Genomic DNA, 84,599 nt, shown 5'->3' with positions numbered 1-84,599 from the left:
AAGAATTAAAACAAAACTAAAAGGATTGTCCCCTGTGCAATACAGAGTTCAATCCTTAGTAGCTGCTTAATATATTTGTCTAATTTTTTGGGTTCAGTTCAATCTAAATGGACTTTTTCACCCATATAATCCTATCTATAGTTAAACGAATAAGATTAAATAAATTTAATTTTTCTTATTTTATCTAATAAACTGTTTAGGCATTTCTTTAACGTGCTTATCGTCATCACGCCAATCATAGGTTTCTTTCTGTGAAACATCTAAAGTTTGATCTCCAATTCTAACAATATTCTTATTTACCCATTCAATATATGGATCTGTATCTGGATAGTTCCAATATATATTTTTCTCTGAATCTGTATCAAGGTTAACTAATTCACCCCTAACAGCATCCGCACTTAATGATCCTGCATTATGAAAATAAGTCTTGATGAGATATTTTCCATCTGGAGATTTCACTGTTCGAATTAATTCCCCTTTTGGAACACCTTGCAAACTAAAAAGTTTCCAATATCCAAATCCAATTATAATTACTAACATAGTAAGTATAGTTAGTAATACTTTTCTTTTCGTTTTTTTAATTTCACCTTTTGTATTTATAATACTCATTCAACTCCATTCCACAGAACGCATACCATATTATACCATTAAGTAAATGGTATAATATATCAAAAATAAAAATCCTCCCGTAATAGTATTATAAAAAGGGCATGTGATGGTCTCCCTATTTATAAAGTGAAACTTTAATCACCCTCACCAATCTGGCTGCCCGTTAATGCGGGATAATCATGAAAATTCCCCTTTAAGAAAAATATAAAAAATCAGACAGTATACTTGAATTGCTCTTCGCAAGAGAATATACTAATAAAGCAGGCTATGACGTTCCTTCCTTCTAACTTCTTTGGCGAAATAGGGATGTTACTTTCCTGCTAAACACATAGGCTATGACAATTCTTCCTTCTTTGTAGAAATTTCAAATTGTTTTAGAGTTGTCAATTCCCTATGAAAAATAATTAGACTATAAAACCTCTTTCTTCTTTAGGATTGAATAAACTTTAGTTTATCAACCATTGATGTAGAGGTTTTCTTTTCTTAATTAACAAATTACCACTTAACAACTAAATGTTATACCCCTAATTTTTCACTAAAAAATAGCTATGTACCCTCTGTGCATTTTTCTACAATTAGTGTGTTTATACATATAAAAATAAAAATCTACCACTGAAAGGAGGACAGTCAGACTATTCCCCTCTTTTATAAGGCGTGAATAGCTGGCGTTCTCATGAAAAATTCTATTTACATAAGAAGAAGTTTGAAAGTAATTATAAAAAGAGAAGAAAATAAACTACCGAACATTTATTTAGCCACTGTTTTAAAAAACTTGGAAAGTTTAGGATTTACTTTTTCCGAGCCTTTAATAGAAGAGTTGCAAACCCTTTCGGTTGATGCATTCACATCGTTTTACAAAGAGTTGGTAAAACATTTAAAAGAAATGGTTGGAGCACATATTCAGTTTACTCCTATGTATCCAAACTTTCCGCAACAAATGATGGATTTAAGTGACGCTGATTTATACATTAATGCCATTATTCATTATGTGACGTTGCGCCTACCTGTATCAAAAGTAGAAGAACGACTCCCTCTTTTAGATAGAGTTGATTTGAAAGTTATTGACTTAGGAAGTGAAGAAGATTTCAATCAAATGATTTCTCAATTGATTAGTGCAAACAGCTCTATTTCCTCAACTGATAAGACGGATGTAGAATGGGCTATTACACACACTGAAGATGTTTCCTGTTTTCTACCTAATGTAATTCCTCATAAGGAAAATATGTCTTTTATAATTGGGGTTTTATTAATAAACAGAAAAATATCAGCCGATGCTGCTGCAAAGTATTTTAAAACAGCAACTGATGTTCTTCGCCTTGCAGTTGCTTTATCTGAAGGCGATGTGAGTTTAGCATCCTCCGTCCGATTCAAGAAGTTTAACCGAGCAGAAAGACGCTTCCTTTTAGGTTTGTTAGAGCAATGCGGAAACATTACCGAAGATATGCTTCGATACAAAAAACGTTGGATTCGTTTAGGTGAAATTCTTCATCCAGCAGAATATCATACTCGTTTCCCAAAAACCCACCGAGCATTTGAGATTCTTCGCAACAACATTAAAGTTGAAACATTTAATGGGAAAATAGAAGCAGCTTTGTTGAATCGTGATATCATGACAGCGAAAAATCTTTTAAAAACTCGCCCAGGGGAATTTGCCAGACGCTTGGATCATTTAATCCGTTTATGTAGTGATAAGTCAACAGATGTTTTCAATATTCTCGAAGATTTTCTAAGTATAATAGGAAACGTTTCTACTCCTGTATTACTTCAACTCACGGCTCATTTTAAGCATCGAAATGATAAAAATGAATTTCGTACCTTTTTTCCAAAGGGAAATGTAGCAAAAGCTATAGGTATTGAAAATACACTTCCATTTATCTCAGAGGATATTTGTTTAATGATTGTAAAAATGTGTGAAGATACTTTAAAAAATCGCTTCGCAGAACTTCCAAGTCTCGGAAAAGTATTTTTGGATGAACAGTTAAAAAATCACTTAGTTCCCTTCTCTCAACGTTCAGCCAGCAAAGCGCTTCGCACATTATCTCGAGGAAGTAAAGTAGATTTGCCAGAAGGAGATACGATTCGTTTTTTCCTATGGTGGAAAGAAGGCTATGTGAATGGACAACATACAGGACGTGTTGACATTGATTTATCTGCTGCAATGTACGACGAAGATTGGCAATACAAAGAACATGTATCCTTCACGAACTTACGTTCAAAAAATTTCAAAGCCTACCATAGCGGAGATATTACTTCTGCACCAAAGGGGGCATCTGAATTCATTGATTTCGATATTCCGTCTGTGCTGAAATATGGTGCACGCTATGTAGTAATGACTTTGCTTTCTTACACAGACCAACCGTATAAAGATTTACCAGAATGCTTTACTGGTTGGATGGTTCGTCAATATCCTGGTTCAGGTGAAATATTTGAACCTTCTACTGTTCAAGATAAAGTGGATATTACTGCCGACACCCAAATCTCTATTCCAGTTATTTTAGACTTAAAGGAACGAAAATTGATTTGGACAGATTTGTCTCTTACGAGAGATCTAACTTATGATAATACCATCGAGGCTAATCAAAAAGGTATGATACTAGTTGGGAAGGCTTTAACTAATTTAGTTAAACCGAATTTATATGACTTGTTCCGATTACATATTGAAGCTAGAGGTGAACTCGTTCAAGACATCGAAGAAGCAGAAAGCATTTTTTCTTTGGATAAAGGGATTACTCCTTTCGATATTGAAAAAATAATATCTGATTTTATAGCTGACTCAAAAGGCTAACTACATTACAAACATTGATAATGCGTGGAAAATATCGATGTATAATGTCTATGTGAAACAGGACCTGATAGATGCATATCAGGTCCTGTTTTTTATTTAGTAGATACTAAATAGTCCGGTTAATCACCATTCATCTAAATACACTATACTAATAAAGTGAAATTTATTCGAAAGAAGTTCATTAGTTAATATGTATCTAATTAAGAAACAGTCATATACCAGCCCAAACATCTTTTCCATATCGCCCTTCATCTTGCACACGATCCAACCAATTTCTTGCTTCTTGTTCACTGACTTCATGAATTTCTTGATATGCTTGACAAAGGGTATCTTCTACATCCGGAGCCATTTTACTTCCATCACCACATATATAAAGATGAGCTCCATTATCTAATAACGAAATTAAATTGATTCTATCTTGTTTTATTAAATGCTGTACATATGTTTTTGGATGTCCCTCTAGACGAGAAAAAGCTGTGTGTAAAGAGATTAATCCATCTCTTTCATCATTTTCTAGTTCTGTACGATAAAGATAATCTTTTTCAGGATGACGACAACCAAAATATAGATGTGCTTCTCCTAAGTTAATACCTTTTTGCTTTTGAACACGACGCGCTTGCAAGAATCCACGGAATGGTGCAATTCCAGTACCTGGCCCAACCATAATAATTGGTGTTTCTGGATCTTTAGGTAATTCAAAGTTTGATTGTGGCGTTCGAATGAAACAGATAATCTCATCTTTATTATGACGCTGAGCTAAGTAATTAGAAGCGACTCCTTCATATGTCCCTTCCCCACTCCATGCAGGCGCATTAACAACACCGACCGTAATGCTCAGACGATTCTGTGCAACGAGTGGAGAGCTTGAAATAGAATAGTAACGCGGTTTGAGCGCAGGAAGAAGTTCTAAAAAGCGTTCAAATCGGATTTCACAAGCCTCATACTTTTCAAGAAGGTCCAACATTGAAATCCGTTTCTTTAGTATTTGTTCATGGTAAACTCCTTCTTCTAATAATGCTTCCAATTCTTTTTTATGAGGAGGACATGCTGTGAATGTTACCATTTCTCGTATTTGTGCTCGAGTGGCTGCTTCTTGAACTTCAACACTATAACTAAGAAGGTCCAATAAACTAACAGGACTGTCTAAAGGTATGTGATTTATACTTCGTCCACTTGCACTCAGTATAACTTGATCCTTCCCATTTAATCCAAAGCGTCTTAAAATTCGGTTGATATTTTTCTCGCTATTAACTGGCAGCACTCCAAGGTGGTCTCCTTCTTTATATGTAGCGCCTTCTGGCAAGGATACCTCGATATGTCGTGTACTTCTATCACTGCTGGATGATTGGAGTTCACGATTTTCTAGTATAGACGCATAAACTGCTTCATATGTTCGTGCAAGAGGAGATCCTCCAAGACGACTGACAAATTGCAGACTCAAAGTACTGCGCTCTTTTTCCATATTTTTGTTGAGCTCCAATCCAAATGCCTTCATCGCATCAGACCACATGCTTTGTTTCCATTGCTCGAGCTGTTCCTCGAAATCACCACTTGCATCTGCTTCTCCGCGTTTAGAAAATCTTGTTGCTCCTTTTTGAGCCATCTGCTCATCAATGTATCTTGGAATCCGTTGATAGGTACTAGCCCAATTATGATCTCCACAACCAAAAACTGCGTATTGAACCCCTTTTAGCTCATCTGTTTTTAGTTCCTCCAACCATTGCACAAACTGCCCTGCATTACTTGGTGGTTTTCCATTATAAGAAGAAGTCACAATAAGTACCGCTCCTTCTTTTGGCAAACTTCCAATTCGATCGTTAAGAGCTACCACTTCCGTTTGAACTCCTTCTAAACTAGCTGTATCTGCTAATTCTCTTGCAATACCTTCTGCTACCCCTGTATCCGAGCCATACAGAACAAGAAGTGAAAGATTATCGGCCCCAATAATAGAAGGTGTCTTCTGAACGTGCTGCTTAATTTCATCGTTTTTCAGCTTGTCCTCTGTAGGTGCAAGAGCAGTAGGATGGCTAATAGTTTGTTTTCGGGGTAGAATCCTAATCTTAAAATCACCGGGCTTTAGCGTTAATGTTTGTTTTACATCCAGCTGATAGTTTTGATAATCGATTAATTCAAAATGTTGAAGAAGCATTCCCATTACAAGAGTGGCTTCATGAAGTGCAAATTGCATACCGATACATGCTCTCTGGCCATTTCCAAATGGCTTATAAGCATGATGAGGAACCTTATCCAGCTCTTCAAATCGTTCAGGTTGGAATTCTTCCACATTGTCTCCCCATGCATCTTTATCCCTATGTAGCTGTGGAATAAGAACAGAAATACGATCTTCTCCTTTCTTAATTGGGTATTTCCCGCCAATCACTGTATCTTCTTTTGCATAGAGACTGAATGCTGGAGCGGTAGGCCATAGACGCAGTGATTCATTTAAAATCATCCGTATATACTTCAGTTTCATAACTTGTTGGTATGTTGGAGTAGGATCTGTCAAAACACGGTCTACTTCTTCATAGGCTTTTTTCAATTTATCCGGATTCTTTAATAAAAAGTAAATTGCAAAAGATAACAATCCACTTGTTGTCTCATGCCCAGCTATTAAAAAAGTGATAATTTGGAAACGAATGTTTTCATCATCTAATTTTTCACCAGTTTCCGGATCTGACACATTTAACATACGGGAAAGTAAATCATTTTCTTCCTGATCTCCACTACTTTTACGTTCAGCAATAATATTATCTACTAAAGAAAACATAGATTGGATATCATGCTGAAATTGACGTTTCGTTCTCCACATAAGTTTGTCTTCTATATCCAACCGCTGCAATTGGTGCATCGCCTCATCTAGAGCACGGGTCATGCTAGTAATAAAAGGATGAGGTGTCTCACGATAAAAGCTATTGAATCGGTAATTAAAACCACATAGACCAATTGTATCTAACGTAAGACGAGTCATATCCTCCGGAACATCTACGTTTTCATTCGGATTAAGCCGTGCCCATTTTTGAACGAGTTGTACAGCAATATCGACCATCATGGCATGGTAATCTTTCATTGCCCGTTGGCTAAATGTAGGCATCAAAATATTATGGGCTTTTTTCCAGTTAGGCTCGTGAGTCTCGCTAGTAAATAATCCGTCCCCAGCAAAGGCGCGAACTTTTGCTAAAGCACCCTCTATACTTTTATCGAACCGTGTTTCGTCACAGACTTCTGCTACCAGTTCATGTCCGGAAACGACAATTATGGTATCACTTAAAGTTTGAATTTGAAAAATGGGACCATACTCTTCCGCTATCTTGATAAAGGATAGGGTCGGTTTATCTTTATCGATTAATGGGAGATTACCCAGCGGTCCATATGTTTTCGGCTGAGGAATGGCAGATACTTTTTTTTCCATTTAAAACACCCTTTCAAAAAAGCATGAAATAACATATCCCATTTAATAAAGAGGAAATAGCAACTAATCGCCTGGGATAAAGATATGTAATTGATTACCTTATTTTATCTTTTCCCTAACTATTCATGATTATGATATTACGTATAAGCTTGGCAATTAGATTTATAACTTGTAGAAAAATACTAAATTAAAATGAAGCGAATAAATATAGTTGGAGCCTTTTAATGTTGGTGTTAAAAGATAATCTAAACTTGTAATGTTTATGAGAAATTGCAAACGGATCTCATCTCTTGTATTTGTTTATAAAAACGATTATTTTGATTCATTTTCTTCTAAAACACCCCAAAAATAGAGAAGTTGACGAGCTTAAGATTGTAGTATTCGAAAAATCAGTAGTTTAGTTAAACCAATACGATAAGCAAGTATACCGTGTTACTAATGAAAGAGGACCTGATATGAACATCAGGTCCTCTTTTACTATATAATTATTTCCCTGCTTCTTTTAGTTCTTTTCCAGCTTTAAATACCGGCGCCTTAGCAGCAAAAAACTTGTAGGAATCATTATCAAGCGTTTTATTTTTCTCTACCGATTTAGCTTCTCGACAGCTTCCGCACTTGTATCTACACGTTTAACGAAAAAAACTAATAGTAGTGCAACAACATTCATGCCAAGCGCTACATAAAACGAATATTGAATTCCAGATAATAAAGCCTTCTGAGTTACTATTGCCTTCGTAGTTTCTGTAAAGGTTGTTGGATCTATATGAGACATTAAACTTTCAGCTTTTGTTTTTGTTACAGAGTTCATAATCGTAACAAGAATAGCAGTACCAATCGAACCGGACACTTGTTGAGCCGTATTATTAACAGCTGTACCGTGCGGGTTTAAGCGAGTTGGCAATTGATTAAGACCATTTGTCATAAGTGGCATCATAACCATCGCCATCCCAAACATCCGCAGTGTGTAGATAAGAATAATATGTGTGTGACTAGAGTCAATTTGCAGACTTGCCAACATATAAGTTGAAACAGCTGTAATGGAAAGCCCCACTATGCCAAGAATCCGAGGACCATATTTATCAAATAGTTTACCTGTAATTGGTGACATAATCCCCATTATAACCGCACCTGGAAGCATCATCAGCCCAGAGCTCAGCGGCGAAATACCACGGACGTTTTGTACATAAGCTGGTGTTAAAATCATACCCGAAAACATGGCCACCGCGTTAACAATTGCAATTACAGACGCAAGTGCAAACATTGGGTACTTGTAAACACGTAAATCCAATAACGGCTCATCCATTTTTAATTGACGAATAATGAAAGCAATTAGGGCAATAGCGCCTATGATTAAAGTTGTTAAGACAACTTTATTTGTCCAACCATCGGAGCTTGCAGAACTGAATCCATATAACAAACCGCCAAAACCGACAGAAGATAATAGTAATGAGAGATAATCAAGTTTTGCATTTTTGTTTTGTTTCATGACATTCTCAGATTTCCAAATCCCTAACAGTAAGCTAATGATTGCTAACGGTAAAATCATTTCAAAAAGCAAACGCCAGTCATAATACTCTACAATATAACCTGATAGTGTCGGCCCAATTGCTGGAGCTGTAATCATAACTAGTCCAAAAATCCCCATTGCTGTTCCCCTTTTTTCTCTTGGAAAGCTTACTAGCATAATATTCATTAACAAAGGTCCCATAACTGAAGAGCCTGCCGCTTGAACCATCCGACCAGTAAGTAATAAACCAAAGTTAGGTGCTACAGCCGCTAAGGCAGTACCAAGAATAAAAATCACCATAGATGTAATAAATAGGCTCCTATTCGAGAAACGCGTTATTAAAAATGCTGAGGCCGGAATTAATATACCACTTACAAGCATATACCCTGTAGAAAGCCACTGGATCGTTGAATAATCTTGAATGTTTAAATCTTTCATTATTGATGGCAAGGCTACATTTAAAAGGGAGTTATTTAGAAATGAAACAAATGCCCCAATAAAAAGGATTACAAGCATTACATATGGTGGTTTTCTTTTATGTAATGTTTCACTCATATATTTAATTGCCCCTTCATTATAAATTTCATTGATTCGTTTAAATCGTTTACATATTTGCACAAGAAAACATTACCCTTACAGTATTTTGCCAAACTCTTCGAATGGATATTCTCTTTTTAGCAATTCCACTTGCTCAACATACCATTTTAAAATCTTTTTGTTGATTAAACCTTTATAAAAATGTTTGTTAACGGAATTTAAATTAGGCTGAAATACAAAAAAGAAGCAACTGAAAATCCCCTTCTAAAATAAAGTGAAACTTTACATCAATGGGAATTTTACAGGCAGCGAGAAAAATCAAAAAGACTACGCACCCATTCCTTTAAATACAGGCTTGTAGATCTAGTTATGTAACCATCCATAAAAAGGAATATTACATAGGCTAAGTCTAACATTACATTTTTAAAGTGAGGAGAATAAGCGTATGGACCAATATTGGTATTTGAATTCAAAGGGAAATGGGCAACAATATACTAACCAAATTTCATTATATTCACAGCCCGAAATAACTACATCTGAGGTAATGAATGATTTGAAGCTTCCTGAGAATTGGAGTTACCGAGTCTATCCAGTGAGTTGGGATTCATCAGCCAATTATACGGGGTTCAATCCCCAACCTCCTCCCTTCTCTTGGGGGCAGCAGCCAATTAATTATGCAGAGATACTACCACAAGGTCACCCTGCTAATTGGACTCCATTACCAGGTCATGCAGGTTTTAATTTTCAAAAACCTCCCTTCCCCTGGGCGCAACCATTCAATCATACAGGGATGTTCGCACAAGGTCATCTCGCAGCTTTACTATCGCCGCCAGCTAAGGCTTTTAAATTCAATACCAATAACGGGGGTATTTTCGGAAACTCTCCAGGATGGGGAGGACAGATAAGTCCCATGGGATGGGGGAATAACGGAGGTTACGGTCAGCTAGGAATGCTTGGAAACTTACTTACAGCAGGAAAAGGTACCATGAGTGGAATAGGAATGATCAGTAGTCTAATCGGGATGGGGAAGTTCTTCTTTTAGTTAATTAGAACAGGAGAATGTGGCTGTAGCTTTAATCAGCCACATTTAAGGACAGTAATCTCCCACCTAACTTCCTAGCATAGCATTCGCGGAAATTTTAGGTGGATATGTATTGTTACAAGTTACTGTTTTACTTTGAGTGCTCCTTTACTTTCTTATCAAGTGCCTTACTATAAGCATCTTTGTTTTCCTGTGATAACTCATAAATTGCTTTTTTCCAATGCTCTCCGTCTACACCTGATAAAAATTCAGTACCTTTCATTGTAGCTTCTTGAATCTTCTGTTTATCTTCTTTACCAGCATCCTTAATTAACTTCGTTGCTTTTCTTGCCTCTGTTACCCCTTCTTGTATGGATTTGTGAATGTCTTTGTATGTATCAGGTACTTTTATGTGTTCCATATTGTCTAAAATTTTATCTATCTCGTTTGATGTTTTTAAAACAGCTTTTGCTTTTTCTTTGTCCTTTAAGGATTCTCCTAAGTTTAATAATAGTTCATCCTTCTTAAATTGGAACTCTACCACTTGCTCACATATGTGGTACGGATACTGTTGTTCAGAAATTACTGTTTTCGTTATTGCTTTACTAGTTTGCTCAGTCTTATGAGTAGAATCTTTATCTCCTACCTCGCATCCGACTAACAGCATAAATGGAACTGCTAACGTTACTAGTTTCTTTGCTCTCATTATGTATTCTCCTTGTAGAAAGTATTGTAAGTAATTAACATATCAAACTATAACATACATTACATTATGGTTCACTTCCATTACGCTTTTAAAATATAAAATACGAATACACCCCATAAGCCACAAATAAGATTAATAGAATAGAAATGCCGAGTACCGTATATATAATCCATTTTAAATTTGAGTTCATATAATCCTCCCACCTCTCGACAATTCCAGTATATAACAAAAAAGCATTGGATACCCAATGCTTTTTACACTTACGCAAATAAAGAAGTATTCGCATATAAAGCTGGTGAACCACCTGAATGTACGAATAAAATATTGTCTTCCTTATTAAATTTATCTTTTCTAATTAAGTCGATTAATCCCGCTACTGCCTTACCTGTATACACTGGATCAAGTAAAATACCTTCTGTTTTCGCAAGTAACTGAACTGCCTCTACCATTTCCGGCGTTGGTAACGCATAGCCTGGTCCTACATATTCATCAAAGCACGTAACAGCGTCGCGCGAGATAAAGTTTGGAATACCAACATGTGCTGAAGTTTCATCTACAAGTTTTGCTACTTTCTCTTCTTGCTCAGCTTTTCCTCTACTTACGTTAATCCCGATTACAGGAATATGGCTTTGTGTTCCAGAAAAACCAGTAACTAAACCAGCATGCATACCGCCGCTACCACTTACACAAACAACTGAACTGAAATCAATTCCTTGCTCAAATGATTGCGCCATAATTTCTTGCGCACAAGCAACGTATCCCATAGCACCCGTAGGGTTTGATCCACCAACTGGAATTACATATGGTGTATTACCTTTTTCACTTACTTCTTGTGCTACTTTATGCATTTTTTCCATAAGATCTGCTCCGTTCGGTACAACAATGACATTTTCAGCACCTAATAAGTGATATAAGAAATAGTTTCCGTTAAAGTCTCTCTTCTCTTCTGGCTCAAGCCCTTCCTCTAATACAAGGATACATTTCATTTTTTCTTTTACCGCAGCTGCCAGTGTCAGGCGGCAATGATTTGACTGAATACCACCAGCTGTAATTAACGTATCTGCACCATTTTCCTGTGCATCCGCAACTAAAAATTCTAACTTTCTCGTCTTATTGCCACCAGCTGTTAAACCAAGTAAATCATCTCGTTTAAAATAAATAGTCGGGCCACCAAGTGCTTCAGAAAAGTTGTTTAACTTTTCAATTGGTGTATATGATTCTGTATATTTTTTTCTCGGGAATTTAGCTAAATTCATTGTAACGCTCCTTTTGTACTTCTTTCACAATATATGTAACGTTACTATTATTACACGTAAAAATGGTGAAGTCACCTTTCTCGGTTAAAAATGTATTAGAATTTCGTTTTGATAAGTAAAACCGTATTAATGATTTTAACTTAATTACGGTACATGAAATTTATATCAACGATTTTTTAAATATATCGTTCATTCCTTACAATATATCAACGATTTTTCAAATATATCTATCGTAACTTGCAATATATCAACGATTTTCTTAATATATCGATCTATCGACAAAAAAACGACAGACAGGCACCCCCTTTCTTATCAACAAAAAAAGAGCCCACACATTCAAATGCAGACTCCCTCCAATCACTTATTTACCGAAAAACGAAGTAACTGCGTTAATCCCGGCTCTAAATTCATTTCACCTTTATGACGTACGTATACGACTTTATCTCCATCAAATTTCGGAGGATTTGCTTTACTATACGTATGCCACTCATTCGTTCCTTCTATAGAATACTCCATATATTCAGTTGCACCGACAATTATATTTTCACTATCATCTGCCGTTACATTTGGTGCCATCTGCGCAATTTTTGAATCACTAATTAATAACTTCTTTATATCCTTATCACGTTTGTAATCGTAAGCTGTCACAATTACATCGTTACCATATGCTTTCACTTGTAACCCTTGTTTAAATGAATAGCCATCTGGAGCAGTTTTCTCTCCTCCATTTGGTCCTGCTGACATCCAGCCTGTTTCAATCCCGCCCGTATTTACAACAGTGAAACCTTTTTCATCTCCACCTTTAATTTTCTTTTTACCAGCCCAGTCAGGTAAGTTTAAATCCCAATGCGTATGACTCGTGAAGAAAACAACCTGCGGATAGTCTTTTAATATATCGTACAATTTATCCACGTTTAAATAATCTTGTAAATACGGCGATTGTCTTGATCCCGATACCGTATCAGGTAAAACGTGATGAGAGAAAATAAAGATTGGTTTATTTTTATCTTTTTGACTATACTCTTCTAAATTTTGTTTTAACCAACCTAATTGCTCATCACTCATATATACTTCATCCCACATTTTTGAATCGTGGTATTTCATATATTTTTCAGTTCCTAAAAATAAAAGTGGATAGCCATCTAATTCTTTTTTATGATATACCTTTTCTTGTCCACTAAATTTCAGATAGCGGTTAAATAAAGTTTCCTCAGTTACACCATTTGGCCATGTACTTTGAGAGAGTTTCCCATCTGCTGTCCATTTACCAGCATAAAACTCATGATTCCCAACAGTAGACCATACATTTTCTGGATGCTTATTTTTATTTAACACACGCTTTACATCATCATATTGTGACTGTTGTCCAGTCGGCGTTATATCCCCATTCATAATAAGCGCTCTAGAAAGTGGCGTTACTTTATTCATATCTTTTAATACGTGATCAAAATCTCCTAAATCACCTTGAATGTCACTAATAACATTAAAAGTTGTAGCTGATTTTCGAACTTGCTCTTTCCCTTCCGCATGTGCTGAAAATGTCGGTAATAATGCCGCCATAACTGCTAACGAAGCAACTGTCTTTTTCATACAAATTCTCCCCCTAATAATAGAATGTACCAACTGACATGTTCTGCTTCTCTTAGGTGCTTGTCCAATTCACATTATAGGGGGAGATTGTAAAGATTAATGGAATAAAAAATTAAGTGTTTTTTAAGAGATTTTGTCTTTTCTACACACTCCACAATTAGCAATTCGCGCCAATATAGCTTTTTAGTCTTTAACATTACATAAATGTAAATGAATATGATGAATCTCTTAGTTTAATATGTTGTCTTTTTAATCTCTGTTATATAACCGCCACAAAATATGCTATTTTTTCAAGTTCTCTTTCTTTAATAAAAGTTACTCCTCTTTTAATTAGCCTTAAAATTGTAAAGTGGCTTAATAATATGTTTAATATCAATTGTTTCTTTTGTATTCTCAATAATTTCATCCATTGGCTTATATACCATTGGTGCTTCATCTAAAGTACTTTCTGCAACAGATGTAGTCCAAACCTCTGTCATTGTATTTTGAAAATCCTCTAAGTTAAGTACTTCTTTCGCCTTCTTGCGACTCATAATACGCCCTGCTCCATGAGGGCCAGAAAAGTTCCAATCTGGATTTCCTTTACCAAATGCAATGATTGAACCATCTCTCATATTGATTGGAATGATTACTCGTTCATTTTTCTGAGCTGAAATAGCACCTTTTCGTAGAATCATATTTTCCATATCGATGTAGTTATGAATTGTAGTGAATTGATCGGTTACTTTCCAATCCATTTTAGTGACGATTTCATCAATCATTGCCTTACGATTTAACTCCGCATATTTTTGTGCAATTTTCATATCATTCATGTAATCTTTAAATCCTTGTCCTTCTAAATAAGCTAATTCTTTGCGAATCACCGGTTTCTTAATTTCACGTAAAGCTTCATGTATTTCTTGTTGTCTACCTTCTTTCGTTAAACGCTCAATCAGTTCTTCTTTAATAGATTTAACGTTTATAAGTTGCTCGTAAGCAAAGTTTTGATAATACTCTGCTACTTGTTTCCCTAAATTACGCGAACCACTATGAATGACAATGTATACATTTCCTTTATCATCCTCATTCAGTTCGACAAAATGATTGCCCCCGCCAAGTGTACCAATACTTTTTTGAGCACGTTGCAATGTAAACGGGGCTCTTACACTATCAAAATCAATCATTTTTGAAAATCTATGTTCCTTATCTCGAATACGAAAACCACTTGGGACAAATTTACGTATCGTTTCGTCTAAGTGATCGAAGTTGATTTCCTCTTTTTTCTTATTAATCATAACAACTTCCATGCCACAACCAATATCGTACTTACCTCTCAGTTTCCTGAAAGAGTGGACTATACCTTCTCTACAGTCATCGAGATATGCAGTCTCTACTGTAGGCTCACCGTATTAATTATTCCTCTTCAATTCAAAATAGATGAGGAATAATTCTGTACCTTAGTCTGCTAACATGGTACAAGTCTCTGAACCATTCGATTATGTCACCATAACCACTGGCTGCTGATTGCCCTCGTCTTTTATCGTTAGGGTTCCCAGTCAATTGAGTGAGTAGTTTAAAGTCTGAGCCGATTAGTTAACCCCGACTAAATTAGGAACAATCTTATCTTGAATTGTCATTGTTGTCCCAATCGTACAACCTGCACCCGCATGTGTATCTGGCATAATACGAATCTTGCTATCCTTTACGAATTCTTGGTTACAAAGATCAATAATTTGACCTGCTGCAGTTTTTTCTACATTCGTAGTAAACACTTTTGCTTCATTGTATTTCCCTTGTAATTTCAACATCTTCTATTTCCCCTTTCCTTTAGTTTCTACAAAACATTAATTTATATATATTTATAATTATATTTTCCACCACTACAGCTCATTTCCTTTTTTATAAAAAAAGACACAGAGATTCCTCCCCATGCCTACTAATTTCCTACCTTTTCACCGCATGCACATAATGCACTGTCTCAAAAGCTTTCAAATAATCGTTTCGTCCTTCAAAATATAATTTATTTATGTCTTCTGGCGATAAATGTTCATAAATGAGTAAGCCCGCCTTCTCTAACAGTGCTTCCATTTCGGCATAAGAAAAACATGATTTCATCGGTTCTCCGCCTACCGCAGCCATTTTTACCATATTTTCAACTCGATTGGACAGTCCCTTTTCCGTAAACAAGTTTTCATCGGGATAATCGAAAACGATAGAACTTCCTGCCGGAACCACCTCAAATAAACATTCTATTAAACTAGAAAGTTCCTCTTTCGTTAAATAGTACGTTACACCTAATAGACTAAAGAACGTCTTTTTATTTTCAAATCCTTCATTGCGTAACTGTTCATAGGAAAATCCTTTCGTAAAATCCATTGAAACAAAATGAAGGTTATTTGGAACTTCAATTTCTACTTCTTTTATTCTTTCCTTCTTAAACGCCTGCGTAGAAGGATGATCCACTTCAAATATTTCTATTTTATTCTCTAACTCTCGGTTTCTAAAACTGAACGTATCTAAGCCTGCACCGAGTATGACGTATTGTTTCGCTCCTAATGTAATTTCATGTAGTAATACTCTTTCACAATATGCGGCACGTGCTAAAGGTGTTGGTGATAACTGAACTTGTGTAATCCATTTTAATATTTCTTTTGGATTGTCTTGAAACTGCTCTGCAATGTCTGTATTGAAAAAGTGAATCCCTTGAACCATGTTCGTTTCAATATTGTTACGTTCTTTTTGCGAAATGAAATCTTTAGCTACATAATCATTAAAGATTTTAGGACTATCAAATTCACTATGATACGCCCTTCCGAATGCTGATACTAACGACGTTACACTTGCTTCACCTTGTTTCACGCACATACACTCTCCTTCATTTTCACAACAAAAATAGGGTTCCCCTGGCCAGGAGAACCCTATTATACACCTTATTTTCGTATTGGTAAATTATAGCATAAATAAGTTTTTTTGTCAAGTTTTCAGCCTACTAACGCTCCAATAATTTGTGTAATCTCTAGCAGGAAGATTTCGATCTACACCGAATATTCCAGTTCATAACAATACAAATGGAGGGCGTCATGAAAAGATTAGTCATCATTACAGTTGGAAAAACACACAGTGGAAAAACTACATTTGCAAGAGCATTAGAAAAAGAGTTACCCCACTCTTTCGTTATGGATCAAGATAATCAAGCTGAATTTATTAACACGCATTACGAAAAATTACAGCCGGCTAAAGGCCCTAATACATTTAAGCACGGTCTTTCAAAATTCATTGTTGATTATGCGAAAGAACATTCAAATTTACACCTTATTATTAGTAACTCCAATCGCAGTAAAAATGGAAGGTTATATTTACTAAACGAATTATTTCCACAGAATGAATATGTACGCATACTCGTTCATTTTGACATTCCAGATGATGTACTTTACGAAAGAGTGGCTCGAAGCACGCGAAGTACGAATATTTTTAGAGGTGGATATTCTAGTTTCAAAGAAGTATTTGATCGACAACAAACTGAATCACTTCACGATGATGTGGTAGATCCTATAGAAAATGAGGCTGATTATTTGTTTGTTATTCGCAATAATAAAGATGTAAGCTTTACTATAGAAGAAATTGTTCATCTAGCTAGAGGTTTATCCCCTACCCCAAATAAGAGATTATAAAAATTACATAATCATAGATTATTATGCAAATCCTTCCTCTAAGCGCCTAACATAGTATATAATAATAAGATAATCTACTTCTATATGCTCATTTTTACACAAAACAGTTCATGCATATGAAAGAAAAGAGGTACAAAAATATGAAAACAAAACAAACAATTGCTGCGTCTACACTAGCTTTAGCAATGATTGCTGGCGCGAACTCTGCTCATGCGGAAGTAAATGATGCTACTCCTCAGCAAAGTACGGGAGATCGATTAGCTGAAATTAAGCAACATAAACAAGAGTTAGATGCAAAATTGCAGCAACACAAAGAAAACGTGGATCAAACATTAAATGAACTTAACAAGGTTAAGGAAAATGTTGATACGAAGGTGAATGAACTACATGAACGTAAACAAGTTGCTGATGAAAAAATTAGCGAAGTTAAACAGCATAAACAAGAACTAGATGCAAAACTGCAGCAAGACAAACAAATCGCCGAAGATAAAATCGCTGAAATTAAAGAGCATAAAAAACAAGTAGAAGATAAAGTTGCTGAAGTAAAAGAACATAAGCAAAATATCGATAACAAAGTGAATGAGATTAAAGAACATAAACAAACTGTCGATGAAAAAGTGAATGAAATGAAGCAACATAAAGAGAACATTGATCAAAAGGTTAATGAACTTAAGGAAGTTAAAAAACAAGTAGATGAAAAATTAGCTGAGTTAAAAAAAGCGAAACAAACTGCTGAGGACAAACTCGCTGAACTAAAAGAAAACAAGCCGAATACCGGTAACACGTTAGAGGAACTTAAGAAAATTAAAGGCAATTTAGACAGTCTTTCCGCTAACTTAGAATTAGCTAAACAAGATGTAAAAAACAAACTAGCTGTTTTACAAGAAGCTAGACAAGATTTAATTAATAAAATTAACGAAATTAAACAATCGAAACAAACTGTTTCAGATGATTTATCAAAGAAAAAACAAGACTTAGATATTAAAATCAACGACTTTAAGCATACTGAGAAAAAAATTGACGACAAATTAGCTGAGTTACATACAACGAAGCAAAATGTTGATAACAAGATTAATGAAGTATCACAGTCTAAACAAATGCAAGCAGATAATGGTACTAAAAACAATAACGCTAAAGAACTTCCTAACGCTGGTAGCGAGCAATCAAACAATATGGCTCTAGGAATGCTATCTGTATTAGGCGGTGTTTTATTACTTACTCGTAATAAAATTAAAACGTTATTCTCTAAATAAGTCCATAAAAAAAGGAAAACCGCACATACATGTACGGTTTTCCTTTTTTTATATTAACTGTCCATCTCGAAGCGTCAATATACGATCACATACATCAAGCATTCTTTCATCATGTGTAATCATAATTGCTGCTTTTTGGCTCTCTTTCACTTCGCGTTTCATCATTTCAACAACTTCACGTGCGCGTTTTGAGTCTAAGCTTGCCGTTGGCTCATCCGCTAATATTAAATCTGGGTTGTTCATGAACGCACGAGCGATTGCTACCCTTTGTTTTTCCCCGCCAGATAGTTGATTTGGATAATGATTCTTTCTTTCTCCTAATCCAAATGCCGCTAATAAATGATCTGCACGCTTTTCGGATTCTTGTTTACTTTCTTTTTTTAGCTTTGCAATGTAAAGTAACTGTTCTTTCACATTTAAATATGGAACAAGGTTTGCAAACTGGAAAATGAAGCCGATTTTTTTCAAACGAATGTCTGTCATTTCCTTTTCTGATAACTGTGTAATATTTTGCTCACGAATGTAAATATCCCCTTTTGACGGTGATAATAATGCACCCGCGATTGATAATAACGTACTTTTCCCTGATCCAGAAGGACCGACGATTCCGATAAATTCTCCGGCTTTCACATCAAGCGATATCGGATGAAGGGCTGTTACTTCCGTATTCCCTTCTCCGTACACTTTACTTACTTTGTCTAATTTTAATAATGAAGTCATTACATCCCGCCTCCAATTGCTTCTAATGCATCAACTTTTAATACTTGGTATAACGAAATAAGTGTTCCTAAAATACTAATTACGATAAAGATTGCTGCGTATTGTACAATCATCGGTGTTGTTAATAAGAACGGCATACCAGCTGGTAAAATTTGTTCTAACCCTTGTACAAGAACGATACTAATTACCATCGCAACGACTGATAAGAATAACGCCTGTACGACTAAGCTATTTGCTAAATATGAGTTCTTTGTACCAATTGCTTTTAATACACCTAATTGCTGTGTTTTTTGTAGTGTAATAACATAGAAGAATACACCGATTAATAACGCAGCGATCACAAGTAAGAACGCAATGATCATCGTTAATGTTCCTTGCTCTTCTTTAAATCCTGGAATACTTTGCAGTACTTCTTTTTTATCGATAACGTGAGCATTTTTAATTTCTTTATCTGTGTTAAGTGCAATTGCACTATAATCTTTTTGGTTTGGTTGTGAAATAGATCCCCATACGTCTTCATTTACATAAACGACTGGTGTATGGCTAAACATTTGATCTTTCGTAAATCCGACGATTGTAAATTCTTTCTTTGAAACAGGATCGATAATTGTATCTCCAATATCGATTCCCTTCTCTTTAATCGATTCATCAGCAACCATCTCGTTGTTTGCTGTACCTAATTTCTCACCTTTTACAATGTTCGGTTCTAAAAATGAATCTCGTTCGCTTGAGAAAATAGCGATATCAACCTTTTTCGAACTATCTTTCTTTTCATATGTTGAAACTTTCACACGAAACGGAACTGCCTCTTTGTCACCTACTTGATTTACTACGTTATCTACATCGTCTTTCTTAATTTGTGAACGAAGTAATTTATTTTCCGCATCATCTGCTAAAACGAACTTATTTGCCTCCATATTTTGAATCGATGAAGCATTATCATATGATAATCCATTTGCTAATCCTGAAATAACAAGGACTAAAAATGATAATAACACCATAATGAGTCCGATTAATCCGTATCTTAATTTTGATTGTTTCAATTCACGCAGAGCTAAAAACATTTCGCTCGCTCCTTCCTCTTTCTTTCTATGAACTTATCATAAAAAAGAAATATGAACGGAATATGAACAGAAGATTACAGAGGGGAAATTAAATTACATCTGATACTTTTTGAGCGCGGGAAAGGTGTGGCTTTATAGCAGAAATACAGTACGTGAAATTTATATCAGCGATTTTTCAAATATATCAGCGCAAATAGAATTATATCGACTTGCCGACATAAAACGACAAAAAAGAGGCAGTTCCGAAACAGCCTCTTTCTTTCCATCTATTTCGGAAGCTCCACCCGAACGGTCGTTCCTTCCCCCTTCGTACTATACACCGAAACGTTTCCATGATGCAGTTCAACAATCTTCTGCACAATCGACAATCCTAAACCGCTACCTTCTACGTTTCTCGTCCTTGCTGTATCTACTTTGTAAAAACGGTCAAAAATACGATCCATTTCTTCTTTTTCCATACCGATTCCGTTGTCTGATATAGAAATAATGACACTAGACTCTAACTCTTCGACGAAAAACTCAATCGTTCCACCATCGTTTGAAAACTTAATGCTATTCGTGAAAATGTTACTCCAAACTTGATGAAGTAAGTTTTCATCACCTTTTATAGTGATATCTGGCACATTAAATTCAACGGCGATATCTTTTTCCCGCCATTTCCACTCAAGCATAAAAATGACGTCTTTAATTTGCTTCTGCAGATTGAATTCTCTTATTTGTAGAACCTTTTCCTCTTTATCTAATGAAGCGAGCGTAAGTAACTGTTTACATAAACTAGACATTCGCTTACTTTCACCCTCAATAATTTGTAAGTAATGATTTCTTTCTTCCTCACTCATCTTTTCTGTTTGCAACGTCTTTGAAAAACCTTGTATGGAAGAAAGTGGCGACTGAAATTCATGTGAAACGTTCGAAACGAATTCTTGTCTCATTTCATCTAGTTCTTTAATACTCTTCGTCATCTTTTGGAAGCTTGTAGATAACGTTCCTATTTCATCTTTTCGTTTTACATCTAATTCAATTTCATATTCCCCACTCGCAATTTTTTGCGTAGCCTTCGTAAATTTACGGATTGGGCGAACGATGTAACCTGCTGCAATCGCTATAAAAATAATACTTAATAGTACGATAAACCCTAATAATACCGCTAGAAAAATTCTCATCTCGCCGAATTGTTGTTGAACGTCAGGGCGAATGAATAAAGCGTACTGTTTATCACCGTGTTGTACTGGGACACCGACGCTATTAATTAATTCATTATCGAAAAAACCTGTAATAAAGAGGCGCGTTGGATAAGTAGAAACACCATTAAATGTCTCCCCCTGCAATACTTTATGAACGGTATCATCACTTATTGTCGTCTTACGAAACGCATTACCGATACGCTTTCCATTCTTTTGATCATCAACAATGTAAATCTCATACCCTAATTTTGCAATAGAATGCAAATACGTCTCTTGATTTTCTTCACTTTGCTTTTCATATAACGATTTAACTTCTTCCGCATACTTTAAAATCTTTTCACTGTTATATGGTTTTAACTTCACTTGATAATATACGTTCGTTAATAAAAAGCCGATAATACTACTAAGTAGCATAATGCCGACCGTCATAAATACAAATCTAGAATATAGTGATTTCATCTTATTTCAACTCCAACTTATACCCGAGGCCGCGCACTGTTGTAATTTGAAAATCATCCGTTCGTTTTGAGAAACGATCTCGCAGCCTTTTCACATGAACATCAACTGTTCGTTCATCTCCTTCAAAATCCATTCCCCATACTAATTCAATTAGCTCTTCTCTTGAAAATGTTCTTCCAGGATAACTAGCAAGTTGTGATAATAACTCAAATTCCTTTAAAGGAAGCAAAATCGTTTGACCGTTACACTTTACTTCTACACCTTTTCGATCAATTGTCGTTCCGTGCAACGTAATAATATCTGCACTCAGCATTTGATAACGTCGTAATAAAGCTTTCATACGGAAAATCACTTCAGCTGGTTCAAATGGTTTTACGATATAATCGTCCGTACCAGAAATGAATCCTTTTTCTTTATCAACTAACTGATCTTTCGCCGTTAATAAAATAACCGGTATATCATGATACTTCCGGATTTCTTCACATAACGTATAGCCATCAACGAACGGCATCATAATGTCTACGATCGCAAGATGAATATTTTCCTTCTCTAAAACGTCTTGCGCTACCTTTCCATCTTCTGCTTCAAAAACTTTAAACCCCTCTTTTTGTAAATGGTAATGCAACAACTCTCTAATATGCTTATCATCATCAGCTAATAAAATATGTATCATCTTCATTAAACCCTCTCTCGTTCATCCTTCTACATCACTACATTAAGAAACAATTGGATTTTTTGCAAGAAAAAGAAAAAGAATCTATTTTGAAAAAAGATTATTCAAAATAGATTCTTACGTTTTAGTATTAAGATTATTTTAATCAAAAACAATTTCTAAGCCTTCGAAATATCAACAAATCCTTCTCCGAACACATCACGAACATCGTGTATAGCGATGAACGCCGCCGGATCCGTAGTTTGAACAATCCGCTTTAGCTTCACTACTTCTTGCTTATTAATAACAACATAAAGAATTTCCTTCGGAGTTTTCGTGTAATAGCCATGCCCTGAATATACAGTAACCCCTCTCCCCATTAAGGTTGTCACCTTCCCGGCAATTTCATCTGGATTATCAGAAATAATCGTAATAGCCTTCTTCGGATTTAACCCTTCAATTACAAATTCCATCACTTTCGTTGCTACATATAGCATAATAATTGTTATCATCAGTTTTTCTGCACCAATGATGAAATAAGATGAAAATGCAACGATTAAATCGAAGAACAGTAGACCGTAGCTAATGCTCCAGCCTAAATATTTATGTGTCATCCTTGCTAAGATCGTAGTACCTGCAGTTGTTCCGCCAACGCGAATGATAAGACCAATACCACACCCGATAAATATTCCCCCGAAAATGGCATTTACAAGCATTTCATCCGAAGCAATCGTCCAGCCTTCTGTTAAATGAAGAAATAGCGAGTTAGTCACTACAGCGATAATCGTATAAATTGTTGTGATTTTATTTAAAAATTTATAACCGACTATTAACAAAATCGCATTTAAAATTAAGTTAACTAAACCTGGTGACCATTCAAATAAATAGTACGTAATAATCGTGATACCTGTTACCCCACCCTCACCAAACTCGTTTGGGATAACAAATAAATTGACACCTAAAGCAAAAAGAAATGCACCAATAATAATAAAAATAATGTCTGTCGTTCTTTTTTTCATACAGTACCTCACTTCTTATGTAAATATTTATTCTGTCATAAACTCTCACCATTATATCGTGGAATATTCAAATCGAACAGTGGTTTGTTTTTTATTTTAATATAGGATGATAAATCAACTTTATCCTATATCCACTTGTAATTAAGAAAGTAAAATAACTGTATTTATTATGTACTACAACTAAAGTTTTGATTTCACATGCAATTCATGCTAAAAATGAATAGGAACACGTACTCGCATTAACTTCGAGTACAAAACAAATAGGCGAAGCTATAGAATAGGCTTCGCATCAAACGTGTGCTCACAGAGATTTATATTCATAAATCTCTGATTTTTTCACTTATCTTTCTCCATATACTCTTTAATTTTCCGTTCTTCCCATTCTTTTCCGAATATCCCAAATGGAAAAGTTGTTAAACCGTGTATAACGATACCAATCCCCCAACCTCCAAGTGGATATAAAAACCATAATTTACTTGAATCAGAGCTTATATTTATGAAAAAAAGCATTAAGTTAACTAATATATAGACCGTTAAATGAATGTAAAACGCTTTTAAATTCTCCACTCTTTTTTTAGCTCGTAAATAATTCTCATCTCGCTCCATATATAAACACCTCTTTCATTATTGTATTTTTTAACTCGCTCTGATTTAAACATCATATTCTAGTCGGATATCCCTTATTCTCAAAAAATACAAAGCAAAAAAGTATCCAGCAAATGGTCATACACATCACCATTTGCTGGATACTACATGATACATTTGTTATTTACAGGATTTTAATTAAGACCAAATCCATACACCATCATTATTTTCAGCGTTCGTCTTTGCTTCATGAACTTTTTCAATATGGTCAACTGTGTTCCAGTTAATAGAACTTCCGCCCCACCCTACATACTTCATATCAATTTTCACTTTCTCACCCGCATTAAATACTTGTCCCTTTGTTAAGAAAACATCAATAATAGCTTTCTTCCCATTTAGCGATGGATACTCAACTACAACATATTTAGTAGCACCGTCTCCCTCATCTTCCATCGTTCCTACTTTTGATACTTCTCCAATTACATAATTAGGTGAGCCATCTTCTTTCATGTGCATACCTAACTTGTTTGTTGTATTTTCAACTGCAGTTGCAACCATATATTCTGTAAAATTACGCATCATAGATCCAGTAGCTTTTACTTCATCTCCTACTTTCACATTTGAAAGTGAATCAATATACACACTAACCGGTTCCTCATATTGCTTAGATTTTACAACAATTACACCGTTATCTACTTCTACTACTCGTCCTTCTAACGTCGAGAAATTCGATTCAATAGAAGCTGCACTCGCTTTTGTTACTTCTAGTCCTGGTAAATTTGTTCCTGATAATGCTGCGATCCCTAAAGCACCTGCTAAAATTAATTTTTTCATACCCATTATGAAACATCTCCATTCACGATGATTTTATTTTTTTGATTGGTATCGACCAACCTGTAATCACTATAGTTACAGGTAGTAAAAATAACAACCGTTTTCCTCATGCAATGTTGCATACTTTGATTTTCAAATATAAATCGGTTATTCCTATATTCAACACTAAGACTGAATTCTTGAATCCCAGCAGGTAAACGGATTGATGATGAAGAAACTAATGTCATACATCATGTTTTTCAATGATACAGTTTGTATAATCGTAGTCCATTACATTATGTAGGAGCGGAGTTAACATGTTAAAAAAACAAAGAGATTACAGCCAGGAGATACCGTGGCGACAGTAAGTCCTTCGTGGGGAGGAGCAGGTGATTCTGAAATAAGATAACGATATGACAGGACTCAAATAAATAAAAACACTCCTATAAGATATGACTGTGAATTGGTACTTTTCAAATGATATGAAGATTACTTATCTAATGATAAAGGGGGATTTACGTGTATGGACGTAACATTTACAGTAAGTAAATGGGATGAAAAACTAATTGATGATACTAGAAAAGATTTCCCTATTAATATTGCCCATGTTGAATATGATATTGATGGAGAATTAAAAGGAAAAGCTTTTGTTGAATACTTATTATATTATCTAGACTCAAATATAAATGATGGTCACTTGGCTACGGCTAAAATTTCTGGATTTTTACACTTTGAAGGAATTTATAAGGGGCAACAAGGGACATTCACAGCTATAGAGCAAGGAATATTTGATAAAGGAAATTTAGATTCCCCAGGAACAATTATTAAAGCTACCGGTAACTTAGAAAATCTGAGAGGGTCCTATAATTATCAGTTTACAGGTCAAACTAGTAAACTAATTTTAGAATTTGAACGTTAGCAAAATACCTTATAATTTAGTGGAAAGGACATTTCTTGTAATACTAGGAATGTCCTTTTTGTCAACGAGCTTATTCAAGTTAAAAATAAACAGAGTATATTATCAATATACAGCAATGCATATCATTTTCGTTATGGTGGAATTAAAAACCTAAGCCCGAGTGACATGGCCCCCACCTATTCATTACTTTTCCTACTAACTAAAGAATAATCCCAGAAAAACTCCCCTTCATAACTTCCTTTTCAAGTTGATTCCTACATATAAACATCGCAGTAATATTTGTACGATTTTTTTCATCGGGTTCAAATTGTTCAATGGTTAAGTCACAACGAATTGTGTCACCACTAAACACAGGACGTAAAAATTCAAAATCCATCTTGCGAGCTAGTACGTTATAATCACCGCCAATTTTTGTAGGTAGTGTTGATGTTAAAAGCCCTTGTACAACAAATCTCCCCTGCTCATCTGGTGTAACATGATGAACACCTTCATCTTTCGATATTTCCGTAAATAACGCAACATCTTCTTTTGTAAACGTTCGTTCAAAGGTGATTTTTTCGCCTACTTGTAATTTCATCCCATGCCCCTCCTCAAAAACTCTTTTAAAATAAGAAAAACCGAAACTCAAATCATTTCGGTTTTTCAAAACTATAGAAGTCAATATTTACTTTAAAGAATGAACAAACAACCCACTACGCAGTTTCGGTTCAAACCACGTTGATTTCGGCGGCATGACTTCTCCGGCATCTGCGATTGCTAATAAATCTTCCATAGATGTCGGATATAATGCGAATGCTGCTTTGTATTCGCCGCTGTTCACAAGGCGTTCTAGTTCTTCTAACCCCCGTATTCCGCCAACAAAATCAATGCGTGAATCAGAACGCGGATCATGTATTTCAAGTACTTGGCTTAATAAATGATCTTGCAGGATAGATACATCTAAACCTCTAACAAGATCATTCGCATCAAATGTTTCTTCTTTCACAGTAAGCTTATACCACTTCTCATTTACATACATTCCAAATGCTTTTGGTTCATTTGGTTTATACGGAGAAACAGGTGCTTCTTCTACATAGAAGTATTGCTTGATTTGTTTTAAAAACTGTTCTTCTGATAAACCGTTTAAATCTTTCACAACTCGGTTATAGTCCCAAATCGATAATTCATCATGAGGGAATAGAACCGATAAGAAGAAATTAAATTCCTCTTCTCCTGTGTAATTTGGATATTGTTCTCTTCTCATAAGTCCTACTTTTGCAGCTGATGCAGAACGGTGATGCCCATCTGCAATATAAAGATTAGGAATATCTTCAAATGCGTTTACTAAAGTCGTAATTACATCTTCATCTGCAATCTTCCACGCAACATGCTTAACACCGTCTTCTGCTGTAAATGTATAAATTGGCGCATGCTCTTCTTTCCAGCTTCTAATTAAATGCTTTACTTCATCTTTTGTACGGTAAGTTAAAAATATCGGACCTGTATTTGCGTCACACACATCTACGTGGCGAATACGATCTAGTTCTTTTTCATGACGTGTTCTTTCATGTTTTTTAATTGTATCATCTTCATACTCATCAATAGATGTACAAACGACAAGGCCTGACTGCGTTCTTCCTTGCATCGTCAGTTCATAAATATATAGCGCTGGCTCTTCATCTTGTATGAACACTTCTTCTCGTATAAATTGCTTTAAATTGTCGCCCGCTTTTTCATACACGCGATCATCATACGGTGACAATTCAGGATCTAAATCAATTTCTGCTTTATCAACATGCAAGAAAGAATATGGATTCCCTTTTACAACTTCCCTTGCCTCTTCACTATTTAATACGTCATACGGTAAAGCTGCCACTTGTGCCGCTTTTTCCTCTACTGGACGAATGGCCCGAAACGGTCGTATTTTTGCCACATTCCTCTCTCCTTTACACAATCATTCGAACGGCTACAACACCTGTAATTTTGCTTATATTTTCTACAATATTCTCTTTTATTATATCATCAATTCCGTTATCGATATCAATCATTGTGTATGCCCAAGAATGTTTACTACGATTAATCATATCGGCAATATTAATATGATGTTCCGCTAAGCATCCTGTAATTTGCCCTACCATATTCGGGACGTTTTGATGCATAATTGTAATTCGTTTCTTTCCGATATACGGCAATTCTACGTTTGGATAATTTACTGAGTTACGAATATTTCCTGTCTCTAAATATTCACGTAATTGACGCGCCGCCATTACTGCACAATTTTCTTCCGATTCAGACGTTGATGCGCCAAGGTGAGGCGTCGCTGTTACATTTTTCATCTTTATTACATTTTCATTCGGGAAATCCGTTACGTAATGTGTAATAATATCTTCTTCTAATGCTGTTTGAAGAACCTTTTCATCTACAAGTTCTCCTCTAGAGAAATTAAATAGACGCATCCCTCTTTTCATCTTCTCTACAGCGTGTTCCCCAATGATCCCCTTCGTTTGATTCGTAAGAGGAATATGCAGTGTAATATAATCACACGTTGCAAAAATTTCATCAAGGCTAAATGCTCTTTGCACATGTGTAGAAAGACGCCAAGCTGTTTCAACTGAAATATAAGGATCATATCCGATAACATCCATGCCTAACGCTAACGCATCGTTCGCAACTAAAGCACCGATTGCGCCAAGTCCGATAACACCTAGACGTTTCCCTGCAATTTCTGATCCAACAAATTGTTTTTTTCCTGATTCAACAAGCTGTGGTACTTCTTCACCCTCTAAGTTTTTCGTCCAACTTACACCATTAATAATGTTACGTGAAGACATAATAAGACTGGCAATAATGAGTTCCTTTACAGCGTTTGCATTTGCCCCCGGCGTGTTAAATACTACAATTCCTTTTTCTGTACATCGCTCGACAGGAATATTATTTACACCAGCGCCAGCTCTTGCAATCGCCTTTAAGTCTTTTGAAAACTCTTCTTGATGTAGAGAGTAGCTACGAAGCAAAATTCCATCTGGATGATTGATTCTATCTCCTACTTCATAACGTTCTTCAGTAAAAACTTGCAAACCTTTTTCTGCAATTTGATTTAACGTTTGAACACGAAACATATCCCCATCTCCCTATCTATTCTCAAGCTCAAATTCCTTCATATAATCTACTAATCGTTTTACGCCGTGTGCTGGCATCGCATTGTAAATACTGGCACGCATACCGCCAACTGAGCGATGTCCTTTTAACGTAACAAGGCCGCGTTCCTTCGCTTTTTGTAAAAACTCATTGTTAAGTTCTTCTGACGGTGTTGTAAATGGAATGTTCATAAGTGATCGATACGCAGGATCAACTGGTGAAGTAAACAATTTAGATTCATCTAAAAAATGATAAATAAGTGAAGATTTCATTCTATTTTGTTCTTCAATCGCAGATACTCCGCCTTGCTCTTTCAACCACTCTAGTACAAGTTTTGTTACGTAAATACTAAAGGATGGCGGTGTATTATATAAGGAGTTATTTTTACTGTAAGTTTCATAATTTAACATTGTCGGACAAGAGCGATCTGCTCCCCCAATTAAATCTCTTTTTATAATAGCAATCGTTAAGCCCGCAGGTCCTAAATTCTTTTGCGCCCCCGCGTATATAAGACCAAACTTCGAAACATCATATTGTTCTGACAAAATATTTGAAGACATATCCGCAACGAGCGGCACTCTTTCTATATGTGGAATATCCACATATTTTGTCCCCTCAATTGTATTATTCGTTGTAATATGTACATAATCTAGTTTTTCATCGCTTAGTAAACCGTCCAGTTTAGGAATCGTAGTAAACTTCTCTTGCTCGGAAGAAGCAATTACTTGTACTTCCCCAACTTTTTCGGCTTCTTGCAGTGCCTTTTTAGACCATGAGCCAGTTAGTACGTATCCAGCTTTTTTATACGTATTCATTAAGTTCAGTGGTATCATAGAAAATTGTAATGACGCACCACCTTGTAAAAATAAAACTTCATACTCATCAGGGATGCTCATTAATTCACGAAGTAAGTTACTCGCTTCCTCTATAATACTTTGAAAATAAGAAGATCGATGACTCATTTCCATAATAGACATGCCTGTCCCGTTATAATTTACAAGCTCCTTTTGCACTTTCTCTAAAACTGGCAAAGGGAGTATTGATGGTCCTGCTGAAAAATTATAGACTCTCTCCATTACCCTCATAACCTCCCTATTTCTCATTTTTATTAATTTTTAAACTTTCTGAATTATAACCCAAAATATAATACGTGGTCAATTTGTTTTCTATTATTACGGCGCAAGACGCAATGGAATCGCTTGCATGTGCAAACTATTTTTATAAACATACAAAAAAGTGTTAAGTACATAATCGTACTTAACACTCTAGTAATAAAGTATAATTGCTAATTATCCGTGAAGAACCGATCAAAAATTTGATAAATAGCAGAAAGACCAATGAGCCAATAAATAGTGTCCACAAGCGCCGGCATAGAACCAAACCATTTCTCAACTACATTGTAATCTAACGCTACAAACAACCAATTCAAACCGCCGAGAATCACCAAAATTACTGTAAGGTAAGACAAAAATTTCATTATGATTGCCCCCTAGGTGATAAGATGGTGAAAGGCCTTTCACTAGAAATATATGTAGTAAACTTCAAAACTTACCTATTTTGTAAAAATTATTTTCGGTACCAGCCGTTAATAACTGCCTCCGCTTCTTTACTATGTATTTGATACGGATGTGTACTATCATTAGAGCCAATAAACCAAATTGAAAAACCTTTAAAATATGGTTTCGGTTCTAATACATCGCGGTAAGCACGCCATCCATTTAATTGTACATCTTTCGAAAACACATTAGAAACATCTGGATTCCACGGATTTTGCAGTCCAAGTTCACGCGCTGGAACGTTAAATCCACCAAAATAAACGGGCTTTCCTGTTGCATTATGTAATTGTTCCAATTGCTGAACAACATTTTGTCCACGGTTATATACTGTCGTCGCAAATAAACCTTGCTTCACTTCTTCATATGACGGATTCCTTTTTCCAGAAACTTCAAACCAACTATCGATACTAACAATATCTACCTTCTTTAAATACGGACGGTTTATTTTCTCTATAAACTTCGCTTCATAAGAAGGATCCCAGCTTGCTGTTAACCACCAGTTCATTTGATACAAAACATTTCCTTTATACTGATTACGAACAAAATCAATTGTATCGCTCCAGTATCCTTCTGCATACTCCATATTCACGAAATTAGAAGCAATCTTTAGTCCATACACATTGTATTTACTTGTAATGGAATTAAAAATATCTTGCAGAATAACCGTCTTCCAATTCCAGAAGAAATCATTAATGTTACTTGGGTTCCATTCTGTCTCTCCAACATTCCCCTGCTGAATATATGGGAACGGTTCCACTATAACTTGAATATTACGCTTTAATAATTCTTGAATTAAAATAATAGCTTGTTGCTTTTGCGCTTGATTAATTACCATATTAGTAGAAGTCACATTTGGGATATCTACTTGAATCGGTACATTTACTGTATTTAAATTTAAGCGCTCCACATCCGCTAATACTTTCGCTACATTTCCAACTTCCCATACTGTTACGTTTCCTGATTTGATTTTTCCAGATTGAACAGTATTTACATCTGCCTGTACATTTCCTTGAAAACAAAAAGAAAACAACATAATAAACACTCCTAAAAAACTTATTAAACTCTTATTTTTCTTCACAACTTTCCCCCTATAATTTTTGCCTTTCTTGATTATTTTATACAACGTTTCACATTTATTCCAGAAAAAAATGAAGTGCCGTTCAACTATATTCATATAAATCTTCTAAAAATAGTAGGAAAAATAAAAAAGGAGCAGATTTCCGCTCCTTTTTATCCTTTTACGATTGAAATTATTGAATCCCTTCTGGTAACTTAATTGAATCAAACTTTTCATATGAATCAATCTTTATACTCACAACTGCATCCAATTTTTCCTTATCTGTACTAGCTTTTTTATCTGAGTTACTTTCACTCACTTTTATAGTTGTTCGCATCTCTTCAAATTTATAATCTTTTGTTATTATATATTCAATGTTAAACGCATCCATATTAAATCCTTCCGTTAATTTTTTCATATCTCCATTAATTTTTTGTAACGTATCTACCGCTTCTTTTCCCTTTAATTCAAGTGTAAGTTTATATGTGTCTCCATCTTTCTTTGCTTTCATTTTCTTAGCCAAAGCTTCCGGTAAATCTAACTCATTAAGTAAATTTTTACTGACCATTACATCATTTACATTAAATTGATCATTAGGTATCGTGACTAACTCTCCTGTATCAGGGTTTTTCACTTGAGCAGCGACCTTTCCATCTACTTCATACGTTACAATATCTGTACCACTTATTTTCATTTCAGCTCTAGAATTCTTCAGTTTCGGCTCCATTTGTATTTTCATTTTAATTTCTTCTGATTGGCCGCTCCCCTTCATTGACATAAGAGATGTCAATGTAAGATATTCCTCTTGTTTTAATCCGTCAGCTGCTTTTTTAAAAATATCTTTCGCTACTAACTCTTTTTCTTTTTTTACAGATACTGTTTTAGGTCCACTTGTTTTTTCACTGCTACAACCAGTTGTTAAACCTACTATTAGCGCCAAACTAGATATTACAACCATTTTCTTCATACTGATTCTCCCCATTTCCCACTTAAAAATATTTTCATCCCATGTATAGTAAATCAACTGAAATAAATATATATACAATAATTATTTAACCTCTAAACGAAACCAGTTATTCAATCCGTATACTAATGTAACTAAAGCTCCTATCACACCAAAAACAACAATATTTATACCAATTGACGAACCAAATAAAACAGCCATCATTGACACCATCAGTAATAGCATAGCAATACTATTTATCTTAATTTCTACTACATCGCCATCCTTTACTTTCTTTTCTTTACTTCCAAAAAAGAATTGTTTTACTTTAATATTCGCTTCATCTAATTCAAAAGGAAGCGTATATTCTTCGTTATTCTCAAGTTTCATTACTACTTCGTTATCTACCTTTACAGCAACTCTTGCTGCTCCTCCCATTACCCCTGTTGCTCTTATTACTTTAATACTCATGCTAAATCTCCTCTCCCCCTATGACTTCTCCATGTCATTCATTTTTGTAATTCTTCTCTTATGAAATCCTTGAATGTAAAACAAAAAATGTATTTGTATGACATCGAAATCTTTTACGCTATACACCCATTTCTCGTTAAACAAAATATTCCAACAGAAATTATAACAAGTTCCTGCAAATTTTTTTGTCAAATTTTGTCGCGTTTACAAAAAAAGAGACTCTTACATATAGTAAAAGTCTTTTCTATCATTACCGTGGCTGTAACGTTAACATTTTCCCTTCTATTCCCGCTGTATTCAGTGTAGTCGTATGATAAATCATCTATTTGATCATGATACCAATCCCTTCTAAAAGGATAAAAATCCTCTTCCCCCTAATTCGCTTCTATTATGAAAGAACCTTTTGAAACATTGAAAAACCCCCTTCATTTTCCTACCAATGAAGGGGGTTTTTCTTATCGTTCGCTACGCCAACTTTCATTATGCCCAAGATTTGAATCTGTCGCTACTTGCACATCATATAACATTTCACTAAAGAAGCGTTTATCTACTTCTTTTGGTACAATGCGTCTTTCATCATCAATCTCATCGTATTCATATGAACCACGATTCACTGTACCTGCTTTATAAAATTGAATGTCAAATACACATACATCTTCTTCATCTTCATAACCAATCGGCGCTCCGCTAAATGACAATTGCACGCCTAATCCGGTACGAGTATCTTCTTTGTAAAATGTATAATACACACCGCCATCTTGAACAGACCCACGGATCCATCCAAGCTTCGTCATCTTACCGAATAACGAACGACCATTTAGTAAAATACCGCCAAATCTCTCAATAGCACTCTCATCATTCTCTTCTACTACAAACACTGGACGCTCAATTTGTAGGAACGGCTGAACAATTCCCGCACTTTCTAATTGCTCTTTCCATAATTCCTTCTCCGCCCCAGACAATTCTAACGGATGAACGAAACCAATAACAGTGCCAGATGAAAGTTCATAACTCTTCCCGTCAATTGTACAGAACACGCCACCTTCTGCATAACGGAATGCCTTCAGCAACTTCCCTTCCTTATACTCACCCCAAATGAGTGAAATAGAAAATTGCTTCATAATTGGATTATCCATAAATACAGACTTCCATGCATTATGTGACCAATAACGCTTTAATGAAAGTGCCGTTTCCAATCGTTGTTTTTGCATGGAAAGAGTATTTCGGAGTTCCTTCTTTAAAGAGGCTAATTCTTTTTTAGCCTCTTCAGCCTTTTCTACATCATCTTTTGCATTCGGCTTTGGAAGTGACTTCATACGTTTTCCTTCTTCTGTCTCTAATTCAATTTTTGACTCTGTAGTTAAAATGGCAGTAAAACTTCGATTCCCGAAATCAATTATTTTTTCACCATGTATAGTAAAGCCAAGGTCCGGCACCAATTGATCTTCCAGCTCTTCCTCTGTTATACCACGTGTTTTCGCAGCAAGACTTAGCGCTTCTTTTGCTGCATTACGTACTTGCTTATGTTTATATTTAAATGCTATTGCATGAATAGACATAAGTGCAAGCTTAGATGAAGACAAACCTAAAGCACGAACGGCATCCGCTGCTATCTTTCCTCTCATTTGAAGCACCCATTCATCAATTTGCTTTATAAGTATGTCGACCATTTTGTCGTCACTATACATTCCGTATAGCGAAAGAATTCCACGTTTCTTCACATCTGCGTCTTGAGAAATCCATATTTGATATATTGTTTGCACATATTCTTTTAAGTCCTCTTCATTTAAAGCTCTACCAATTACTTCTGCTGTTTCTTTCTTCTCAATAACAGCATCTGAAATATACTGTTGTAAATAGGCTAACGGAATTGCAGCATCAGCAATTTCATCAGAGTCACGTAAACGGATTTGTGGCTCATCCCCAATCAATTGCAGAAGTGAATTTCTTGTTTGTTCAGTTAAAATACGTGCACATAGTTCTTCTATCTTTTCTTCCTCCGTTTGAAATAAAAACGAGAATTTTCCTGCGAAAGATTCATTTTTACTTTCTTGCAAAGCTTCCTGTACAAGTTTCGTATATTTTTCAAGCTTATACTCTATAAGTATTTTCATCACATTTTCACGAACAATTTTCTTTTTATTATGAAGTTCAACTGCTACATCTTTTGAAAGCAGTTTAACTACAGACTCACGCATTTTTTTAGATGAATCTCCTAAGCTTTTAATTAAAATTGGACGCATTTTAATCATGTTATCCTTTGCTAACTCTTCTAAAATATATGCTTTGGCCACAGCAGAATACTCATCAAATCGTTCAATGATGTACGCTTGTTCTTTTACAATTACACAAACAAGCGCTTCCTTCGCCTTATTTCGCTCTTCACTGTAGCATGCAGCTTCTTCAACTGCATAAGCGATAAGCTTTTCCTTACTTAATCCATACGAAAGCAGATCTTCTAATACTTGTTTCGGTTCTACTCCTCTGACAGAACATTCGTAAAGAAGTTCGTATAAATTAACACTATCTTCATCTCCAAACTGTAGTGTAAGTACAGCTTCCCTCTTCGCTACATCATCTATATCCCAAAGAAGCGCAACCTCTAACACCGGCATACCCCAATACATACTTCTATATTTCGGATTTTTAAGTATTTGCTCCATATCCTCAAGTGACAATTTCCCTAGTAAATAATCACGATATGTATCCCGCACTGTAGACAATTTTATTTGCAAAGCAGCAACAAAAAATTCTTCTCGCATTTTCCCTATATTTAGCTCATATCCTTTTTCAGCTAACGTGCGTGCGATGATGAGATAATTCATTTTACTTACATATTGCAAAGTACGTTGAATAAATTCAGGATCTTCCTCCAACATAAAGCATAGCAATTCATATTCATACGTCTTACAAAAATCCTCACTATTTAAATCATGTTGCCTTAGACGATGCGCAAAAAATCTTTCCTTAGAAATCCAAAACTGTGTACAAAAACTTTGAATTTCTTCATATGTTTCTCTATTTACACTACCAGTTTTTTTGTAGTTTTGAGACTGACCGAGAGTGTGACACATATAACGTGTTGCATAGTTTATAAAACCCCAAACATTTTTCTTCGCCAATATTTCAATATATCGCCTCGCAACATTCGAATATTTATGAACACAAAATAATAGCCGCCAAATATGTTCCGGTAAATTCCCACCTATAAATACTTCACTATCATCTTTACCTTTTAAATACCGTTTAACTGCTTCAACCTTTTCCTTTTCCCCTAGCAGTTTCAATATAAATTCTGTATGTTCTTCTAACCTCTCATTCAATAAAGAACTATATGTACGAAACTTTTCATAATCTACATCAAACATTACAAGAAGTAATGTTACTTGCTGGTTAGTTGGTAAAGTATGTAATTGTCCCTCTATATAGTTCGGATTCTCTCTTGTTAACTCTCTAAGAAAAACATCTGCTTCATTCACATAACTTGAAATACTGGATAAATATTTACATGCGATTGCTACAAGTTTGTCCAAAGGAAGTGCACTTTTTTCTAAATAAATCTTCATTTTAGAAAAACTGACATGCGCAAAACGGACTACAAGAACATTTAATAATTGCTCCTCGAGTATATGGTAAAATAATCGAAAAAAATCCGGATCTTGTTTATGCACTTTCCTAAAATCGTTTATAAATCGCTCCGCAAAATCGCTTCTTTTTTGATCACGAATTGTCGTTAGTTGAATATCTTTTAAAATCTCTTCTTCTTTTGTCTGTAAATATCGTTGTGATAATTGTTTCTGTTCTTCTGTCATATTAATATATTGAAACAACTCAGATGTACTAGTAGTCAAACTTTGTACCCCCCGCATCTTTTTATCTATTATAAAAATACCCTTATTTAATGGTAGTATAGCATAAATCTCACAAAAACGAACATACATTCTATGTTAAGTTAATGTAAATTAAAATACACTACTCAAAATACATTTCCTTCTCTCTAAACTTCCCATTACGCACTTCTCCCCACTAAAATCCTTTAATTTTTCACTACACCAATTCCTCAAAATCCCCCTCACATAAGCTAACGTTTTCTTATTATTTTCAAACGCAATTTTAAGTACCTCTAACACTTTCTCTCCAGAAAGTCTTTGTATCCAATTCTTCAATTCCTTCACAATATATGGGGATAAACTACTAATATTTTGTTCATAAAACTTATAAACTTCACTATTTGGAACGTCCTCTTCTATGGTTTCCACCTCTATCTCTTCCGCTTCTTCTTTCTCTTCAATAACTACTTGTGAACTACTATTATCCTCTTCTTTTGGCATACCAAAATGCTGCAATAATAATGGAATCTTGTATTCTTCTTCAAGGCATTTACGTAAAAATATATGTATGAACTCATTACTTTTTATAGTCTTTAACTCACGTAATACGCACTTCTCCACATTCGTATTTGAAATAGGGTTATAGTGTAACCAATTTATTATGAATACCTCTTTCGTTTCCGTATCATATAAAATCTTTCCATACTCAACAAACCTGTTTAGCAACTTCTCAACAGTCTCCATACTATAACCTGTTTCAAGCTCTGCCACACGCTTCGGTAATATGTAAATACCACATTGCTTTGTTTTCGTACCAGTTAACAAATATATGTAAAAATAACGTTCCTCTGGCGTTAAATCTAATATGAATTCATCTTGCCAAAAGTTCACCTGCACATTACGGTATACCGCCATATGTTTCCCTCCACTCTTTGCTAGTAAATAGGAAAATTTTAATCCTTCATTATAAAGATAGGCATACGGGAATGGTTTTGGCATTCGAATTACAATTTTTTTACTACTACAACGCCGGTTTCATTTTTTCGCGCTTGTTTTGTTCTTGTTTTTGTTCTTGTTTTTGTTTTTGTTTTTGTTTTTGTTTTTGTTTTTTCTTAGTGATTTATTACTTGGTAGGGGCTTATAAGGGGCTTGGAAGGGCATTCTACATTACAATCTATGAAATACAATTTGTTCTTCCTACTAAATAGGAGCTATTCCAAATTATTATTTTGGATAGCTCCTTTCAAATTCTTCTTATTTTTTACTTCTACCAATGTCAGCTTCTACATACAATTTATTCTGCTATTTGCGGACAGTACAACTCTCATTTCAAAATTAGGTGAATAAACTGCTCGATTGCAATGCGAGTGGCCCTCACTGATTAAAGTTTCCTTTTATTTTTGCATTGAATCTAACATCTTCACAATAAAGGCAGCTGCCTGACCACGAGTTGCTGTACCTCGGGGATCAAACTCATTATTTCCAATACCATTAACTACCTTTAGACTGTATAATCGTTGAACCGATTCTTTGTATGTTATTAAATGCTTATCTGTAAATGGTAATGCTACTAACTCACCTGTAATTCCTTTATATCGTAATGCTTTGTCAATCATAATAGATACTTCTTCACGAGTAATTGGTGAGTTAGGATCAAAAATCCCTTCACCACGACCATTAATAATTCCTGCACTTGCACAACGTTTAATACCGTCATGAAGTGATGGATGTGCCTCATTAATATCTACAAATGACTTATTTCCCTCTGGTAGTTTAAGAGCATTCGAGATTAATTTCGCAAACTCCGCTCTCGTTACATTTCGATATGGCGCAAATACACCATTACCTTCGCCTTGCATAATACCTAGACTGTTTAATTTACGAATATGCTCTTCAAACCAGCCACCTGTAATATCATCTTTTGGTTTTTGTACTTCTTCCTTAGGCTTTTGTACTTCTTCCTTTGGTACATTGTAGTTAATTTTAATCCAGCTTGGGTCATAGAAAATCCATTCTCCATTACCTACTTTATACCAACCATTTTTAACCGCTAATACTTTGTAACGATCTCCGGTTGAAGCTTTACGTACAACACGATGTTCAATACCCGCATCACTACGTACATTGATGCCACTACCATTTACCACTAGTTCCATGCTAGGTTCAGCTGGATTATTTTCACTTGGATTAAATGAGTCATTTTTATCTTGTAAAGGCGTATCAATCTGCGCATTTATATTTGCATACCACTGAATTCCTTGTACGAAACCAGCCCAATTACCACGTGAAATTAAAATGTCAGGACATTTTTTCCCGCTCCATTGTTGATGCTTGTAAATATGATCTGCACCAATTCCTTCTTTGTTCATTAAATAACCTGCAAGTCGTTTTGCATTTTCTAAAGCTTTATTGTAATCACCATCTTGGTTAACCGCGATCTCGATACCGATAGACTCCCTGTTTCCTGATCCATCTCCATCTCCTGCATGCCAACCATTTTCGTTTGTTGGTAAGTGTTGATAAATTTGTTTATCGTCTACAGTAAAATGCCATGAAGCTGTTCGGAAAGTGCCTTCAGTTGCTTGCTTGTATAAATATTTTGCATGATTTTCAGCATTAGCACCAGCGGCTGTATTTGCGGTCTCATGAATTGTAATGTAACGTGCTTTCATCGGATTTGCAGGACGAATATCAGGATTTCCTGCTGGAACAATCCACTCCACAAATGGAACTCCTGCAAGTGTTCCATATTTCTTCGTACTCTGTGCACTATATTGAATACCTCTTGGCTTTGCAACAGGTTTCATTTGACGATCAGATCCATCATTTCGACCATCTACAGATTCAAATGCCTTTTCAATGTTTGAAATAGCTTCCTTTTCTGCTACTTGTCCCTTCTTAGCATTTTGCATTTTGTTTAATTCTTCTGTTTCATCATGTTTATGCTTATATTCTTCTAAAAGCATTTTTTCATTTTCAGATACTTCTGCTTCGTTAATTTGTACATGATTAGGAACTTCCAACTTGAAATTAGAATAATTTAATCCGCTCGTTCCGTGTTCTCCTTGGGCAATATTAAGTTGATCAGTTTGAGAGTTGTTTATCTCTTCTGCTGATGCTGATAAAGGTACGCTCCCTAAAATCACTAGACTTGTTGATAGTGCGATTACTTGTTGTTTGATTGTCTTATTCATTATTATAATAAATACATACACACTCCCACCGTGTATGTATCTCAACCTCCCTTTATTGTCACATTAATTTTTAAAAATATGAATCTACTATGTACTTCTATTATATTTTCTTTTTATTTATATATTTTAATTATTTTATTTTATACCCATTAAGAAAATATTTATATGTCATCCCTACAGATGAATTTCATCTAATATACTTTTTATAAAATTCGTCAACAAACATTATTTTACAACTAATTACAAATACCGTCAAAATAATCAATTTAAACTTAGACAAATAACTGGCATACAATTTCATAATAAGAGATCCTATACTATCGAAATACATCTATTACAAATTCCCTTTAACGTTTTCAACAATCTCATTTATCGTATTCCGATCAAACTTATCACTAATTTCATATGACTCACGATCTCCTACGAATTGCACGCCTACGATATCATTGCGATCCTTACCGTATTGCACTTCAATAATAGATCCACGCTCTATTTGTTTCCAAATGAGACCTGCTTCATCTTTATTATCTAAAATAATGCAGTCTTCAATATTTTCGTCAATCCCAATTAACTTATTATCATCCATATATCCAATCTCGTATTGTTGCCGTTCTTTCGCTTTGCCACTTACTAATATACCTTTGCTACCATATGAGTAATCCATATAGTCCTTTTTCTCCGTTTGTACCGCTTTCGGCTTTTGTGCTTCAGTTTTTTCAGCAGCCCCACAACCTGTAATAAGACTGATTGGGATAACCACTATTAATACTAATCTAGTAAATTTTTTTATCATTTGTAACCAACCTCATATATTTAATGCAAAACTCCATTTATTACTCTATTAAAGAATAACATGATACTAAGTAAACAGAACGAAAGATAACATATTATTTACATACTCGCACTTTAATGAAGGACCAGGCCATTTAAACCTAGTCCTACATAACTTTAACTTTGCTTCACATACTTAATTGTATTAAATGACGTCTCATTAAATAATTGCAAGTTTTCCCCATCATAATCTTGAACTTTATATGCTATTTTCTTTTTTTGAATTGTATCTTCTACACCGTCTACTAAACGTTTATTGAGATGTAAATAGATTGTAAAAGCTTCCTTATCATATTCCCAAGTTCCTTCAATATAATTCTTTTTATTTGGATACTCACCTTTACCATATGTTTCAAATGTCTTATCACCTTTTAAAATGAGTGACATATTGAAACCGTCTGTTCCTTGGAATCCCCAATTACCGATTAATTCCGTACCATCTTTCACATTCTTCATAACATTATCTGTATTAATTCCAGCTTTCTTATCTAACTCTTTCAAATCTTTAATTGATACTGTACCATCACCGATTTTAATATCCCCTTCAAGATCTTTGAATGCCTTAAGCCAGTAAATATCTCCTTCTTTCACTAGCTTTTCAGATTTCTCTATTAACTCTTTATCAGTCTTATCACCTTTTTCTCTTTTTTCTTTTCTGGTGAATACTTCATTTATTAAAGAAAAAGACTCTCTAAAATAACTAATTGCTTTTTCAAAATCTTTTTGTTGGTTTACATACTCTGTAGGGGGATCTATTGACTCAAATTTATCTAACACTTTATTTAATTCTTTCACACTATCTACTATATCTGATTTCTTTTTCTTACCGTCAAAAACCTCTCTTGTAATATTGTTATGCTCCGCAAACAACTTATCAAACTCTACTCCTAATTTATACACTTTATTAGGATAGTCTTCCTTTGAAACTTTTTCTTTCTTACTATTAGACTTCGATTCTTTTACTTTAGACTCTTCCGTTTTCTCCTGTTTAGAAGTGTTCGTTTTCTCAGAAACTCCACAACCAAATAACAACATGACCGGAACTGCTACCCCTAGTAGTTTCTTTGCATTCATGACTGATTTCTCCTTCTACTTGAATAGATTACTCTTGCTATACCCATCCTCTTTTTTTATCTTGTAATTAAAGTTACAATCGCAATAATTCCTAGAATCGGTCCCCAATATTCCATTTTTATAAAAAATAATGAGTGCTTTTTGTTAAACATAACTTTTTCACCAGTTTCGGCATCTATATAAACTTTCCCATCTGGCTTATTAATATATTTACCTAAATACCAAGACATAACCCCTGATATAATAAACATTACCGCCATTGGCCAACTATGGTCTTGAAAATATGTAGCGTCCCCCGTTATAGATCCAAAGATAGCCTTACCCAAAAGAGTATTAATAATTACAATAATTGCGACTAAAAAACCCCAACCAGACCAAATAATCATCTATTTCTCCTCCTAAAGCGTACAACTTTGTACTTTATGTTAATTTGAACTGCAAACGAAAATGTTTAAAAACCGAATATTCAGACGTTAATAATTATATTTAGCTTACATTCGATTCTAACTTTAATGTCCTAAATGCAAATGAACCAGATATAATTTGTAAAATTGTCGGAATAAGTAAAAAGAATAATGACATAAATAACATAACTATAGGAATCACAATCATACAAACTCCATAAACTTTATTATTAACCTTGTTTACTAAACACGATAAAATGAACAATCCTATTTGAACCGTTAAAATAATAGAGTAATAAGCTAAAAGTTCGTAATCAACACCTTCCATAATATTAAACGCTACAACTATTAATATTATGGAAATAATAATTCCCAAAATGCCACCAATTAAACCTAATACGAATTCAGGTGTTCTTTTCAATTCAATCCCCCTTTTATGAACCACTAACAACTTGTATATTTTTCCCATTCACCATCATACCAAATATTCACTGGAAAAACTATACATACTTTTCATTCTTCCTTACCTTACAGTGACCTTCTTACCATTATAGATAGCTTGTAGCAGTCACAAAATCAAAACCTTCAAAATTACTAACCGGTTTCGATACTTTTAGAAAGTAGACATACCTCTTGAATACAATTAGTATTAACATATGAAATATGAAAAGCTTAAAAAGGCTTTTACATGAAGAAAGGAAGTTGCACAACTATGGATTTTAAAACAGTTATGCAAGAACTTGAAGCTCTAGGTAAGGAACGAACGAAAAAAATATACATATCTAACGGTGCGCATGAGCCAGTATTCGGAGTAGCTACAGGTGCTATGAAACCAATCGCTAAAAAAATAAAATTAAATCAAGAATTAGCTGAAGAGCTTTATGCCACAGGTAACTACGATGCTATGTACTTTGCAGGTATTATTGCCGATCCAAAAGCTATGAGTGAGTCTGATTTTGATCGCTGGATAGACGGGGCATATTTTTATATGCTATCTGATTATGTAGTGGCAGTAACTTTATCGGAGTCAAATATTGCACAAGATGTTGCTGATAAATGGATTGCAAGTGGGGACGAGCTTAAAATGTCTGCCGGATGGAGTTGCTACTGTTGGCTTTTAGGAAATCGCAAAGACAATGAGTTTTCCGAAAGTAAAATTTCCGATATGCTTGAAATGGTGAAAGATACAATTCATCATTCTCCAGAACGAACAAAATCCGCTATGAATAATTTCCTAAACACCGTGGCAATTTCATATGTACCACTACACGAAAAAGCAGTCGAGATTGCAAAAGAAGTTGGTATAGTTGAAGTCAAACGTGATAATAAAAAAAGCAGTTTGTTAAATGCTTCTGAAAGTATTCAGAAAGAACTTGATAGAGGAAGACTTGGTTTTAAGCGTAAGTATGTAAGGTGTTAAAAGTATGAAGGTGTCAATCTAGGAGAGATTGACACCTTTTTTGTGGACATTACTAGACTAACGGAGCTGCAAGTTAAAGGGAACCAATCATTCATCTCCCACTATACATCTCAAACTTCTTCTTTCAATTTATATACCCTATCTCTTTTCTCATCATCTTTGATAAAAATAAGTTTTCCTTCTGTAACAAAACCTTCTAATAGTAAACATACTTGTCCATATGCTTTAGGCTTATTCGTAGTGAATCTTTCATCGGGTATTTTACCCGATCGTATTAATCGTTCACATAGCTCAAGCGCACTTATTTCTTCAGAATCAATTAATTCTAAAATATCTTTTTGTAATGGTGATAAAGGGGCTGGTACCTTACATACCTCAGCTACCTCCACCTTTTCTTTTTCTTCTTCAAATAAATCTTCAAATGAAATTTGATTCATTACACCTGTTCCTTTCTAACAATTGATTTATATAACATGAATTGAATTCTATAGGTACGAAAACTTTAAATATTAGTCATTGTTATGTAGTGCTTACCTCGTTACATGAATTTCAAACTCATGTACATCATTTCATATAGTATATTTTGATTATACCAAATATACGTTCTGCCTTCTATTGTAGAATTTTTATAACAGAAATGAAAGTAATAGTGAACATTTTTCTTCTCTTTAGTTGTATAGAAAACTATGTAAAAATTTTACATAGTAAAATTATAGTTATCTGTTAAATTTCTACGCTAATACGCAAAAAAACACTCGTTGCCTTTAATCGACAATCGAGTGCTTTAAGTTCATCTATTTTTAAGTAGCATAAATTTATAAATTTTGTAGTAACAGTATGACACCATTTATATGTCGTGACAACGACTATGTTAACACTTACGAGTTTGTATGAGTTCGTTAGTTTAATATACATTCCATATGTTTATATTCATCGCCAAATAAAATGCTATCTCACCTAAGATTTTACTTTATTTTCTATTCTATCATTGCACACAGTACTCCATGATGGTACAACCATCATGGAGTACATACTTTCAAAAAACCTTTTATTTTTTCTATCTACTTCACATAAACTTTGTTTTTCATTGATTTATATATGTGTTAATGTGTTTCGTTATCATATTCGCTTGTAGAATATAAATTAAGTAGTAAGTCTAAGTCATTTGAACGAATCCTATATCTCTATTTACCTAGTAATAAAATATCTATTTATTCTATTATTGTACTGGTCCCATAAAACTAGTAATAATAAGAATATGTTCCTTTAATTTGACCTTTTTTAAGTTCTCTACTTTTTCTGCTCCACCTAAACCTAATAGAGGTGTATAACCAAAACACTCCTCGTAATCTAACTCATTATATTGTTTAAGCGCTTCAGGATAAGGTTGCCAAGATAAATCTTCATCTCTAAATTCTAAATCAGTAATATTTTGAAAGAAAAATTCAAATGTAAACATAATGGTCTTTACTATACCATACCTGTAATTAAGTAATCTAACATATCCATCTGACCAAATAACCAAGTCTCCCATACCCGTAGCAAACAATACTATTGAATCCTTATATCTTTGACTACTCTCCTCCAAAATCTCTTTAAATTCCTCTGGATTTACACTTTTAAAATACCCTTGCATAAATGTACCAAATCCATAATTACTCCATAAATTTATTATTTCATTAGGTACTACATGTTTATACTTTTCAATGATTTCACTCGGAACTTTATTATGCAACTTAAAATCTTTTAAATATTGTTCCATCTAAACTCCTCCTCTAATGTGTTAATTTTACATTCAAATAAGTACTTTTTAGTTGTTCTGGTGTCATGTTTTTGGCTAATTCCTTAATTTGTTCATCAACAATATCAATTCTATACCGCCATTGACTACCTATAGAAGAATTAATCCTTTTATCTCCCATACCTCCTATTATTTCTACCTTTCCACCTGCTATCTGGTCAGGGTTGTGAAGTGCAGCTTGAGTATCTAGCCATTCCTTGGCTTTTTTCTTGGCATTTGATAACGTTAATCCTTCTCTTTGTAGTTCATTTACCTTTTGTACATAAGCTTCTTCTCTAGCAGCTTGTTGAGCAGCATTCCCTTCAATAGCTCGCCCCTGTGCTATGTATCTTTCACTATTTTTTAAATACTCATCCACTGTAAGCTCATTCATACCTTTTTCTTGGTCTTTTAATTGTCTCGCAAACTCTTCTGAATCATGTTTTACATTTCTATTAAAGTTCACTTCAATTTCTTTTATTTTAGGTACATCATTTAAATGCTTACCATTACCCGTACCCTTAGCAAGTTGATAAGCGTCATCTTTAGCTACCGTACTTGCCTTTGAAAACTTTCCAACTACTTCTCCAACAGTTGAAGATTCTATATAAGAAAGCTTCATTCCTATTCCAGTATCCTCCGTCCTAATTGCTGCTGGAATAGGAGTATTTTTCATAGCATCTAGTGCATTTTTTTAAGTCTTATTTTCCTTAAGCGATTGTACCACATTATTTCTACGCTAAAACGCAAAAAAGCACTTGTTGCCTTTAATTGACAATCAAGTGCTCTAAGTTCATCTGTTTTATAAGTAACATTAATCCGTCACTATTCTTTTTTCAATAGCCCAACTAAAGTTAGTTGATTTGGATATTTTACATATTTACTCGCTAATAATGCATTCCTTAATTTAACAGAGAATATTTTAAGATTTATTTTGCTCTTCATATTCTTTCATCTCTTCGAATTTTCTTCGCTCATTTTCATTACTCGGTTTCTTCCCTAAATATTTATATTCAAAATAATCCACTCGGTCATTCGGTCCAAAAGTAGATTGATACCATTTAGTATACCCATAATAAATTTTTAATTTCCCCTCAGATGTCACAATCACGTCAAAAGGTTTATAGACTTTGTATCAAAATTTTAAAAACCTTTTATTCAAAACCGATAACAATCCATTCATCTACAAAATCCCAAAAGTGAACATTATATTTAGGCTGACTCTTAGCTGACCAAAAAGTAGCATTGTTATTCTTACAATTTTCATAATCTATAGCTATGTAGCTCCCCATACCATTACTAAAGAATCCAAAAGATGTTTTTAAATTAATCTTTATAGGTTCTTCCAATTCATCTATAATCCCCCACTCTAAGTCATCATCCCCAAAGTAAGTTATAGCTTCTAATGGCATCAATCCCATCGATTCACTTGTGTAATCATAAAATCCATTATGAACATTTTCATAAAAGTCCCTAATAGATTCAGGAATTTCTCTCCATGAAGATTCTAATTCCTCATTATTAAAACTATCTTTAGGATTTCTTCCTTCATAATATAAATCTTCTCCACCTTGATTTTTTATTGTATACAAGATTGAATAGGTGTCCTCACTTATCATCAGTTCAATATCCTCAAGGTATTCTGATAAGTAAGCAATAGTATTAGATAAATTATTATCTACATATTTTTTCCATATACTTAAAATTTTCTTGATTCTCTTTTCTCTATTATGTTCACTAAATACTTCCACCCATAAATCAGGAATTAAAGATGCATTTATATTCTTAAATTCATTTGCATTAATCAATTGAATATCTTCATTATACTCTCTTAATATATCTAACTTAGAACTCATTTTTCCCCATCCTTTTTAATATTATTTTATATTATTCTTTTTTAAAATCATCAATTTGTTTTTGCAATATTCTTTCAAGCTGTTTTTCTCTTGTAATCATCTTGCTCCTAAAGTCAAGACTAACTTCTATCTCATCTGGTGTTCCCTTTTTATAATGTGTCCATTCTTCATACGATTTAGATTGCTTTGAAGTGTTTGCAGATTTACTTAATCCTGTAAAGTTTTCTGGGTTATTTAATACTTCTAACTGTTGTTTTTCTGTTAAATTACCAAAACCATCCATACTTGCAATTCTGTCCATAGACACAATATGATCTGCTTCTAGTGAACCTATAAAAGTTTTTCCAGGAAGAGCCTGATCCTCCGTTTCTATCTTTTTATTGTGGCCTTTATTTACTTGTTTTCTTATTTTTGCTGTCGGTGTTTTTTTTCTTAATGCTTCATATTCTTCATCTGTAATCTTTCTCTCACCGTACCTAGGAGGAATTCCACTATCCCCCGTACCCTTAACCCCACCACTCTCCAAATTCGAGATCTTACTCTGAATACTCGCCTTTGAGGCATCATGGGCTTCTTGGAATTTCCCGCTATAGTTCGTTCCAGATCTAACGACACTTCCATCTGGCATTATTTCTACACCTTTAGCGAATGGGGTTACGGAGTCCACACCTTTTGCCACTAGACCTTTAATGAAGTAGTCCGCATCATTAATCTTATCTACGGTTTTCCAGCCTTGTATTTTTAAATTTTTTAATAGATTATTTTCCTTAAGCGATTGTACCACATTTTTACCCAAATTTGGATTAAAACCAGGCATTCCGTCTTTGAATTTTAATAATTTGGCTAAATCAGCTAATTCACTCGTCCCTTTGAATGCTTTTACTCCTTTTCCTACTGCTCCAACAACTGGGATTGCATCTAATCCGCCAAAAATGATGTTTGCTGTGCGTTCTTCTTGGCTCAATTTCCGGTGTGTTCCCCAGTCTTCTCCGTCGATACCGCTTTTTATTTGTACACCTCCGTATACTACTGCGGCAGCGGCCCCGAGTGGTGGACAAAGGATTGTTGTGATGATGATTCCTACGCCTATTCCTATGTCTCGCACCATTTCTAGTTTTTTCTGTTCATCTTCTATCGATTTGTATTCAAATCCTCGTGTGGATGGGACTACTTTCTTATATTCTTCATAATTTAGTTTTGCATCTGGATTTTGTTTTTTTAGTTCTTTGTATTCCCCTCTCAGTACGTTATCAAATGCAGGTGAATCTCTAAAAATATCTTCTACTGTTATTTTATCTTTCTTCTTCTGTATTGTTTGTGGTACACTTCCGTAGCCTGCATGCGCACCTGGTAATACTGTCGTTGTTGTGGAGCCAATTCGGTTATCTGTTTTGAAACTGAGAATAGATGTATCTCTCATTTTTTGAGCAAATTTATCCATTTCTACTAAAAAAGGTTTATCTATATGTTCAGAGACTAATCGCCCTGCTTCTCCGCAATATTTTTGTAATGTCGAATAGCTATCAAGTAATTCCCCGATTTTTTGCGATTGATCTTTAGGATTAAAATGTATACTACCATCCGAGTCTAAATCTCGTATTCTTCCATCAATTCTTTTTAATGATTCATTTGCTTCCCGTAATTTTATGAGTGCATCTTTTGTAATTCGATTCATACCATCCCCCATGTTTTGCCATGGTTCAGGTCTATATTTCACATCCATCTCGTTTTCATCCCCCCAGCCGTATGGTGATTTCTACAACTTACTTAATATTTCACGTAATTGTTCGTCCTTTTCAAGCATTTCTACACATACATTTCCTACAACTGTCGCTGACCTAGAATAGTGTTCAGCCAATTCTAGTGTTTTGTGTAATATATCAGGATATTTTTCAATTACTCTCATCGCTTCACCTTTTTGATAAAAATCACAGCTTAATAAACTCTCAATATTCGTTCCAATGACGTCTACATGGATTTTATATATATTTTCTAACTTCATTACTATATCAAGTAGTTCTTGAAAATTAACTAATACTTCTTCTCCACCACCAGAACCACTATCTCCCATTGATACTTGCATTATTGAATACCTCCTAACGAGAATTGTCTCGGGTCAATTAACTTTTTATATGGCATTTTTAACACGTCATACAATTTCTTATTAACCGCATAGAGGCTCACCCAGTCATATCGATTACGATCTACATCTATTTGAACGAAATCTTCTCCTTCAGTAAAATATAAGAAACATTCCCATTTTCCTCCTCTATTACTTCGAGGCCTCGTATACGTTTCTATCGCTATAACGTCTTTATTTGATAAATCTTTTTCCTCAAATGTTTGTTGTTCTGCCTCTGTCATTCTCTTTGAGAAAAATGTATCTTCTATTTCCCTCGATTCTCTCAATAAGAAAGGAATGCGTGTTAATAATGAAAAATATACGTCCGGTTTTGGTATGTAGTCGATCTCGTATTTTTTATTTGGTTCTATTTCTGTTAATACAGCCACTCGGTCTTTATCCTCTTTTAAAAAGCCAATTAATACATTATTCATTCTCGTGTATTCATGACAATTTTCATATTCCTTTAATAGTTCAATTATTTGAAAAGCTGCAGGGGTAATTCCATTTTCACTTGTAAGTAGGCCTTTTTCTTTTAAACTCGTAGTTGCTTTCGTGACACATTCTGCATCAAGTAAAATAATTGCGTCACGGTTTGGCAATCCAAATATATCGGTAACCCCAGCTGCACCTGCGAGAACATATAATTCAGCAGGTGCAAAACTCATTTCTTTCCCCATTCTTTTATCCCTCGTTTCTCCATCACAGTTGTTTTATCTCCCTTACTTCCGATTTATCTCCGTACGTTTGAATGCTTTTATCTAACTCTTTCAAAGCTTTCGTATGTCCTTCAAATGCCTCTACCATTTCTGAATTATATTGAATGATCAAATCAAGATAACTTAAAAATGCATCTCTCGTTTTTCCATTCCATTTCGCACCTGTGACATATGCTTTTAAGTCTTTCGCTTGGTTTAAAGAATCCTTCATACCATTTTCAATGTTTTGTGCGTAAGAAATGGCACTTGCAGTGTTACTTCCTATAATTTCAACCTCTTTACCACTCATGTTGGTTCCCTCCATTCTTTGTATGCTTAATGGATAAGTTTTTCAAATTCCTTTTTCTTTTCTTCAAAAGCCTTGGTCGCTGCAGCGTATGCTGACGCTTTCTCTGATTCTGCTTTCGCTTTATATTCCAAATACTTTGCATAAGCTGTACTTTTTGCAGATCCAACATCGCTTAATGCACTTTTAAAATAGGATACTAATGTATGTAATTCTTCATCCTTTTCATGACGTTTTTGTTCAAATTCAACTGCCGGAATTTTATTAGCTTCTAAGCCATTACTTTTACTCTCATACTCTCTCTTCGCTGATTCAGCCTCTTGAATGAATTGCTTTAACTCTCTTTCTTTATCTTTTAAATAATCATGTAAATCATCATACCGATCTCGTTTCCTCGCACTTTCTGTAAAACCAGACGCATTTAAAAAAGCATTGTACAATTCATCTAACATCTTTCTCCCCCTTTAGCACAATAACTATGTAGTTAAATTCGTATATTTAAACATGAATATTCATTACATTAAGAATTAACAAATAATTATTTTTACATATTGCTATTTTATCAAAGGGATTTTAACATTTCCATATTTTATGAATGGCTTTCGCATTTTTCTTCAATAAAGTGAAACTTTAATCAATATGACTATGTATTTATGTGCAGAAATAATAAAAAACACTGCCAAGCGCAGTGTTTTTTATTATTACCTTTTACCCAATTCATTCGTATTAAATCCTTGCTTGAGAGTAAGACCAGTTCTTTCTTATTTCATCAACAACTATTTCTGGATAATCCCAATGAAGCGTACGAGTAGGCTCCCGGACTCGTTTTACTATTCCTTGGGCTGTTTTGTTTCTATATTCATTCCAATATTTTGGCTCAGTCGCTCTTAAAAGAACGATAGAAAAAGGATCTGATATGAATATCAGATCCTTAACTTTAATTTCTTAATACATACATCTTTTTACACGATAACTGGTTCGTACGTGCTCAAATTATCATACTCAGTTTTTACAATACTAGGTGGAATGTTAACACATCCTCAGATTCACCTTTTCTTGTAGCAGTGCATAATGTTTAATAAAATTAAAGCATATTTTTACTTACCAGACTTAATTTTTTCGTTATATTCTTCTAAAGTTAACCCTTTTTCTTTTAGATAAACGGCAACTTCTTTTCCTACATAACGATAGTGCCATGGCTCATACTTAATGCCAGTAATATTCTCTTTATCTTTTGGATAGCGGAGAGTAAACCCATATTCTGCAGCATTCTTATCTAACCATTTGAATGCATCGGTAGTTTCAAATTTTGCATTTAAATCTTCTACAGTATTTTGCCATTCAACTGAAATAATGTCTAACGCTAATCCAGTATGATGTTCACTTGCACCAGGATACTGAAGATATTCCAATGCCTTAGCACTAGCCTCTTTATCCGACAAGCCTTGAGATTTATAGCTTTTAACTGAAGCATCATAATAAGTTTGTTGTAATTTTATAGCTCGATAACCTGATCTTAAATAAAGATTGATTCCCTCTTTTTTTGCAGCTGCTACCATATCCTGATAGGAAGTTGCAATTCTACTATCTATTTTCATATTTGGCTTCGCATTTTGAGTGATACTTGTTAATTCAATTCCTAGTTCCTTTGATAACATATGCTCTCTATTTACAAGGATAATTCTCCAATCATTAACATCAGAGATAGGTAAAACATCTTTTTTCTTCGCATGTATTTCATTTTTATTTTTATCGTTATTATTAGTAGTTCCCTGAGATGTTTGCTTTCCACTACAAGCAGCAAGACTCCATCCCATTGCTAATACCAATGCTAAAATTATAAATTTTTTAATTGTATCTCATTCCCTTTTTGTTTATTAGTCTTTATACCAATTTCCCAACACGTCTCTAGGAATCTCCTTGAAATCCTTCAAAGAAACGGGGCCGACAAATTTTTTAATTCCATGTTTTTTAGAATTTTCATCCGAATAATCTTTTAAAAATTGAATTTTAAATTGTTTCTTACCATCGGCATAGTCGGTTACTGTCGGTACGATTGCCGCTTGTCGTATACCAAAAGTCTTATCTTCATACTTAACAAATTGTACATAAGATAATCCTCCAACTAATGTTTCTAATTTTTCTTGCGCAGAAATAAGATTTCCAAGAGAATAATAGATTAGCGTTTCATGTCCATCTTTATTTTGTTTCCACTCAATTGGTTGAATTACATGTGGATGATTTCCAATTACTACATCTACACCTAAATCTGTTAAATATTGAGCAACTTCTTTTTGTTGCTTTGAAGGTGTTGAGGTATATTCTACTCCCCAATGCACCATAACAATCACCATATCAGAGCTACTCTTTGCCTTTTCCACATCATTTTGTATCGCTTTTTTATCAATTAAATTTAAAGCCCAAGACTTATCAGCTGGAATTTTAATTCCATTCGTACCATATGTATAATTTAGTAACGCAAAACGAATACCATTTTTTGTAATCGTTTTTATTTCATTACGCTCGTTTTTACTCTCATTAATACCTACCGGGATAACATCCGGATATTTCTTCCAGTATTCTCTTGTATTCGCAACACCTTTAATACCCATATCCATAGCGTGATTTGTCGCTTGCGTCACTATATTGAATCCAGTGTCCACTAAAGATTGGCCTACTTCTTCAGGTGTATTGAAAGTCGGATATCCCTGTACTTTTAAATTATTTCCGGCAATCGGAGTCTCCTGGTTCACTATAGCAAGATCACTTGATTTAACAGCTTTTTTGATATTTTCATAAATATAATTATAATCATATGAACCGTCTTTTTGTTTGCCATCTTTAATTACTGCGTCATGATATAAATTATCACCCGTAGCTATTAAATTCACAACCGATTGTACTTTTTTGTCTTCCGTAAAATTAGGAGACTGTTGGATAGGACTTTTATCTACCCAATTCGGTGCTTTTAACGATGTATCTATATTGGATTCAGCCGGTGGTAATGAAGCTTTAGACGTCTTAACATCTGTATTACCACAAGCGGTTAAAAGCACTAAAAAAATAAGACATACTAAAAAAAACTTTTTACTTCTCTGTAAAGTATCTAACATGTGATCCTCTTTTCTGTTTTATTCCTTATAACCAGTTCTAACAAATCATTCTTTAAAACAACGTATTTTGGTTTTACCCTTAATTATGGAAGGACACTCTGTTACACCTGCTTCGGAATATACTAATAATTGTTTTCCGCTTTCTAGCAATCTATCGATTCCATCAGAAGTGATAGGTTACTAGAAAAAGATGATCCATCAGGATGTCGACTAGTTTGATATACCTATTCCAATTGCAATAACTCGTTTAATATTTAAACAAGATAGGAGAATCGTTCATATAGCCTCTTCTCTCGCTTTATGTTTAAGGTGCCTCCAAAAAAGGGATCGTTGCTGTACCCCTTTGCATAGTGCGAAATTTTTGTAACTAATTTCTTTCATTCAAGCGACAAACATTATACCGATAACAATAAGTAAGACCCAAGAACTTATTTTACCAATATACGAAAAAAGTAGCAATCTTTTGTCCCATATAAAGAAGCCCATTAGGCGAAATGAACGAGAGATTCATTCTATTCAATTCCTGCATTGATTAATAAAAAAACAAGCCACCCAACTATTGGATGGCTCTATACTATAAAGAGAATTTGTTATTGGATTACTTCAATTTCCCTTCAAAAACAATCTTCCTACCGCACGGTTCAACTACTGTTTTGCCGTCTTTTTTTACTTCATGAAAGATTGGCTCTTCCATACGACGAGACGGAGCGTAGCCTTCTTGTTCCATACGTGCTAAGCAGTCTGTAATTGTTTCATTTTCAAGTACTTCAAATTTCTTTTTATTAGGTTGTTTTGTCATGCCCTAACCTACTTTCTATTTTTCTTGATGCAAATTGATTTTTCATGTAGACCATATATAACATTGCGAGAATTCCCATTATAATCATAACCGCAATAAAAAAGCTTGTATACTGTATTTTTTCTATAAATACGCCGCCTAATACAGGTCCCATAATACTTCCTAAACTAAAAGCGATTCCGGATAATATATTACCTGCCGGTAGTAAATGTCTCGGTAATAAATCAGTCATAAATCCAAGCCCTAAAGAGAAGCACGATCCAATAACCATACCCGCTAAAAGCATGCAGGCAAAGACGATCCAGTAATATTGATCAAATACGGCGGCAAGTAGAAAAATGCCCGTACTTATGCTAAACGTCCACGTTAATATACGGTCCCTTCCGTATTTATCACTCAATATACCGAGCGGAATTTGTGTAATAATACCCCCAACTGCGAATGCTGGTAATAAGAAGGATACATCTGAAACAGACCACCCTTTACGAAGTGCGTATACTGGTAAGTTACTGTTTAGCATTGCTTCAAGTACGCCATATGCAAGTGGTCCTAGCAGTGCAATCCATCCTAATCCAACAACTTGTTTATAACGAGAAAATGATGATTCACTCTTCGCTTCTCTTTCATCTTGCGCTGGGAATGCATTTTTTGTTGGAAGTAGTAAAAGCCAACCTATTAGACAAAGTATAGTAGATATAATAAATGGCGTTGCAAGACCGTACTGCACAGTGCTTGCTAAATACGGGCCAACGGCAAAACCAATTCCGAAGAATACACCGTATATCGATACTTGTCTCCCTATTTTACTTGGGTCTGATGTTGTCGTGATCCACGTTTGTGTTCCGACATGAAGCATATGATCTCCGACTCCAACTAGAAATCTAAGGATAAACCATACCCAAAACGAAAATGTTTGTGTAAAAAAGAATAATGAAATAATAACGAGAAACCCACCTATAACAATAATCGGCTTCATTCCAAACCTTTGCATCGGTTTTTCAAGAAACGGCGAAATGACTAATATCCCAATGTACAATGCCGTCGCATGAATACCATTAATACTTGAACTAACCCCTTCTTGTTCAAAAATCATTGCAATGGCAGGTAAGAGCATTCCTTGTGATAAACCCGAGATTGCTACAATCCCAACCATAATCCAAAAAGTAAAACGCATTGACATCCCTTTCCCTCTCCTTCTCACGCTTCCACTTTTCATTATAAACTGTTTCTGCAAATGCGTGTACGAATATTCGCAATAAAAAACAAGCTAAAAGAATGAATCTTTTAGCTTGTTACCTTATCCTTCCCAAACTTGTGCTTTCACATTGTTATGAAATTGCTTAAAGTATGGATGTTTATAAAAAGCAGTTTCATATAAGTATTGCTGTGCGTTAGCGATTGGTGGCTGCGGATATTGCATTTGTAAAGGAACTACAGCTGGCGAAACTTGCATATACAGCGGTTTTATCATCATTTTTGTATATGCGTAATGATTATATGGCGAATAAGCGATGAAAAATGGTTGATGCATTGATAATCTCCCCTTTAACATACAAATGTTATAGTATATGCAATACTGTTCATTTCGGGGATTATTTCTGTTCTAACCAATTCTCTACATGTTTTATAAATACATCTAAACAATCAATAAACGGCGAGTGTCCGCAATCTTCTAATACCTTCAACTCTGCATTTGGCAAATGTTTCGCTAATTCCTCACCGACTACTTGCGGAACGACATAATCTCTATCGCCTTGTATGACGAGTGTTGGCGCTTTAATACGATGAATTTGCTTACTTCCCTCTAGAACCCCATTATATTCATCTGAAATATTAAATGTAATGAGCGCATAATTCACATCTACGAAATTACGTTGCGTTAACATATCATCTAAATACTTTTCATAACGGTCCGGTTCAGGTTGGTTATGCGTATATATTAATAGATTCCATACTGTACGGTAATATAGTTTGTTCATATTTTTTATCGCGTCTAATACTGGAGCGATTTGTACTGGATCTTGTGCAATTTCTTCTTTCGTCTTTACTAAACTTGATACAATCGGCTGCCCATTCGTATCTTTTTTAAAGATTGGGTAACCTTTCATTCCTACTGATTCTACTAAAATTAACTTTTCTACAAAAGTTGGGTGGTTCGCTGTAAATTGCATCGCAACGCCACCGCCCATTGACCAGCCCATTAATGAGAATTTCTCTAGCTTTAACTCGTCGATAAATAATTTTACATCTTCTGCAAAGTCTTGTAATGAATCTATCGATTGATTATACGTTGATTGTCCAAACCCTCTTAAATCAAGAGCGTAAATATGGTATTGATCTTGCAACTTTTCAATAACTAAATCCCAATGTTGTGACGATGTCATGTTCCCGTGAATGAGTACAAGAATATCTGTATTTCGCCTTCCAACTTCCTGATATGCAATCGTTTCTCCGTTCGATAGTGAAACAAACTCCATTGTTGCAGGCTTAATCATCACAAGTTCCCCCATTCTATTTAATAGAAAGAAAATTCTTTACTTAATTAAAGAATAGCACGTAGAATGTACGTTCGCAACATAAAACCTATAAGAATTTTTTACATAAATCAACATGTCTATTACTAGACAATTATTATAAAAAAGTATATAGTTAGCTAGGTAACTAATTTGAAAGGATCAAAATACATGGACGAAAAACAACATTTTTTTCACATCGTCAGCCAGACTTCTCGAAAGTTTACGAAGAAATTTAATGAACGTGTATCTCCAACAGGGTTATTTAGTGCGCAATGGGCTGTTATTTTCCGCATTAATCAAACTGGTTCTTGTACGCAAACAGAATTGTGCCAGTATTTAAATGTTGAATCACCAACGATGACTCGTACGTTAACACGTATGGAAACGATGGGATGGATTATTCGTACAGAAGGTAAAGATCGCCGTGAGAAGCTCATTTCTTTATCCGAAACAGCGATAAAGATGATTCCAATATGGCAAGAAGAAGTTGATACTTTCGAAGAAAAAACGCTAGAAGGTATTAACGAAGATGATTTACATCAAGCATTTCAAGTGTTACAACAAATTATTAAAAATTTAGATTAAATTGGAGGGATGACGATGCAAAGTGAGAAACTTTGGACGAAGGATTTCCTCGGAACTTGTTTTAGTAGTCTATTTCTCTTCTTAACATTTTACATGCTTATGACTACTCTGCCTGTCTATGTAATAGACGGCCTAAAAGGAAAACCTGAGGAAATTGGTTTAGTTGCAACTGTGTTTCTTATTTCTTCTGTTTTATGTAGACCATTCACAGGAAAATGGCTCGATGATTTAGGAAGAAAGAAAATATTATTTATTTCACTTTCATTATTTTTAGCCGCTACTGTTATGTATTTCGGTGCGCAAAGTTTATTCTTATTACTTGCCCTTCGCTTCTTACACGGTATTGGGTTCGGGATGGCAACGACAGCTACTGGTACGATCGTAACTGATGTTGCGCCAGCTCATCGACGAGGCGAAGCACTTGCATATTTCGGCGTATTTATGAGTCTGCCGATGGTAATTGGTCCTTTTTTAGGTTTAACAATTATTTCTCATTTTTCGTTTACTGTGTTATTTATCGTTTGTTCCGTATTTTCATTACTTGCATTTTTATTAGGACTACTTGTAGATATTCCACACGAAGCACCTGTTAGCAAACAAAAACGTGAAAAAATGAAATGGAAAGACTTAATCGAACCATCTTCTATTCCAATTGCACTTACAGGATTTGTTTTAGCCTTTTCTTATAGTGGTATTTTATCCTTTATTCCTATTTATGCGAAAGAACTCGGTTTAAGTGAAATTGCAAGTTACTTCTTTATTTTATACGCACTTGTTGTTGTCATTTCTCGTCCATTTACAGGAAAGATTTTTGATCGCTTCGGTGAAAATGTACTCGTTTACCCTGCTATCATTATTTTCACAATCGGAATGTTCATATTAAGCCAAGCACAAACTTCATTTTGGTTCCTTGGCGCAGGTATGCTAATCGGTTTAGGTTACGGAACATTAATTCCGAGTTTCCAAACGATTGCGATTTCTGCCGCTCCAAACCATAGACGTGGTTCTGCGACAGCTACGTATTTCTCATTCTTTGATAGTGGTATTGGCTTTGGTTCTTTCATTTTAGGTATTGTCGCAGCGAAATCCAGTTATCATAATATGTATTTTATCGCAGCTATTATCGTTGCGTTCACTTTACTTTTATATTATGGATTACACGGACGAAAACAAAAATTCAAGAAACAACCTACAGACGGAAAAATTTCCGCTTAACGTTAATAAGGAAAGTAAACTTCCCCGTTTACTTTCCTTATTTTGTATTTCTTTCAAGACGAGCGTATACTTATAGTAGAAATAAAAAGGAGGGCCATATATGAAACTAAAAAAATCTCCCCTACTCTTACTTATACTAACATTCATATTTGTAATTACAGGGCTTGGGTTTACTTACTTCAAACAAAATAAAACGACCCCATCAAAACATAATGTGACAAAAGAAAACTGGTTAAATGACCCTTACTTACGTTGGTCATATACCCATATGAAAGAATTCACTTTAGTTAATAACGTAAAAAACAATCCTGACCAAATTGCTCACTTCCCTTCCGCATTGCAAAACTTAGACGATTTTGCTGTGGAGCGTAGATTCGGAAATACAACTCCTCTAAAAAAACTTTTAGACGATAACAAAACAGATGCTTTTGTCGTTGTACATAATGGACAACTTGTTTACGAACGATATTTCAATGGGTATAAACAGAATGAACCTCATGGTATGGCATCATTAGCAAAAGTCTTTACCGGGGCAATTATACAATCTCTCGCTGAAGAAAAACGTATTGACTTAGAAAAAACAGCTGACACTTACATAAAAGAATTAAAAAACACACCGTTCGGTAATGCCACACTTCAGCAATTAATGGACATGCAAGTGTCAGCAGAATACCCGACCCACGGGTATGAGCAGCCTGGGCTAGAAAATCAAGATGCACAATTATATTTAGCTAGCAATATTTTACCCCGCGGCAAAAACTACGACGGTCCGATGAAAATTTATGATATGTTACGAGAAGCCGAAGAAACTGCACCGCCTGGTTCTTCCTTTTCTTACAATAACGGATCAACAGAAACGCTCGCTTGGATTATTAGAACTATTACTGGTAAATCACTAGCTGAAAATGTAAGTGAACGAATTTGGTCTCAAATTGGTATGGAAGAAAACGCGTATTACGTTACAGATGAAACAAAAGTAGAACAAGCTAGTGCTGGATTAAATGCAACTGCTAGAGATATGGCGAGATTCGGGCAATTACTATTAAACAACGGGGAATATAATGGAAAACAAATTCTCCCTTCTTCTATTACTGAAGATATAAAAAATGTCCAAGAAGGTGAACTTGCAATTGGCCCTGGAGCTTCCATTTCTTATCATAATCAATGGTGGATTCCGCACAATGAACAAGGTGCTTTTGAAGTGTTAGGTAGTTACGGACAAACACTTTACATCGATCCGAAAGCAAATATGGTAATCGTTCATTTCTCTTCTAACGCAACGCCAAGTAATGAAATACATTCGGTTTATTCAAATATGTATATTGATATTGCACATTATTTAGAAAAGCTTCCACAGTAGTGGAAGCTTTTTCTTGTTGGGATATTTTATTTATACTCCTACATATTAGAAGATACTGAAAGAATAACTGCTTAAAATACGCCTATCAAAATTTATATAAGCAGTTTACATGTTTAATTAAGTGTTTAACTAATACATCCACACCTTTTGGAGAATTCGTTAAAACACTTCCCTTACAAAGATTGTCTGTTCATATTGGTCGAAAATTTCTTCTATAGATGAAAATAAAGTTTCTTCCGGGATGATGAACTTTATTTTTTGACCATTTTTTAACATAAAGGAAATTGTTCCATTATCATTAAAACCTGTATGAAACGTTCCTCGTTTATTTAATACTACCTCTTCAATTGTATTTATTTCAATTGAAAAGTTATTCTTTAATTGCAAGAGTTCATGTACATCGCCAGTATGTATTTTTGTATCTATTTCAGTTTCTAAGTTTAATTGTTTTTTCTCAATTTTTTTGAACCAGAACAAAAAACAATAGCTCTGAAATACCAGGTAATTGTTTTTTATAAGCATGTCGACTATGAAACTGTCCGCCAATCTTTATAAAATATATACAGTCACCTGTAATAAAAACTTTATAATACATATCTGCCGTAAACATTTTAGGCTTTAAAAGATAAAAACTTTTGATCATAATTCCCCCATCAATTTTAAATGTATTTGTATAAACATTTTTAGCTAGATTTATGCTAAAACATATTTCTCATGTAATACAACACTATTGTATTGAATCTCCTCTCCCTTTGCAACCGTTGCTTTGAAGCCAGCTAGTAACCTTTCTCTATACTATCCCTATAAGTGCTACCCCATTTCCAACCGTTTTCTTCTAGTATATTAAAAGCAGAATCTGATACAAGGCTCTATATCAACCTATCAATAAATTATCATCCTATAAATATCTGAATTTTCTTTATATTAGAGGTTATCTCCTAAACAACCTCGAATAATTGTAATACATATACATAAGGAGGCTGATCTGTTTTGTTTCGTTCCTTTACAAATGGTTGCGTCGCCTTAGTGCAACGCTTCTTGCCAGAACCGTTTATTTTATCATGTTTACTAACTGTTTTTGTTATCTTCTTTGGTATGTTTGCGACTCACCAAACCCCTGTAGAAATGATTAATCACTGGGGTAATGGAATTTGGGGACTCCTCGCCTTTTCTATGCAAATGGCACTTGTACTCGTGACTGGATCTGCTTTAGCAAATGCTCCTCTTATTAAAAAGGGATTAACGAAAGCTGCCAGACTACCAAAAACGAATGGACAAGGCATTATTGCCATTTCAATTGTAAGTTTACTTGGTGCATACATAAACTGGGGCTTTGGAATTGTTGTATCTGTTTTATACGCAAAAGAAGTGGCAAGGCAGCTGGACGGATTAGATTATAGACTAGCAATCGCCTCTTCTTACTCTGGGTTTCTCATTTGGCATGCCGGTCTTTCTGCCTCTATCCCTCTTACGTTAGCAACAGGCGGTGAAACGTTAATTAAAACGACTGCTGGAAGTATTAAAGAGGCGATTCCAATAACAGAAACGTTATTCTCACCATACGCTCTCGTTCCAGTTATTATTTTTCTCGTTACGATGCCTCTCATTAATAAAGCGATGCATCCAGATGAAAAACATACGATTACAGTAGATCCTAGCGTGTTCCATGAAGAAGCTGCTGCTCAAGAAGTAGAAAAAAATACGTTCGCTGAAAAGATGGAAAATAGCATTATTATTACACTTTGCGTTGGATTGTTAGGTCTCATTTATATTTTCAATTACTTTTATACGAAAGGTTTTAACCTTACTCTCGATATCGTGATTTTTATGTTATTAATTGCAGGTCTTATTTTCCACCGTACTCCGATTCAGTATATTCGCGCTTTTTCAGACTCTACGAAAAGTGCTTCTGGCATTTTACTTCAATTTCCGTTTTACGCAGGAATTATGGGCATGATGATTGGAGCAAATAGTGAAGGACTTTCACTTGGAGGAGCTATTTCTAATTTCTTTATTAGCATTTCAAATGAAACGACTTTTCCGCTCTTTACATTTTTAAGTGCTGGCATTGTTAACATTTTCGTTCCATCTGGCGGCGGTCAATGGGCTGTGCAAGCACCAATTATGATTCCAGCTGGCGCTGAACTTGGTGTACCTGCTGCAAAAACAGCAATGGCAATTGCATGGGGCGATGCTTGGACGAATTTAATTCAACCTTTCTGGGCATTACCAGCATTAGCGATAGCTGGTTTAGGTGCTCGTGACATTATGGGATTTTGTGTTGTGAACTTACTATATGCGGGTTTTATCATTAGTCTATGTTTCTTATTTATTTAAACAAAAAGCTAGTTTTATACTAGCTTTTTTACATAATAAATCACTTATTTCCCATGCAATTTATAATCTTCTTCCACTCTACCTCCGTAAGATGTAATGACTCAAATGCAAAAAAATCTTCACACACTTTTTCAATTAAATGTGGATTTTCCCTCAAAAAATTCCACTGTAATACTTTAGGAAGAAAATGCATTTCATATTCTTTACTTCCCTGTACTACCTCATCTACTTCTCTTTCACAAATTCCTCTTATCAAGTAGTCATTTCTTAACTCTATTTGAATTTGCTGAAATGTTTTACTACATTTTTTCAATTGAAGTAAACACGTAACATACTTCCGAAAAAGTTCGCCATCATACTGAACACAGTTTATAATACGGTCGACTTCATTCATAATGTACGAGCCTTTTCTTCTATTTGTAATAACCATTTTTCACGCTTTGATACTTTACTCGTTTTCACAGATTGAAACACTGAACGTTTTATATCGCGAATGCCACAAAAATGTAAAACACCTCTCTTCATCATAATCCAATCTGCTGATCGATATAATAGTGCGACGTACCATAGGGGCGAGTCTAACTTATTAATAACCCATGCTTTTTTCCCTTGCAATAATCCTTTCGGCAGAGCCCCTTCATATTTATAAGCAAATCCAGCTACGAAAATACGATCGATAAATCCTTTTAAAATCGCTGGCATCCCCCACCACCATATTGGATAGATGAATAAAAGTGTATCTACTTCTTCTACTAACGTTCTGTACCGAGCTGTTTCTTCTTCATTTACTAAATCACGTCTTTTCTTCTCTTCATTAAATACGAGGACTGGATCAAATGGTTCTTTGTATAAATCAAGCAGCGTAACTGAATGATTTGTTTCCGGTAGTCCTTTTTGCACATGATTGAAAATCGCCGCGTTAAAACTTGAAGGATTAGGATGAGCGTATACAATTAGTACGTTCACTACATAACAACTCCCTCTATACGTTAAAGTTTCCCCTTCTTTAATAACTTCTCTACAATTTGTACGTTTTTCGAACTTTGCAATAATCGATTTAATAATATAAGTAACTCTTCTTTTTCTAAATCTTTCAGTTTCTCTTTAACTGCACTCTCACCAGCACCTTGCATATCATAAACAACTGCCGCCATATGCTTACAAAGATTCTCATATGGACATTCGCAGCTACTTTCTGAAAAATCTTCGAGATCGATAACTACTTCATAATTTCCGGCATTTCCAGTAACGAAAGCAAACACTTTTTTATCATGTATTTCAACATCTTCTACATGTCCATCTTCATAATATTCATATCCCTTATCTACAATGTACTTTGGGATCCATTTCGTTATATCTTTTAATAAGTAAGCGTACATAATTGTACCCCTTCCTTTAATTCCCTTTTGACTTCAAAAATCCTGTATGTTATTCTAATAACTGTCAAATAGCAAGTCTATATGACAAAACGACTGACACCTATTCGGCGAAGGTGTCTCTTTTCATTTGCAGCCGATATGAATTGCCTCTTTCAGGCACATTCAATTTTTGACACTACACACTCAACACCATTCCCTGTATCAGGCTGCTTTAGCAGTCTTTTACTCTACATACTCCGTTATTTTAAGAAAAAAAGAGAGCTTAGCTCCCTTTTCTCGCCTTATACAATACCCCTTTTTCAGCATAGAGATATTCATCAGCTAATGTAATTTTCCCATCCAGTTTTAGTTCGTCTAATAATCTTGATAAATAAAATTGATGCAACATCTTTTTCGTGAATTTTCCTTCATGATGCGAAACGATATGTTCTTGAATATCTAACAATGATATCGGCTTATCTTGCTCTATCATATATTCATAAACTGTACTACGCAGTTTTACGTATTTTTCGAGTGTCACAGTAATGCGCAACCCCTTTCTTCTTAATATAAATTTTCGTAATCGGTTTTTTTGCAATAAAAAAACCTCTCCGATAAGAAGAAGTTACGTATATATCTTCGTCTTATCTCCCAGAACAAATATGTTCTGCTGGAATTAGCACCTGCATCGCGGTTGCTGGGTTTCATCGGGCCAGTCCCTCCACCTCTCTGGATAAGAAAATATTCACTTAATTCTTACTATACGTAATTCCACTTTAATTGTCAAATAAATATAACAAATTATATTTTCTTCCTTACTGTTCATACTACCCATATACGAACACGCAAGGAGGATTATGAAATGCATCAAAATGCTCGCGGATATGTACAAGATTCTTTTCAATCATTACAAGAAGCTAAAAATTGTTTAGAAGAAGCGCTCGAAACAGTTGAAAAAGATTTTAATCGCGCTCGTATTGAACAATCACTTTATGCTGTTGAACAAGCTATTCAACGTTGCGAGTACACCGTTCACATTTTAGAAAAAGATTAAAAACTTCCCATCAATTGATGGGAAGTTTTTTCAAATGGCATACTTCATAATTATTGCCGTTATAATTAAAAAATATACAGAATTAGCAATTTCTAAAATTCCTACTTTTATAATAGAAATTTTTTTGCCATACAACACAATTGCTCGAATGACACTTGGTATAAAAATAAGAGAACACCAGGGATTAATCACAAATATGATTATTGTTAATACGATATGATATCCCCAAGATATAAGACGATACTTCGGGTTATTTTTTTCACGAATCATCGTTTTCACATAGAACGTACTACCTAAAAAGTATAAAAATGAAATAAGTGCAATGAATATAGCTGTATGATCGATTTGCTTCATTGAAAAGGAATAACTAATTAATCCACCGATACAAAACACAATAATCGCACAAATATCATTTAATAGTGCTCTTTCATTTTTTTGACGAGCGTAATACATATTCACTATAAATAATGGAATCATTACTATTACGAATAAAAGAATTCGCCACTCATATAATAAAGAAATCATCCCAAATAGGAACGCAATGCTGAAATAAACAATGGCAGCTTGTAAAAACTCTTTTTTTCGTCTTTGCTTTATGTATGTAAGAAATGGATACGTGGCTAAATAGATAAAAAACCACGCTAAAAACAATGGAATATGATAAATAGTAGGTTTCCCAAGTATGACACTTAATAAAAAAGGAATAACAAGCATAGCCCATGCACCATGTTGCTTCGGAATAACTAACTTCATTAACTATACACCTCCCTTTTGAAAAAAGTTCTCACCTACCATTATACAAATAATTTTATATAATAACGGATGTATATTAAATCGATTTTTTGACAAAAAAATGCTCCTTACAATATGTAAGAAGCATGAAAGAGGCAAACGAATATGTAAGTCGCGACCCTACCTTATATGAGTATGCTTTTCTATGTCACGTTATGCTCATCTAATATACCGTATTTCTTTTTAAATCTTGTAAGAATCGTAATCCATGAAGTACTAAATAGTAATAAGAAAATAACATTCGAAATCGCATGGCTCAAATCAAAGTAAAAACTTGCGATATAATACGAAATGACAGTTTCCCACGTTGCTTCTCGTATAAAACCGAGAAGGCCCCAGAAATTCATAATCCAGCCAAATAAAAAGCCAACAATTACTCCGTAAAGAAGTCTTCCCCATAGCTTTTTCATAAAAAATGTATTACGAAGTAAACCTGCTATAAAACCAATCATACCCCACGAAAACATTTGCCACGGTGTCCATGGACCTTGTCCTAAAAAAATATTAGATACGATTGCTGCTGTAGCACCAATCATAAAACCAGTTTCACTTCCAAATACAATTGCAGAAACGATAATGACAAAAGAAGTTGGTTGTACACTTGGTAAAATAGAAAATGGCACCCGGCTTACTGCTGCAATTGCCGCTAATACAGCAACGAGAACAATTTCACGTGAAACAAACGCCTTTCTTTCAAAACGGATATAGAAAGGTAACATAATAACCGCTAATATAAACAAACTACTTAACATGTAATAACCGTCCATGACAAGTGTCGTAAAGAGTAATGTGCCGATTATTACTGCAAAGATACATATTATGAATGCAACATATCGTTTGGACACGCTTCGTACACATCCTCCCACGTTAATGCATATGGCAATTCTTTTCGAATGAATCGGTTAATAGATGTTGTATAAAAGAAGTTGCCGCTAAAAAATTCTTTCGGTGCATCATTCATAATGACTGTTCCATCAAATAACATCATACATTGATCAACGTATTTCGCTGCAAATTCAATGTCATGCGTCGCCATTACAATTGTTGTTCCTTCTTTTTGTAGCTTCCTAAATAGCTCTCCTACTCTTTCTTTCTTCCATGGATCTAACCCCTTTGTCGGTTCATCCAGTAATAATAAAGTCGGCTTTGATAATAACGTCGTACATAACGCAAGTAATTGTTGCTCTCCTCCGCTACAATCGTGCGGATGGCGTTCTTTAAGCGAATACAACCAAAACTGTTTTAGCCTATCTTCTGCTATTTCTTTTCCTTGTTCTCCGTATAATTCACGTGCACGTTCATAAACCTCGTCCCATACTGTATCAAATGTAAAATGATAATACGGATGCTGCGATACATACCCAATACTTTTAAATCGTTCTTTCGAATCAATTTTATGTATCACTTTTCCGTTCCACTTTACTTTCCCTCTTCTCGCTTTTTGTAATCCTGCTAAAATCGTTAACAGTGTAGACTTACCTGTACCGTTCTTCCCAACGAGCGCTACCCATTTTCCTTTTTCAATCGAAACTGATAAATCATGTAAAATAAGCGGACTATTTTTTTCATATTGGAACGAAATATGCTCTGCGCTTAAAATTACCTCTTGCTTTTCACTTTGTGCTATTGGCTCATTTACATATGATATCGCTGCAAAATCATTCATTTTCATTTGCGCCTCTCGCACTGTAAACGGAATATCTCTCACATTCCACTCTAAAAATAGCCTTGGAATTTGCGGAATAAATGGACGGAATGATTCTACTCCCCACATATCCGTAATAACAATTTTAGGACTACCATCATACATAATACGGCCATTATCCATACAAACAACGCGTGTTGCAAGCGGGATAACTTCATCTAAACGATGTTCACTTAAAATAATCGTAATTCCAAGTTCTTCATTAATCCGTTTTAATAATCCTAAAAACTCTTTTGCAGCGATTGGATCTAACTGCGCTGTCGGTTCATCTAATAATAGCAATTTCGGCTGCATAACTAATACCGCAGCTAAATTAACAAGTTGCTTTTGCCCACCAGATAACGTGTGAACAGATTGATGCAATAAATCTTGAAATCCTAAAAAGCTAATAAGCTCTGCTATTCTTTTTTGAATAATATGTGATGGTAATCCGATATTTTCTAAAGAAAATGCTAATTCTTGAATCACTGTATCCATAACGATCTGATTTTCTGGGTTTTGAAATACCATCCCAATTTCTTGGGCAGATAACAAATCAGCTACTTCCTCTATTAAAACACCCTCATAAAATATCTCTCCAGAACGCGTACCAATTGGAAGTAACTCCTTTTTAAAATGTTTTAATAAAGTCGTCTTCCCAGATCCCGATCCTCCAGCAAGTGCAATAAACTCACCTTTTTCAACAGAAAGAGAAATATGCTGTAACGCTTTTTCATTTTCATCAGCATATACAAATGATAAATTGTTTATTTCTGTATGCGCCACCATATCCATTCTCTCCCTTCCATTATGATTGGTAAACTAATAAACATCGTTAATACGACAAACATCATCCCATCGTATTGCTGAAATAGAATCGATTCGACTTTCGGATAAATAATCAATTTCCCCCCGCCATAATTACTACATATAATAGCAGCTATAAATAAAATGATTAAATAACTGAGCGTATACCAATCGCGCCTTTCCATTCTATAGCGAATATACGTCGTACGCTTCGTTACACCAAATCCACGAGCTTGCATAGAATCTGCCGTTTGCAGTGCATCTTCTAATGAACAAATTAATAATACTTGCAGCAATTGCATACCATTTTTGACGCGTTCAATTATCGAACCTAAATCTACCTGCACACCTTTCGTCTTTTGAACGAGTGTGATTTTCTTTAATCGCCTCATAAACAAAGGAACAAATCTCACTGTAATCATCGTTAACAATGCAACTTTCGGTGAAATTCTTGAAAACAAATATAAAAATTTATGACTGGAAATAATATCATTGTATGACGCAAACGTAAACATAACTGCAACTAGTAATAACCCCATTACTATTCCAAACATAATCGCCTCAAGCTTAATACGGCTATCACCTAACCAAAATAACGTAGTTCGACCTCTATGCGTTAATAACGAATTAAATAAAATTACCATAAAAAAGAAAACAATTGTGCTCGGTAGCATCTTTCTTATCTTTTCGCTATTTCCTTGCATCACATTTAACATAATAATTAATACTATTGCTCCAATTAAAAAAAGAGGATGAAGACACATCATACATAGTATCATCACCCCGATATAATAGAAAAAATTCACAAAAGGATGTAAAGAAGAAAAACTTATTTTCATAGCCCTTTACCGAATGCCTTTCTTATTGTAATACGTATACCCACTCAATTGTATCTCCTGGTTTTACCGTAGCTACACCAGCACTATGGTTTGGAAAAGCACCGTTCACACGATATTTCCATCCACTAGTATCCGCAATATCTTTTTCATATAAATCATTAATACCTTTTACATAAATACTATCTCTAGATCCGCTTGCATCAACATCTAATCCTGTACGTTGTAATACTTTATACACAGTATCGCCATCTTGTACATCCATCTTTTTCGCACCCATTATATATCCGTTATTTCCTTTTACCGAGATTGTTACTTGTTTTGCTTTAGGTACTGGTGGTACTGGTGGTGGCACTGGGTTTGGTGGTGGTACCGGTGTTGGTGGAGCTGGTACACTATTGTTCTCTTCTGGCTTTTTCTTTTGCTCCTGCTTCGGTGTTTCTTTCGGCTGATTCACAACCTTTGCTTCTTCTTTTACTTCTGGTGCTTTCGGTTGTTGTTTCTCTTCTTGTACTTGTTGCTGCTCTGGTTGCTTATTTACAGCAGGTTGCTCTTTCGGTTGTTCCTGTTGTTTCTCTTCTTTCTTTACCTCTGGTTGTGCCTGCGGCTTTTCCTCTTTCGGCTTCTCTTCTACTTTTTGTTCTTGTTTCTCTTTCTGTTCTTCTTGCTGCTTTTGCTCTGATTCAGCTTGCTTTTCTTCTGCTTTTTCTTCTGGCTTCGCTTCATCTTTTTGTTCTTCTTGTTTCGCTACCTCTTCTTGCTTCGGTTCTACCTTCTTTTCAGGCTTTACAGCTGCCTCTTCACATCCGGCAAATAGCCCGAGCGAAAGCAGTAAAGAAATGAACCATTTCACCTTACTCATCCTATCTCTCACCTTTCATACGAAAATTAGGAGCAAATAATTGCTCCTAATTTTTTGTTAAGCTGCTTTACGTCTCCATAATACATATGCAGAAGCAATACATAATACACCCATACCTACTTCTGTTGCTGGACTATGAGAAGATGCTCCTGTTTTTGGTAGACTGTTACCGTTTCCGATTTTTTTATTCTTAACCGGTTCGTTATCTACAACTACTTTTAGATTTTCATCTTTTGTTTCTTGTTGTACTTGTTTTTGTTCTTTCGGTTCTTCAGTAACTTCTTTTTCTACTACATTATTTTCTGGTTCAACGACCTTTTCTGGCTCTTCAATCGGTTTTGGCTTAATTACATCACCAGCGTCTACATTAGACCAATCATAAATAGATTTTCCCATTTCCTTAAATTGAAGTAATGCTAAAAGAGCCTGTTCTGTAGCCATTCCGTTACCATTTTGATCACTTGGTAACCATTTAAATTCACCATTTGAAAGTTGATATGATAATAGGTTTTGCATTGCCTTATGAAGACGATTTTGATCTACATCTTTAACAAGCGATAATCCAATAATTGCTTGCGCAGTACTATTTGAATTTTCTTGTCCATCAGCTGAAAAACCGCCATTTTGCAGCTGTTCGTTATATAAATACGCAACAGCTTTTTGTATAGCTGGTTTCACATCTGATCGCTCTTGATAAGGAGCTAATGCTGATAAAACCATACCTGTTACATCAACGCTACTAGCACTATCTTTACTACCTGAACTATTATAAGTCCATCCACCGTCTGTATGCTGATTATTTAACAGTGCTTCCACTAGAGCAACTCTGTTCCATTTTGATTCAACTGGAATCTCATACTTCTTCGTATCAAATGCAAGTAAAGCAAATGCATAACCTGTAACAGAATTCACTTTATCTGACTCATACAATTTTTGAACTAAATTATGTCCACCTACATTTTTAGGGTCTGCACTCATTGCATTCATCATAATAATTGTTCTAGCTAAATCTGTCGCTGAAAAACGGTTAATACGCTTTTCTACTTTTTCAGTTACTGACTTAACATAATTTAATTTTGCCTCAATTGGCACATTCTTTCCAGAACGAGAAAGCGCTACAGCTACCCAGTCACTTTCAATTCCATCTTGTAACATCTTATCTGATGTTTTAGAAATGGCTTCGTTTAATTGTGCACTTGGAACTTGAATGTTCTCTTGCTGTGGTTGTTCTGTTTTTTTATCATCTTGACCTTCTGGTTTTGGATCAACTGTCGGTTTACCATTTTCACCTTCCGGTTTTGGATCGACTGTCGGTTTACCATTTTCACCTTCCGGTTTTGGATCGACTGTCGGTTTACCATTTTCATCTTCCGGTTTTGGATCGACTGTCGGTTTACCATTTTCACCTTCTGGTTCTGGTTCTTCTGTTTTGCCACCGTTAGGTTCTTCTGTTTTACACGTCCCGAACTTATCTAACGTTTCTTTCAATGTTTCCTGGCTTATATTGCTCCAGTCTGAAACAAAGCGAAAGACAACAACATCTCCAGATTTTAATTTATAACTATCTGCTCCGACTTCTGCAGACTTATCATTTACATCATACAGCCAAGCACTTGTAGCCCCGGCCATTAAACCATCGATGCCTTTTACATATGTTCCAAACGACATCGTTTCAGATTCTACCTTGTCCCCCATGACCTTTTGCAGCAAACTTAAAGCTGTTTCCCCATCTTTAATTTGCTCTTCTTTCGGACATAACATAATGCCTTTTTGTGATTCCCCAATAATTGCAAGTTTTGCTGTATTTTCTTCAGCAAACGTAATATGTACTGTATTCGCAAAAGAAACAAATACAAGTGTCACTGCCATTAACGACGTAAGCAGCCACTTTTTCAACATTGCCATCCCAAAATTTCCTCCCTTACTACCATTTACACAAAAAAAGGCCCTTCAAGGGCGTGCGATTGACACTCTCTTTTTGTAAGTGTCGAACAAAAATGTACAACACCTCCTACCCGCATTATTCGCGGCTATATTTGTATAGGAAAAATAATTTTGTTTATGAACGTATCATTGTGATAACATTCACTTTTCTTGGCACAACTTACTTCCATTTAAGTTATCGTAAAACGATAAACCTATACATTCTGTAAATTTTAAATTTCTGTATTATTTTACTATTGACAAAGAATTTTGTCCATGCTTTATCGGATTTATTTTCTAAGAATAATAACTTATTAACTCTTAACTATGTAAACTCTTTTCACTAATAATGACGCCATCTTCATCCGCATAGACATATTCATTTGGATTCCAATCCACTTGTCCAAAGTGCAATGAAATATTTCGTTCTCCTTTTCCTTCTTTCACACTTCTATTTGGCATCGTTCCTAACGCTAAAATACCAATATTAATATTCTTTAGTTCACTAGAATCACGAACATACCCATTCACAATAATTCCTGCTAGCTTTCTTTCTTCCGCAATAGCTGCCAAATTATCACCAAGTAACGCACAATTAGTAGACGCTCCGCCATCAACAACTAATACTGTTCCTTCTGGTAATGTTTGCAATCCTTCCTTCACTAGTACATTATCATCTTTCACTTTTACAGTTGCAATTTTCCCGTGGAATTGTTCTTTCTTCCCAAAAGACCGAAAAGACTGGCGACATATTTGTAATTCCTTTTCAAATTCATCACATAGATCTGTAGTTTTCCACATCTTGTTCCCTCTTTTCCTTTTTCTTTCTACATAACATATTCTTGGCTTATTATCGTTTCCCTGTCTAATATTGCAATAATTTGTATGTACGGGAAAAGGATACAAAAACTATTGCCTTAAGAAGCTACCTTTATTATAATCTATTTCACAGATTGAATTCAGAATATTAAAATTAATAAAATGAAGAAGGAGGAATTTTATGCAAATACAAACTGAGGCAAAAAAACAACCTAGTAAACAAAAGTTTAAAATGCCTGATGCGTACGTACTACTATTTTTTATTGCCTTACTTTGCGCCATTGCTACGTATTTTGTTCCTGCTGGAGAATTTAAAAGAGTTACAAACGGGACCGTTACAACGACAATACCAGGTAGCTATCATTCTGTTCCGCAATCACCTGTAGGATTTGTTTCTTTTTTTACCGCTATTGAAAAAGGAATGACACTTGCTGCTCCGATCATCTTTTTAATTTTATTTACAGGCGGTGCCATTGCCATTCTTGAAAAAACAGGTGCTCTTGACGGTTTAATCTATCATGTTATAAACAAATTTCGTAATCAGCAATTACTTTTCATTTGTATCGTTGCCGCACTTTTTTCTATTCTCGGAACGACTGGCATTATCGTTAATTCAGTTATCGGTTTTATCCCCATCGGTATCATCGTTGCACGCACATTAAAATGGGACGCTATCGTCGGTGTAGCAATTATTTATTTAGGCACTTATGCTGGTTTTAACGCTACTATTTTATCCCCCTCACCTTTAGGCATTTCACAAAAGATCGCAGAACTTCCGATGTTTTCGGGAATTGGTTTACGCACAGCTATCTATATATCTTTTTTACTTGCCACTATCCTTTATATTAATTGGTATGTAAAGCGCTTGAAAAAATCGAATAAAGGAAGCATTCTTGGCGATAACTGGTTTCCAAGTAACGCCCTTTCAAGCGAAAAGGAAGCAGAGAAAAAAGAAGTTCCTTGGACGATACGTCATAAATTAATTTTACTCGTTTCAGCTTTATCATTAATTGCATTTTTAATAGGCGCTTTTCGTCTACATTGGACGGACGCAGAAATGACCGCTACTTTTATTTTCATAGCAATTACAGCCGGAATAATAGGTGGCATGAAAGCAAACGATATCGCTTCTACTTTTCTAGCGGGCTGCCAAAATCTCATATATGGTGCTTTAATCGTCGGAATGGCTCGCTGTATTTCAGTCATTTTAGAACAAGGAAAATTACTTGATACAATCGTTAACCAGCTCGCACAGTCTCTTGAAGGACAAAGCCCTGTATTTGGCGTTATCGGTATGTACGTAAGTAGTGCCGCATTACATTTCCTTATTTCATCCGGGACAGGAGAATCGGTTATTTTTATTCCGATATTAGCTCCATTAGCTGATTTCATGCACATTACACGCCAAGTTACAGTACAGGCTGTTATGCTCGGCGAGGGTGTAGTAAACTGCCTTAATCCAACTTCCGGTGTTTTAATGGGCGTTCTCGCAGCAAGCGGCATTTCTTATGGAAAATGGATTCGTTTCATGGCTCCACTTGCACTCATTTGGTTTATCATCGGACTTGTTTTTCTTATTGTTGGGGTGAATATTGAGTGGGGACCTTACTAAATACTTAACTAGATAAATAAGTACTATCGTTCCATATAAATATCTATTCTATTTCCCTCACTAGTCCTATAAAAATCATTTATTCTAGTAAAAATCTAACAAGGGATTGATCATAATGATCAATCCCTTTTATCAAAATATAATACCTTTAAAAATCTTAGTTCCAAATTTTATTTACCCATTCAGGATGATCAATAAAAGGATTGCGGTTATGTTGATATTTTGTAAAAATCACTTCATTACGCTTTCGCTCTAAATCATCGACCGGGTCTTGTTCATTCCATTTTAATAAAACAGATAGTTTCCCCATGTATGGATCTTTATTGTTATTCACTTTTTCATTTAGTTCTAAATCTATTTCGCCGTTGTCTCCCTCGTAACGAACAGCCATATAAAACAGCATTCTAGCAATATCTCCCTTTACACTATCACGAGGTTCCCAAGAATCACTATCATATTTACATTCTGTCGCTTCAGAATGATTCACACCACCATTATCAAAATCCAGATTTCCACGTGAACTATTTACAGATACATCCGTCGCTCTTAAATGATGTAGATCTGTTCCAGGTCCTGCAGTCGTTCCAAAGTCACCGTGAGATTTTGCCCAAACATGCTCTCGGTTCCAGTTATTTACTCCTGATCCATTCGTAAGTTTCCCTTGCGAACGACCAGTGTATAAGAGTATCACATTATTTTTATTATTTGGATCCTCATCAGTATCTCTTAGCGCTTCCCAAACCGCACTGTATGATAGCTTTGTATGATTATCAATAATATTATGCAGTTTCTTCTTTAATTCTAAACCCGTTTTTCCTATTGCGTTATTATAATATGTATCGTCATAATTTTTCACAATACTCTCTTGTGCTGATGCAGGAGCTACTTCACCGTGTATAGTATCTGTGAATGATAGCGATGCAGAACCTAAAATAAAAAATGAAGATAGTGTAACCATAGCAATCTTTGTATTTCGAAACTTCATATACCCATTCCCCTTTAAAATATAATTTAAAGCTATTAACTAAAAAGTGCTTTCTAACCCCCAAAACCTTTTAGAAACCCCTACCCCTTTTCTGTTTATTTAATACAAGACTCTATCCAGTCTGTATCACTTCTAAACTTTTTATTTATTCACATTCCAAACAATTTCACTTTTAACAAGAAATATCCTTCTCCTATAAAGATTATTAAAATATTCTTTACAATTTAAAAGTAGTTTAATATTAACTTATAAATTTAAATTTATTTATGCAATAATGCATATTTGATAAATACTTTAAAAAACAGTTTGAATAAAATGCATTCAAAGAAAACCGTGCCACAAAACAGATACAATCTAAGACAGAAATAATAAAAATCAAGATGATAGCTCGACTTTTCCCTTTTCCATAACTGTCTTTATTTTTGTGTAAAACCTTTCTTTCTCTGAATAATACGTACAAAAATAGATTGGATACCATGTAGGCACCAATCTATTTTAATTAAAGAAACTGTGTCAATTCTGAGTTCACAATACGTTGTGCAGTAATGATAACACTGTCAGCTGTTAGTCCATAAACACTATATAGTCCACCAGGTTGATTAGGAACAATTTGAACTTCATATTCAAATGCTTGTCCAAAAGCAGGATGAACTAAACTTAGAGTTACAAAAGTAGAAGCATTAGAATTCACATTGAAGTTTACCTGTTCAATTAATACTAATGAACCGTCAAGTCTAAAAACTCTAGCTACTCCAGTAAGTGGGCCCGCAGTACGGTTAAGGATTTTCACCCTAACTCTATTTGCATTAGCAGGTTGATTTCCTACGTTTTCAATTGGTCCTGTAGTAAGAGCCATATAACATCACCTCCATTATATTATTATGATATTCAACGATAAACATTAATGTTATAGTCTAATTACCCAATTTACTTAAAATAAAAAGAAGCTCCAAATTCTATTATATTTAGGTCATAGATATTAAACTTAATAAAATCAAAGGCAGGAGCATATTTGATATGTTCCTGCCTTTTTATTGTGGGATACCGATAAATAGCCCTCTAGCTAAGATTTTAAAGTGCTACAAAATCAAAAATTTTATCTCACCACAGTTTTCTACGAGAATCCAGTGAACAGCTTATTTACATAATTTTTGTTCTCGGAAGTTGATTTTGTAGCGCCCTTTCTCGTAATTCACTATGTTTTCCAAAGAAAATAGTGAAAAACAGGGCGATGAATACATTTACAAAATGACAAAACTGTAAGAATACACGAATGTTTGTAAGAAAGTTCGATGTTTTCTTTTTCCTTTTTTTATTATAGTGAAAAAGAAGAACAAAATATTCTCTTATGTAGGAAAGGAAGATAATAATGATTGATCTATTAAATAAATGGATGTTAGAAAGTACAGCCAATTTTAATATCGTTGTAGGACTTACAGCACTTCTATTTTTGGGTTCAGTAATTGCACTTATTATTATTTACAAAAAAATTGGTAAACCGGTTGAAAGAACAAATACTATTTATTTAAAAATTACTTCTCGTATGTTTACTACTCAAATTCTAATGAATGCTATATTTATTTCTTTAGTTGGTAAAGATATTGAGAATTTCCGTCAAATCTTTATATTATTTGAAGCTTTTGTATTCTTTATTGGAGCTATTTATTCGTTTAAATTATATAGACAGGAGTACAAATGATTCACTTATAAGAAACAATAAAAAACAGTAGTGATTTTACATTACTGTTTTTTATTGTTCATTTTTAATTGTAAACTTTTCATTTTTAGTTAACTGTATATTCTATACATATGAGGTTAACATAACCCATCATTATCGTTAGCGAGGAAAAAGGACAACCCTGCTCTCACAAGTGAACCCTTTTTTAGTTCTATGAATCTATACATATTTTATACATTCCTATCCTAACGCGGTTTTAGTGCTCTTGTTTGTTACTGGATTAGCCAAAAAACTGTATAAAATCTTGCATACTATTAGCGTGTTTTTTCAAAAATACTGGCATCCCCCAATTTGTGCTTTCTTATGGATATTTCTTGACTCCTCATTAAAACACTCTCCGGTTCTTTGTCTATCTTTAAGAATAAACTCTGCTTGTTTATTTCAAGTTCTTACATCGAGGCTTTACCTCCTCCTAAAGCCAAACAAACGTTTCATATTACACGCCTACATTAAACTGAATATCCAATCTTTATCTAGTCTGTAAATAAAAAAGGATAATCAGCCCCATAATGGACTAACTATCCTATAAATTATTGTCTAAATTCAATAAAGTGAAACTTTAATCAGCCCTCACCAATCGGGCTTTTACGGGCAGTTGATCCCCATCTAATTTCTTTGCTTCCGCTGAATTTTGAGGTGAGGGTCTTACTTCCCGGCGAATAGCGGGATAAAACTAGAACTTCTTTTCCTATGTATCATTATTTCGTTACTTCACCAAACTGCGCTCTCGTCACTTTCGCCAAGTCCTCTACTTTAAGCTCAATTTGTATACCAATTTTCCCGCCACTCACTATCATCGTTTCAAGTAATTGGGCACTTTCATCAATACATGTAGAAAATAGCTTTTTCATTCCAACTGGTGAACAACCGCCGCGAATGTATCCTGACACTTTCGTAATATCTTTAACAGGAATCATTTCAATTTTCTTTTCACTTACTGCTTTTGCGGCAGCTTTTAAATTTAGTTCCTCATCTACCGGAATAATAAACACATGATAATTTTTACTATTCCCTTGAGCGATTAACGTTTTATATACTTCTCTCACTTCTCGTCCAATTTTCTCGGCTACTGATACGCCATCAATTTTCCCATCGTCTGGATCATATGACATCATCGAATATTCAATTTTTTCTTTATCTAATATTCGCATCGCATTTGTTTTATCTTTTTTCATAACGTTCTCCTTAAAAGGTTATTTCATATTATTAAGTTTTATTATACACCCTTTTCCATTTCTCCTACATAACTTCACGTATTTTTCAAAACTAAAAATATTGATAATTCAAAAATCATCTGATATAATTTGGAAAAACTTATGTTAAGGAGAGATTTGTCATGCGAAATGTTAATACTTCTTTCCAACTTCATCATCATACGTAACGCCGTGTATCCGAAGAAAAATTTTTCTTCGTGGGTACAGGGCTTTTCCTGTTGACCCACGAAGCGTTCATAAAGCTATGTGGGTATTTTTATACCTGCATAGCTTTTTTTAATTTAAAAAAGGAGTGATTATGATGGAAATGAGAAATGTAAAAGGAACGAAAGACTATTTACCAGAGGAGCAAGTGCTGCGAAATAAAATTAAAAGAGCTTGTGAAGATACGTTTGGACGATACGGATGCAAACCTTTAGAAACGCCGACGTTAAATATGTATGAGCTTATGTCTTACAAGTACGGCGGTGGTGATGAAATATTAAAAGAAATATATACACTTCAAGATCAAGGAAAACGTGATATTGCCTTACGATACGATTTAACTATTCCATTCGCAAAAGTTGTGGCAATGAACCCGAACCTCCGCCTCCCTTTTAAACGTTATGAAATTGGGAAAGTATTTCGAGATGGGCCAATTAAACAAGGAAGATTTCGTGAATTTATACAATGCGACGTTGATATTGTCGGTGTAGAATCAGTCATGGCTGAAGCGGAACTCATGAGCATGGCGTTTGAGCTGTTCCGAACATTAAACTTAGAGATATCGATCCAATATAATAACCGAAAATTGTTAAATGGTATTCTTCAGGCCATTAACATCCCTACTGAATTAACAAATGACGTCATTTTATCATTAGACAAAATCGAAAAGATTGGGATTGATGGTGTACGAAAAGATGTATTAGAGCGCGGAATTTCTGAAGAAATGGCTGATACAATATGTAATACTGTATTATCTTGTCTAAAGCTTACAATTGTTGACTTTAAAGAAGCTTTCAATAACCAACTCGTTGCCGATGGCGTAAACGAATTGCAACAATTACAGCAATATTTAATCGCTCTCGGAATAAATGAAAATACGATATTCAATCCGTTTTTAGCAAGAGGACTGACAATGTACACAGGTACTGTATATGAAATCTTCCTAAAAGATGGCTCAATTACATCTAGCATAGGTAGCGGCGGCCGTTACGATAACATTATCGGAGCATTCCGTGGTGATAGTATGAACTATCCAACAGTCGGTATTTCATTCGGTTTAGACGTTATTTATGCAGCACTATCACAGAAAGAAACAATCTCATCTACAGCGGATCTATTTATCATCCCGCTCGGGACAGAATTACAATGCTTACAAATTGCCCAGCAATTACGTTCTACCACTTCCTTAAAAATCGAACTCGAACTAGCAGGACGCAAATTAAAACGTGCCCTTAATTATGCCAATAAAGAGAATATCCCTTATGTGCTTATTATTGGTGAAGAAGAACTTAGTACAAACACTGTTGTGCTGCGGAATATGAAGGAAGGTAGTGAGATGAAGGTTCCGCTTACTTCTTTGAAAAATAATACATTGAATAAATATTTTACTACGCCTACTACGTTATGACTGTGAAGTATTCTCAAAATGTAAATCAGGTAAACAAAAAAGGGCTGTCCGCGCATGACAGCCCTTTTCCCTTAATGAACAACACCTTCATAAGTGAAATTATATTAACGATTTTCCGAATATATCTATCATAATTTACACTATATCAACGATACATAGATTTTTCATTTGATAGATAACCGGGCAAATAGTTTACATAAAATAATTATACTCAATTTAATCTTACAAAACTTTAACATCCAATTACCTATTTTAATAATATATGGTTTTCTAATTTCACTACCAATTTAAGAAAAATTCATATCCTTCTCTACTATACCACTTTTATCTATTAACTTTTATTTTGTGCATTCCTACTCTCCAAAACTTTCTCCATATTATGAGTTGCCCATTCCATCATTAATAGAATCATTGGACGAAGTGATTCACCAAGCTCGGTTAACGAATATTCTACTTTAGGTGGCACTTCACGGTATACTTCACGATGTATGATGCCATCTGCTTCAAGTTCTCTAAGCTGCAGTGTTAACATTCTTTGTGTGATATTAGGTTTTAATCTTTTTAATTCATTAAACCTCTTTTTCCCATCTAATAAATGATACAAAATAACACCTTTCCATTTTCCACCAATCACCTCAACCATAGCTTCAACTGGACAAGAATATTTATTTAAAAATGGGTAATTTATATTATTTTCATTTGAACAATCCATAATAAATCCCTTCCCTTAACATTAGTATCTTTTTTGATACTATACCACATAAATGTGCGTACTTGTATCTATGTTACTTTAAAAATATAATTTACTTACAAAATAAATTAAAGAAAAGAGGAACTTTTATGACAAATACAAACGAAATTACAAAAGAGAAAATTATGGAGGCTTTTCATTTCAGACATGCATGTAAAGAGTTCGATCCTATGCACAAAATTTCAGAAGAGGATTTTAAATTCATTTTAGAAACAGGCAGATTATCTCCTTCTTCTTTTGGATATGAACCTTGGAAATTTATTGTCGTACAAAATAAAGAATTAAGAGAAAAACTACAACCGTATTCATGGGGCGCTGGTGGGCAACTTGCAACAGCAAGCCATTTCGTCATTGTTCTTTCAAGAAACATTAAAGATATGCATTATGATGCAGAGTATATTAAATATATGATGAACGATATTATTGGATTGCCTGAAGACACTCAAAAAATTAGATATGAATTCTTCAAAAAGTTCCAGGAAACAGATTTTAACTTATTACAATCCGATCGTACTGTATTTGATTGGGCATCTAAACAAACTTATATTGCTTTAGGTAATATGATGACGAGCGCAGCTCAAATCGGTATTGATTCTTGTCCGATAGAAGGATTCGATAAAGAGAAAGTAGACTCCTTACTTCGTCAAGAAGGCATTATACAGGGCGATAATCTTGAAGTATCTGTTATGGTTGCCTTTGGTTACCGTAAAGAAGATCCAAAACGTGATAAAACAAGACAGACTATGGATACAATTGTTGAATGGATTAAGTAATATAGCACACACAAATAATGCTCCTAATAGCTGGATACTTATACTAAAGAACTATTAGTCGTTTTTCTTATGTATGAATTTGGTTTTTCATGGAAAGATATATTAGTATGTATGCAGTTTGAGCACTCTATTTTTTAGAGTCGAACAGGAGGAGAATGAATATGTCTGATATTGAAGTTGGCGAAGTGTTTACTCTTAGTGATGAGAATAACGAAGAGCAAGAAGTAGAAGTACTTGGAGCGATGGATGTCGAAGGCGCAGAATATATTGCAGTTGCCTTTGTTGAAGATATCCAAACAGAAACTGAGGAAGACATTGATATTTTCTTTTTAAAAGTAGAAGAAGATAATGAGTTTTCATACATTGAAAATGATGAAGAGTTTGATAAAGTATCTGCTGCGTTTGAAAAGATTTTGGATGAGCAAGAGCAAGAATAGTATGAATGAAAAACACGAGGGCGGATGCACATCCGCCCTCTTTTTATTACTCATCCAGAGACTCACGCAGTAATTGCAGTACATCTTTCATCGCAAAAGGTCCATCTTTTTTAACATGCTCCGCAAATTCTGAAACGAGACGTAATGTTCTCACACTTTCGATTGGATGTTCTCCTGATGCACTTTCAGCTGAAAGCATAACTGCATTCGTCCCGTCCAGTACAGCTTGAAACACATCAGTCACCTCAGCCCTTGTTGGAATAGAATGATCTACCATAGATTGAAGCATTTGTGTTGCTGTAATGACATATGTATTCGTTCGATTACATTCCTGAATCATCATTTTCTGTAAAAGCGGAATGCATTGATACGGTAACTCTACTCCTAAATCGCCCCTTGCAATCATAATTCCATCTGCTTCTTTACATATATCCTGAAAATTCTCGATTGCTTCCATCGTTTCTATTTTTGCAATTACATTAGGTGACGTTTCTTTATACTGTTGTATAAAATCTCGTATTTCTTTTATATGACTAGGTTTTCTTACGAAAGAACACGCGATAAAATCAACATTCTCCTCTAAAAGAAACTGAATATCTTTTTTATCTTTCTCTGTAATAGCTGGTAAACGAACAGCCGCACCTGGTAAATTAACTCCTTTATGGGATGAGATATTGCCACCTGTTTTTACCTTCGTTTCTATTTTGTCCGTACTTATCTTTTCAACAATTAATTCAACTTCTCCATCATTAATTAAAATTCTACTGTCTACTTTCACATCATTCGGTATTCCTTCATAATCAACGCTTGCTTCTGTATTACTCCCTGTAACTGGTTGTGTATGTAAAATAAAAGAATCTCCTGCCTGAAGTGTAATTTGCTCTCCCTTCACTTCACCTAATCTTATTTTAGGTCCTTGTACATCACCCAAAAATTTAATAGAGTCATCTAATGATTTCACTAAACGAATGATGTCTTTATGACTTTCATGCGTGCCATGCGATAAATTCAGTCGAACAATTTTCATACCATTCTTTATTAACTGTGCTAATGTTTCTTTATTATTACTTGCGGGTCCAATTGTACAAATTCGATCGATTGTCATTTTTGTCACCATCCTTTTTTTAATAAGTTTCCCATATGAACTTAAAAATAACAGAGATTCTGACATAAATAGATTTAAATTTACATGAATTTCATAAAATTAAACCTGTATCCCTTGCTGGCTAAGCATTAGAAGATATATTCGCTTTTTTGCAAATGAAGACATGTTGAATCGAAAGTAAAAGAAAAGTTAAGTATGGGATAAACCATTGAGAGTTTCGAAATTTTCATATATTGTATGAATTGAGTTCGAACTCAAAAATTTAAAAAGGTGGGAAAATTAGTGAATATGAAAAAATCTTTATCGGTGACAACTTTAGGGTTAGCGGTTTTAGGTTTTGGTTTTACTAATAACGCAAGTGCTTCAGAGATCGATACTGTAGACAAGCAGCCCGTTTTAGTTGACTTTGATACAATTCAATCAACAAAAACATCTAGTGTTCCTAGTTTGACTATTGCAGCTGCACCTAAGAATGACTCTAACATTAGCGTATATACTCCCTTTTTTGGTAACCCATATGCAGTTGCTAAATCGAAATCAACTACGACCGAAGACTATGTTTATGCAAAAGCAAGAACTTTCAATGGCGATGGCTCATTAGTAAATACGAAAAGTAATAGTGCAAAAAAATCATCCTTTGTAAGTGCTACAGCGACCAACACAAGCATTTATTATGGAGATGATTACGCTATCGGTAATCATACCTATAAATTAAGTGGTTATAATGATGTGAATCACGAAACAAAAGCTTTCTGGTAAGAAAGAGAAAAAAGATATGCATCTTGCATATCTTTTTTCTCTAATATTTTACATATATTGAGGTGCTATTTATGAAACAAATATATATTATTAGCGGTGTTTTACTTATTTCATTACTTACAATTTATATTTTGTTCAATACTTCAATCATACAACCTCATCCACCTTCCATAGAAAATAAACGCGAGCAACAAACCAATACTATTTCTTACGGATTGAAGGATAATCAAGGCCAACATATTAACAATGGCAGTACAATTACTAGTGAGGATAATAAAATTAATGTAACATTATCATTCGTACATACTATTAATGAAAACCGAAAATATGGATTAATTGTTCTAGAAGATTACGAACAAAAACCTTTTAAAATAGAAGATACTACTAATGAAATATCACACTATTTTTTTGATATGAAACCAAACAGTTCAATGACTACGAAAATCTCTTTACACACTTCTCCTAATGCAAGTGCATTAACCTTTTTAATAATAAAAAAACCTGAATACAAATTAAAAGATAATAACTTAAATAAAGCAGCTATTTTAGAAGATATTCTAAGTATGCGATATTCAATGCATCCTCTTCAGAAAGAAAACGAAAAAATAAAACTCCCCCTTATAGATCCAGATGCTATTTTAAAAGATGGTCTTTACGAACCAGTATTTGTTACGAACCGTGAAGAGAACTTACAAACTGTCTTCTTTGAAAAGGAAGGCAAGCAATTAATTTTATCAAACGGTAATGAAACAAATGATGAAATGACTTACGCAATAGTGGCTTTTAAAGATTGGAAACAAGTTGAAATATTTAACAATAGAAAAGTCGTTTATACTAAGGTTGCACCTGAAACAAGACAAATCTTTAATTTCACATTGCCTTCAGTGGATCAAGAAAGTAATTTTCAACTCGTCGCTTTTCCATTTCCTTATAAAGTTAGCGAAGAAGATTATGTCAGTCAACAAGCATTCAGTTCCTTTCGCATTGTAATTGAAAATGAAAATAAATAAGTTATACTGTGCACATTACAACAACCTAAAAAAGGCCTACTCACTGAACTGAACCCAAAAAATTAGACAAATATATTAAGCAGCTACTAAGGATTGAACTCTGTATTGCACAGGGGACAATCCTTTTAGTTTTGTTTTAATTCTT

Annotated in this window: 81 protein-coding genes, 1 pseudogene and 1 riboswitch; of the genes and pseudogenes, 18 read left to right on the top strand and 64 right to left on the bottom strand. The window is 34.6% G+C overall.

Features of this window, described 5'->3' with window-relative positions:
• Positions 1–180: 180 nt before the first annotated feature.
• Positions 181–609, bottom strand: a complete 429-nt coding sequence (locus ES895_RS25100) for a DUF5412 domain-containing protein (RefSeq protein WP_000022542.1) — start codon at positions 607–609, stop codon at positions 181–183.
• A gap of 673 nt (positions 610–1,282) precedes the next feature.
• Between ES895_RS25100 and ES895_RS25095 the strand changes: the two genes are divergently transcribed.
• A complete protein-coding gene (locus ES895_RS25095; protein ID WP_000798027.1) occupies positions 1,283–3,394 on the top strand; it encodes a TerD family protein in 2,112 nt (703 codons plus the stop codon).
• 211 nt (positions 3,395–3,605) lie between these two features.
• Here the strand turns inward: ES895_RS25095 and cypD are convergent, their stop codons facing one another.
• Both cypD and ES895_RS25085 read right to left on the bottom strand, forming a co-directional pair.
• Complete coding sequence (cypD, locus tag ES895_RS25090; protein ID WP_000412773.1) at positions 3,606–6,803, bottom strand: bifunctional P-450/NADPH--P450 reductase; 3,198 nt, start codon at positions 6,801–6,803, stop codon at positions 3,606–3,608.
• Positions 6,804–7,386: 583 nt separating this feature from the next.
• Positions 7,387–8,865 (bottom strand): DHA2 family efflux MFS transporter permease subunit, encoded by a 1,479-nt coding sequence (locus tag ES895_RS25085; protein WP_000005138.1) that lies wholly within the window; start codon positions 8,863–8,865, stop codon positions 7,387–7,389.
• Between the two features lie 427 nt (positions 8,866–9,292).
• On the opposite strand from ES895_RS25085, the gene ES895_RS25080 reads away from it, so the two are divergent.
• Positions 9,293–9,889 (top strand): hypothetical protein, encoded by a 597-nt coding sequence (locus ES895_RS25080; RefSeq protein ID WP_065703681.1) that lies wholly within the window; start codon positions 9,293–9,295, stop codon positions 9,887–9,889.
• Positions 9,890–10,019: 130 nt separating this feature from the next.
• On the opposite strand, the gene ES895_RS25075 is transcribed toward ES895_RS25080, so the two are convergent.
• The 6 genes from ES895_RS25075 to ES895_RS25050 all read right to left on the bottom strand — a co-directional run bounded on the left by ES895_RS25075 (position 10,020) and on the right by ES895_RS25050 (position 16,264).
• On the bottom strand, positions 10,020–10,574 hold the full coding sequence (locus ES895_RS25075; protein ID WP_135238730.1) for a hypothetical protein: 555 nt from the start codon (positions 10,572–10,574) through the stop codon (positions 10,020–10,022).
• A 260-nt stretch (positions 10,575–10,834) separates the two neighbouring features.
• A complete protein-coding gene (gene cuyA / locus ES895_RS25070; RefSeq protein WP_135238729.1) occupies positions 10,835–11,830 on the bottom strand; it encodes a D-cysteate sulfo-lyase in 996 nt (331 codons plus the stop codon).
• A 357-nt stretch (positions 11,831–12,187) separates the two neighbouring features.
• Positions 12,188–13,420 carry a DUF4073 domain-containing protein gene (locus tag ES895_RS25065; protein ID WP_000754277.1) on the bottom strand — a complete coding sequence of 411 codons (1,233 nt, stop codon included), beginning with the start codon at positions 13,418–13,420 and terminating at the stop codon, positions 12,188–12,190.
• Between the two features lie 326 nt (positions 13,421–13,746).
• Entirely contained in the window at positions 13,747–14,706 is a 960-nt protein-coding gene (locus tag ES895_RS25060; RefSeq protein ID WP_000454390.1) for an RtcB family protein, read from the bottom strand.
• A 282-nt stretch (positions 14,707–14,988) separates the two neighbouring features.
• Positions 14,989–15,207, bottom strand: coding sequence for an RtcB family protein (locus ES895_RS25055; protein WP_000916240.1), 219 nt, complete (start codon positions 15,205–15,207; stop codon positions 14,989–14,991).
• Positions 15,208–15,343: 136 nt separating this feature from the next.
• On the bottom strand, positions 15,344–16,264 hold the full coding sequence (locus ES895_RS25050) for a class I SAM-dependent methyltransferase (protein ID WP_002061808.1): 921 nt from the start codon (positions 16,262–16,264) through the stop codon (positions 15,344–15,346).
• Positions 16,265–16,479: 215 nt separating this feature from the next.
• Between ES895_RS25050 and ES895_RS25045 the strand changes: the two genes are divergently transcribed.
• Positions 16,480–17,070, top strand: a complete 591-nt coding sequence (locus ES895_RS25045) for an ATP-binding protein (RefSeq protein ID WP_000826989.1) — start codon at positions 16,480–16,482, stop codon at positions 17,068–17,070.
• Between the two features lie 140 nt (positions 17,071–17,210).
• Positions 17,211–18,323: an LPXTG cell wall anchor domain-containing protein gene (locus ES895_RS25040; RefSeq protein WP_135238728.1), complete on the top strand. Its 1,113-nt coding sequence runs from the start codon at positions 17,211–17,213 to the stop codon at positions 18,321–18,323.
• A 48-nt stretch (positions 18,324–18,371) separates the two neighbouring features.
• Here ES895_RS25040 and ES895_RS25035 read toward each other — a convergent pair whose 3' ends face one another.
• The 7 genes from ES895_RS25035 to ES895_RS25005 all read right to left on the bottom strand — a co-directional run bounded on the left by ES895_RS25035 (position 18,372) and on the right by ES895_RS25005 (position 24,846).
• The gene (locus ES895_RS25035) at positions 18,372–19,043 is read right to left on the bottom strand and encodes an ABC transporter ATP-binding protein (protein WP_000202597.1); all 672 of its coding nucleotides are present in this window, start codon (positions 19,041–19,043) and stop codon (positions 18,372–18,374) included.
• Positions 19,043–20,107: an ABC transporter permease gene (locus ES895_RS25030; RefSeq protein ID WP_135238727.1), complete on the bottom strand. Its 1,065-nt coding sequence runs from the start codon at positions 20,105–20,107 to the stop codon at positions 19,043–19,045. Before ES895_RS25030 ends, ES895_RS25035 begins: the two co-directional genes overlap by 1 nt.
• Positions 20,108–20,373: 266 nt before the next feature.
• Positions 20,374–21,750: a sensor histidine kinase gene (locus ES895_RS25025; protein WP_000839528.1), complete on the bottom strand. Its 1,377-nt coding sequence runs from the start codon at positions 21,748–21,750 to the stop codon at positions 20,374–20,376.
• A gap of 1 nt (position 21,751) precedes the next feature.
• A complete protein-coding gene (locus ES895_RS25020) occupies positions 21,752–22,429 on the bottom strand; it encodes a response regulator transcription factor (RefSeq protein ID WP_000781961.1) in 678 nt (225 codons plus the stop codon).
• A gap of 152 nt (positions 22,430–22,581) precedes the next feature.
• Positions 22,582–23,421, bottom strand: a complete 840-nt coding sequence (locus tag ES895_RS25015) for a YitT family protein (RefSeq protein WP_000747492.1) — start codon at positions 23,419–23,421, stop codon at positions 22,582–22,584.
• 336 nt (positions 23,422–23,757) lie between these two features.
• Positions 23,758–24,027, bottom strand: coding sequence for a 2TM domain-containing protein (locus ES895_RS25010; protein WP_000438994.1), 270 nt, complete (start codon positions 24,025–24,027; stop codon positions 23,758–23,760).
• Between the two features lie 177 nt (positions 24,028–24,204).
• Positions 24,205–24,846: a F0F1 ATP synthase subunit alpha gene (locus ES895_RS25005; protein WP_000525525.1), complete on the bottom strand. Its 642-nt coding sequence runs from the start codon at positions 24,844–24,846 to the stop codon at positions 24,205–24,207.
• Between the two features lie 496 nt (positions 24,847–25,342).
• On the opposite strand from ES895_RS25005, the gene ES895_RS25000 reads away from it, so the two are divergent.
• On the top strand, positions 25,343–25,738 hold the full coding sequence (locus tag ES895_RS25000; RefSeq protein ID WP_000383503.1) for a DUF3224 domain-containing protein: 396 nt from the start codon (positions 25,343–25,345) through the stop codon (positions 25,736–25,738).
• A 199-nt stretch (positions 25,739–25,937) separates the two neighbouring features.
• On the opposite strand, the gene ES895_RS24995 is transcribed toward ES895_RS25000, so the two are convergent.
• The 15 genes from ES895_RS24995 to ES895_RS24920 all read right to left on the bottom strand — a co-directional run bounded on the left by ES895_RS24995 (position 25,938) and on the right by ES895_RS24920 (position 42,636).
• Positions 25,938–26,315, bottom strand: a complete 378-nt coding sequence (locus ES895_RS24995; protein ID WP_135238726.1) for a hotdog family protein — start codon at positions 26,313–26,315, stop codon at positions 25,938–25,940.
• Positions 26,316–26,402: 87 nt separating this feature from the next.
• On the bottom strand, positions 26,403–27,650 hold the full coding sequence (locus ES895_RS24990) for a DUF1015 domain-containing protein (RefSeq protein ID WP_001063069.1): 1,248 nt from the start codon (positions 27,648–27,650) through the stop codon (positions 26,403–26,405).
• 13 nt (positions 27,651–27,663) lie between these two features.
• Complete coding sequence (locus ES895_RS24985) at positions 27,664–28,836, bottom strand: 3-phosphoglycerate dehydrogenase family protein (RefSeq protein ID WP_000490230.1); 1,173 nt, start codon at positions 28,834–28,836, stop codon at positions 27,664–27,666.
• A 12-nt stretch (positions 28,837–28,848) separates the two neighbouring features.
• Positions 28,849–29,931 (bottom strand): 3-phosphoserine/phosphohydroxythreonine transaminase, encoded by a 1,083-nt coding sequence (gene serC / locus ES895_RS24980; protein ID WP_000442941.1) that lies wholly within the window; start codon positions 29,929–29,931, stop codon positions 28,849–28,851.
• Positions 29,932–30,140: 209 nt separating this feature from the next.
• A complete protein-coding gene (locus tag ES895_RS24975) occupies positions 30,141–30,332 on the bottom strand; it encodes a DUF378 domain-containing protein (RefSeq protein WP_000670803.1) in 192 nt (63 codons plus the stop codon).
• 89 nt (positions 30,333–30,421) lie between these two features.
• The gene (locus ES895_RS24970; protein ID WP_000739763.1) at positions 30,422–31,489 is read right to left on the bottom strand and encodes a glycoside hydrolase family 113; all 1,068 of its coding nucleotides are present in this window, start codon (positions 31,487–31,489) and stop codon (positions 30,422–30,424) included.
• Between the two features lie 172 nt (positions 31,490–31,661).
• The gene (locus ES895_RS24965) at positions 31,662–32,435 is read right to left on the bottom strand and encodes a DUF6612 family protein (protein ID WP_000738991.1); all 774 of its coding nucleotides are present in this window, start codon (positions 32,433–32,435) and stop codon (positions 31,662–31,664) included.
• Positions 32,436–32,516: 81 nt separating this feature from the next.
• Positions 32,517–32,882, bottom strand: coding sequence for a hypothetical protein (locus ES895_RS24960; protein ID WP_000025026.1), 366 nt, complete (start codon positions 32,880–32,882; stop codon positions 32,517–32,519).
• A gap of 455 nt (positions 32,883–33,337) precedes the next feature.
• Complete coding sequence (locus ES895_RS24955) at positions 33,338–36,733, bottom strand: DUF4132 domain-containing protein (protein WP_135238725.1); 3,396 nt, start codon at positions 36,731–36,733, stop codon at positions 33,338–33,340.
• 111 nt (positions 36,734–36,844) lie between these two features.
• Complete coding sequence (locus ES895_RS24950) at positions 36,845–37,627, bottom strand: DnaD domain-containing protein (RefSeq protein WP_000312089.1); 783 nt, start codon at positions 37,625–37,627, stop codon at positions 36,845–36,847.
• Positions 37,628–38,106: 479 nt separating this feature from the next.
• On the bottom strand, positions 38,107–39,906 hold the full coding sequence (locus ES895_RS24940; protein ID WP_135238731.1) for an S-layer homology domain-containing protein: 1,800 nt from the start codon (positions 39,904–39,906) through the stop codon (positions 38,107–38,109).
• A gap of 334 nt (positions 39,907–40,240) precedes the next feature.
• A complete protein-coding gene (locus ES895_RS24935) occupies positions 40,241–40,699 on the bottom strand; it encodes a hypothetical protein (protein WP_000591634.1) in 459 nt (152 codons plus the stop codon).
• A 155-nt stretch (positions 40,700–40,854) separates the two neighbouring features.
• The gene (locus ES895_RS24930; protein WP_003313272.1) at positions 40,855–41,811 is read right to left on the bottom strand and encodes a DUF3994 domain-containing protein; all 957 of its coding nucleotides are present in this window, start codon (positions 41,809–41,811) and stop codon (positions 40,855–40,857) included.
• Positions 41,812–41,867: 56 nt separating this feature from the next.
• Positions 41,868–42,197: a hypothetical protein gene (locus ES895_RS24925; protein WP_086411558.1), complete on the bottom strand. Its 330-nt coding sequence runs from the start codon at positions 42,195–42,197 to the stop codon at positions 41,868–41,870.
• 100 nt (positions 42,198–42,297) lie between these two features.
• The gene (locus ES895_RS24920) at positions 42,298–42,636 is read right to left on the bottom strand and encodes a DUF4064 domain-containing protein (RefSeq protein ID WP_000831724.1); all 339 of its coding nucleotides are present in this window, start codon (positions 42,634–42,636) and stop codon (positions 42,298–42,300) included.
• 291 nt (positions 42,637–42,927) lie between these two features.
• Between ES895_RS24920 and ES895_RS24915 the strand changes: the two genes are divergently transcribed.
• Complete coding sequence (locus ES895_RS24915) at positions 42,928–43,635, top strand: DNA alkylation repair protein (protein WP_000346317.1); 708 nt, start codon at positions 42,928–42,930, stop codon at positions 43,633–43,635.
• Between the two features lie 110 nt (positions 43,636–43,745).
• Here the strand turns inward: ES895_RS24915 and ES895_RS24910 are convergent, their stop codons facing one another.
• The 16 genes and pseudogenes from ES895_RS24910 to phaZ form a co-directional block, all read right to left on the bottom strand.
• On the bottom strand, positions 43,746–44,072 hold the full coding sequence (locus ES895_RS24910) for a DUF3895 domain-containing protein (protein WP_001071909.1): 327 nt from the start codon (positions 44,070–44,072) through the stop codon (positions 43,746–43,748).
• Between the two features lie 782 nt (positions 44,073–44,854).
• Complete coding sequence (locus ES895_RS24900; RefSeq protein WP_048519269.1) at positions 44,855–45,397, bottom strand: T6SS immunity protein Tdi1 domain-containing protein; 543 nt, start codon at positions 45,395–45,397, stop codon at positions 44,855–44,857.
• Between the two features lie 13 nt (positions 45,398–45,410).
• On the bottom strand, positions 45,411–45,881 hold the full coding sequence (locus tag ES895_RS24895; RefSeq protein WP_033685803.1) for a polymorphic toxin type 15 domain-containing protein: 471 nt from the start codon (positions 45,879–45,881) through the stop codon (positions 45,411–45,413).
• 456 nt (positions 45,882–46,337) lie between these two features.
• Positions 46,338–46,532: pseudogene (locus ES895_RS24890) on the bottom strand (immunity protein YezG family protein); the annotation flags it as partial.
• A 37-nt stretch (positions 46,533–46,569) separates the two neighbouring features.
• Positions 46,570–47,271: an SMI1/KNR4 family protein gene (locus ES895_RS24885; protein WP_000095661.1), complete on the bottom strand. Its 702-nt coding sequence runs from the start codon at positions 47,269–47,271 to the stop codon at positions 46,570–46,572.
• Between the two features lie 31 nt (positions 47,272–47,302).
• Positions 47,303–48,994: a hypothetical protein gene (locus ES895_RS24880; protein WP_135238724.1), complete on the bottom strand. Its 1,692-nt coding sequence runs from the start codon at positions 48,992–48,994 to the stop codon at positions 47,303–47,305.
• 33 nt (positions 48,995–49,027) lie between these two features.
• The gene (locus ES895_RS24875; protein WP_001198201.1) at positions 49,028–49,354 is read right to left on the bottom strand and encodes a hypothetical protein; all 327 of its coding nucleotides are present in this window, start codon (positions 49,352–49,354) and stop codon (positions 49,028–49,030) included.
• Complete coding sequence (locus ES895_RS24870) at positions 49,354–50,073, bottom strand: DUF5081 family protein (protein ID WP_135238723.1); 720 nt, start codon at positions 50,071–50,073, stop codon at positions 49,354–49,356. The genes ES895_RS24875 and ES895_RS24870 overlap by 1 nt, the downstream gene beginning before the upstream one ends.
• 22 nt (positions 50,074–50,095) lie before the next feature.
• Positions 50,096–50,401, bottom strand: coding sequence for a WXG100 family type VII secretion target (locus ES895_RS24865; protein ID WP_000014537.1), 306 nt, complete (start codon positions 50,399–50,401; stop codon positions 50,096–50,098).
• Positions 50,402–50,427: 26 nt separating this feature from the next.
• Positions 50,428–50,850, bottom strand: coding sequence for a hypothetical protein (locus tag ES895_RS24860; protein WP_000883470.1), 423 nt, complete (start codon positions 50,848–50,850; stop codon positions 50,428–50,430).
• Positions 50,851–51,495: 645 nt separating this feature from the next.
• Complete coding sequence (locus tag ES895_RS24855) at positions 51,496–52,227, bottom strand: M15 family metallopeptidase (protein WP_277680610.1); 732 nt, start codon at positions 52,225–52,227, stop codon at positions 51,496–51,498.
• A 48-nt stretch (positions 52,228–52,275) separates the two neighbouring features.
• Positions 52,276–53,511: a CapA family protein gene (locus ES895_RS24850; RefSeq protein ID WP_000887599.1), complete on the bottom strand. Its 1,236-nt coding sequence runs from the start codon at positions 53,509–53,511 to the stop codon at positions 52,276–52,278.
• 598 nt (positions 53,512–54,109) lie between these two features.
• The gene (locus tag ES895_RS24845; RefSeq protein ID WP_000166303.1) at positions 54,110–54,310 is read right to left on the bottom strand and encodes an NETI motif-containing protein; all 201 of its coding nucleotides are present in this window, start codon (positions 54,308–54,310) and stop codon (positions 54,110–54,112) included.
• Positions 54,294–55,490 carry an MFS transporter gene (locus ES895_RS24840; protein ID WP_000062796.1) on the bottom strand — a complete coding sequence of 399 codons (1,197 nt, stop codon included), beginning with the start codon at positions 55,488–55,490 and terminating at the stop codon, positions 54,294–54,296. Before ES895_RS24840 ends, ES895_RS24845 begins: the two co-directional genes overlap by 17 nt.
• A 117-nt stretch (positions 55,491–55,607) precedes the next feature.
• Positions 55,608–55,841 carry a hypothetical protein gene (locus ES895_RS24835; RefSeq protein ID WP_000554159.1) on the bottom strand — a complete coding sequence of 78 codons (234 nt, stop codon included), beginning with the start codon at positions 55,839–55,841 and terminating at the stop codon, positions 55,608–55,610.
• Between the two features lie 61 nt (positions 55,842–55,902).
• Positions 55,903–56,805, bottom strand: coding sequence for an intracellular short-chain-length polyhydroxyalkanoate depolymerase (gene phaZ, locus ES895_RS24830; protein ID WP_098508892.1), 903 nt, complete (start codon positions 56,803–56,805; stop codon positions 55,903–55,905).
• A gap of 189 nt (positions 56,806–56,994) precedes the next feature.
• Between phaZ and ES895_RS24825 the strand changes: the two genes are divergently transcribed.
• The 3 genes from ES895_RS24825 to ES895_RS24815 all read left to right on the top strand — a co-directional run bounded on the left by ES895_RS24825 (position 56,995) and on the right by ES895_RS24815 (position 59,986).
• A complete protein-coding gene (locus tag ES895_RS24825) occupies positions 56,995–57,411 on the top strand; it encodes a MarR family winged helix-turn-helix transcriptional regulator (protein ID WP_000343675.1) in 417 nt (138 codons plus the stop codon).
• 15 nt (positions 57,412–57,426) lie between these two features.
• On the top strand, positions 57,427–58,626 hold the full coding sequence (locus ES895_RS24820; RefSeq protein WP_001190318.1) for an MFS transporter: 1,200 nt from the start codon (positions 57,427–57,429) through the stop codon (positions 58,624–58,626).
• 100 nt (positions 58,627–58,726) lie between these two features.
• On the top strand, positions 58,727–59,986 hold the full coding sequence (locus ES895_RS24815) for a serine hydrolase domain-containing protein (protein WP_000768751.1): 1,260 nt from the start codon (positions 58,727–58,729) through the stop codon (positions 59,984–59,986).
• A 159-nt stretch (positions 59,987–60,145) separates the two neighbouring features.
• Here ES895_RS24815 and ES895_RS24810 read toward each other — a convergent pair whose 3' ends face one another.
• Positions 60,146–60,463: a hypothetical protein gene (locus ES895_RS24810; RefSeq protein ID WP_135238721.1), complete on the bottom strand. Its 318-nt coding sequence runs from the start codon at positions 60,461–60,463 to the stop codon at positions 60,146–60,148.
• 513 nt (positions 60,464–60,976) lie between these two features.
• Between ES895_RS24810 and ES895_RS24800 the strand changes: the two genes are divergently transcribed.
• Positions 60,977–62,323: a short-chain fatty acid transporter gene (locus ES895_RS24800; protein WP_000490013.1), complete on the top strand. Its 1,347-nt coding sequence runs from the start codon at positions 60,977–60,979 to the stop codon at positions 62,321–62,323.
• Positions 62,324–62,363: 40 nt separating this feature from the next.
• Here ES895_RS24800 and ES895_RS24795 read toward each other — a convergent pair whose 3' ends face one another.
• The 4 genes from ES895_RS24795 to ES895_RS24780 form a co-directional block, all read right to left on the bottom strand.
• Positions 62,364–62,717 (bottom strand): hypothetical protein, encoded by a 354-nt coding sequence (locus ES895_RS24795; RefSeq protein WP_001006481.1) that lies wholly within the window; start codon positions 62,715–62,717, stop codon positions 62,364–62,366.
• A complete protein-coding gene (locus ES895_RS24790; protein WP_001101649.1) occupies positions 62,714–63,289 on the bottom strand; it encodes an NAD(P)H-dependent oxidoreductase in 576 nt (191 codons plus the stop codon). Before ES895_RS24790 ends, ES895_RS24795 begins: the two co-directional genes overlap by 4 nt.
• 23 nt (positions 63,290–63,312) lie before the next feature.
• The gene (locus ES895_RS24785) at positions 63,313–63,702 is read right to left on the bottom strand and encodes an SWIM zinc finger family protein (protein ID WP_000271524.1); all 390 of its coding nucleotides are present in this window, start codon (positions 63,700–63,702) and stop codon (positions 63,313–63,315) included.
• A gap of 262 nt (positions 63,703–63,964) precedes the next feature.
• Positions 63,965–64,222 carry a hypothetical protein gene (locus ES895_RS24780; protein WP_000171476.1) on the bottom strand — a complete coding sequence of 86 codons (258 nt, stop codon included), beginning with the start codon at positions 64,220–64,222 and terminating at the stop codon, positions 63,965–63,967.
• Between the two features lie 100 nt (positions 64,223–64,322).
• Positions 64,323–64,421: riboswitch (SAM riboswitch) on the bottom strand.
• Positions 64,422–64,543: 122 nt separating this feature from the next.
• Here ES895_RS24780 and ES895_RS24775 point away from each other — a divergent pair.
• The gene (locus tag ES895_RS24775) at positions 64,544–64,735 is read left to right on the top strand and encodes a hypothetical protein (RefSeq protein ID WP_000554032.1); all 192 of its coding nucleotides are present in this window, start codon (positions 64,544–64,546) and stop codon (positions 64,733–64,735) included.
• 30 nt (positions 64,736–64,765) lie between these two features.
• On the opposite strand, the gene ES895_RS24770 is transcribed toward ES895_RS24775, so the two are convergent.
• From ES895_RS24770 to rraA, 7 genes are all read right to left on the bottom strand, one after another.
• Positions 64,766–65,488: a YwiC-like family protein gene (locus tag ES895_RS24770; RefSeq protein ID WP_000779978.1), complete on the bottom strand. Its 723-nt coding sequence runs from the start codon at positions 65,486–65,488 to the stop codon at positions 64,766–64,768.
• 182 nt (positions 65,489–65,670) lie between these two features.
• A complete protein-coding gene (locus ES895_RS24765; protein ID WP_000044901.1) occupies positions 65,671–66,372 on the bottom strand; it encodes an ECF transporter S component in 702 nt (233 codons plus the stop codon).
• The gene (locus ES895_RS24760; RefSeq protein ID WP_033690152.1) at positions 66,345–68,006 is read right to left on the bottom strand and encodes an ABC transporter ATP-binding protein; all 1,662 of its coding nucleotides are present in this window, start codon (positions 68,004–68,006) and stop codon (positions 66,345–66,347) included. The genes ES895_RS24765 and ES895_RS24760 overlap by 28 nt, the downstream gene beginning before the upstream one ends.
• Positions 67,979–68,857, bottom strand: a complete 879-nt coding sequence (locus tag ES895_RS24755; protein WP_098279190.1) for an energy-coupling factor transporter transmembrane component T — start codon at positions 68,855–68,857, stop codon at positions 67,979–67,981. The genes ES895_RS24760 and ES895_RS24755 overlap by 28 nt, the downstream gene beginning before the upstream one ends.
• Before the next feature lie 22 nt (positions 68,858–68,879).
• Entirely contained in the window at positions 68,880–69,716 is an 837-nt protein-coding gene (locus ES895_RS24750; RefSeq protein ID WP_135238719.1) for a DUF4430 domain-containing protein, read from the bottom strand.
• A 57-nt stretch (positions 69,717–69,773) separates the two neighbouring features.
• Entirely contained in the window at positions 69,774–71,621 is a 1,848-nt protein-coding gene (locus ES895_RS24745) for a DUF4430 domain-containing protein (protein WP_070756777.1), read from the bottom strand.
• A gap of 339 nt (positions 71,622–71,960) precedes the next feature.
• Positions 71,961–72,440, bottom strand: a complete 480-nt coding sequence (gene rraA / locus ES895_RS24740) for a ribonuclease E activity regulator RraA (RefSeq protein WP_000266038.1) — start codon at positions 72,438–72,440, stop codon at positions 71,961–71,963.
• A gap of 199 nt (positions 72,441–72,639) precedes the next feature.
• On the opposite strand from rraA, the gene ES895_RS24735 reads away from it, so the two are divergent.
• Positions 72,640–74,070 carry a YfcC family protein gene (locus ES895_RS24735; RefSeq protein ID WP_001166973.1) on the top strand — a complete coding sequence of 477 codons (1,431 nt, stop codon included), beginning with the start codon at positions 72,640–72,642 and terminating at the stop codon, positions 74,068–74,070.
• A gap of 157 nt (positions 74,071–74,227) precedes the next feature.
• Here ES895_RS24735 and ES895_RS24730 read toward each other — a convergent pair whose 3' ends face one another.
• Both ES895_RS24730 and ES895_RS24725 read right to left on the bottom strand, forming a co-directional pair.
• On the bottom strand, positions 74,228–75,055 hold the full coding sequence (locus tag ES895_RS24730) for an endonuclease I family protein (protein ID WP_097999254.1): 828 nt from the start codon (positions 75,053–75,055) through the stop codon (positions 74,228–74,230).
• A gap of 499 nt (positions 75,056–75,554) precedes the next feature.
• A complete protein-coding gene (locus ES895_RS24725) occupies positions 75,555–75,911 on the bottom strand; it encodes a hypothetical protein (protein ID WP_001229426.1) in 357 nt (118 codons plus the stop codon).
• Between the two features lie 513 nt (positions 75,912–76,424).
• On the opposite strand from ES895_RS24725, the gene ES895_RS24715 reads away from it, so the two are divergent.
• Positions 76,425–76,754, top strand: a complete 330-nt coding sequence (locus ES895_RS24715) for a hypothetical protein (protein ID WP_000566272.1) — start codon at positions 76,425–76,427, stop codon at positions 76,752–76,754.
• A 737-nt stretch (positions 76,755–77,491) separates the two neighbouring features.
• Here ES895_RS24715 and ybaK read toward each other — a convergent pair.
• Positions 77,492–77,968: a Cys-tRNA(Pro) deacylase gene (ybaK, locus tag ES895_RS24710; RefSeq protein ID WP_098204679.1), complete on the bottom strand. Its 477-nt coding sequence runs from the start codon at positions 77,966–77,968 to the stop codon at positions 77,492–77,494.
• Positions 77,969–78,305: 337 nt separating this feature from the next.
• Between ybaK and ES895_RS24705 the strand changes: the two genes are divergently transcribed.
• Positions 78,306–79,619, top strand: a complete 1,314-nt coding sequence (locus ES895_RS24705) for a histidine--tRNA ligase (RefSeq protein ID WP_100240250.1) — start codon at positions 78,306–78,308, stop codon at positions 79,617–79,619.
• Between the two features lie 331 nt (positions 79,620–79,950).
• Here ES895_RS24705 and ES895_RS24700 read toward each other — a convergent pair whose 3' ends face one another.
• A complete protein-coding gene (locus tag ES895_RS24700; RefSeq protein ID WP_000340650.1) occupies positions 79,951–80,331 on the bottom strand; it encodes a winged helix-turn-helix transcriptional regulator in 381 nt (126 codons plus the stop codon).
• A 128-nt stretch (positions 80,332–80,459) separates the two neighbouring features.
• On the opposite strand from ES895_RS24700, the gene ES895_RS24695 reads away from it, so the two are divergent.
• Complete coding sequence (locus tag ES895_RS24695; protein WP_000185718.1) at positions 80,460–81,143, top strand: NAD(P)H-dependent oxidoreductase; 684 nt, start codon at positions 80,460–80,462, stop codon at positions 81,141–81,143.
• A 155-nt stretch (positions 81,144–81,298) separates the two neighbouring features.
• Positions 81,299–81,580, top strand: a complete 282-nt coding sequence (locus ES895_RS24690) for a DUF1292 domain-containing protein (protein ID WP_002005464.1) — start codon at positions 81,299–81,301, stop codon at positions 81,578–81,580.
• A 46-nt stretch (positions 81,581–81,626) separates the two neighbouring features.
• Here the strand turns inward: ES895_RS24690 and ES895_RS24685 are convergent, their stop codons facing one another.
• Positions 81,627–82,685, bottom strand: coding sequence for a pyruvate kinase (locus tag ES895_RS24685; protein WP_000151081.1), 1,059 nt, complete (start codon positions 82,683–82,685; stop codon positions 81,627–81,629).
• A gap of 282 nt (positions 82,686–82,967) precedes the next feature.
• Here ES895_RS24685 and ES895_RS24680 point away from each other — a divergent pair, with 282 nt between their 5' ends.
• Together ES895_RS24680 and ES895_RS24675 are read left to right on the top strand one after the other, a co-directional pair.
• A complete protein-coding gene (locus tag ES895_RS24680; protein WP_001056346.1) occupies positions 82,968–83,444 on the top strand; it encodes a hypothetical protein in 477 nt (158 codons plus the stop codon).
• Between the two features lie 71 nt (positions 83,445–83,515).
• Entirely contained in the window at positions 83,516–84,454 is a 939-nt protein-coding gene (locus ES895_RS24675; protein ID WP_000810169.1) for a hypothetical protein, read from the top strand.
• The last annotated feature ends 145 nt before the right edge of the window (positions 84,455–84,599 follow it).

Origin of the sequence: Bacillus sp. 007/AIA-02/001 (assembly GCF_004634455.1) — a bacterium.
Taxonomy (GTDB): domain Bacteria; phylum Bacillota; class Bacilli; order Bacillales; family Bacillaceae_G; genus Bacillus_A; species Bacillus_A cereus.
Note: the sequence above shows the minus strand (reverse complement) of the source record. Positions and strands in the feature narration are given on the sequence as shown.

Coding starts and splice junctions, on each gene's coding strand:
- ES895_RS24900 (WP_048519269.1), bottom strand. CDS start 45,397: ATGGAACAATATTTAAAAGATTTTAAGTTGCATAATAAAGTTCCGAGT.
- ES895_RS25035 (WP_000202597.1), bottom strand. CDS start 19,043: ATGACTTCATTATTAAAATTAGACAAAGTAAGTAAAGTGTACGGAGAA.
- ES895_RS25025 (WP_000839528.1), bottom strand. CDS start 21,750: ATGAAATCACTATATTCTAGATTTGTATTTATGACGGTCGGCATTATG.
- ES895_RS25000 (WP_000383503.1), top strand. CDS start 25,343: ATGGACGTAACATTTACAGTAAGTAAATGGGATGAAAAACTAATTGAT.
- ES895_RS24975 (WP_000670803.1), bottom strand. CDS start 30,332: ATGAAATTTTTGTCTTACCTTACAGTAATTTTGGTGATTCTCGGCGGT.
- ES895_RS24770 (WP_000779978.1), bottom strand. CDS start 65,488: ATGAAGTTAGTTATTCCGAAGCAACATGGTGCATGGGCTATGCTTGTT.
- ES895_RS24760 (WP_033690152.1), bottom strand. CDS start 68,006: ATGGATATGGTGGCGCATACAGAAATAAACAATTTATCATTTGTATAT.
- ES895_RS24865 (WP_000014537.1), bottom strand. CDS start 50,401: ATGAGTGGTAAAGAGGTTGAAATTATAGGAAGTAACACTGCAAGTGCC.
- ES895_RS24725 (WP_001229426.1), bottom strand. CDS start 75,911: ATGGCTCTTACTACAGGACCAATTGAAAACGTAGGAAATCAACCTGCT.
- ES895_RS24925 (WP_086411558.1), bottom strand. CDS start 42,197: ATGATTATTTGGTCTGGTTGGGGTTTTTTAGTCGCAATTATTGTAATT.
- ES895_RS24965 (WP_000738991.1), bottom strand. CDS start 32,435: ATGAAGAAAATGGTTGTAATATCTAGTTTGGCGCTAATAGTAGGTTTA.
- ES895_RS24985 (WP_000490230.1), bottom strand. CDS start 28,836: ATGTTTCGTGTTCAAACGTTAAATCAAATTGCAGAAAAAGGTTTGCAA.
- ES895_RS25060 (WP_000454390.1), bottom strand. CDS start 14,706: ATGGAAGTTGTTATGATTAATAAGAAAAAAGAGGAAATCAACTTCGAT.
- ES895_RS24850 (WP_000887599.1), bottom strand. CDS start 53,511: ATGTTAGATACTTTACAGAGAAGTAAAAAGTTTTTTTTAGTATGTCTT.
- ES895_RS25095 (WP_000798027.1), top strand. CDS start 1,283: ATGAAAAATTCTATTTACATAAGAAGAAGTTTGAAAGTAATTATAAAA.
- ES895_RS24870 (WP_135238723.1), bottom strand. CDS start 50,073: ATGGGGAAAGAAATGAGTTTTGCACCTGCTGAATTATATGTTCTCGCA.
- ES895_RS24730 (WP_097999254.1), bottom strand. CDS start 75,055: ATGAAGTTTCGAAATACAAAGATTGCTATGGTTACACTATCTTCATTT.
- ES895_RS24935 (WP_000591634.1), bottom strand. CDS start 40,699: ATGATAAAAAAATTTACTAGATTAGTATTAATAGTGGTTATCCCAATC.
- ES895_RS24690 (WP_002005464.1), top strand. CDS start 81,299: ATGAATATGTCTGATATTGAAGTTGGCGAAGTGTTTACTCTTAGTGAT.
- ES895_RS25015 (WP_000747492.1), bottom strand. CDS start 23,421: ATGAAAAAAAGAACGACAGACATTATTTTTATTATTATTGGTGCATTT.
- cypD (WP_000412773.1), bottom strand. CDS start 6,803: ATGGAAAAAAAAGTATCTGCCATTCCTCAGCCGAAAACATATGGACCG.
- ES895_RS24700 (WP_000340650.1), bottom strand. CDS start 80,331: ATGGATTGTTCAAATGAAAATAATATAAATTACCCATTTTTAAATAAA.
- ES895_RS24815 (WP_000768751.1), top strand. CDS start 58,727: ATGAAACTAAAAAAATCTCCCCTACTCTTACTTATACTAACATTCATA.
- ES895_RS24820 (WP_001190318.1), top strand. CDS start 57,427: ATGCAAAGTGAGAAACTTTGGACGAAGGATTTCCTCGGAACTTGTTTT.
- ES895_RS24950 (WP_000312089.1), bottom strand. CDS start 37,627: ATGGCGGTATACCGTAATGTGCAGGTGAACTTTTGGCAAGATGAATTC.
- ES895_RS25020 (WP_000781961.1), bottom strand. CDS start 22,429: ATGAAGATGATACATATTTTATTAGCTGATGATGATAAGCATATTAGA.
- ES895_RS24785 (WP_000271524.1), bottom strand. CDS start 63,702: ATGTACGCTTACTTATTAAAAGATATAACGAAATGGATCCCAAAGTAC.
- ES895_RS24940 (WP_135238731.1), bottom strand. CDS start 39,906: ATGAATAAGACAATCAAACAACAAGTAATCGCACTATCAACAAGTCTA.
- ES895_RS25030 (WP_135238727.1), bottom strand. CDS start 20,107: ATGTTTTTAGCTCTGCGTGAATTGAAACAATCAAAATTAAGATACGGA.
- rraA (WP_000266038.1), bottom strand. CDS start 72,440: ATGTGGAAAACTACAGATCTATGTGATGAATTTGAAAAGGAATTACAA.
- ES895_RS24705 (WP_100240250.1), top strand. CDS start 78,306: ATGATGGAAATGAGAAATGTAAAAGGAACGAAAGACTATTTACCAGAG.
- ES895_RS24695 (WP_000185718.1), top strand. CDS start 80,460: ATGACAAATACAAACGAAATTACAAAAGAGAAAATTATGGAGGCTTTT.
- ES895_RS25085 (WP_000005138.1), bottom strand. CDS start 8,865: ATGAGTGAAACATTACATAAAAGAAAACCACCATATGTAATGCTTGTA.
- ES895_RS25005 (WP_000525525.1), bottom strand. CDS start 24,846: ATGGGTATGAAAAAATTAATTTTAGCAGGTGCTTTAGGGATCGCAGCA.
- ES895_RS25045 (WP_000826989.1), top strand. CDS start 16,480: ATGAAAAGATTAGTCATCATTACAGTTGGAAAAACACACAGTGGAAAA.
- ES895_RS24930 (WP_003313272.1), bottom strand. CDS start 41,811: ATGAATGCAAAGAAACTACTAGGGGTAGCAGTTCCGGTCATGTTGTTA.
- ES895_RS24915 (WP_000346317.1), top strand. CDS start 42,928: ATGGATTTTAAAACAGTTATGCAAGAACTTGAAGCTCTAGGTAAGGAA.
- ES895_RS25080 (WP_065703681.1), top strand. CDS start 9,293: ATGGACCAATATTGGTATTTGAATTCAAAGGGAAATGGGCAACAATAT.
- ES895_RS25065 (WP_000754277.1), bottom strand. CDS start 13,420: ATGAAAAAGACAGTTGCTTCGTTAGCAGTTATGGCGGCATTATTACCG.
- ES895_RS24750 (WP_135238719.1), bottom strand. CDS start 69,716: ATGAGTAAGGTGAAATGGTTCATTTCTTTACTGCTTTCGCTCGGGCTA.
- ES895_RS24675 (WP_000810169.1), top strand. CDS start 83,516: ATGAAACAAATATATATTATTAGCGGTGTTTTACTTATTTCATTACTT.
- ES895_RS25100 (WP_000022542.1), bottom strand. CDS start 609: ATGAGTATTATAAATACAAAAGGTGAAATTAAAAAAACGAAAAGAAAA.
- ES895_RS24995 (WP_135238726.1), bottom strand. CDS start 26,315: ATGAAATTACAAGTAGGCGAAAAAATCACCTTTGAACGAACGTTTACA.
- ES895_RS24845 (WP_000166303.1), bottom strand. CDS start 54,310: ATGACAAAACAACCTAATAAAAAGAAATTTGAAGTACTTGAAAATGAA.
- ES895_RS25075 (WP_135238730.1), bottom strand. CDS start 10,574: ATGAGAGCAAAGAAACTAGTAACGTTAGCAGTTCCATTTATGCTGTTA.
- ES895_RS24685 (WP_000151081.1), bottom strand. CDS start 82,685: ATGACAATCGATCGAATTTGTACAATTGGACCCGCAAGTAATAATAAA.
- ES895_RS24825 (WP_000343675.1), top strand. CDS start 56,995: ATGGACGAAAAACAACATTTTTTTCACATCGTCAGCCAGACTTCTCGA.
- ES895_RS24880 (WP_135238724.1), bottom strand. CDS start 48,994: ATGGATGTGAAATATAGACCTGAACCATGGCAAAACATGGGGGATGGT.
- ES895_RS24735 (WP_001166973.1), top strand. CDS start 72,640: ATGCAAATACAAACTGAGGCAAAAAAACAACCTAGTAAACAAAAGTTT.
- ES895_RS24775 (WP_000554032.1), top strand. CDS start 64,544: ATGCATCAAAATGCTCGCGGATATGTACAAGATTCTTTTCAATCATTA.
- ES895_RS25055 (WP_000916240.1), bottom strand. CDS start 15,207: ATGTTGAAATTACAAGGGAAATACAATGAAGCAAAAGTGTTTACTACG.
- ES895_RS24795 (WP_001006481.1), bottom strand. CDS start 62,717: ATGAATGAAGTCGACCGTATTATAAACTGTGTTCAGTATGATGGCGAA.
- ES895_RS24860 (WP_000883470.1), bottom strand. CDS start 50,850: ATGTTAGATGAATTGTACAATGCTTTTTTAAATGCGTCTGGTTTTACA.
- ES895_RS24715 (WP_000566272.1), top strand. CDS start 76,425: ATGATTGATCTATTAAATAAATGGATGTTAGAAAGTACAGCCAATTTT.
- ES895_RS24910 (WP_001071909.1), bottom strand. CDS start 44,072: ATGAATCAAATTTCATTTGAAGATTTATTTGAAGAAGAAAAAGAAAAG.
- ES895_RS24745 (WP_070756777.1), bottom strand. CDS start 71,621: ATGGCAATGTTGAAAAAGTGGCTGCTTACGTCGTTAATGGCAGTGACA.
- ES895_RS24755 (WP_098279190.1), bottom strand. CDS start 68,857: ATGAAAATAAGTTTTTCTTCTTTACATCCTTTTGTGAATTTTTTCTAT.
- ES895_RS25010 (WP_000438994.1), bottom strand. CDS start 24,027: ATGGAGCGAGATGAGAATTATTTACGAGCTAAAAAAAGAGTGGAGAAT.
- ES895_RS24960 (WP_000025026.1), bottom strand. CDS start 32,882: ATGAGTATTAAAGTAATAAGAGCAACAGGGGTAATGGGAGGAGCAGCA.
- ybaK (WP_098204679.1), bottom strand. CDS start 77,968: ATGAAAAAAGATAAAACAAATGCGATGCGAATATTAGATAAAGAAAAA.
- ES895_RS24840 (WP_000062796.1), bottom strand. CDS start 55,490: ATGTCAATGCGTTTTACTTTTTGGATTATGGTTGGGATTGTAGCAATC.
- ES895_RS24835 (WP_000554159.1), bottom strand. CDS start 55,841: ATGCATCAACCATTTTTCATCGCTTATTCGCCATATAATCATTACGCA.
- ES895_RS24875 (WP_001198201.1), bottom strand. CDS start 49,354: ATGCAAGTATCAATGGGAGATAGTGGTTCTGGTGGTGGAGAAGAAGTA.
- phaZ (WP_098508892.1), bottom strand. CDS start 56,805: ATGATTAAGCCTGCAACAATGGAGTTTGTTTCACTATCGAACGGAGAA.
- serC (WP_000442941.1), bottom strand. CDS start 29,931: ATGGAGAGAGTCTATAATTTTTCAGCAGGACCATCAATACTCCCTTTG.
- cuyA (WP_135238729.1), bottom strand. CDS start 11,830: ATGAATTTAGCTAAATTCCCGAGAAAAAAATATACAGAATCATATACA.
- ES895_RS25040 (WP_135238728.1), top strand. CDS start 17,211: ATGAAAACAAAACAAACAATTGCTGCGTCTACACTAGCTTTAGCAATG.
- ES895_RS25050 (WP_002061808.1), bottom strand. CDS start 16,264: ATGTGCGTGAAACAAGGTGAAGCAAGTGTAACGTCGTTAGTATCAGCA.
- ES895_RS24885 (WP_000095661.1), bottom strand. CDS start 47,271: ATGAGTTCTAAGTTAGATATATTAAGAGAGTATAATGAAGATATTCAA.